The organism is Rhodococcus sp. 5A-K4 (assembly GCF_046097995.1).
GTDB classification, from domain to species: Bacteria; Actinomycetota; Actinomycetes; order Mycobacteriales; family Mycobacteriaceae; genus Rhodococcus_F; species Rhodococcus_F erythropolis.
Map to the genome: position 1 here is coordinate 55,961 of NZ_JBJURM010000008.1, position 113,397 is coordinate 169,357.

General features: G+C 63.3%; 109 protein-coding genes (2 of these 109 only partly in view). 52 read left to right on the forward strand and 57 right to left on the reverse strand.

The window, feature by feature from the left end; translation table 11 throughout:
* Window positions 1-953, reverse strand: the 5' portion of a protein-coding gene (locus tag ACKAMS_RS12960; RefSeq protein ID WP_408989111.1) for a protoporphyrinogen oxidase. It extends 409 nt beyond the left edge of the window; 953 of the gene's 1,362 nt are visible here — the first part of the coding sequence; it begins with the start codon at window positions 951-953; its stop codon lies off the left edge, out of view.
* The gene (hemE, locus tag ACKAMS_RS12965; RefSeq protein ID WP_021334677.1) at window positions 950-2,047 is read right to left on the reverse strand and encodes a uroporphyrinogen decarboxylase; all 1,098 of its coding nucleotides are present in this window, start codon (window positions 2,045-2,047) and stop codon (window positions 950-952) included. Before hemE ends, ACKAMS_RS12960 begins: the two co-directional genes overlap by 4 nt.
* 168 nt (window positions 2,048-2,215) lie before the next feature.
* On the opposite strand from hemE, the gene ACKAMS_RS12970 reads away from it, so the two are divergent.
* The 5 genes from ACKAMS_RS12970 to ACKAMS_RS12990 all read left to right on the forward strand — a co-directional run bounded on the left by ACKAMS_RS12970 (window position 2,216) and on the right by ACKAMS_RS12990 (window position 9,062).
* Complete coding sequence (locus tag ACKAMS_RS12970) at window positions 2,216-2,806, forward strand: DUF3000 domain-containing protein (protein ID WP_408989112.1); 591 nt, start codon at window positions 2,216-2,218, stop codon at window positions 2,804-2,806.
* Window positions 2,807-2,866: 60 nt separating this feature from the next.
* Window positions 2,867-4,273: a wax ester/triacylglycerol synthase family O-acyltransferase gene (locus tag ACKAMS_RS12975; protein ID WP_019748265.1), complete on the forward strand. Its 1,407-nt coding sequence runs from the start codon at window positions 2,867-2,869 to the stop codon at window positions 4,271-4,273.
* Window positions 4,274-4,284: 11 nt separating this feature from the next.
* Complete coding sequence (locus ACKAMS_RS12980; protein ID WP_069147238.1) at window positions 4,285-5,574, forward strand: ribonuclease D; 1,290 nt, start codon at window positions 4,285-4,287, stop codon at window positions 5,572-5,574.
* 161 nt (window positions 5,575-5,735) lie between these two features.
* A complete protein-coding gene (locus ACKAMS_RS12985) occupies window positions 5,736-6,956 on the forward strand; it encodes a thiolase family protein (RefSeq protein WP_003942598.1) in 1,221 nt (406 codons plus the stop codon).
* Window positions 6,957-9,062 carry a 3-hydroxyacyl-CoA dehydrogenase NAD-binding domain-containing protein gene (locus ACKAMS_RS12990; RefSeq protein WP_408989113.1) on the forward strand — a complete coding sequence of 702 codons (2,106 nt, stop codon included), beginning with the start codon at window positions 6,957-6,959 and terminating at the stop codon, window positions 9,060-9,062. It begins immediately after the preceding gene.
* A gap of 66 nt (window positions 9,063-9,128) precedes the next feature.
* On the opposite strand, the gene ACKAMS_RS12995 is transcribed toward ACKAMS_RS12990, so the two are convergent.
* The gene (locus ACKAMS_RS12995) at window positions 9,129-10,700 is read right to left on the reverse strand and encodes a GMC oxidoreductase (protein WP_195791955.1); all 1,572 of its coding nucleotides are present in this window, start codon (window positions 10,698-10,700) and stop codon (window positions 9,129-9,131) included.
* A 102-nt stretch (window positions 10,701-10,802) separates the two neighbouring features.
* The gene (locus ACKAMS_RS13000; RefSeq protein WP_029255269.1) at window positions 10,803-11,354 is read right to left on the reverse strand and encodes a TetR/AcrR family transcriptional regulator; all 552 of its coding nucleotides are present in this window, start codon (window positions 11,352-11,354) and stop codon (window positions 10,803-10,805) included.
* 124 nt (window positions 11,355-11,478) lie between these two features.
* Here ACKAMS_RS13000 and ACKAMS_RS13005 point away from each other — a divergent pair, with 124 nt between their 5' ends.
* The 3 genes from ACKAMS_RS13005 to ACKAMS_RS13015 all read left to right on the forward strand — a co-directional run bounded on the left by ACKAMS_RS13005 (window position 11,479) and on the right by ACKAMS_RS13015 (window position 14,403).
* Window positions 11,479-12,495, forward strand: coding sequence for an iron-siderophore ABC transporter substrate-binding protein (locus tag ACKAMS_RS13005; protein WP_046378494.1), 1,017 nt, complete (start codon window positions 11,479-11,481; stop codon window positions 12,493-12,495).
* Between the two features lie 42 nt (window positions 12,496-12,537).
* Window positions 12,538-12,747 (forward strand): hypothetical protein, encoded by a 210-nt coding sequence (locus tag ACKAMS_RS13010; RefSeq protein WP_020969504.1) that lies wholly within the window; start codon window positions 12,538-12,540, stop codon window positions 12,745-12,747.
* 213 nt (window positions 12,748-12,960) lie between these two features.
* Complete coding sequence (locus ACKAMS_RS13015) at window positions 12,961-14,403, forward strand: sugar porter family MFS transporter (RefSeq protein WP_020907569.1); 1,443 nt, start codon at window positions 12,961-12,963, stop codon at window positions 14,401-14,403.
* An 88-nt stretch (window positions 14,404-14,491) separates the two neighbouring features.
* On the opposite strand, the gene dxs is transcribed toward ACKAMS_RS13015, so the two are convergent.
* Entirely contained in the window at window positions 14,492-16,438 is a 1,947-nt protein-coding gene (dxs, locus tag ACKAMS_RS13020; RefSeq protein WP_408989114.1) for a 1-deoxy-D-xylulose-5-phosphate synthase, read from the reverse strand.
* Window positions 16,439-16,690: 252 nt separating this feature from the next.
* Between dxs and glsA the strand changes: the two genes are divergently transcribed.
* On the forward strand, window positions 16,691-18,517 hold the full coding sequence (glsA, locus tag ACKAMS_RS13025) for a glutaminase A (RefSeq protein ID WP_019748258.1): 1,827 nt from the start codon (window positions 16,691-16,693) through the stop codon (window positions 18,515-18,517).
* Between the two features lie 9 nt (window positions 18,518-18,526).
* Window positions 18,527-19,192, forward strand: a complete 666-nt coding sequence (locus ACKAMS_RS13030; RefSeq protein WP_019748257.1) for an SIMPL domain-containing protein — start codon at window positions 18,527-18,529, stop codon at window positions 19,190-19,192.
* Between the two features lie 50 nt (window positions 19,193-19,242).
* Here the strand turns inward: ACKAMS_RS13030 and ACKAMS_RS13035 are convergent, their stop codons facing one another.
* The 4 genes from ACKAMS_RS13035 to ACKAMS_RS13050 form a co-directional block, all read right to left on the reverse strand.
* Entirely contained in the window at window positions 19,243-20,889 is a 1,647-nt protein-coding gene (locus ACKAMS_RS13035) for an MDR family MFS transporter (protein WP_019748256.1), read from the reverse strand.
* Window positions 20,890-20,894: 5 nt separating this feature from the next.
* Window positions 20,895-21,383 (reverse strand): MarR family winged helix-turn-helix transcriptional regulator, encoded by a 489-nt coding sequence (locus ACKAMS_RS13040; protein ID WP_003942624.1) that lies wholly within the window; start codon window positions 21,381-21,383, stop codon window positions 20,895-20,897.
* A gap of 154 nt (window positions 21,384-21,537) precedes the next feature.
* Entirely contained in the window at window positions 21,538-22,806 is a 1,269-nt protein-coding gene (locus ACKAMS_RS13045; RefSeq protein WP_408989115.1) for a class I SAM-dependent RNA methyltransferase, read from the reverse strand.
* A gap of 48 nt (window positions 22,807-22,854) precedes the next feature.
* On the reverse strand, window positions 22,855-24,849 hold the full coding sequence (locus tag ACKAMS_RS13050) for an APC family permease (protein ID WP_007732857.1): 1,995 nt from the start codon (window positions 24,847-24,849) through the stop codon (window positions 22,855-22,857).
* Window positions 24,850-25,020: 171 nt separating this feature from the next.
* Between ACKAMS_RS13050 and ACKAMS_RS13055 the strand changes: the two genes are divergently transcribed.
* The 3 genes from ACKAMS_RS13055 (at window position 25,021) to ACKAMS_RS13065 (ending at window position 26,762) form a co-directional block, all read left to right on the forward strand.
* Window positions 25,021-25,686 (forward strand): TrkA family potassium uptake protein, encoded by a 666-nt coding sequence (locus ACKAMS_RS13055; protein WP_019748254.1) that lies wholly within the window; start codon window positions 25,021-25,023, stop codon window positions 25,684-25,686.
* Between the two features lie 86 nt (window positions 25,687-25,772).
* Window positions 25,773-26,435, forward strand: a complete 663-nt coding sequence (locus ACKAMS_RS13060; protein ID WP_003942632.1) for a TrkA family potassium uptake protein — start codon at window positions 25,773-25,775, stop codon at window positions 26,433-26,435.
* Window positions 26,436-26,468: 33 nt separating this feature from the next.
* Complete coding sequence (locus tag ACKAMS_RS13065; RefSeq protein ID WP_019748253.1) at window positions 26,469-26,762, forward strand: GNAT family N-acetyltransferase; 294 nt, start codon at window positions 26,469-26,471, stop codon at window positions 26,760-26,762.
* Here ACKAMS_RS13065 and ACKAMS_RS13070 read toward each other — a convergent pair.
* On the reverse strand, window positions 26,755-27,468 hold the full coding sequence (locus tag ACKAMS_RS13070) for a DUF3159 domain-containing protein (protein WP_019748252.1): 714 nt from the start codon (window positions 27,466-27,468) through the stop codon (window positions 26,755-26,757). The genes ACKAMS_RS13065 and ACKAMS_RS13070 overlap by 8 nt on opposite strands.
* Window positions 27,469-27,520: 52 nt before the next feature.
* Window positions 27,521-27,895, reverse strand: coding sequence for an OB-fold nucleic acid binding domain-containing protein (locus tag ACKAMS_RS13075; protein WP_003942613.1), 375 nt, complete (start codon window positions 27,893-27,895; stop codon window positions 27,521-27,523).
* 138 nt (window positions 27,896-28,033) lie between these two features.
* Between ACKAMS_RS13075 and ACKAMS_RS13080 the strand changes: the two genes are divergently transcribed.
* Window positions 28,034-28,759 carry an alpha/beta fold hydrolase gene (locus ACKAMS_RS13080; protein WP_378666418.1) on the forward strand — a complete coding sequence of 242 codons (726 nt, stop codon included), beginning with the start codon at window positions 28,034-28,036 and terminating at the stop codon, window positions 28,757-28,759.
* Window positions 28,760-28,770: 11 nt separating this feature from the next.
* Here ACKAMS_RS13080 and ACKAMS_RS13085 read toward each other — a convergent pair whose 3' ends face one another.
* Window positions 28,771-29,610, reverse strand: a complete 840-nt coding sequence (locus tag ACKAMS_RS13085) for a DUF3710 domain-containing protein (RefSeq protein ID WP_378666416.1) — start codon at window positions 29,608-29,610, stop codon at window positions 28,771-28,773.
* Between the two features lie 3 nt (window positions 29,611-29,613).
* Window positions 29,614-30,108, reverse strand: a complete 495-nt coding sequence (gene dut, locus ACKAMS_RS13090) for a dUTP diphosphatase (protein WP_003942635.1) — start codon at window positions 30,106-30,108, stop codon at window positions 29,614-29,616.
* A 41-nt stretch (window positions 30,109-30,149) separates the two neighbouring features.
* Between dut and ACKAMS_RS13095 the strand changes: the two genes are divergently transcribed.
* Window positions 30,150-30,647 carry a DUF3093 domain-containing protein gene (locus tag ACKAMS_RS13095; protein ID WP_019748248.1) on the forward strand — a complete coding sequence of 166 codons (498 nt, stop codon included), beginning with the start codon at window positions 30,150-30,152 and terminating at the stop codon, window positions 30,645-30,647.
* Window positions 30,648-30,727: 80 nt separating this feature from the next.
* Here ACKAMS_RS13095 and ACKAMS_RS13100 read toward each other — a convergent pair whose 3' ends face one another.
* Complete coding sequence (locus ACKAMS_RS13100) at window positions 30,728-31,030, reverse strand: DUF4193 domain-containing protein (protein ID WP_003942593.1); 303 nt, start codon at window positions 31,028-31,030, stop codon at window positions 30,728-30,730.
* A gap of 533 nt (window positions 31,031-31,563) precedes the next feature.
* Here ACKAMS_RS13100 and cei point away from each other — a divergent pair.
* A complete protein-coding gene (cei, locus tag ACKAMS_RS13105) occupies window positions 31,564-32,247 on the forward strand; it encodes an envelope integrity protein Cei (RefSeq protein ID WP_003942618.1) in 684 nt (227 codons plus the stop codon).
* Window positions 32,248-32,263: 16 nt separating this feature from the next.
* On the opposite strand, the gene ACKAMS_RS13110 is transcribed toward cei, so the two are convergent.
* Window positions 32,264-33,142, reverse strand: coding sequence for an inositol monophosphatase family protein (locus tag ACKAMS_RS13110; RefSeq protein ID WP_279218991.1), 879 nt, complete (start codon window positions 33,140-33,142; stop codon window positions 32,264-32,266).
* 156 nt (window positions 33,143-33,298) lie between these two features.
* Here ACKAMS_RS13110 and ppgK point away from each other — a divergent pair, with 156 nt between their 5' ends.
* Complete coding sequence (ppgK, locus tag ACKAMS_RS13115; RefSeq protein WP_007732834.1) at window positions 33,299-34,066, forward strand: polyphosphate--glucose phosphotransferase; 768 nt, start codon at window positions 33,299-33,301, stop codon at window positions 34,064-34,066.
* A gap of 112 nt (window positions 34,067-34,178) precedes the next feature.
* The gene (locus tag ACKAMS_RS13120; RefSeq protein ID WP_370333980.1) at window positions 34,179-35,603 is read left to right on the forward strand and encodes an RNA polymerase sigma factor; all 1,425 of its coding nucleotides are present in this window, start codon (window positions 34,179-34,181) and stop codon (window positions 35,601-35,603) included.
* A 69-nt stretch (window positions 35,604-35,672) separates the two neighbouring features.
* Here the strand turns inward: ACKAMS_RS13120 and ACKAMS_RS13125 are convergent, their stop codons facing one another.
* The 4 genes from ACKAMS_RS13125 to ACKAMS_RS13140 form a co-directional block, all read right to left on the reverse strand.
* Window positions 35,673-36,482 (reverse strand): tyrosine-protein phosphatase, encoded by an 810-nt coding sequence (locus ACKAMS_RS13125; RefSeq protein ID WP_047888402.1) that lies wholly within the window; start codon window positions 36,480-36,482, stop codon window positions 35,673-35,675.
* 21 nt (window positions 36,483-36,503) lie between these two features.
* Entirely contained in the window at window positions 36,504-37,676 is a 1,173-nt protein-coding gene (locus ACKAMS_RS13130) for a cation:proton antiporter (protein ID WP_003943778.1), read from the reverse strand.
* Window positions 37,677-37,683: 7 nt separating this feature from the next.
* On the reverse strand, window positions 37,684-38,166 hold the full coding sequence (locus ACKAMS_RS13135; protein ID WP_021344116.1) for a cation:proton antiporter regulatory subunit: 483 nt from the start codon (window positions 38,164-38,166) through the stop codon (window positions 37,684-37,686).
* An 86-nt stretch (window positions 38,167-38,252) separates the two neighbouring features.
* Entirely contained in the window at window positions 38,253-38,630 is a 378-nt protein-coding gene (locus tag ACKAMS_RS13140; protein WP_020969495.1) for a DUF952 domain-containing protein, read from the reverse strand.
* Between the two features lie 234 nt (window positions 38,631-38,864).
* Between ACKAMS_RS13140 and ACKAMS_RS13145 the strand changes: the two genes are divergently transcribed.
* Entirely contained in the window at window positions 38,865-39,056 is a 192-nt protein-coding gene (locus ACKAMS_RS13145; protein WP_003942643.1) for a hypothetical protein, read from the forward strand.
* A 134-nt stretch (window positions 39,057-39,190) separates the two neighbouring features.
* On the opposite strand, the gene ACKAMS_RS13150 is transcribed toward ACKAMS_RS13145, so the two are convergent.
* Complete coding sequence (locus tag ACKAMS_RS13150) at window positions 39,191-40,969, reverse strand: DEAD/DEAH box helicase (RefSeq protein WP_020907558.1); 1,779 nt, start codon at window positions 40,967-40,969, stop codon at window positions 39,191-39,193.
* Between the two features lie 256 nt (window positions 40,970-41,225).
* On the opposite strand from ACKAMS_RS13150, the gene ACKAMS_RS13155 reads away from it, so the two are divergent.
* The gene (locus ACKAMS_RS13155) at window positions 41,226-42,473 is read left to right on the forward strand and encodes a YihY/virulence factor BrkB family protein (protein WP_021344113.1); all 1,248 of its coding nucleotides are present in this window, start codon (window positions 41,226-41,228) and stop codon (window positions 42,471-42,473) included.
* On the opposite strand, the gene ACKAMS_RS13160 is transcribed toward ACKAMS_RS13155, so the two are convergent.
* On the reverse strand, window positions 42,446-42,682 hold the full coding sequence (locus ACKAMS_RS13160; RefSeq protein ID WP_003942602.1) for a DUF3039 domain-containing protein: 237 nt from the start codon (window positions 42,680-42,682) through the stop codon (window positions 42,446-42,448). The two genes, ACKAMS_RS13155 and ACKAMS_RS13160, sit on opposite strands and share 28 nt — an antisense overlap.
* An 83-nt stretch (window positions 42,683-42,765) precedes the next feature.
* On the opposite strand from ACKAMS_RS13160, the gene ACKAMS_RS13165 reads away from it, so the two are divergent.
* The 3 genes from ACKAMS_RS13165 to ACKAMS_RS13175 all read left to right on the forward strand — a co-directional run bounded on the left by ACKAMS_RS13165 (window position 42,766) and on the right by ACKAMS_RS13175 (window position 45,781).
* Entirely contained in the window at window positions 42,766-43,125 is a 360-nt protein-coding gene (locus ACKAMS_RS13165; protein WP_019748237.1) for a DUF3099 domain-containing protein, read from the forward strand.
* Window positions 43,126-43,151: 26 nt separating this feature from the next.
* On the forward strand, window positions 43,152-44,651 hold the full coding sequence (locus ACKAMS_RS13170; RefSeq protein ID WP_408989116.1) for a methyltransferase: 1,500 nt from the start codon (window positions 43,152-43,154) through the stop codon (window positions 44,649-44,651).
* A 158-nt stretch (window positions 44,652-44,809) separates the two neighbouring features.
* Window positions 44,810-45,781 (forward strand): sigma-70 family RNA polymerase sigma factor, encoded by a 972-nt coding sequence (locus ACKAMS_RS13175; RefSeq protein WP_003942639.1) that lies wholly within the window; start codon window positions 44,810-44,812, stop codon window positions 45,779-45,781.
* A 124-nt stretch (window positions 45,782-45,905) separates the two neighbouring features.
* Here ACKAMS_RS13175 and ACKAMS_RS13180 read toward each other — a convergent pair whose 3' ends face one another.
* Both ACKAMS_RS13180 and ACKAMS_RS13185 read right to left on the reverse strand, forming a co-directional pair.
* Entirely contained in the window at window positions 45,906-48,611 is a 2,706-nt protein-coding gene (locus ACKAMS_RS13180; protein ID WP_060938493.1) for a bifunctional GNAT family N-acetyltransferase/acetate--CoA ligase family protein, read from the reverse strand.
* A complete protein-coding gene (locus ACKAMS_RS13185) occupies window positions 48,604-49,875 on the reverse strand; it encodes an acetoin utilization protein AcuC (protein ID WP_019748234.1) in 1,272 nt (423 codons plus the stop codon). The genes ACKAMS_RS13180 and ACKAMS_RS13185 overlap by 8 nt, the downstream gene beginning before the upstream one ends.
* 176 nt (window positions 49,876-50,051) lie before the next feature.
* Between ACKAMS_RS13185 and ACKAMS_RS13190 the strand changes: the two genes are divergently transcribed.
* Together ACKAMS_RS13190 and galE are read left to right on the forward strand one after the other, a co-directional pair.
* The gene (locus ACKAMS_RS13190) at window positions 50,052-50,738 is read left to right on the forward strand and encodes a metal-dependent transcriptional regulator (protein WP_003942150.1); all 687 of its coding nucleotides are present in this window, start codon (window positions 50,052-50,054) and stop codon (window positions 50,736-50,738) included.
* A gap of 8 nt (window positions 50,739-50,746) precedes the next feature.
* Window positions 50,747-51,736: a UDP-glucose 4-epimerase GalE gene (gene galE, locus ACKAMS_RS13195; RefSeq protein ID WP_019748233.1), complete on the forward strand. Its 990-nt coding sequence runs from the start codon at window positions 50,747-50,749 to the stop codon at window positions 51,734-51,736.
* Here the strand turns inward: galE and ACKAMS_RS13200 are convergent.
* Both ACKAMS_RS13200 and ACKAMS_RS13205 read right to left on the reverse strand, forming a co-directional pair.
* Window positions 51,733-52,863 (reverse strand): DUF4192 domain-containing protein, encoded by a 1,131-nt coding sequence (locus tag ACKAMS_RS13200; RefSeq protein ID WP_020907553.1) that lies wholly within the window; start codon window positions 52,861-52,863, stop codon window positions 51,733-51,735. The genes galE and ACKAMS_RS13200 overlap by 4 nt on opposite strands.
* Before the next feature lie 154 nt (window positions 52,864-53,017).
* On the reverse strand, window positions 53,018-53,773 hold the full coding sequence (locus ACKAMS_RS13205) for a sensor domain-containing protein (RefSeq protein WP_041814972.1): 756 nt from the start codon (window positions 53,771-53,773) through the stop codon (window positions 53,018-53,020).
* A gap of 361 nt (window positions 53,774-54,134) precedes the next feature.
* Between ACKAMS_RS13205 and ACKAMS_RS13210 the strand changes: the two genes are divergently transcribed.
* The 3 genes from ACKAMS_RS13210 to ACKAMS_RS13220 all read left to right on the forward strand — a co-directional run bounded on the left by ACKAMS_RS13210 (window position 54,135) and on the right by ACKAMS_RS13220 (window position 58,844).
* Entirely contained in the window at window positions 54,135-55,094 is a 960-nt protein-coding gene (locus ACKAMS_RS13210; protein ID WP_003942198.1) for a proteasome assembly chaperone family protein, read from the forward strand.
* Window positions 55,095-55,275: 181 nt separating this feature from the next.
* Window positions 55,276-56,313 (forward strand): alpha/beta fold hydrolase, encoded by a 1,038-nt coding sequence (locus tag ACKAMS_RS13215; protein WP_019748230.1) that lies wholly within the window; start codon window positions 55,276-55,278, stop codon window positions 56,311-56,313.
* A 26-nt stretch (window positions 56,314-56,339) separates the two neighbouring features.
* Window positions 56,340-58,844 (forward strand): RNA helicase, encoded by a 2,505-nt coding sequence (locus ACKAMS_RS13220; RefSeq protein ID WP_020907550.1) that lies wholly within the window; start codon window positions 56,340-56,342, stop codon window positions 58,842-58,844.
* A 53-nt stretch (window positions 58,845-58,897) separates the two neighbouring features.
* Here the strand turns inward: ACKAMS_RS13220 and ACKAMS_RS13225 are convergent, their stop codons facing one another.
* Window positions 58,898-59,305 (reverse strand): DUF5997 family protein, encoded by a 408-nt coding sequence (locus ACKAMS_RS13225; protein ID WP_019748228.1) that lies wholly within the window; start codon window positions 59,303-59,305, stop codon window positions 58,898-58,900.
* Between the two features lie 56 nt (window positions 59,306-59,361).
* On the opposite strand from ACKAMS_RS13225, the gene ACKAMS_RS13230 reads away from it, so the two are divergent.
* The 5 genes from ACKAMS_RS13230 to ACKAMS_RS13250 all read left to right on the forward strand — a co-directional run bounded on the left by ACKAMS_RS13230 (window position 59,362) and on the right by ACKAMS_RS13250 (window position 64,612).
* The gene (locus ACKAMS_RS13230; RefSeq protein WP_205907880.1) at window positions 59,362-60,210 is read left to right on the forward strand and encodes a LysR substrate-binding domain-containing protein; all 849 of its coding nucleotides are present in this window, start codon (window positions 59,362-59,364) and stop codon (window positions 60,208-60,210) included.
* Between the two features lie 120 nt (window positions 60,211-60,330).
* Complete coding sequence (locus ACKAMS_RS13235) at window positions 60,331-60,639, forward strand: type VII secretion target (RefSeq protein ID WP_205907879.1); 309 nt, start codon at window positions 60,331-60,333, stop codon at window positions 60,637-60,639.
* Complete coding sequence (locus ACKAMS_RS13240) at window positions 60,636-62,222, forward strand: hypothetical protein (RefSeq protein ID WP_408989117.1); 1,587 nt, start codon at window positions 60,636-60,638, stop codon at window positions 62,220-62,222. The genes ACKAMS_RS13235 and ACKAMS_RS13240 overlap by 4 nt, the downstream gene beginning before the upstream one ends.
* Window positions 62,223-62,489: 267 nt before the next feature.
* Window positions 62,490-63,134, forward strand: coding sequence for a hypothetical protein (locus ACKAMS_RS13245; RefSeq protein WP_029255252.1), 645 nt, complete (start codon window positions 62,490-62,492; stop codon window positions 63,132-63,134).
* A 77-nt stretch (window positions 63,135-63,211) separates the two neighbouring features.
* Entirely contained in the window at window positions 63,212-64,612 is a 1,401-nt protein-coding gene (locus tag ACKAMS_RS13250) for an FAD-binding oxidoreductase (protein WP_029255251.1), read from the forward strand.
* 28 nt (window positions 64,613-64,640) lie between these two features.
* Here the strand turns inward: ACKAMS_RS13250 and ACKAMS_RS13255 are convergent, their stop codons facing one another.
* The gene (locus ACKAMS_RS13255) at window positions 64,641-65,561 is read right to left on the reverse strand and encodes a hydrogen peroxide-inducible genes activator (protein ID WP_211916803.1); all 921 of its coding nucleotides are present in this window, start codon (window positions 65,559-65,561) and stop codon (window positions 64,641-64,643) included.
* A gap of 229 nt (window positions 65,562-65,790) precedes the next feature.
* On the opposite strand from ACKAMS_RS13255, the gene ACKAMS_RS13260 reads away from it, so the two are divergent.
* From ACKAMS_RS13260 to ACKAMS_RS13270, 3 genes are all read left to right on the forward strand, one after another.
* On the forward strand, window positions 65,791-66,378 hold the full coding sequence (locus ACKAMS_RS13260; RefSeq protein WP_003942119.1) for a peroxiredoxin: 588 nt from the start codon (window positions 65,791-65,793) through the stop codon (window positions 66,376-66,378).
* A 2-nt stretch (window positions 66,379-66,380) separates the two neighbouring features.
* Entirely contained in the window at window positions 66,381-66,920 is a 540-nt protein-coding gene (locus tag ACKAMS_RS13265) for a carboxymuconolactone decarboxylase family protein (protein ID WP_003942122.1), read from the forward strand.
* An 80-nt stretch (window positions 66,921-67,000) separates the two neighbouring features.
* A complete protein-coding gene (locus ACKAMS_RS13270) occupies window positions 67,001-67,681 on the forward strand; it encodes a PhzF family phenazine biosynthesis protein (RefSeq protein ID WP_003942237.1) in 681 nt (226 codons plus the stop codon).
* Here the strand turns inward: ACKAMS_RS13270 and ACKAMS_RS13275 are convergent.
* A complete protein-coding gene (locus ACKAMS_RS13275; RefSeq protein ID WP_019748222.1) occupies window positions 67,667-68,365 on the reverse strand; it encodes a hypothetical protein in 699 nt (232 codons plus the stop codon). The two genes, ACKAMS_RS13270 and ACKAMS_RS13275, sit on opposite strands and share 15 nt — an antisense overlap.
* A gap of 17 nt (window positions 68,366-68,382) precedes the next feature.
* Here ACKAMS_RS13275 and ACKAMS_RS13280 point away from each other — a divergent pair, with 17 nt between their 5' ends.
* Window positions 68,383-68,649: a hypothetical protein gene (locus ACKAMS_RS13280; protein ID WP_007732799.1), complete on the forward strand. Its 267-nt coding sequence runs from the start codon at window positions 68,383-68,385 to the stop codon at window positions 68,647-68,649.
* A gap of 2 nt (window positions 68,650-68,651) precedes the next feature.
* Here ACKAMS_RS13280 and ACKAMS_RS13285 read toward each other — a convergent pair whose 3' ends face one another.
* Complete coding sequence (locus ACKAMS_RS13285) at window positions 68,652-69,875, reverse strand: aspartate aminotransferase family protein (protein WP_211916805.1); 1,224 nt, start codon at window positions 69,873-69,875, stop codon at window positions 68,652-68,654.
* A gap of 132 nt (window positions 69,876-70,007) precedes the next feature.
* On the opposite strand from ACKAMS_RS13285, the gene ACKAMS_RS13290 reads away from it, so the two are divergent.
* Window positions 70,008-70,325 carry a DUF2322 family protein gene (locus tag ACKAMS_RS13290; RefSeq protein ID WP_211916807.1) on the forward strand — a complete coding sequence of 106 codons (318 nt, stop codon included), beginning with the start codon at window positions 70,008-70,010 and terminating at the stop codon, window positions 70,323-70,325.
* On the opposite strand, the gene ACKAMS_RS13295 is transcribed toward ACKAMS_RS13290, so the two are convergent.
* Complete coding sequence (locus ACKAMS_RS13295; RefSeq protein WP_070797210.1) at window positions 70,296-70,973, reverse strand: Pr6Pr family membrane protein; 678 nt, start codon at window positions 70,971-70,973, stop codon at window positions 70,296-70,298. The two genes, ACKAMS_RS13290 and ACKAMS_RS13295, sit on opposite strands and share 30 nt — an antisense overlap.
* A 53-nt stretch (window positions 70,974-71,026) precedes the next feature.
* Between ACKAMS_RS13295 and hrpA the strand changes: the two genes are divergently transcribed.
* A complete protein-coding gene (hrpA, locus tag ACKAMS_RS13300; RefSeq protein ID WP_211916809.1) occupies window positions 71,027-74,932 on the forward strand; it encodes an ATP-dependent RNA helicase HrpA in 3,906 nt (1,301 codons plus the stop codon).
* A gap of 286 nt (window positions 74,933-75,218) precedes the next feature.
* On the opposite strand, the gene nrdR is transcribed toward hrpA, so the two are convergent.
* Window positions 75,219-75,716, reverse strand: a complete 498-nt coding sequence (gene nrdR, locus ACKAMS_RS13305) for a transcriptional regulator NrdR (protein WP_211916811.1) — start codon at window positions 75,714-75,716, stop codon at window positions 75,219-75,221.
* A 195-nt stretch (window positions 75,717-75,911) separates the two neighbouring features.
* Entirely contained in the window at window positions 75,912-76,652 is a 741-nt protein-coding gene (locus ACKAMS_RS13310; RefSeq protein WP_408989118.1) for a LysM peptidoglycan-binding domain-containing protein, read from the reverse strand.
* Window positions 76,653-76,938: 286 nt separating this feature from the next.
* Here ACKAMS_RS13310 and lexA point away from each other — a divergent pair, with 286 nt between their 5' ends.
* Window positions 76,939-77,667: a transcriptional repressor LexA gene (gene lexA, locus ACKAMS_RS13315; protein ID WP_020723648.1), complete on the forward strand. Its 729-nt coding sequence runs from the start codon at window positions 76,939-76,941 to the stop codon at window positions 77,665-77,667.
* A 92-nt stretch (window positions 77,668-77,759) separates the two neighbouring features.
* On the opposite strand, the gene ACKAMS_RS13320 is transcribed toward lexA, so the two are convergent.
* The 3 genes from ACKAMS_RS13320 to ACKAMS_RS13330 all read right to left on the reverse strand — a co-directional run bounded on the left by ACKAMS_RS13320 (window position 77,760) and on the right by ACKAMS_RS13330 (window position 82,117).
* Window positions 77,760-78,902, reverse strand: a complete 1,143-nt coding sequence (locus ACKAMS_RS13320) for an acyl-CoA dehydrogenase family protein (protein WP_019748214.1) — start codon at window positions 78,900-78,902, stop codon at window positions 77,760-77,762.
* Between the two features lie 185 nt (window positions 78,903-79,087).
* The gene (locus ACKAMS_RS13325) at window positions 79,088-80,368 is read right to left on the reverse strand and encodes a uracil-xanthine permease family protein (protein WP_020907537.1); all 1,281 of its coding nucleotides are present in this window, start codon (window positions 80,366-80,368) and stop codon (window positions 79,088-79,090) included.
* 75 nt (window positions 80,369-80,443) lie between these two features.
* Window positions 80,444-82,117, reverse strand: coding sequence for a putative PEP-binding protein (locus ACKAMS_RS13330; RefSeq protein ID WP_211916813.1), 1,674 nt, complete (start codon window positions 82,115-82,117; stop codon window positions 80,444-80,446).
* Window positions 82,118-82,308: 191 nt separating this feature from the next.
* Between ACKAMS_RS13330 and ACKAMS_RS13335 the strand changes: the two genes are divergently transcribed.
* The 4 genes from ACKAMS_RS13335 (at window position 82,309) to ACKAMS_RS13350 (ending at window position 86,511) form a co-directional block, all read left to right on the forward strand.
* Window positions 82,309-83,076, forward strand: a complete 768-nt coding sequence (locus ACKAMS_RS13335) for a DeoR/GlpR family DNA-binding transcription regulator (RefSeq protein ID WP_020969481.1) — start codon at window positions 82,309-82,311, stop codon at window positions 83,074-83,076.
* Window positions 83,073-84,068, forward strand: coding sequence for a 1-phosphofructokinase family hexose kinase (locus ACKAMS_RS13340; RefSeq protein WP_020969480.1), 996 nt, complete (start codon window positions 83,073-83,075; stop codon window positions 84,066-84,068). The genes ACKAMS_RS13335 and ACKAMS_RS13340 overlap by 4 nt, the downstream gene beginning before the upstream one ends.
* Window positions 84,069-84,086: 18 nt before the next feature.
* Complete coding sequence (locus ACKAMS_RS13345; protein WP_020969479.1) at window positions 84,087-86,156, forward strand: fructose-specific PTS transporter subunit EIIC; 2,070 nt, start codon at window positions 84,087-84,089, stop codon at window positions 86,154-86,156.
* Window positions 86,157-86,253: 97 nt separating this feature from the next.
* Window positions 86,254-86,511 (forward strand): HPr family phosphocarrier protein, encoded by a 258-nt coding sequence (locus tag ACKAMS_RS13350; protein WP_003942144.1) that lies wholly within the window; start codon window positions 86,254-86,256, stop codon window positions 86,509-86,511.
* Between the two features lie 39 nt (window positions 86,512-86,550).
* On the opposite strand, the gene ACKAMS_RS13355 is transcribed toward ACKAMS_RS13350, so the two are convergent.
* The 7 genes from ACKAMS_RS13355 to ACKAMS_RS13385 all read right to left on the reverse strand — a co-directional run bounded on the left by ACKAMS_RS13355 (window position 86,551) and on the right by ACKAMS_RS13385 (window position 93,825).
* Complete coding sequence (locus ACKAMS_RS13355) at window positions 86,551-87,876, reverse strand: esterase family protein (RefSeq protein WP_249346233.1); 1,326 nt, start codon at window positions 87,874-87,876, stop codon at window positions 86,551-86,553.
* A gap of 55 nt (window positions 87,877-87,931) precedes the next feature.
* Entirely contained in the window at window positions 87,932-88,939 is a 1,008-nt protein-coding gene (locus ACKAMS_RS13360) for a hypothetical protein (RefSeq protein ID WP_211916817.1), read from the reverse strand.
* Window positions 88,932-90,407, reverse strand: coding sequence for a GTPase HflX (gene hflX, locus ACKAMS_RS13365; RefSeq protein ID WP_003942213.1), 1,476 nt, complete (start codon window positions 90,405-90,407; stop codon window positions 88,932-88,934). The genes ACKAMS_RS13360 and hflX overlap by 8 nt, the downstream gene beginning before the upstream one ends.
* A gap of 75 nt (window positions 90,408-90,482) precedes the next feature.
* Complete coding sequence (gene dapF, locus ACKAMS_RS13370) at window positions 90,483-91,352, reverse strand: diaminopimelate epimerase (protein WP_031331591.1); 870 nt, start codon at window positions 91,350-91,352, stop codon at window positions 90,483-90,485.
* A gap of 32 nt (window positions 91,353-91,384) precedes the next feature.
* Window positions 91,385-92,056 (reverse strand): class F sortase, encoded by a 672-nt coding sequence (locus tag ACKAMS_RS13375; protein ID WP_211916819.1) that lies wholly within the window; start codon window positions 92,054-92,056, stop codon window positions 91,385-91,387.
* 84 nt (window positions 92,057-92,140) lie between these two features.
* Window positions 92,141-93,076 (reverse strand): tRNA (adenosine(37)-N6)-dimethylallyltransferase MiaA, encoded by a 936-nt coding sequence (gene miaA, locus ACKAMS_RS13380; protein WP_060938481.1) that lies wholly within the window; start codon window positions 93,074-93,076, stop codon window positions 92,141-92,143.
* Window positions 93,064-93,825: a class III extradiol dioxygenase subunit B-like domain-containing protein gene (locus tag ACKAMS_RS13385; RefSeq protein ID WP_211916821.1), complete on the reverse strand. Its 762-nt coding sequence runs from the start codon at window positions 93,823-93,825 to the stop codon at window positions 93,064-93,066. The genes miaA and ACKAMS_RS13385 overlap by 13 nt, the downstream gene beginning before the upstream one ends.
* Window positions 93,826-93,964: 139 nt before the next feature.
* On the opposite strand from ACKAMS_RS13385, the gene ACKAMS_RS13390 reads away from it, so the two are divergent.
* Window positions 93,965-95,350, forward strand: coding sequence for a DUF349 domain-containing protein (locus ACKAMS_RS13390; protein WP_019748202.1), 1,386 nt, complete (start codon window positions 93,965-93,967; stop codon window positions 95,348-95,350).
* Between the two features lie 92 nt (window positions 95,351-95,442).
* Here ACKAMS_RS13390 and ACKAMS_RS13395 read toward each other — a convergent pair whose 3' ends face one another.
* Together ACKAMS_RS13395 and miaB are read right to left on the reverse strand one after the other, a co-directional pair.
* On the reverse strand, window positions 95,443-96,033 hold the full coding sequence (locus ACKAMS_RS13395; protein ID WP_020907525.1) for a hypothetical protein: 591 nt from the start codon (window positions 96,031-96,033) through the stop codon (window positions 95,443-95,445).
* A complete protein-coding gene (gene miaB / locus ACKAMS_RS13400; protein ID WP_044480362.1) occupies window positions 96,030-97,577 on the reverse strand; it encodes a tRNA (N6-isopentenyl adenosine(37)-C2)-methylthiotransferase MiaB in 1,548 nt (515 codons plus the stop codon). The genes ACKAMS_RS13395 and miaB overlap by 4 nt, the downstream gene beginning before the upstream one ends.
* Before the next feature lie 231 nt (window positions 97,578-97,808).
* Between miaB and gluA the strand changes: the two genes are divergently transcribed.
* The 4 genes from gluA to ACKAMS_RS13420 all read left to right on the forward strand — a co-directional run bounded on the left by gluA (window position 97,809) and on the right by ACKAMS_RS13420 (window position 101,173).
* Entirely contained in the window at window positions 97,809-98,537 is a 729-nt protein-coding gene (gene gluA / locus ACKAMS_RS13405) for a glutamate ABC transporter ATP-binding protein GluA (protein ID WP_007735175.1), read from the forward strand.
* A 126-nt stretch (window positions 98,538-98,663) separates the two neighbouring features.
* Window positions 98,664-99,500, forward strand: coding sequence for a glutamate ABC transporter substrate-binding protein (locus ACKAMS_RS13410; RefSeq protein ID WP_020907523.1), 837 nt, complete (start codon window positions 98,664-98,666; stop codon window positions 99,498-99,500).
* Between the two features lie 99 nt (window positions 99,501-99,599).
* Window positions 99,600-100,280, forward strand: coding sequence for an amino acid ABC transporter permease (locus ACKAMS_RS13415; protein ID WP_019748198.1), 681 nt, complete (start codon window positions 99,600-99,602; stop codon window positions 100,278-100,280).
* Window positions 100,277-101,173, forward strand: a complete 897-nt coding sequence (locus ACKAMS_RS13420; protein WP_007735172.1) for an amino acid ABC transporter permease — start codon at window positions 100,277-100,279, stop codon at window positions 101,171-101,173. Before ACKAMS_RS13415 ends, ACKAMS_RS13420 begins: the two co-directional genes overlap by 4 nt.
* Window positions 101,174-101,288: 115 nt before the next feature.
* On the opposite strand, the gene recX is transcribed toward ACKAMS_RS13420, so the two are convergent.
* From recX to ACKAMS_RS13460, 8 genes are all read right to left on the reverse strand, one after another.
* Window positions 101,289-101,867: a recombination regulator RecX gene (gene recX / locus ACKAMS_RS13425; RefSeq protein WP_021344061.1), complete on the reverse strand. Its 579-nt coding sequence runs from the start codon at window positions 101,865-101,867 to the stop codon at window positions 101,289-101,291.
* Window positions 101,868-101,875: 8 nt separating this feature from the next.
* A complete protein-coding gene (recA, locus tag ACKAMS_RS13430; protein ID WP_007735170.1) occupies window positions 101,876-102,913 on the reverse strand; it encodes a recombinase RecA in 1,038 nt (345 codons plus the stop codon).
* Window positions 102,914-103,202: 289 nt separating this feature from the next.
* Complete coding sequence (locus tag ACKAMS_RS13435; RefSeq protein ID WP_003942185.1) at window positions 103,203-103,397, reverse strand: DUF3046 domain-containing protein; 195 nt, start codon at window positions 103,395-103,397, stop codon at window positions 103,203-103,205.
* Window positions 103,398-103,449: 52 nt separating this feature from the next.
* The gene (locus ACKAMS_RS13440; RefSeq protein ID WP_408989119.1) at window positions 103,450-104,613 is read right to left on the reverse strand and encodes a glycosyltransferase; all 1,164 of its coding nucleotides are present in this window, start codon (window positions 104,611-104,613) and stop codon (window positions 103,450-103,452) included.
* 12 nt (window positions 104,614-104,625) lie between these two features.
* Complete coding sequence (locus ACKAMS_RS13445; RefSeq protein ID WP_205907870.1) at window positions 104,626-106,176, reverse strand: glycerol-3-phosphate dehydrogenase/oxidase; 1,551 nt, start codon at window positions 106,174-106,176, stop codon at window positions 104,626-104,628.
* Between the two features lie 2 nt (window positions 106,177-106,178).
* On the reverse strand, window positions 106,179-106,817 hold the full coding sequence (locus ACKAMS_RS13450) for a TetR/AcrR family transcriptional regulator (RefSeq protein ID WP_042951750.1): 639 nt from the start codon (window positions 106,815-106,817) through the stop codon (window positions 106,179-106,181).
* Between the two features lie 73 nt (window positions 106,818-106,890).
* The gene (locus ACKAMS_RS13455) at window positions 106,891-107,604 is read right to left on the reverse strand and encodes a PIG-L deacetylase family protein (RefSeq protein WP_019748191.1); all 714 of its coding nucleotides are present in this window, start codon (window positions 107,602-107,604) and stop codon (window positions 106,891-106,893) included.
* 17 nt (window positions 107,605-107,621) lie between these two features.
* Window positions 107,622-107,798, reverse strand: a complete 177-nt coding sequence (locus ACKAMS_RS13460) for a hypothetical protein (protein WP_003942133.1) — start codon at window positions 107,796-107,798, stop codon at window positions 107,622-107,624.
* 236 nt (window positions 107,799-108,034) lie between these two features.
* On the opposite strand from ACKAMS_RS13460, the gene ACKAMS_RS13465 reads away from it, so the two are divergent.
* From ACKAMS_RS13465 to ACKAMS_RS13475, 3 genes are read left to right on the forward strand one after another with little or no spacing between them, the layout of a single operon-like run.
* Window positions 108,035-108,631 (forward strand): biotin transporter BioY, encoded by a 597-nt coding sequence (locus ACKAMS_RS13465; RefSeq protein ID WP_019748189.1) that lies wholly within the window; start codon window positions 108,035-108,037, stop codon window positions 108,629-108,631.
* A gap of 6 nt (window positions 108,632-108,637) precedes the next feature.
* A complete protein-coding gene (locus ACKAMS_RS13470) occupies window positions 108,638-109,318 on the forward strand; it encodes an energy-coupling factor ABC transporter ATP-binding protein (RefSeq protein WP_019748188.1) in 681 nt (226 codons plus the stop codon).
* The gene (locus tag ACKAMS_RS13475; protein WP_019748187.1) at window positions 109,315-109,920 is read left to right on the forward strand and encodes an energy-coupling factor transporter transmembrane protein EcfT; all 606 of its coding nucleotides are present in this window, start codon (window positions 109,315-109,317) and stop codon (window positions 109,918-109,920) included. The genes ACKAMS_RS13470 and ACKAMS_RS13475 overlap by 4 nt, the downstream gene beginning before the upstream one ends.
* Before the next feature lie 39 nt (window positions 109,921-109,959).
* On the opposite strand, the gene pspM is transcribed toward ACKAMS_RS13475, so the two are convergent.
* The 5 genes from pspM to pgsA form a co-directional block, all read right to left on the reverse strand.
* The gene (gene pspM / locus ACKAMS_RS13480) at window positions 109,960-110,805 is read right to left on the reverse strand and encodes a phage shock envelope stress response protein PspM (RefSeq protein ID WP_020907518.1); all 846 of its coding nucleotides are present in this window, start codon (window positions 110,803-110,805) and stop codon (window positions 109,960-109,962) included.
* Between the two features lie 31 nt (window positions 110,806-110,836).
* Window positions 110,837-111,649 carry a phage shock protein PspA gene (pspA, locus tag ACKAMS_RS13485; protein WP_003942098.1) on the reverse strand — a complete coding sequence of 271 codons (813 nt, stop codon included), beginning with the start codon at window positions 111,647-111,649 and terminating at the stop codon, window positions 110,837-110,839.
* 156 nt (window positions 111,650-111,805) lie between these two features.
* On the reverse strand, window positions 111,806-112,186 hold the full coding sequence (locus ACKAMS_RS13490; RefSeq protein WP_097387421.1) for a helix-turn-helix domain-containing protein: 381 nt from the start codon (window positions 112,184-112,186) through the stop codon (window positions 111,806-111,808).
* Between the two features lie 90 nt (window positions 112,187-112,276).
* Window positions 112,277-112,774: a CinA family protein gene (locus ACKAMS_RS13495; RefSeq protein ID WP_019748185.1), complete on the reverse strand. Its 498-nt coding sequence runs from the start codon at window positions 112,772-112,774 to the stop codon at window positions 112,277-112,279.
* Window positions 112,771-113,397 carry the 3' portion of a CDP-diacylglycerol--glycerol-3-phosphate 3-phosphatidyltransferase gene (gene pgsA / locus ACKAMS_RS13500; RefSeq protein WP_003942125.1) on the reverse strand. It continues 15 nt past the right edge of the window, so the window shows 627 of its 642 coding nt (coding positions 16-642); its start codon lies off the right edge, out of view — the gene reads right to left on this strand; it ends in the stop codon at window positions 112,771-112,773. Before pgsA ends, ACKAMS_RS13495 begins: the two co-directional genes overlap by 4 nt.

Genomic DNA, 113,397 nt, shown 5'->3' on the forward strand with positions numbered 1-113,397 from the left:
ACCAGGATCCCCGAATTCTGCGGAAGGTCGACCTGACCGGGCAGGCGGAGCGCCACCACCGCGGACGACGCCAGTTCGATCCGCGACGCGATACGCGCAATATCCGCATCGACGCCGGCCAACAGCACCGCTGCGCGCGGCGCCGGAACAGCCAGAATCACCGCGTCGACGCTGCCGAGCGGATCGACGTTCCAACCTTTCCCGTCCCTGCGTAACCCGGAAGCCTCGCCGCGGACGAACGTCGCGTCGGCGGCCTGCCGCAGCGCATCGAGCAAGATGCCGTAACCGTCCCTGAGCGCTCCGAACACTGGTCCGGGTGTAGGTGTCGGCACTGCGGCTGCAACTGCGTCCGTGAGGCTCTGAGCGCCCGCATCGAGCGCAGCAGCGAGTGTCGGCAAAGCTGCACGCACTCCGATGGTCTCTGCTAGGCCCGAGTACACCCCGCCGAGAAGCGGATCCACCGATCGGCTGACCACCTGATCACCGAATCGCTGTGAAACCAGTTCGGCAACACTGCAATCGGAACCGCGGGTCCACTCGAACGGAGCGCCTGGTTCGGCAGCTATGCGCGACAGCGTCTGCTCGTCGACTAGATCTCTCACCGACTCGGACGATGCCGGGATTCCCATCAGGGTTCCGGCAGGAAGTCGATTCAGTGAGCCCTGGGACCAGATCAACGGGCTCAACCCCGCGGGGTAAACGATCTGTTCGGTCAGTCCCAGCTCGGCGAGAAGCGCAGGGACTTCGGGCCGACGGGCGATGAACGCCTCGGCGCCGATGTCGATCGGGCCACCACCCAGATCAATCGTTCGCAGCTTCCCGCCCAGTCGCGGAGAGTCGTCGACGACCGTGATGTCGGCAACGGAGCCCAGACTGCGCCGAAGCCGGTACGCGGCAACCAGACCGGAGATTCCGCCTCCGATCACCGCGACCGACGGCCGAGTGGTTGTCACAGCGAGTGCACCAGCTCCACCGCCGAGGTGATCGCCGTGGGATCGGTGTCGGGAAGAACTCCATGGCCGAGGTTGAAGATGTGGCCGATGGCACCGGCTTCGATCGCGCGGTCACCTTCAGCGGCGATCCGGCGCACCTCACGATCGATCACCTCGGGGCCCGCGAACAGTACGGCGGGATCGAGATTGCCTTGCAGCGCCTTGCCCGGACCGACACGACCGGCCGCGACGTCGAGCGGAATCCGCCAGTCGACACCCACGACGTCGGCACCTGCCTCCCCCATCGCGCCGAGAAGTTCACCGGTTCCGACACCGAAGTGGATACGCGGAACGCCGGCAGCGGCAACCTCGGCAAACACCCGTTCGGAATGCGGGAGAACAAATTCCCGGTAATCGGCCAGCGAGAGCGCGCCGGCCCACGAATCGAACAGCTGGACCGCGTCGACACCCGCCTTGAGCTGCGTCTGCAGGAAGCAGATCGTGGTGTCTGCCAGGCTTCCGAGCAAAGCGTGCCAGGTCTTCGGATCGGAGTGCATGAGCGCCTTGGTCTTCTCGTGGTTCCGGCTCGGACCACCCTCGACCAGATACGACGCCAAGGTGAACGGCGCTCCGGCAAAGCCGATCAGCGGAGTCGAGCCCAACTCGGTGGTGAGAAGTCGAACGGCCTGCGCGATCGCCCCGACCTCTTCGGGGACCAACCGCGGGAGGGCTGCGACGTCGGCGATGGAGCGAATCGGATTGGCAACCACCGGTCCGACGCCGGCAACGATGTCGAGATCGATTCCCGCAGCCTTGAGCGGAACAACGATGTCCGAGAACAGGATTGCCGCGTCTACATCGTGACGACGCACCGGCTGCATCGTGATCTCACAGACCAGCGCCGGATCGAAACACGACTCCAACATGCCGATCCCCGCGCGGATCTCGCGATACTCCGGCAACGAACGTCCGGCCTGGCGCATGAACCACACCGGCCGTCGACTCGGAGTGCGTCCGGTCGCCGCGGCGAGCAACGGTGCGTCGGGCAAAACTCGCCGAGCGCTGTATTCCGCCGACCCGGTCATGCCTGAATTCATGTTGTCCAACCCGCTCATCAGTCCTCGCGCTCTCCGCCAACGTGTGTCTTCGATCGACTCAATGCTGCCATGTCCCACACTCGGGATCGGACACCCGAGCGGTTCGTGAGCGGCCACACACCCGAACCACACTCGGTCGGCGCGCCTCCACCTACCCGCCCTTATCCCCGACTAACGTCCTGACCTGTGACGACATCCGGATCGACAGCCGACCCGGCCGAGTTCCGTGCCGCCGTGGAGGCGATGACCGCTGCGCGGGTTCGGCCCGAGATAGAGGTCGGTCCCATCCGCCCGCCGCAGCGTCTCGCTCCGTACAGCCACGCAGTGGGAGCCGAGGTTCTGCACCCGGACTCCGACGTCGTGGCCGAACAGTCCGAAGGCGACGCTTTCGGCCGCCTGATCCTGTTGTTCGATCCGGACGGCGACGAGGCATGGAACGGCACCATGCGGTTGGTGGCCTACATCCAGGCCGATCTCGACGAAGCCGTCGCCGCGGATCCACTACTTCCCGAAGTAGCCTGGAGTTGGCTGGTGGACGCACTCGAAGCCGGACCGGAACCTTTTGTGGCCCTGGGCGGTACGGTCACAGCCACAACTTCCGTGCGATACGGCGACATCGCGGGCCCGCCGCGAGCCCACCAACTCGAGTTACGTGCATCCTGGACTGCAACGTCATCGGACTTGGCTCACCATGTCGAGGCTTTCTGTGAAGTTCTCGCGTACGCGGCAGGACTTCCGCCTGCCGGGATAACCACGCTGTCGCGGCAGGGCGACTAACTCCACTACTCGTTTACGCATTCCCCCGGAAAAATACTAGAACCTGTTCTAAAATGAGTCATGCAACGTCTCAGCGGACTCGACGCGACCTTCCTCTACTTGGAAACACCGACCCAGCTATTGCACGTTTGTGGACTCGTACTGCTCGACCCCTCGACCATTCCGGGCGGTTACGACTACCGGAAGCTGCTTCGCGAGTTGGACTCGCGGATGGCCACGATGCCGACCTTCCGGCGCAAACTCAAAGATTCCCGCCTCAATCTCGACTACCCCGTGTGGGTCGACGATCACGATTTCGACATCGAGCGGCACTGCCACCGGACCGCGGTACCTGCTCCGGGCACACACGCGGAACTGGCAGAACTCGCCGGACACATCGCGAGCCAACCGCTGGATCGTTCCCGCCCACTATGGGAGATGTGGGTCATCGAGGGACTTGCCGACGGACAGATCGCCGTCATGTCGAAGATTCATCACAGCGCTGCCGACGGTGTCACCGGCGCGAACATCCTCGCTCAGCTGTGCAGCCTCGAACCGGATTCACCGGCGCTCGTGGATCCCACCGCACAGGGTGCGGGCGACGCGGGAACGCTGGACATCGCCATCGGCGGACTCATGGCCGTCATCGCCCGGCCCGCAAGAATTGCCCGTCTGGTCCCGGGCGGAATCGCCATGCTCCCCAAGTGGGTGACGCGTGCACGCAAGGGTGAAGCGATGCCTGCTCCCTTCACCGCGCCGCGGACCTCGTTCAACGGCGCGATCACCGGCCACCGCAACGTCGCCTTCAGCCAGCTCGATCTCGCGAAGGTCAAAGCCGTCAAAGATCGCCACGGCGTCAAGGTCAACGATGTGGTTCTCGCGCTGTGCGCGGGTGCTTTGCGGACCTACCTCGAGGACCGCGACGAACTGCCGGAGGACTCACTCGTCGCGATGGTCCCCGTATCGGTCCACGGTAAATCCGATCGGCCGGGCACAAACCAGATCTCGGGCATGTTCACGCAGCTGGGCACCCAGATCGGCGATCCGGTCGAGCGTCTGCACGCGATCAGCGATTACAACGCCACCTCGAAGAACCACAACGAGGCTCTGGGTGCGAACATGCTCCAGGACTGGTCCCAGTTCGCATCACCAGCGGTGTTCGGCGCCGCCATGCGGGTGTACTCGTCGCTCAAACTCGCCGAGCGTCACCCCGTCGTGTCCAACCTGGTCGTCTCGAACGTGCCCGGGCCGCCGGTCCCGCTCTACTTCCTCGGCGCCCAGATCAAGGGAATGTTCCCGCTCGGCCCGATCTTTCACGGGGCAGGACTCAACGTGACGGTGATGTCACTCGACGGAAAACTCGACGTCGGCATCGTCAGTTGCTCCGATCTGGCACCCGAATTGGACCAGCTCGCGCAAGGTTTCGGAGCCGCACTCGACGAACTGTTCGACGCTGAGGTGACAACCCCGGCCCCGACTGCGACGTAGAGTCAGTGACCATGTCCGAAGTCACCGATGATGCAACCGAGCCCACCTCCGACGTAGTTCCGCTGCTCGTTCCGCGTGACGGAGTTCCGGACGTCATCACCACTGCCGCCGGTGTCGCCGACGCCGCGGCCGCGCTGGCCTCCGGCCACGGCCCGCTCGCCGTGGACGCCGAGCGGGCATCCGGATTCCGTTATTCGGCACGGGCGTACCTGATCCAGCTCCGACGCGAAGGAGCGGGATCGTTCCTGCTCGACCCGATCCCGACAGCGCAGGACCTGCAGCCGTTGGCCGAGGCGATCAACCCGTTGCAATGGGTGCTGCACTCGGCCGATCAGGATCTCCCCGGCCTCGCCGAACTGGGCCTGACACCGGCCGAGCTGTTCGACACCGAACTGGCCGGTCGACTGGCCGGGTTCGAACGAGTCGGACTCGCCGCGATAGTGGAACGAACCCTTCGGGTGGAACTTCGCAAAGGTCACGGGGCCGCGGACTGGTCGACACGTCCGCTGCCGGACGCCTGGTTGAACTACGCCGCCCTCGACGTCGAAGTGCTTCTCGAACTGCGCGACGCCATGGAAGCCGAACTCGAATCCCAGGGCAAGCTCGAGTGGGCGAAGGAGGAGTTCGAGTACATCCGTCTGGCCGGCCCGCCCAAGCCCAAGCCCGACCGTTGGCGTCGTACATCGCACATCACCTCGCTCAAGACCACTCGGCAGTTGGCGGCAGTACGGGCGCTGTGGCAGGCGCGTGAGGATCTCGCGCGCAAGCGCGACGTGTCGCCGAGCCGGGTTCTCCCTGACTCCGCCATCATCGACGCCGCTCTCAAAGATCCTCAGTCGCTGGATGCGCTCCGTTCGCTTCCCGTGTTCGGCGGACCACGTCAACGCCGGTATTCGCGTGTGTGGATGGACGCGCTGGAAGCTGCGCGCAGGCTCCCGGACAGCGAGCTTCCGCCGAAGACCCCGCCGATCATCGGACCCCCTGCCGCCGGCCGGTGGGCTCGCCAGGACCCGGCGGCGGCCGATCGACTGACGGCGGCTCGGGCCGCACTGTCGGACCTGAGCAAGGAAGTGTCGGTGCCCGTGGAGAATCTGCTCCAACCCGACCTGGTCAGGCGCCTGTGCTGGGACTGGAAGTTGGAACCCGACTCCGACATCACCGAAGTCGAGAGCGCAATCGAGACCAAGCTCACTTCCGGTGGCGCACGTGGCTGGCAACGCACTTTGACGGTTCCCGTCCTCGCCGAGGCACTGAACTCCGTGGTCCCGGCCGAGCCCGAAGTAGAAGAGCCTGAATCCTGACCTGACCCCGGTGTGAGGTTGGAGCAATTCGGCACGTTAAGTTACCGGTCAGTAATGGGCAGTAGTACGCTCGATACGAGGCCGGACGCCTGGCCGTGATCGCCGAACCAACGTCTCACCGCACTTCGGAGTGGTGGGCAGCTCCATCAGGAGGAATTCGCGTGGCTCCATCCACAAACAACCAACGCAACGTCGTCTTCGTCGACGGCATTCGCACCCCGTTCGGCAAGGCCGGCCCGAAAGGCATGTACGCCGACACGCGCGCAGACGATCTCGTCGTCAAGGCGATTCGTGAGCTGCTTCGCCGTAACCCGCAGCTCGATCCCGCACGGATCGACGAAGTGGCTGTCGCAGCCACCACGCAGACCGGTGACCAGGGCCTGACCATCGGCCGCACCGCTGCGATCCTCGCCGGTCTCCCCGAAACCGTTCCAGGATTCGCCATCGACCGCATGTGTGCCGGCGCGATGACCGCCGTCACCACCACCGCGTCGGGCATCGGCTTCGGCCAGTACGACGTCGTGATCGCCGGTGGCGTCGAGCACATGGGCCACCACCCGATGGGTGAGGGCGCAGACCCCAACCCGCGCTTCCTCGCCGACCGCCTGGTCGACCCGAGCGCCCTCGTGATGGGTAACACCGCCGAGAACCTGCACGACCGGTTCCCGACCATCACCAAGGACCGCACGGACGCCTACGCCGTCAACAGCCAGAACAAGTACGACGCTGCCAAGAAGGCCGGCTTCATCGCCGACACCCTGGTCCCCGTCGCCACCCGCAGTTCCGCGGGCTGGGGTCTGGCCACCGAAGACGAGCCACCGCGCCCCGGAACCACCGTCGAAGATCTCGCGAAGCTCAAGACGCCGTTCCGCCCGGCCGGACGCATCACCGCCGGTAACGCCGCCGGACTCAACGACGGCGCCACCGCAGCACTGCTCGCCGGTGAGGACACCGCAGCCGAGCTCGGCCTGCCGGTCGGCATGCGCATGGTGGGCTTCGCCTACCAGGGCGTCGACCCCGCCGTCATGGGTATCGGCCCGGTTCCCGCCACCGAGAAGCTCCTGGCACGCACCGGCCTGAAGATCGAGGACATCGGACTCTTCGAGATCAACGAGGCGTTCGCCGTTCAGGTCCTCGCGTTCCTCGAGCACTACGGAATCGCCGACGACGACCCGCGCGTCAACCAGTGGGGCGGCGCCATCGCGTGTGGCCACCCCCTCGCTTCCTCGGGCGTTCGCCTGATGACGCAGCTCTCCCGCCAGTTCGCGACGCGTCCCGACGTGCGCTACGGCTTGACCACCATGTGCATCGGCCTCGGCATGGGCGGCACCGTCATCTGGGAGAACCCGAACCACGCTGACTACCAGGCAGGGGTTAACTAAATGTCTGATATTGCAACAGCATTCGCCGACGAGGTCGTGACGAACGCCTACACGAAGATCATCTCGGTCCCCGGCATCGAGGGCCCGTTTGCACTGATCACCCTCGACAACGGCTTCGACCACACCAAGCCGTCGTCATTCGGTCCCGGCGGACTCGCAGCATTCGACGCCGCCCTCGACGAAGCCTTCGCAGCCAACCCGGTTGCCATCGCCGTCACCGGCAAGCCGTTCATCTTCGCCGCCGGCGCGGACCTCAAGGGTGTTCCCGCGATCACCTCTCGCGAGCAGGGACTCGAGCTGGGCCGCTTGGGTCACAAGGTGTTCCGACGCCTGCGTGAGTCGTCCGTTCCCACGTTCGCCTTCATCAACGGTGTCGCTCTGGGCGGCGGCCTCGAGGTCGGCCTGCACAGCCACTACCGCACGGTTGCCGCCAATGCGGGCGCACTGGGTCTTCCGGAAGCATTCCTCGGTCTGGTCCCCGGTTGGGGCGGAACGCAGTTGCTCCCCAACCTCGTCGGCCCGTCGAACGCCGTCACCGTGGTGATCGAGAACTCGCTGAACCAGAACAAGGTGCTCTCCCCCAAGAAGGCACTCGAACTCGGCGTCGTCGACGTCGTTCTCGATTCTGCCGACTTCATCGAGCAGTCCCTCGCCTGGGCGTCGCAGGTCCTCGCCGGCACAGTGACCCCCGCTCGCCCCGAGATCGATCGTGGCCAGGGCTGGGACGACGCGATCGCTCGTGCGAAGGCGATCGTCGACGGCAAGACCAAGGGCAACGCTCCCGGCGCCGTCAAGGCCGTCGAGCTGCTCGAACTGGCTCGCAGTACCGACATCACCGATGCCGCTTCGCTCGACAAGGGCTTCGCGGCCGAGGACGAGGCTCTTGCCGACCTCCTCCTGACCGACGAACTCCGTGCAGGTCTGTACGCCTTCGATCTGGTGAACAAGCGCGCCAAGCGCCCCGCCGGAGCACCCGACCGCTCGCTCGCCCGCAAGGTCAGCGGCGTCGGCATCGTCGGTGCCGGTCTCATGGCCAGCCAGCTCGCGCTGCTCTTCGTCCGCCAGCTCAAGGTGCCGGTCATCCTGACCGACATCGACCAGGAGCGCATCGACAAGGGTGTCGGCTACGTCCACACCGAAATCGACAAGCTCCTCGGCAAGGGGCGCCTGTCCCCCGACGCCGCGAACCGTCTCAAGGCCCTCGTCTCCGGCTCACTCGACAAGGCCGCGTTTGCCAAGACCGACTTCGTCATCGAAGCCGTCTTCGAGAACATGGACGTCAAGAAGAAGGTCTTCGCGGAACTCGAGCAGTTCATCGCTCCCGAAACCATCCTCGCGACCAACACCTCGTCGCTCTCCATCACGGAGATGGCGTCCGAGCTGAAGCATCCCGAGCGCGTGGTGGGCTTCCACTTCTTCAACCCGGTTGCCGTTCTCCCACTCCTCGAGATCATCAAGGGCAGCAAGACCGACGACGCTACGCTCGCAACGGCTTTCGCCACCGCGAAGTCACTGAAGAAGTCTGCTGTCCTGTGCGGCGACAAGGCCGGCTTCGTCTTCAACCGCCTCGTCACCCGCACCTTGGGTGAGGTCATGTCCGCCGTCGACGAAGGCACCCCCTTCGACGTCGCGGACAACGCCATCGCCGAACTCGGCATGCCCATGTCGCCGTTCACCTTGCTGGCCCTCGTCGGACCCGCAGTGGCTCTGCACACCGGTGAGACCCTGCAGGAGTCCTACCCGGACCGGTTCAAGAGCTCACCTGGACTCGAAGCACTCGTCGAGGCTCGCAAGCCCGGCGTGTGGACCTGGGGCGAGAACGGTCAGGCCGTCGATCCCGAGGTCGCCGCACTGTGGCCGCAGGGTGACAAGGTGTCCACTTCGGAAGAGGTCCTCGAGCGCACACGTCGTGCGTTTGCCGAGGAAATTCAGATCATGCTCGACGAGGGCGTCGTAGCGGCAGCCGAGGACATCGACCTCTGCCTGCTGCTCGGCGGCGGGTTCGGATTCTGGAACGGCGGCATCACGCCGTACCTGGACCGGACCGGTACCTCCGAGGCTGTCAACGGCAAGCGCTTCCTCGCGCCTGGTGTTGCCAGCGTCTGAGTCAGTCGATCGACCCGTCACGGACGGCGTGCCTTCGGGTACGCCGTCCGTGGCGTTTGCGCAGGTTCAGAATAGTTTTCCCACATCGTCTTTCACGATATTCTCGAGCGCACGCTCCGCGACGGCGGCGATAGTCATCGACGGATTGCACGCAGCGGAGTTGCCCGGCAGCAGAGCGCCGTCGAGCACGTACAACCCCCGCTGGCCCAGAACCCGACCATCAAGATCGCACACCGAGTTCATGCAGGCACCGCCGAGGGGATGCCAGGTGGACGGCAGTAACGCGTTGGTGTCGGTGAGCAGTCCTCCTGCCGCGATCTGCTGGGCCGCAGGTCCGATGTGGCCTTGCTGGATCGCAGAGTCGCCATCCCTCGGCCAACGGAGCACCGCCTCGCCTCGCGCTGAGTCGTACACGAACCGACCTCGGTCGCTGCTGACCCCGAATCCGACCATCACCGTGCTGTGAGCGTCGAACGCCACCGGCGGGAACGACGCCTGAATGACGGTGAACGCGTTATGCGGGTCGTCCCAGTTCCGGCTGCCGTAGACGACCGGCCCGCCCTGCGTCGCGCCGAAATTCTCCGCGAGATCCGACCAGATGTAGATCCGGTCGGCATTGGTCCCCCACCCCGCGCCGAGTTCGTCGGGCAAATCCGTGATCCGCCCCGTTGCCGCGGCGCGGACCAGGAGTTTGGTGGTGTTCATGCTGCCGGCAGCCATCACGAGCGCATCCGTCGTCAAAATCTTGTTCTCGAGAATGTTGCCGGAAATGTCGGTCCGGTCCACGTACACACGCCACCGTCCGTCGGCCGCCCGCTCGACATCGGTGACCTGGTGCAGAGTCTCCACATTCACCAATCCGGTCGCTTCCGCTGCCGCAATGTAGGTGACATCCACCGAATGTTTGCCCCCGTTGTTGACACCGAGCGCGCCGTCACCGTTGGTGTACGACGGCTTCATCTCACCCCGCAGTTCGGCCAACGCGTAGTTCCAGTCGATCGGCATCGGAATCTTCGACACGGGTAGACCGGAACGCGTTGCGTTACGCGCGAATACACGTGCCGCCTCGTAGTTCGGGCTGGAAATCAGTTCGTCGGGTGCAGTTTCCACTTGCAACATCCGCGCCACCCGCGGGTAATGGACGCGGTCCATTCGTGCGTAATCGAGCTCCTCCGGAAAGTGCGTGTTGAAGACCGCTTCTTCCGGTTGCAGCGTCATCCCTTGGTACACAAGCGATCCGCCGCCCACCCCGGCTGCGCAGATCGCGGTCATGTTCTCACCGGTCACCGTCTCCAACAAACCCGCGTATGGCTCGAAGATCGCCGGCCTGCCGAACAGAGTCGGGTTGGACTGATGCCAGAGGATACGCTTGTCCGGACTGGCGGGATGCGGAAAAGTTTCGGCATTCGGCCCGGTCTGCCACCGAATCCCTCTCTCCAGCAGGGTGACCGGAACCCCGGCCTCGGCCAAGCGAAGTGCCGTCACCCCTCCGCCGAACCCCGAACCGATAACCACGACACGGTGCACTTCACGTGTCAGCGGAATCCCTGTTGCAGCCTTGGCAGTGCGTGGCGCCATCATCGCGACTCCCACGGCGGCCGTACCGGCCAAGAACGATCTACGTTTCACTCCGGACATGACTGGTGCTCCCTCGAAGAATGTCGCCAGAGAATTCCGGGCACGCCAAAACTAGACACTCTGACGCTCGAGTGTCAAGGTTTTGGCGGAGCAGGCGAGGAACTACGAGGTCGACCGGATTGCGGGCCCGAGCCACCTCGAGAGAAAGGCCCGCAAGGAGTCATCGGAATGGACGAGGTCACTGTCGAATGCAACAACCGAAAGCCCCAGTCGCACGGCAATTTCCACTATCTCATCCAACTCCGCCTCCGTGGCGAGGCCACGTTCGACCATAGGGGCGAGCATCTGACCAGCGAAAGGTATTGCTCGACTCATCATTTCGAGATCGAAGACAGGGTTTCCCCGCTCGGCGAGGAGCAGAGTCGCGAGCACCGGGTGAGCACGCACGGCAGTTCGCGCGGCAACGATGAATTCGACGACGTAGTCGCACGCCGTGTCGACCGACTCCACCTGTGCCGTGATCTCCCCGAGAACCTCGACAGCGAGACCGCCCATCGCCTGGGAGACGACCTCTTCACGTGTACCGAAAATCGAGTACACCGTCTGGCGCGAGACACCGGCCGCGGTGGCAACTGCGGCAATGTTCACAGCCTCGAATCCGCCACCTTCGATCAGTCCGAGGGCGGCGCCGAGAATCTTCTGCTGAGATCGCACGAGGAAAGTATCGCCCACCGAAACGGCGCCCTGAGAAACGCGGTCCAGATCCGACCGCCACCTGCATAAACGGCACAATCGGTTTCGTTTGGCTGCCGAAATTCAGTAGGTTAGGCTGCCCTTCATGAAAACTTCTCTTCGGGGCTTCACTGCCCTCGGTGCGGCTGCAATCGCGGTCACCGCACTTGTCTCGTGCTCCTCGGATTCAGGCACATCCACGACATCCCAAGGTACGGACGGATTCCCCGTCAGCATCGAGAACACCTTCGGCACCACGACCATCGACTCGAAGCCCGAGCGCCTCGTCACCCTCGGATGGAACGCGCAGGACATCCTGTACGCACTCGATCTGACTCCGGTCGGACAGCCCAAGTACACCTACGGTGCGGACGACAACGGCGTCATGCCCTGGGCCCAGGACTACTTCGACGCGGACAAGACAACGCTCTTCGACATGCCGGCCAGCGGAGAACCGCCGATCGAGTCCATCGCGTCGTTGACCCCCGACGTCATCCTGGCGCCGTACGAGGGCTTCGAGGAATCCGTCTACAACCAACTGAGCAAGATCGCACCGACGGCCGCTTATCCCGGCGCAGCGTGGCAGACGTCCTGGCAGGACCAGACCCGCATCGTCGGCAAGGCAGTCGGCAAGAGCGAAGAGGCCGAGAAGCTCGTCGACGGCCTCGACGCGACTCTCGCCGATACCGCCGCAGCCCACCCGGAGTTCGCCGGAAAGACATTGGCAGTGGTCAACTTCGACACCGATTCGAGCAACATCAACGTCTATCTGCCCACCGACCCGCGGGTCCAGGTGCTGACGGAACTCGGATTCGTCAACGCGCCGGGCGTCGAGAAGCTCGCCGCGGACAATGCAGGTGGATCGTTCTTCAAGACGATCTCCTACGAGAACATCGCCGACATCGACGCCGACGTGATCGTCGGCTTCACCGACGGCTCCGGTGATCCGTCCGGCATACCCGCAGTCGGTGGACTCGACGCGGTCAAACGCGGATCCACCGCATTCCTCAGCGACACCCGCGTCATCGGCGGACTGAGCAACGTCAACGTCCTGAGCACGCCTTGGGTCCTCGGCCAGATCACACCGACGTTGAGTGAAGCCGCAAAGCGCGCGACCGCCTAGAAACGGGATTTTCACGACACCCTCAAAGCCAACTCCCACGGCATGAACTACACGAGCGGGTTCACTCTGAAGCCTGACGCCACAGGCACGATCCTCGAGATGTACTTCTCCGGCGAATCCGAATCCACTTCACGTATCTCGAAGATCTTCACAGCGGTATTCGGTCGATTGGGCGCGCGGGTGACCCGGAAATTCATGGCAAAGGATCTCGAGGACATCGCAGCAAAAGCCGAGAGTCTCGCGGGTAAGTAAACCGCCCTCACCTGCACCGACATTATTGTTTGCATACTGACTGCAATCAATACCTTGTCTCTGCGTCCGGTTGTTTCGACCTGGGAATGGACTCAGCTGGATAACGGCGCGTGAGTCCCCGCCAAATCTCGTCCGGTGGGCGTAGCGTGCAGAGTGCTCGCGGATGGATCGACGCATCGGGGTGTCGACCGTAGGGCCTTTGAGGGGGCAGGAATGGCATTCAGCGGAACCGCCTCCGGCGGTGGATCCGGCGCTACTCGCGCCGACGTCGGACATGCAGTGCTCTTCGCCGGCGCCGCCGCGCTCGGCGGTTTTCTGTTCGGATACGACACCGCCGTCATCAACGGGGCAGTCGGTGCGATCCGAGACAAGTACGACATCGGCGCCTCGGGCACCGGGCTCACGGTCTCACTGACTCTGCTCGGCGCAGCACTCGGCGCCTGGATCGCAGGCACACTCGCAGATCGCCTCGGCCGCATCCGCGTCATGCAAATAGCCGCGGTGTTGTTCATAATCGGCGCCGTCGGTTCCGCAGTTCCGTTCAGCGTCTACGACCTCACGTTCTGGCGCGTGGTCGGCGGCCTGGCCGTCGGTTTCGCATCGGTCATCGCTCCGGCGTACATCGCGGAGATCTCTCCCGCTGCGATTCGCGGCCGTCTCGGTTCGATGTACCAATTGGCGATCGTTCTCGGAATCGCCGTGTCGCAGTTGGTCAACTACGCACTCCAGGCCGCGGCCGGTGGCGATCGCAATCAGATCGCGGGCCTCGAGGCCTGGCAGTGGATGTTGATGCTCGAAGCCGTTCCCGCAGTTCTGTATCTGATCATGACGACCACGATTCCCGAGTCGCCGCGATTCCTCGTAGCGCAGGGCAAGGACGATCGCGCTCGCAAGATCATCTCCGACCTGGAAGGCGGCGATCACGACGCCGTCACCGAGCGGATGAACGAGATCCGCGACTCGCTCAGCGAGAAGCAGGCCAAAACCACGGTCCGCCAACTCTTCTCGAAGCGGCTCGGCGTCTCCCACCTCGTGTGGGTCGGTATCGCGTTGGCCGCACTGCAGCAGCTGGTCGGTATCAATGTGATCTTCTACTACTCCAGCACCCTGTGGCAGGCAGTGGGATTCGGCGCCGACCGCTCCCTTCTGATCAGCGTCGTGAGCGCCTTGGTCAACATCGTCGGTACGTTTGTCGCCATCGCCGTCATCGACCGGGTCGGTCGAAAACCGCTGTTGTTGGTCGGTTCCGCCGGTATGGCCATCTCACTGGGCACCGCGGCATTCTGTTTCCATTCGGCAACAGTGACCAAGAACGAGATCGGCGAATCGGTGGCCACGCTGACCGGAGCCAACGCGACTATCGCACTTATCGGTGCGAACGCATTCGTGTTCTTCTTCGCTCTGTCCTGGGGCCCGGTGGTCTGGGTGTTGATCTCCGAAATGTTCCCCAATCGCGTGCGTGCTGCAGCAGTAGGAATTGCGACCGCCACCAACTGGGTCGCGAACTTCCTGGTCTCCTGGACGTTCCCGGCACTGGCCGATTGGAATCTGTCGTACACCTACGCCGGCTACGCCGTCATGGCAGCGTTGTCACTGTTCGTCGTCCTGCGATTCGTGAAGGAAACGCGAGGCAGCACACTCGAATCCGTCCAGTAGCGAGATCTCACGGTTTCACACCGAAAAGCGGTGGCCCTCGGATTGATCCGAGGGCCACCGCTTTTCGAGATTATCGTGAGACGAGCCGTCAGCCTTGCGCGACTTCGCCCTGAGCCGAAGCCGACGACGCGTCTTCCTGGACGTGGACGCCGACGCTGCCCATCCCCGCCACCCAGCCGGTGATCTTGCGGGAGAGGTCCTGAGCCGTGAGTCCGAGTTCCTTGTGGATGGCTTCGCGGCTGGCGTGATCGAGGAACTGCTGGGGAACGCCCATGTCGCGGCACGACGTGTGCACTCCGGCGGCACGCATCGCGGCCGAGACCGTCGAACCGATGCCGCCGTGCAGACCGCCGTCTTCGATGGTGACCACAAGGGCGTACTTGTCCGCCATCTTCACCAGCGAATCCGCGACCGGCAGAACCCATCGCGGATCAACGACGGCAACCGAGATGCCCTGCTTGTCGAGCCGCTCGGCAATCTCCAGTGCCAAGGATGCAAACGGGCCCACCGCGACGAGGAGCACGTCGCCGCGCTCACCCTCGCTGGCCTTGAGAACGTCGACCATTCCGTCGAGTCGCTTCACTGCCGGAATCGCTTCGGGTACAGCACCCTTCGGGAACCGTACGACCGTTGGGCCGTCGTCGACGAGAAGCGCCTCGTCCAGTTCTTCCCGCAGTGTGTCTGCATCACGCGGTGCCGCGACGCGAATCCCCGGGATGATTCCGAGCAGCGAAAGATCCCAGACGCCGTTGTGGCTGGCGCCGTCGACTCCGGTGACCCCGGCGCGGTCGAGCACGACTGTCACCGGTTGTTTGAGCAGTGCGACGTCCATCAACAACTGGTCGAAAGCCCGATTGAGGAAGGTCGAGTAGATAGCAACGACGGGGTGAAGTCCGCCAAGTGCAAGACCGGCGGCCGAGGTCATCGCATGCTGCTCGGCGATACCGACGTCGAAGATCCGATCGGGGAACTTCTCCCCGAAGGCCGCGAGGCCGGTGGGCCCGGCCATCGCCGCGGTGATGGCGACGATGTCCTCACGACGCGAAGCCTGCTCGATCAATGCGGCCGAGAAGACCGACGTCCAGTCCAGCGCGGACGACTTAGTGCCGCGACCGGTGACGGGATCGATGACGCCGGTGGCATGCATCTGGTCGGCCACGTCGTTCTCGGCGTGTGCGTAACCGTTGCCCTTACGAGTGACGGCATGAACGATGACCGGTCCGCCGTAGGCCTTCGCCCGGCGCAACGCCGATTCCATGGCGGCTTCGTCGTGTCCGTCGACCGGTCCGAGGTACTTGATACCCAGATCGGTGAACATGACCTGAGGGCTGACAGCGTCCTTGAGACCCGCCTTCATTCCGTGCAGGACGGAGTACGCGGTGCGCCCCACCCAGGGCAGTCTCTTGACCATGCGTCGGCCACTGTCGAGGGCGCGCTCGTAACTCGGTGCGGTGCGCAGTGCCGAAAGATGGTCGGCGAGGCCGCCGATGGTCGGCGCGTACGAGCGGCCGTTGTCGTTGACGACGATCACCACCGAACGGTCTTTTCCGGCTGCGATGTTGTTGAGGGCTTCCCAACACATTCCGCCGGTCAGGGCGCCGTCACCGACGACGGCGACAACGTGGCGATTCTGGCCCGTGAGCGCGAAGGCCTTCGCGAGGCCGTCGGCATAGGACAACGCGGCGGAAGCGTGAGAGGACTCGACCCAGTCGTGTTCGCTCTCGGCGCGGCACGGATACCCGGACAGTCCGCCCTGCTTACGCAGAGTGTCGAACTGATCCTGACGACCGGTGAGGATCTTGTGCACGTAGGCCTGATGGCCCGTGTCGAAGATGATCGCGTCCTGCGGCGAGTCGAAAATTCGGTGCAGTGCGAGGGTCAACTCCACGACGCCCAAGTTGGGCCCGAGGTGACCACCGGTCGCAGCGACCTTCAGCACGAGGAACTCACGAATCTCGTCGGCCAACTCCGTCATCTCGGCGTGGCTCAACTGACGTAGATCGTCAGGACCCTGAATGCGGGCAAGAACACCCAACGAGATCGCTCCCTCCGTGCTTCACAGCTGCACCGGTGCGCGCCGCGGCTGTCTTCGCGACAGTGCTGCCAGTCTACGGAGCGTTCCGGCGAACCGACACGCGGACTCGGCCCGAATCCGGTGTGACTTCGCGTAACAGCGAAATCCCACGGATCGCTCGTGATCGCAATCACAGACAAATGGGATCCGTCGCAATCGACTCGACAACTCTTGTTTCACAAAACGACCGCCATGTCGGCTTAAGGTCGACATATGGGAACTGTGGTCGAAGACCTGATAACGCGAGTGTTCGACGAAGTCCGATCACTCGACGAGGGCGAGTTGGCCGACTACATCCCCGAACTCGCGGCGGTCGCCCCCGATTCGTTCGGAATCTGCATCGCCACCGTCGACGGTTACGTCTACGAGATCGGCGACTCGCGAATCCCGTTCACCATTCAGTCGATCTCGAAACCCTTCACCTACGCCTTGGCTCTCGCCGATCGGGGAAGCGAGGCGGTTGCCGCGAAAATCGACGTCGAACCATCCGGCGAGCCGTTCAACGAAATCAGCCTCGACCCGCTCACCGAACGGCCACGAAACCCCATGATCAATGCCGGGGCGATCACCGCTGCATCACTGGTCGCCGGCCCGAATCCCGAGGCCCGCTTCGAGCGCATCCGCTCGGCGTACTCGAGGTACGCGGGCCGCGAACTGGCATTCAACGAGTCGGTCTACACCTCCGAGGCGCGCACCGGTCACCGCAACCGCGCGATCGGACACATGCTGCGATCCTTCGACGTCATCACCGGCAATCCCGACGAGGCCGTCGACCTGTATTTCCGTCAATGCTCGATCGACGTGACCTGCCGCGACCTGAGTCTGATGGCTGCGACGATGGCGAACAACGGTGTCAATCCGCTCACCCACGAGCGCGCGCTGGCCCCCGCGGGCGTCGAACAGGTCCTCAGCGTCATGGCGACGTGCGGCATGTACGACGGCGCCGGAAAGTGGCTGGTGGAGGTCGGATTGCCGGCCAAGAGCGGCGTCGGCGGCGGAGTCCTGGCGGTTCTGCCCGGCCAGATCGGCATCGCGGTGTACTCCCCCAGGCTCGACGTTCACGGAAACAGCGTTCGCGGAGTTGCGTCTGCCCGGGCACTGTCGAAGGAACTCGAACTGCACTTCCTCCACGTGACGCGGGCGTCACGCTCGTCGATCCGGGCCAGATACAGCGTCATCGAAGCACCGTCGCGAGTACGACGCACCCCGACCGAACAGGCTGTGCTCGACGACGTCGGCAAGCGCAGCCGGGTCTACGAACTGCACGGCGATCTCCTCTTCACCGGTGCCGAATCGGCGGTCCGCGAAATCGGCTCGGTGGACGAGGGCCTCGAAGTTGTCGTCATCGACGTCCGCCGTGTCGACGACGCCAGCGACGTCGCAGTACGCATGATCACCGCGCTGCAGGTTCAACTGGCCGAGCAGGCTTGTGCGGTGGCCGTCGTCGATCCGCAAGGACTGCTGGGACAACGAAGTTCGAGCATCGACCCCGCCAGAAGAAGTGGTCGGGTTTTTGCGGATCTCGATTCCGCCATGCAGTGGTGCGAAGACACGTTGCTTGCGGTGCATTGTGAGGCCGAACGGCAGGCGTCGACGATCTCGATCGAGGACCACCCAGTTCTCGATGCTCTGTCCGCGGCACAGATCGAGGGATTCTCGGCAGAGTTGGAGACTCGTACCTATGCCCGCGGCGAGAAGATCGCCCGCCGAGGTGAATCGGCGTCTGGCTTCTACCTGATTCTCAGTGGCCAGGTCAGCACCATGTTCACCGACGCGCACGGGGTCGAGCACCGCATCACGACGCTCTCCGCCGGAATGACGTTCGGCGAGATGACGATGTTCCTCGACACTCCGTTCCTCAACGACATCCGCGCCGATTCCACGGTCACCGTGGCCGTGCTGACTCCGGAGCGATATGCAGAACTGACCGCACAGGCACCCGAGTTGAAACTTGCGCTTCTCGAACGACTGGCTGCGGGCGCCTACGAGCAATTGGACCTGATGTTGCGGAGTGTCATATCCGCCGGACGAATCGGATAGGAAGTACACATGCCGACCACCGCCCTCACCTCGGAACCGTCCACTGTCACGGTGACCGGAACTGCCACTGCAACAGCTGTTCCCGACATCGTGCGGCTGACGATCGGAGTATCGGTGACACAGACGGCCGTTTCCGACGCATTCGACGCCGTCGCGCGTCTGTCCACTGCTCTGACCGAGACCCTGCACGCGCGCGGTGTGCGCGGAGCGGACCTCACCACCGCCGGGCTGAGCGTCCATCCGCAGACTCACTGGAGTGACGGAGGCCGCCAGGAGACAACAGGATTCACCGCATCGACAACTTTCCGAGTCGTACTGCGAGAGCTGGAGCCGGAAGCGGCGAACTCCCCCGCCGCCGTCATCGCGGCGTGTGTATCGGTGGGCGGCGACGCGATTCGGCTCGACGGGCTCGAGTTCGACCTCGACGACCGCAGCGATCTGGCGACAAAAGCACGCGAATTGGCATGGACGGCAGCCGAATCGAAAGCCAGACAGTTCGCGGACCTGGCAGACAAAGATCTGGTCGAAGTTCTCGAGGTGCTCGAGGACTTCGACCAGATCGTGCCGATGCGCGGACGTGTCGCGGCGATGAAAGCGGATTCGGCCCCGATAGCCGTCGAACGCGGAGAGATCGAAGAATCGATCTCTGTCCGCGTTCGATGGGCTATGGCGTGAGAGAACTGTTCAGAAGACGCGGCCGGCGGTAGACCAGCCGGGCATGCGGATCAGCGAGTGAGGTTCTTCTCTTCGTTCTTCTCTTCGCGCTCTTCTTCGTACTTCTGCTCGGCGTCAGGAGTCGCGATGTCGATCGTGGTGCGCAGCGGACGGTTCGGGATGAAGATGACCGACACGAGCGTGACCACAGCGACGACGGCTGCGACCAGGAAGATCCGTCCTGTCGCGTCGCCGTAGGCGAACCGAACGATCTGCGAGACGAAGTCAGGCATATTGCTCAGGTCGAGGCCGTCCTGGAGGCTCTTTCCAGCTACTGCCTGCTGCTCGGGCGGCAAGGTGGAGACCGAATCGACTGTCAGTGTCTTGACGCGGGTCGCAAGAATCGAACCGAGCACCGACACGCCGATCGCGCCGCCGAACGTGCGGAAGAACGCCACGATACTGCTGGCCGCACCGATGTTCTCGACGCTGACCGTGTTCTGCACCGCGAGCACGATGTTCTGCATCAACATGCCGGTACCCAGACCGACGATGGCGATGAAGATTCCGATGGTCCAGAGGCTGGTGGCGTGGTCGATCGTCGACAGCAGCCCGAAACCGACCAGCAGCAGAACTGCGCCGGCGACGATGAAGGGCTTCCACTGACCGAACTTGGTGATCAGCTGTCCCGAGCCGACGGAGGCGACGAGCATGCCTGCGACCATCGGAATGGTGAGCAATCCGGCTTCGGTGGGATCGAATCCGCGTGCGGTCTGGAAGTACTGCGTCAGGAAGGTCGTCGCGCCGAAGAGGCCGACACCGACTGCGATCGAGGCGATGATCGCGAGAGCAGTTGTGCGCTCGGTGATGATCTTGATCGGCAGGATCGGATCCTTGACCTTGGATTCGACGAACATCGTCAGGCCGAGCAGGGCCAGACCACCGATGACGAAGAAGGCCGACTCCTTCGAGAACCAGGCGTAGTAGTCGTCCTGACCGGCAAACGAAACCCAGATCAGCAGGACGCTGACACCGGCGGTGAGCAAGGTGGCGCCCATCCAGTCGATGGAGACGTTGTCCTTCTTCACGGTCTCGACGTGCAGTGTGCGCTGAAGCAGGAACAGCGCGATGACTGCCAGCGGAACACACACGTAGAAGCACCAGCGCCAGCCGGCAGTGTCCACGAGGACGCCACCGAGGATCGGTCCACCGGACATCGAGACGGCCATTGCCGCACCCATGTATCCGGAGTAGCGACCGCGATCTCGCGGCGGGATGATCGTGCCGATGATGGCTACGACGAGAGCGGTCAGGCCGCCCATGCCGATGCCCTGGATGACACGTGCACCGAGCAGCAACGGAACATTGTGCGCCGCGCCGGCGATGACCGAGCCGATCACGAAGATGACGATCGCGGTCTGGACCAGGACCTTCTTGTTGTAAAGGTCGGCCAGTTTGCCCCAGATCGGCGTCGATGCCGCGGTGGCGAGCAGTGCCGTGGTGATGATCCACGCGTACTGCGTCTGAGTTCCGTGCAGTTCACCGATGATCGTGGGAAGCGCTGTCGAAACGATGGTGCTACTCAGCAGCGCGGTGAACAGCGCTGCGATGAGTCCGGTGAGTGCTTCGAGAATTTCGCGGTGAGTCATCGCGCCCGCTTCGCGAGCCGATCCGTCACCTCCGGTACTTGCCCGGGTTTCTCCTACTGTTGCTGCCATGTGCCTTATCTCCCAATACTTTCTACGCCCGTGTGCGGAACTGCCGGTGAGGCCTGCCGATTCGATGCGCCGAACGTCTCATTGAGACGTTGCAGCGATGTCACTGCGGCCATGGCCTCTTCCTGGCTCCAGTCTTCGAGCATGTTGCGCAAACGCGCCGCACGCCGCTGCGTGGTTCTCCGTAAAACGTCGTGTCCCTCTTCCGATACTCGGATGCGGAACGCCCGCTTGTCAGCCGGATCGGGATTTCTCTCGACATACCCCGCGTCGACCAGATCCGACATTTGCCGGCTGAGCGACGACTGACTGACACATAGATCGACGGCCAATTCGTTCTGTCGGCACTCCCCACGCGCCGCCAGCATGAACAACACACTGACCAGCGCAGGCGGCAGCAGGCTGTCTGCACCGGTGGTGACCGCGGCTCGCAGCGATCTGCCGAACATGAAGATCGTGTCGACGAGCGCCTGGGCCGTCTCCGGCTGTACCGACATTGCCTACCCCTGAATTCGAGTGGCCCGAACGAGCCGTGACTTGAAAACGGAAAACTACTTGCAGAACGAAACTATACGATTAGTTGCGTAATGCAAGCAACTGTTCTGAACGCGAGAAGCGTCACACCGTTTCAGGGAAAGATTTCGGGACGCGTCAGCGTTCGAGGAGCGCGATGCACTCCATGTGGTGTGTCTGAGGGAAGGCGTCGAACGCCCGGAGGCCGCCGATTCTGAAGCCCTGCTCCAGGTAGAGACCGATATCGCGGCCGAACGACGCCGGGTCGCACCCGATGTGCACGATCCGTTCGGCGCCCGTTGCGGCGAGAGCTTCCACGACCGGACGGCCGGCTCCCGCACGTGGCGGGTCGAGCACGACGACGGCAGGCGAACGCTCCAGATCCGCGATGACGTTCTCCACGCGGGCGCTGTGGAAGCGCACCTGACCGAGATCGGACAGAGCTGCCCGCCCGTCCGCGACTGCGCGCGCCGAAGATTCGACGGACTCCACCACGCCGGACGGCCCGACAAGGTCGGCGAGCACGGCTGCGAAAACCCCGACTCCGCCGTAGAGATCCCACGCCGTGTCCGCGGTAGCGGCTCCGGCCCACTCCCCGACCACCTGTGAGTACGCGTTCGCAGCGCCGCGATGTGCCTGCCAGAAACCGGTCGCGGCCAGCGCCCATTCTCGATTGCCGACGCGCTCGATCACTGTGTCCGATCCGATGGCCACTCGGGTCTTTCGCGGGCCGCCGCTCGCCGCTCGGCGTGCCATCGCGCCGCGACGCCCCGGAGTCCGCCGTCCCGTCTTGGACACCGCGGGTGCGGCAATTTCCACGACGTGCCGCTGACCGGCAGCGTCGAGAACGACCTGCAGCTCGCTCCCTGGCGCCCATTGCGCACCGCCGAGACCGTCGTACGCGCTCTGATCGATCTGGGTGCAGCGCAGGTCCGTGACGATCCGGTTGCTCCGGTACGCGTGGTATCCCGCGACCCCGTGCCCGTCCACCGCCAACCGGACTCGCGTGCGCCAACCCGTTCCGTCTCCGGTTCCAGGTAGTTCCTCTACCGCGACGTCCGATTCGACACGAGCGAGTCGCAGAAGCTGCTCACGCACGACCGAGGTCTTCATCTCACGTTGGACACTCAGATCCGCATGCGAGTAGTCGCAGCAGCCCGCCCCGCCCGGGCCGGAGATCGGGCATGTCGGATCGATGCGATGCGGAGATGCGTCGAGAACTGTGATCGCGTCGGCGCGGCAGAACGATCCGCCCTTGTCCTCCGTCACCCGGACCAGCGCCCGCTCCCCCGGCAAACCGTGACGGACGAACACGACCCGTCCCTCGTGCCGGGCGACGACGAACCCGCCGTGACCGGGGTTGCCCAGATCGACCTCGAAGGTCTGCCCGGTCCAATTCTCACTCAACGAACTACGCCTGCCATTTCGATGTTGCCGATCATTTTTCGCCGGTGATCATTTCTCGCCGGTGTCGTAACCGCGACGCGTGGCGCCTGCGGTCTTCTCGATGTCCAGCGGCTTTGCCTTTGCCGACGAACTCAGCTGCCACGGAACGCTGGTCACCATCACGCCGGGCTGGAAGAGCAGACGACTCTTCAGACGAAGCGCGCTCTGATTGTGCAGGATCTGCTCCCACCAGTGTCCGACGACGTACTCGGGAATGAAGACGGTGACGACATCACGCGGAGCATCGCGTCGTACACGCTTGACGTAATCGAGAACCGGCTTGGTGATTTCGCGGTACGGCGACTCGATCACCTTGAGCGGAACCGTCACGTCGCTCTTCTCCCACTCACGCACGAGTGCACGGGTGTCGGGCTCGTCGACGTTGACCGTGATGGCTTCGAGAGTGTCCGGTCGCGTGGCTCGCGCGTAGGCGAGAGCTCGCATGGTCGGCATGTGCAACTTCGAGACGAGCACGATCGAGTGTGTGCGGCTGGGCAGTACGCCGTCCCACTCCTGCTCCTCGAGCTCGGCTGCGACGCTGTCGTAGTGCTTGCGGATCATCTTCATCACGATGAAGATCGCGACCATCGCGACGATGGCGATCCAGGCGCCGGCAGCGAACTTGGTGATCAGAACGATGATCAGGACGGTGGCGGTCATTGCGAGACCGATCGAATTGATCACTCGCGAGCGCTGCATCCGGGCCCGCTGTGCCTTGTCGGTCTCGGACTTCAGATGCCGAGTCCAGTGCTTGATCATGCCCGTCTGGCTGAGCACGAACGAGACGAAGACGCCGACGATGTACAGCTGGATGAGCTTGGTGACCTCGGCGCCGAACACCACGACGAATGCGATCGCAGCACCGGAGAGGAAGAGGATTCCGTTGCTGAATGCCAGTCGGTCGCCGCGCGTGTGCAGCTGACGCGGTAGGTACCGATCCTGCGCCAGGATCGATCCGAGTACCGGGAATCCGTTGAACGCGGTGTTCGCGGCCAGAACCAAGATCAGTGCCGTGACGATCGCCATGAAGAAGAATCCGATCGGGAAACCACTGAACACGGCTTCGGCGATCTGCGCGATCAAGGTCTTCTGGTGATAACCCTCCGGCGCACCGACCAGCTGTTCCTGCGGATTGTGTGCGTAGACGATGCCGATCTTCTGAGCCAGGATGATGATGCCCATCAACAGGACGATGGCGATCGACCCGAGCAGCAGCAAGGTCGTGGCCGCGTTGCGCGATTTCGGCTTCTGGAACGCCGGTACGCCGTTACTGATGGCCTCGACGCCGGTCAAGGCAGCACAGCCCGAGGAGAAGGCGCGCGCGATCAGGAACGCGAAGGCAATTCCGTACAGATGCGAATCCTCGGCGTTGAGCGTGAACGACGACGACTCCGCGTGCACGTCCTCGCCGAGGACGTAGATCCGGAAGAACCCCCACCCGAGCATCAGGAACATGCCGACGATGAATGCGTAAGTCGGAATTGCGAACGCGGTCCCCGATTCACGGATACCGCGAAGGTTGACCGCGGTCAGCAACACGATCGCCGCAACCGCGAACAACACCTTGTGCTGTGCGACGAACGGCAGAGCCGAGCCGATGTTCGACGCCGCCGACGAGATCGACACGGCGACCGTCAGCACGTAGTCGACCATCAGCGCACTACCGACGGTGAGACCGGCGGTCGGGCCGAGGTTGACCGTTGCAACCTCGTAGTCGCCGCCACCGGACGGGTATGCATGGACGTTCTGGCGGTAGCTCGCCACCACCACAGCCATGACGATGGCGACGGACAATCCGATCCAGGGTGTGTACGCGTACGCGGAAATACCCGCGACGGAGAGAACCAGGAAGATTTCTTCGGGGGCATACGCGACGGACGACATCGCGTCGGACGCGAAGACCGGTAGTGCAATTCGCTTGGGTAGCAGCGTGTGCCCGAGTTTGTCGCTTCGGAACGGCCGACCGAGCAGGAGCCGCTTGGTAGCGGTCGAGAGCTTAGACACGTGCAAAGCGTAAGCCGTCTCGCCCGATTCGGAGTCATCAGAGCCCCAACTTCACCTTTTGTCGTGACACCCGGCACGCAGGCGACCGTTGTACTTGCTCTTCCCGTGAGGGGCTGTACCGTTCGATTCGGCGTGCAATCGCGCCATGAGGGTCCATGAACGGAGTAGGGCGTGTATGTCGTCATCATGGGGTGCGGTCGAGTGGGTTCTTCCCTCGCCGCGTCTCTGACCAGGATCGGACATGAGGTCGCCGTCATCGACCGCGATCAGAGTGCGTTTCTGCGTCTCGATCTCGACTTCCCGGGAACCAAGGTTCTGGGAATGGGGTTCGACCGTGACGTGCTGGTCCGGGCGGGCATCGAGCGGGCCGACGCCTTCGCTGCGGTGTCCTCGGGAGACAACTCCAACATCATCGCAGCGCGAGTCGCACGCGAGACTTTCGGCGTCGAACGCGTCGTCGCGCGTATTTACGACGCCAAGCGTGCCGCTGTTTACGAGCGCCTCGGCATCCCCACCGTCGCGACCGTGCCGTGGTCGACGGATCGCTTCCTGCACACGCTGACCAAGGAAAGTCAGACCGCGAAGTGGCGCGATCCTTCGGGCACTGTTGCGATTACCGAACTTGCCCTGCACGAGGATTGGGCCGGCAAGCCGATCGCACTACTCGAGAGCGCGACCAGTTCGAGAGTCGCCTTCATCATCCGATTCGGAACCGGCGTGCTCCCCGATCGCAAGACCGTCATCCAGGCCGACGACCAGGTCTACATCGCCGCGGTATCGGGAACTGTCGCCGAAGCGATCGCACTGGCCGGCAACCCGCCGCCGAGTGACGACTGACGGAGGCCGCAGATGACTGATCCGAACGCCGCCCCTCACAACAAGCCTGCGACTGTGTTGCACTACAACGTGATTGGAAGTTCTCGATGAAGGTCGCCATCGCCGGAGCCGGCGCCGTAGGCCGCTCCATTGCGCGAGAGCTGATTCGAAGCTCACACGACGTCATGCTGATCGAGCGCAAACTCGATCACATCGAACCGGAGTCGGTGCCCGAGGCGAAGTGGGTACACGCGGACGCGTGCGAACTCAGCCGCCTCGAGGACGCGTCGATGGAGTCCTACGAGGTCGTGATCGCCGCAACCGGAGACGACAAGGCCAACCTGGTCCTCAGTCTGCTCGCGAAAACCGAGTTCGGCGTTCGCCGAGTTGTCGCCCGCGTCAATGATCCCCGCAACGAATGGCTCTTCGACGAGTCGTGGGGCGTCGACGTCGCCGTCTCGACACCGCGGATGCTCGCTTCGCTCGTCGAAGAAGCCGTCTCCGTCGGTGACCTGGTCAAACTGATGACACTGCGGCAGGGGCAGGCCAATCTCGTCGAGATCACGTTGCCCGACAACACACCTCTTGCCGGAAAAGCCGTCAAGAAGCTCGAACTTCCGCGGGACTGCGCACTGGTCACCATTCTGCGGGGTGGGCGTGTGATCGTCCCGCAGATGGACGATCCCATCGAAGGTGGAGACGAACTCCTGTTCGTCGCGGCCGTCGACGCCGAGGATCAGTTGCGCGTTGCACTCCGCCTGGAGAATTGACCGACGAACACACTGACGACGAAAGGGAATCACATGGCACAAGCACCCGAAAACACCGTAGTCACCGACAATCCAGCCCAGAGCCGGTACGAGATCCATGCAGACGGCGACCTCGCCGGCATCGAGGACTACACCACGTCCGGTGACGTCGTCTCGTTCAACCACACCGAGATCTACCCGGCCTTCGAAGGTTTCGGGCTGGCCGCGATTCTCGTCCGCCAGGCTCTGGACGACCTACGCGCCCGTGGCCTCAAGGTTCACCCGGTCTGCCCGTACGTCGTGAAGTTTCTCGACAAGCACCCCGAGTACCAGGACCTGATCAGCTGAGATCGCGGTCTTCGCGCGGCTTCGTCAGATTCACCGAGCCCACCTCTTCGGACCCTGCGTCCGTTGCGGTGGGCTCGCTGCTTTCGGGCTCCACAACCGGTTCCGGCTCGACGATGCGATCGGCCTTCCGCACAGCCCAGACCGTCACGAGCAGCACCAAACCGGTCAATGGCCAACCCATGCCGATACGCGCGACTGCGAGCCATCCGGTGTGGTCGGTGTCGTAGAGCTGTGACTGAACGAGATACCGCGCACCGAAGACCAGCGCCCACGCCGCCGTCGCGATGTCGTAGAGCCGGACGGCGGAGCTGTGCTTGCGCCACAGATTGCCGTGCCCGTTGAGATAACCCCAGATGATTCCGACGAGGGGCCAGCGCACGAGGATGGAAATCAGGAAGACCGCACCGTAGGCGAGGCTCGTGTAGATACCGAAGAGGAAATATCCTTTGGCATCGCCGGTGCGATAGGCGATGAACGCGGAAACTCCGACTCCGAGAAACCCGGAAATTGCGGGTTGGAGGGAATCCTTGCGGAAAAGGCGCCAGGCCGCGATAGCGACAGCGACGCCCAATGCGGCCCAGATTGCCGCGGTAAGGTTCCAGATGCTGTTGACCGGGACAAAAATCAGAATCGGCAAAGACGAATAGATCAGACCACTCAGCCCGCCGAGTTGGTCGATTACCGATCGCTGTTGTGTTTCAGTCACCTGTCGAGGGTGCCACAGTCACCGAGTTGCACGGTAAATGCGGGAAACGCGCCTATTCGCCGCGCAGTTCGTAGTAAGGGTTGAAGATCGCCTTGCGACCGTCACGCTCGCCCACACGACCGCGGATCAGCAGGGTCTTACCGGTCTCGATTCCCGGGATCCGGCGACGCCCGATCCAGACGAGATTGATCACCTCGGTGCCGTCGAAGAACTCGGCCTCGATGCTGGCATTTCCCGACTTGGGACACGCGTCGACGCTGCGGAGTCGGCCCACCATCGTGACTTCTTCACCGCGACGACAATCGCAGGCCTTCTGACCTCCGGAAGCCTTGTTGGACTCGGCCATCTCCTGGGCGTCCAACTGGTCGACGTCCTCGGTCAGACGCTGGGTCAGTCGACGAAAATATCCTGCGGCGGCGGGTGCCATTGCGCGCTCCTGCGAACATGTGTGACGCAAGGGTTTCGCGTCACGTGAAGGGCTGTGTGATCGCCACTGTAGACCCATTACGAGCGTGTAACCACACCGGTCAGTCCGCGTCTCGGGGGCACCGGGCAAGATCAAAAGATGCAGAACTCAGAATCGGCGACCGTTGCCGTCGTTCTCCCAGGTACAGGCTCTGACGCCCACTTCGCAGACCGCGCATTCCGGGCGCCGCTAGCGACTCTGGGTGTGCGCATCGTCGCAATTGAACCGGACCCTCGGCGTGTCGTGGACGGCTATCTGGACGCGATGGACCGAGCCGCGGACACGCACGGCCGAATCATCGTCGGAGGCGTCTCGATCGGGGCCGCCGTGGCGCTCCAGTGGGCCGCCGAGAACCCCGATCGAACCGTGAGTGTGTTGGCAGCGCTTCCGGCCTGGATCGGGTCGGCGGACGACGCACCCGCTGCAGCGAGCGCGAGGTTCACCGCAGCACAACTGCGCTCCGAAGGATTGGAGGCGGTGATCGCAGCGATGCTCGCGTCGAGTCCGGCGTGGCTCGGAGCCGAACTCGAGCGCTCCTGGCGCTCTCAATGGCCCGATCTCCCGGCCGCGCTCGACGAGGCGGCGTCGTACCACTCGCTCAGCGAGAGCGCGTTACAGGCGGTGGGCATTCCGGTCGGCATCGCTTCGGCGGTGGACGATCCGGTTCATCCCGCGGCAGTGGCGCAGGCCTGGGCGAATGCACTCCCCCGCGGCGCAGTCGCCACGACGACGCTCGACATGATCGGGCGCGACCCCGCGGTTCTCGGGTCCACCTGCATCAAAGCGCTCGCGGCGATCGAATCCGATACCACCGCGAGCGCCTGAAAGAAAACCTGCTACTGACCCAATTGCTGCATGGCAGAACCGGATTCGCCGCTACGCGGCGGCGGGGTCGGTCGCGCTGGAGGTGACGGCGGAGCGGGCGGAGCTGACTGCTGTTGCTGCTGGGCGGCGACTTGTTGCTGCTGCGCTGTTGCCAACTGCTGCTCGTGTGCGGCCGCCAGCTGCTCGGCGAGTACCTGCGGGAGCACGACGGGCAGCGGTGTCCGCACCGGATGCGGCTCTGATCCTCGGTTGACGACGGTGTCGCGCAGGATGTCGCGTGCGATTGCCACCAAAGGGGTGTTCGCGGCGGTGGATCCGCTCGGACCCGCAACCACGCAGCGCACCATCCACCGCGGACCGTCGACGCCGATGAACCGCAGGTCCATGTTGGCCGTCACGGCAGCCAGTTCCCGGCCCCAAGGGCCGTTCTCGACGCTCACCGCAGAATTGTCGTCGCGAAGCGACTGCGCGAGCTCGGCAACGACCTCACGCCACTGACCGGGTGATTTCGGGGCGGCGTATGCAGCAACCGTGATGCGGCCATGTTCGGTGACCAGGTGCACGGCCTGCGGCGAACCGTTGGGTGCCATCTCGACCTGCAACTGTCCGCCGGTCGGCATCGGCACCAGAACGGAACCGAGATCCAGGCGCTGACCGTCACGGCCTGCCGTCGGATCGTCGGAATCGATCTCCGTGATGTCGTAGGGGCCTTCCGATTCGTCACCGAACTCGTCGCCGGCGACGTCGAAATCGTCTTCGACCTCGTCGATCTCCACCGACTCGTCGTTCTCGTCACCGAAGAAGCTGGTGGGTTCCTCGTCGACGTCTGTCTTCTTCTTGCGTCCGAACATGATTCAGACTCCCTCTCCGACGACCGCGCCAGGCGCATCGGTATCGAGTATCGCGTGACCGCCGCTGGAACCGTAGCCTCCGGTTCCTCTGGTCGTGTCGTCCAGCGACTCGACTTCCTCGAAAACCGGAAGTTCGACTCGTTGAACCACGAGCTGAGCGATTCGGTCACCGCGGCGGATGTCGATGGCTGTGGCCGGATCGAGATTGATCAAGCAGACCTTGAGTTCGCCCCGGTATCCCGCGTCCACGGTTCCGGGCGCGTTCACGATCGACAGTCCCGATTTTGCGGCAAGTCCGGAACGCGGATGGATCAACCCGACGGTGCCCACCGGCAAAGCGATCGCGATCCCCGTTCCGACCAGTGTTCGGTGGCCGGGTTCGATGGTGACATCGCTGGTGGAGCACAGATCCACACCCGCATCTCCGGGATGCGCACGCTGTGGAACGGGCAGGTCTGGATCCAGTCGCTTCAAGGCGATGGAGAGATGGTCGCTCACGTGGGCCAAGACTACTCGTAGCGACGGACTATCCTTGACAGGTGCCCGAAACATCTCGACCTGACGTCGCCACCACAACGCCCCCGTCCACGACGCTGTTCTCCGAGCGCCTGTGGGTGCCGATCTGGTGGTGGATCGCCGGACTGGCCGTAGCCGGACTCCTCGCGGCCGAGGTCCACATGGGCCGCCCGGGGCTTCTCTCGTACCTGGCGTACGTCGTGCTGCTCCCCATCCCGATCTGGGCGGCATTCTGGCTCAGCCGGATGCGCGTCGAGGTGGTGGAGACAGCAGGGGTGAAAGAACTGCACGTGGGTCGAGCCCACCTGCCGGTCGAACTGATTTCGCGGGCGGCAGCAGTGCCGGCTTCCGCAAAGAGTGCGGCGATGGGGCGCCAACTCGATCCGTCGGCGTTCGTCCAACATCGCCCATGGGTCAAGACAATGGTGTTGATCGTGCTCGACGACCCGGAGGATCCCACGCCGTACTGGCTGGTGAGCACACGTCGTCCCGCTGATCTGCTGGCTGCGCTGGATCGCTGACCAGCGCGGTCACAGCAAAGCAGTACTTCCCGACCCTTGGTCGACCCGCGAGCTGACGGGTCGACCACCGGGAAGGGAGATCAGGCAGCGCAGTCCATGCATACGAGCTGTCCGTTGGCATCACTGGCCAGGCGGCTGCGGTGATGAACCAGGAAGCAGCTCGAACACGTGAACTCGTCTGCCTGCTTCGGAACAACTCGAACCGAGAGTTCCTCGCCGGAAAGGTCGGCACCCGGCAGCTCGAAGGACTCCGCGGTGTCCGTCTCGTCGATGTCGACGACGGCTGACTGCGCTTCGTTGCGTCGCGCCTTCAGCTCCTCGAGAGAGTCCTCCGAAACCTCGTCGGACTCTGTACGCCTCGGTGCGTCGTAGTCAGTTGCCATCTCGTCTACCCCATCCTCTTCGTGTATCCCGGTCCCGTGTGCGCCGAGAATCCGGTAGATCCTTGATGCGCATGGAAACCGCCGTGGCATCCAGATCATTCCCTGTCGCTGCATAACGCTGCAGGACTGGAATTAGTGCCCGGAAGTTCCTTCCGAGAACGTGATCTGCGCCTCATTTGGTTGTCATTTCGGCGTCCGGCCGATGCCCAGTTGAACGACCTGGGCCGCCAGACAGTAGCCGACGTGAGCACGAAAGTAGTAACCGAATCGGAAATTTCCGAAAAATGACTGCGAATTGTCACCAAGGCAAGAGCAAGCTGTGACCTTTCGGCGACATTTTCAGACCGGATCCGGGTAGAAACTGCCCGCTAGTTGCCCAACTACCGTTGGGCGATCGCCAGCGGCCCGACGCGTCGAGCCGCGCTTCGGCTGTGTCGTCACACAAGCCCTCTAAGGTAGGCACCGAACGTCATGCCGGCGCCGCTCGGCCCGATGGCGAAGTAGAAGTTTCGTCAAGAAAGTCGAGGGATACCGTGGTTTCTCTGATCACCGAAGGCAGCTCTACCGATGACCAGGGACGTCCGTTCCGCCGTCGGCGCGCGTGGCCGGTGATCGCCGTGTTCGCGGTACTCGCATTGATCGGCAGTGTCTTGTGGGTCCGCATCCTGAGCGCCGAGGCAGAAGTCAGTGACACCGTCGCCTGCAACCTCCCGCAGCCTTCCTCCGATCCCTCGGCAGCGGCGCCACTACCGCTGGGAACCGTCGTCGACCGTTCGAAGCTGCTCGACGTGGATCCCGCTCCCCTGGCGGCCACCAAGGTTCGTGTGTTCAACGCCAACGGCGAACACGGTCAGGCCGCCCAGGTGGCAGCGCAACTGAGCGAGTTCGGCTTCTCCAGCGCGCCGGACGTCCAGGTCGGAAACGACCCCGTCTACGTCGACCAGAACATGGAGTGCCAGGGTCAGATCCGCTTCGGAGCGAACGGCCTCGCCGCCGCCAGTTCCGTCTGGCTGGTCGCCCCCTGCGCCGAACTGGTCCAGGACGGCCGCGGCGACGACACCGTCGACCTGGCTCTCGGCACCTACAACAAGGGCGCCCTGACCCCCAACACCGACGCCACCGCGATCCTGCATGCTCTGGCCGAGCAGCCCGCAAACGCCGAAGTCGCTCCGATGGACATCGCACTGCTCAAAGCAGCGCGCACGGCGCGCTGCTGACAAACCGGGTTCGGCCTCAGCTCGGAATCGGCTGATCTGCGCCGATCGAACTGAGCATGTGCGCGAACTGCTCGGCGATCGCCGGAGCCACCGCACAGACGACATCGCCGTCGGCCGACGTGGAATTGGGCGCCGGGATTTTGATCACGGCGCCCGCTTCGGAAGCGATCAGGGAGCCCGCGGCCCAGTCCCACGGACTCAGCCCGTGCTCGAAGTGAGCGTCGACCCGGCCGGTGGCAACCATGCACAGATCCAAAGCAGCCGAACCTATGCGTCGGATGTCGCGAACCTGCGGCAGGATCTGCCCGATCAAGGTGCCCTGCACCTTTCGGCGATCCGCTCCGTAGCCGAAACCGGTGGCCAACAGAGCCATTGACAGTTCGGTCACCTCATTGGCGTGCAGTTCGCTGACGACGCCGTCGGCCGTGGCCATGGTTGCGCCGCCGCCCCGGTGCGCGGAATACGTTGTTTCCAGCGACACGTCGACGACAGCCCCGGCCACTGAGATCCCGTCGATCTGTACGGCCACCGAAATGGCGAACGCGGGGATTCCGTAGAGAAAATTCACCGTGCCGTCGATGGGATCGACAACCCATCGAACTCCCGCGGAATCGTCGGTGTCTCCGCCACCTTCCTCACCCAAGATCGAATCTGCAGGGCGCAATTGCGCCAGAAGGTCGCGAATCACCTGTTCGGTTTCGGTATCGACCACCGTGACGGGATCGGTCGGCGTGCTCTTTGCAGCAACCGAACCACCCTCGGAGGCACCGGAACCCACCAGGCCGAATACCTCGGGCCGACGCACGCGGACGTGTTCGGCTGCGCGTTCGGCGACGGCTACGGCAACTGCCCGCAATTGTGCGGGGTCCAGAGAATCGGCGGAAAAGTCGGGCAACGTTCTTTCTGAAGGGCGCACCGGACCATCGCAACACATCTCTACCGAGGGGCACCACTCGAACGCCTGGAGTCGCACGCGCCCGAGTCCTCGTTCGGGTTAGTGTTTGCAACGGTAGATCGTGACCTCGAATTCGACACTCAGGAGCGCAGGACGATGACAACCACAGGTTTCGGGATCGACGTCGGCGGCAGCGGCGTCAAGGGCGGCACGATCGACCTGAGCACCGGGGAAATGATCGGTGACCGCATCAAGATCCTGACCCCGCAGCCTTCGACTCCCGATGCGATCGCGGGCACTGTGGCCGAGATCGTCGAGCAGGCAAAGTGGACCGGGCCGGTCGGCATCACGTTGCCCGCAGTCGTGACCGGCGGCGTCGCGCGCAGCGCCGCGAACATCGACAAGTCCTGGATCGACACCGACGCGGCCGCGCTCTTCGGCAAGGCCCTGGGCGGGCGCGAAGTCACCGTCCTCAACGACGCCGACGCCGCCGGAATTGCCGAGGACTCGTTCGGAGCGGGCAAGGACACCTCCGGCGTCGTGATCCTCTTGACCTTCGGCACCGGAATCGGATCTGCCGTGTTGCACAACGGAGTTCTGTTGCCCAACACCGAGTTCGGCCACCTCGAGGTCGACGGCAAGGAAGCCGAGCATCGAGCGGCGTCGTCGGTGAAGGAAAAAAAGGACTGGAGCTACAAGGAGTGGGCGGTCGAGGTCTCCCGAGTTCTGACCACCTTCGAGAACCTGCTGTGGCCTGATCTCTTCATCGCCGGAGGCGGAATCAGCCGCAAGCACGAGAAGTGGATTCCGCACCTGACCAACCGCACGAAGGTCGTCCCCGCCACCCTCCTCAACACCGCGGGAATCGCCGGAGCTGCGCTCGCGTCGGTCGGACTGACCAGGCCGGCCCCCGTCGCCGGATGAGAAAACCTGCACGTGAAAAGCGGAAAATCTACCTGTTACGGCCCGCCGTGACGTAAGAGTTTCCTGAGAGTCGTTACAATGGTGAAGTCCGGCTGCGCGCCGGCCAACAACCATTGACCTCTCCGCCGGATCACCACTCTGGCGTGACGCCGCACGACACCGTCACGAAAGGGCGTACGTGGCAGCCACCGATACACGTCAGACTGCTGATTCTCCATCAGAGTCAGAGCCACAATCTCCAGCCGTGGAGGCGGCCACCGTCACCGCTCCGGCAGCCAAGAAGGCTCCGGCGAAAAAGGCTCCCGCCAAGAAGGCAGCAGCAAAGAAGGCTCCGGCCAAGAAAGCTCCGGCCAAGAAGGCAGCAGCTAAGAAGGCCAGCCCCAAGAAGGCCGGCGATCCTGATGCCGAAGACGGCGATGTCGAGTTGGAAGACATCGACATCACGGACGGCGACCTTGCCGAGGTCGAGTCCGATGTCGTCGAGGTCGTAGCAGTCGGCGAAGACGAAGAGACCGCTGCAGAGCCGTCCGAGAAGGACAAGGCTTCCGGCGACTTCGTCTGGGACGAGGAAGAGTCCGAGGCTCTTCGCCAGGCACGCAAGGACGCCGAACTGACGGCGTCCGCCGACTCGGTTCGCGCTTACCTCAAGCAGATCGGCAAGGTCGCACTCCTCAACGCCGAAGAGGAAGTCGAACTGGCCAAGCGCATCGAGGCCGGCCTCTACGCCGTGCAGATCATGCAGGATCTTGCTGACAAGGGCGAGAAGTTGCCTGCAGCTCAGCGACGCGACATGAGCTGGATCTGCCGCGACGGCAACCGCGCCAAGAACCACCTCCTCGAGGCCAACCTCCGCCTGGTCGTCTCGCTGGCCAAGCGCTACACGGGCCGCGGCATGGCGTTCCTGGACCTCATTCAGGAAGGCAACCTCGGTCTGATCCGTGCAGTCGAGAAGTTCGACTACACCAAGGGTTACAAGTTCTCGACCTACGCCACGTGGTGGATCCGACAGGCCATCACCCGTGCAATGGCCGACCAGGCTCGCACCATCCGCATCCCGGTGCACATGGTCGAGGTCATCAACAAGCTCGGCCGTATCCAGCGTGAGCTGCTCCAGGACCTGGGCCGTGAGCCCACGCCGGAAGAGCTTGCCAAGGAAATGGACATCACGCCGGAGAAGGTGCTGGAAATCCAGCAGTACGCGCGTGAGCCGATCTCTCTCGACCAGACCATCGGCGACGAGGGCGACAGCCAGCTCGGTGACTTCATCGAGGACTCCGAAGCTGTTGTCGCAGTCGACGCCGTCTCGTTCACCTTGCTGCAGGATCAGCTCCAGTCGGTACTCGAGACGCTGTCCGAGCGCGAAGCCGGCGTGGTTCGCCTCCGCTTCGGCCTCACCGACGGCCAGCCGAGGACTTTAGACGAAATCGGACAGGTCTACGGCGTCACGCGTGAGCGTATCCGTCAGATCGAATCGAAGACGATGTCGAAGCTGCGCCACCCGTCGCGTTCGCAGGTTCTGCGCGACTACCTCGACTAGTCACACCAGCTACGCGAAGAAGAGCCGCTCTCCGGATTTCCGGAGAGCGGCTCTTCTTCGTTTGCCGCCTCAGGCCAAGAGTGTGTCCCGGAGTTGTGCGATGTCCCCGTCGCTCAACTGCAGGCCGTCCCGGACGTAGTTGTCGAAGTTGCCGTACACCCGATCCACCGTGGCGAAAGACGTGTCCAGCCACGACTGTTCGACGCCGTCGATGAACGCACTCCCGGTGCGAGGTCCGGTGAGGTACTGGTTGCTGAGCATGTAGTCGGCGTTCACGTCGGCGCGGCTCACGCCGAGGAGGGTCAGAAGAACCGCAGTCATCCAGCCGGTACGGTCCTTGCCCGCCGAGCAGTGGTAGAGGACTGCACCCTCGGTGTTCGCGACGTTCACCAGAGCATCGTGGAATGCGCGGCTCGCCCCCGGATCGGTCGCCATCAACGCGTACATCGTGGGCATGTCCACCAGGGCCGGGAGGTTGGCGGGGTTGGTTCCGATGACGTCGAACCAGTTGGTTCGTGCCCCGTTCGGAATGCGGTCTTGCGAGAGCGTCCGTTCGACGACCGTGCGGAAGTCGTCCACCGATTCCACTCCGCGTTCGCTCAACGACGCGAGATCCGACGGCGTCAGCTTGTCGAGGGCATTCGAGCGAAACACCTTCCCCCACCGAACGGTCCGCCCCTCCTCGGTGACGTAGCCGCCGATGTCACGCGCGTTCGACGCACCCTCGAGATGCAGCGATCGGTCTGCGGCAACCTGCGCAGCTGCAGGTCCGGCTTGTTCGAGCGCGGGTATTCCCCCGGCGAGCGCCGGCACCGGACCGCACGAGAGGATCACCGCGCACAGGACTGTCGCGGCGGGACGGGCGATTCTGTTCGACATCCGGACAGAATAGGGCCGCAATCAGGACTTCGTACGAACCTTGATGTACAACGAGGCAACCGGTTCGATAACTCTTGCCGCCACTGGACCGATGACCGCCATCAGGAGCACGTAAGCCGTTGCCAATGCCGCCAGTTCGGCGTCGACCGCACCCGCGGACACCGCCAGCCCGGCGATGATGATGGAGAACTCACCGCGGGCGATCAGGGCGGCACCGGCGCGCGCTTGACCCATTCGCGCGACACCCTGACGTCTGGCCGCCCAGGCGCCGGTGATCAGCTTCGTGATCGCGGTGACGACGGCCAGGATCGCAGCCCACCCGAGGACGGGCGGAATGGAACTGGGATCGGTGTTGAGACCGAAGACCACGAAGAACATTGCAGCGAACAGATCTCGAAGGGGCTCGAGCACGCGACTGGCATTGTGCGCCGTCGACCCCGAGATCGCGATCCCGAGGAGGAACGCGCCCACAGCCGCCGACACCTGCATCGCCGAACTGATGCCGGCAACCAACAGTGCGGCACCGAGCAGCTTGAGCAGGAGCGTCTCACTGTCGGGACTGTCGAGGAGCGCGGAGACGTACCGCCCGTATCGCAGGGCCACAACAAGAACCACGGTGATGACCAACAACGAGATCCCGACCGCTTCGAGCCCGCCCATGAAGCTGACGCCCGCAAGCATCGCGGTCAGAATCGGCAGATACAGCGCCATCGCCAGGTCTTCGAACACCAGAATCGACAGCACGACCGGTGTTTCGCGGTTACCGAGGCGCCCCAGGTCGCTGAGCACCTTGGCGATGATTCCCGAAGACGAGATGTAGGTGACGCCGGCCATGACCGTCGCCCCCACGACGCCCCAGCCGAGAATCAAGCCGACCACCGCGCCGGGAGTCGCGTTGAGGACGATGTCGACGATGCCCGCTACGCGTGAGCGTTTGAGACCGGTCACGAGCTCGGCCGCGGTGTATTCGAGCCCCAACAGCAACAAGAGCAGGACGATCCCGATCTCACTTGCCAGATGGGAGAACTCGCCGATGTCTCCGAGTTGGATGAAACCGCCCTGTCCGAAGCACAGGCCGCCGATCAGGTAGAACGGGATCGGCGACATCCCCACGCGAGCAGCGAGTCGTCCGAGCAGTCCGAGCGCGAAGAAGACCGCGCCGAGTTCGATCAGTGCGAGGGTGGTTGTGTCCACGCGCCAGTCAGCCGTTGGCCAAGATTTTTGCCGCTGCGGCCAAACCGTCCGGCGTTCCGACTGCTACGAGAAGATCTCCCCCGGTGAAGGTGAAGTCGGGGTTCGGGGACGGGCTGACCTGTCCGGCACGCATGACGGCGACGATGGAGACTCCGGTACGCGTGCGCATGCCGGTGTCCCCGAGGGTCTGCCCGTCGTAGCGCGAACCGTCCTTGATGTAGAGCTGTTTGGTTCGAATGCCCGGAAGGTCACGGTGCTCTTCTTCGAGCTGCGCAACGAGCTGTGGGGCACCCAGGAGATTGCTGAGCGCTGCCGCTTCCTCTGTGGTCAGAGGCAGCGAGGCAGCACACGCGTCAGGGTCGTCTGCCTTGGACACGATGAGGTCGGTATGACCGTCCCGATGGGTGACGACACCCACGCGACGACCGGAAGACAGAACAAAATCCTTGCGCGTCCCGATCCCCGGTAGTGGGGTGACTTCTACGTTCATATACCAACGGTAGCGCCGATCGGCGACCTGCATCGCGTGAGGGCCACAATCCGCCGGGAGCACTTCGCGGCGAGCGAACCGGCGACCTACCGAACCGGCGAAAACACGCCGTTCTCGTCCGGAAGATACTCGACGACAGCGGTGACGGCTGCGACCGGAATCGGGGCGTACAGATGCGGGAATCGCATCGATTCCGGGTCAGAAGGGACGCCCGGTTCGTACTTGACCTGACCACCGAGCAGGGCCGGATCGATGGCGAGAAGGACTATGTCATCGCGGCCGGCGAAGATCCGATTCGCCGGGAGATGAACTTGCGCCGGAGTCGACATGTGAACAAATCCCTCCGCCTCGAATCCGTCGGGGATACGTTCGCCGTGCTGTTGTGCCCGCGCCCATTCCTCGCGCGTGCACATGTGGAGCAACTCGACGCTCTCGTCGACAAGTGGTTCGCGTCCCGGGTTCATCCGCCCAGAATATCGGGCTGAGGTCGGCGATTCGAATCAGCTGTCAGCGAACAATCTTCACCCGAGAATGCCTGCCCAGCGCATTTCCAGTGAGACACAACACTAAGAAACGCCTTCGGGAACAACCCGTAAACCCCAAACGTCTGTAAGAGTGGATCTACCGCGCCATTCCGACGCGGCGGACCAGGCCCCAGGCACGCGGCCCGAATGCCGCAAAGCCAGTACGGAGGAGTCATGCCCGGAACACTGACCAGCCCACAGTTGACCGCTGCCGACCGGTGCGACCGGTGCGGTGCCGGAGCACGCGTACGCGCCGTGCTTCCCACCGGCGGCGAGCTTCTCTTCTGCGGACACCACGCAACCGAACACGCGGATCGACTTCGCGAGATGAATGCCGTCGTCTCCGAAAGCGAACCCGCAATCTGACCTGTCAGCCGGGGGTGGCCTCTTCACGAGGCGCGCCATGAACGCCAGAACGGGCGATCACATTCACTGTGATCGCCCGTTCTGCCGTTCCGGGGCCGGCAAGCACGCGAAGCGTGCGGGACCGGTATCGGCTGCTACCAGCTGCGTAGGATCGCGATGCGCTCGGTCAGCTGATCGACAGTCGCGATGGCCGTCGGCGGGCCTCCGCACACTCGGCGAAGTTCCGCGTGAATGATGCCGTGTGGTTTGCCGGTGCGGTGAACGTTCATCGCCACCAACCCGTTCAGCTCCTTGCGGAGCGCTCCGAGCTGATCTGCCGTGGCCGCTCGATCGGATACCACTGCCGCCGTGGGTTGCGGTGCGGCGGCCTTGGCCGAGTTGGCCTCGACCTGTGTCTGCTGGCGTTGACGCAGCAATGCCCGCATCTGATCGGCGTCGAGTAGGCCGGGGAGACCGAGGTAGTCGGCTTCCTCGTCACTTCCGGCGAATGTCGCGGTACCGAAGGACGATCCGTCGTAGATCACCTGGTCGAGTTCGGCATCGGCGCCCAGGGACGTGAACGCCTTCTCCTCCTCGCCCAGCTCGTCCTTCTGCTTGTTCGCATCGGCGAGCAGGTCGTCTTCGAGGCCGTCCTTCTCACGATGCGGCTTGCCGAGCACGTGGTCACGCTGAGCCTCGAGCTGTGCAGCAAGGTCGAGAAGCACCGGCACCGACGGCAGGAAGACGCTGGCAGTTTCGCCCTTACGACGCGAACGCACGAAGCGCCCGATCGCCTGAGCGAAGTACAGCGGGGTCGACGCGCTGGTCGCGTACACACCGACCGCCAGACGGGGAACGTCGACGCCCTCGGACACCATGCGGACCGCGACCATCCATTTCTGGTCGCTCGCACCGAATTCGGCGATTCGCTTGGACGCGGTGGGGTCGTCGGACAGCACGACGGCCGGCTGTTCGCCGGTGATCGCCGTCAACGCCTTCGCGTACTCGCGGGCCACTGTCTGATCCGTCGCGATGACAAGTCCGCCCGCATCGGGCATACCCGTACTGCGCAGCTGCGCCAAACGGGTGTCTGCTGCTTGCAGCACGGCAGGAATCCAGTCGCCGGCAGGGTCCAAGGCCGTACGCCATGCCCGAGTCGTCTGCTCGGCGCTCAGCGGCTCGCCGAGCCGAGCGGTGAATTCCTCGCCGGCGTTGTTTCGCCACCGTGCCTCGCCCGAGTAGGCGAGAAACACGACGGGGCGAACCACGCCGTCCTTGAGGGCATCCGAATATCCGTAGGAGTGATCGGCTTTCGAGCGGAGCAGACCTTCCTTGTCCGGCTCGTACTCGACAAAAGGAATGGCACTGTCGTCACTGCGGAACGGAGTTCCGGTCAGTGCGAGACGCCTGGTCGCGTCGCCGAACGCCTCACGAATGGCGTCGCCCCAGCTCTTGGCGTCGCCGCCGTGGTGGATCTCGTCGAGGATGACCAGCGTCTTGCGGCCCTCGGTGCGCACACGGTGCTTCGACGGGTGCGAGGCAACCTGGGCGTAGGTCAGCACGACGCCGTGATAGTCACTCGAGGTCTGGCCGGTCGAGTTGGAGAACCGCGAGTCCAATGCCAGGCCGGATCGCTGAGCGGACTCCGCCCACTGGTGCTTGAGGTGCTCGGTCGGCGCCACGACGGTTATCTGGTCGACCGTCCGGTCACGGAGCAATTCCGAAGCTACCCGCAGAGCAAAGGTGGTCTTACCTGCTCCCGGCGTTGCGACCGCCAGAAAGTCACGCGGACTGCTGGAAAGGTACTTGGTCAGTGCACGGCGCTGCCATGCACGAAGGGAACCGGTAGGGGCGCCAGGTTGGGTTCCCGCGGATTGAGCTCCGGCGGGTTCGGGCGAATTGCCGAACTCGGCTGCCACGGTCTCAGACGTCATAGGCCGCGCCTCCACTGGAATCGCACTGTTGTCTCGCGCTCCTCGAATTTTCATCAATGTCCGGCGACGAGCCTAGCCGCCGCCACCGACGAAAGCCGCACTCGAAGCGCGTACTCATGGCCGTTCTCACTCCGGCCGGCGAGGTTTCGCTGCTCTCGCATCCTGCCGACCTGCACGCGAATTGTCTCAGAAATGTGCGACACGTCGGCGCCATGGTTGGGCAACCGGGTGTGTCGTCAGGGATGCTGGAGACATCATGAGTGAAGCGCGAGGCGAGAAGTCGAGCGGAAGTGATCTGCACCACCGCAGATGGCATCCGCTACGCCGCACCGGGCAGTTGATCGGTCGCACACTGAGCAAGGCCTGGGACGATTCCATCTTCGGAAAGGCGGCTACGGCCGCGTTCTGGCAAACGCTGTCACTGGCTCCCCTGCTTCTGGGCCTTCTCGGAATGATCGGCTACATCGGTGGGTGGTTCGGACCCAACACCGTCGAGATCATCGAATCCAAGATCGTCACGTTCAGCGGAACGATCTTCAGCGAAAGCGTCGTCGACCAGATCATCCGCCCGACGGTGACGGACGTCCTTCAGCGCGGACGACCGGAGATCATCTCGGTGGGCTTCCTGCTCTCCCTGTGGGCGGGATCGTCGGCGATCAGTACGTTCGTCGACTCGATCGTGGAAGCACATGGTCAGCAGGATGCGCGCAATCCCATCTGGCAGCGCATCTTCGCCCTGCTGCTCTACGTGATGTTCCTGGTGATGGCGGTATTCATCCTGCCGCTGGTAGCTCTCGGGCCGACGCTCGTCGGGCGAGCACTGCCGGCCTCCTGGTACGTGGTCGGCTCGAATCTGGTCGACACGTTCTACTACCCCGCTGTCGGTCTGCTGGTGATCATCGGCCTCACGACGCTCTACAAAGTCGCTCTACCGAAGTCGCTGCCGTGGCATCGGCTGCTCGCGGGCGCGCTGGTCGCCGGTGTGTTCTTCATGGCCGCCAGTACCGGATTGCGCTGGTACCTGGGATTTGTCACCAGCACCGGCTACACGTACGGCGCACTGGCAACGCCGATCGCATTTCTGCTCTTCACGTTCTTCCTCGGTTTCGCCGTCGTCCTCGGCGCCGAGTTCAACGCGACGGTTCAGGAGTTCTGGCCGGCTCGTGCCACTCGGATGGAGCAGATGCGAGAGTGGCTTGCGGCTCAGAACACCGACGACGAGACCGGTCCGGTCACCAACCTGACCTGGCACCTGGCCACCAGCCCGATCCGCATCTCGGGCGACAAAGCGGATCCGGCCACGGTCCCCTCGTACGGGCGGCCCCGCAGCAGACAAACAGAGTCGCGCCAGAACTCGTGCGTCGACCAAGATCCCTGCGATGAACCGCAGGCAGACGCGAAGAGCCCGGCGGCCGACTGCGTCGAGGCTGTCGATCCGCCGAGCTCCGGAAGTACTCCCGCGCGCGTGACCCGAGGTCAGTCGCCCTTACGGAGCCCTTCGTAAATCTTCTTGCAGTCCGGGCACACCGGTGATCCCGGCTTGGCGGACTTCGTCACGGGAAACACCTCGCCGCACAGCGCGACGACATGGGTTCCCATGACGGCGCTCTCGGCGATCTTGTTCTTCTTCACGTAGTGGAAGAACTTCGGGGTGTCGTCGTCGGTCGTTTCGTCGGTGGAGACGTCGGGACGTTCCTTGGTTTGAGTGCTCACCCCTCCAATAATGCCGTCTCCGTCACAGCGGTGCGACCCACGGGTCGTGTGCAATTGTCGGCCGAGAGTGGAACAGTGGAGTCATGGCACGAAATGGCGCGTTCGGCAGGTCCGACGAGGCCGGGACTCCCGATAATCCCGTACTGATCACCGAAGCGCAGAAGTCCGTCGAAGAACAGCACAAAGCCCGAGTGCGCAAGTACATGATCATCATGTCCTTCCGGTTCCCGGCGTTGATCCTCGCGGCGATCGCGTACGGCATCTGGGCCAACGCCTGGATCTCGATGCTCATCATCGGTGCATCCATTCCGCTTCCCTGGATCGCCGTCCTGATCGCCAACGACCGACCACCGCGCACCAAGGACGAACCGAGCCGATACGACGGACGAAAGAAGACCGCAGGCGAGATCGAATCCGCGACGCACCACACCATCGAAGGCTGACAAGTTCCGCCTGCGAGAATGACGGGGTGAGAAGCGAAACGCTCCTGTCCATCACCCCTGCGCTGCGTGAGGCTCTGCTTCGCAATCGATTCGACACGGGAACCATGCTCGAGGCATTGGGTCCCGAAGTTCACGCCGCTCTCGGCCGAAGTGAGCCGGTGCCCGTGCGCCGCGCCACCCGAGAACTCGGGGACCTGGGCGTTCTCATCAGACTGTTCCTTCTCGCCGATGATTGCCCAGCAGGCGACGTCGCCGCGGCGTTGACTCCGCTGACAATTGCGCAGTGCGTCGACGCCGGCCTGCTCGAAGGTGACAACTTCGACAGTGAGAATCCGCTCGTGCGGGCCGCGGTCGATCTTCGCCCCATCGACGTCGGCGACGGCGACCGTTGGGTGATCTCGGATCTCGACGGCGGAATCCGTCCCAAGAAGGCCACGGCCGATCACGTGCTGGGCGTCGGACATGCGTCACTGTCCTTGCTGCAGGCCACGCCCACCGCGAAGGTCGGCAGCGTGCTCGACCTCGGTACGGGATGCGGCATCCAAGCCCTGCACGCGAACACATACGCCGATTCGGTCACCGCAACCGACATCAATCAACGCGCCGTCGACCTCACGGCCGCAACCATGGCGCTCAACGGGCTGGACGTCGAACTGCTTCAAGGGTCCTGGTTCGAACCCGTCGAGGGTCGAACCTTCGACCAGGTGGTCGCCAATCCCCCGTTTGTCGTCGGCGAGGCACGCGTCCATCACACGTACCGCGATTCCGGCCTCGATCTCGACGGTGCGAGCGAATTGATGATCTCGCGCTCGATCGACTATCTGAACCCCGGCGGCACGGCAGCACTGTTGGCCTCGTGGGTGCACATCGAAGGACAGGACTGGCGTTCGCGGATCGCGTCGTGGCTGCCGGCGCACGGCGTCGACGCCTGGGTGGTGCAGCGCGACGTGGCGGACCCAGCTCTGTACGTCGGCACGTGGCTCAAGGACGGCGGGCAGGATCCGCGAGATCCGGAATCGGCATCGAGAGCTAACGCCTGGCTGGATCACCTCGAAGAAGCCGATGTCGAGGGCGTCGGCTTCGGTTTCGTGTTCCTTCGCCGCACCGACTCCGCCACCGACCTGATGGCCGAGGACCTCATGCACGGCTTCTCGGACCCGCTCGGGGCAGAGGCGCTCGCTTACTTCGACCGTCTTGCCTGGTTGCGTGAACACGACGTCCTCGAGGAGCGATTCGTCCTCGATCCGGACACGGCTCTCGAACGCGTCTACCTCCCCGGCGACGAGGGATGGCAGCAAGTGGTCACGCGTGTGCACCGCGGCAACGGACCGCACTGGCAGCACGAGATCGACGAGCTCGGTGCTGCGCTGCTGGCCGGGCTCCGAGCGGACGGACTGGTGGTCGACGAACTGGTCGAACTTCTCGCCGCGGCGAACGGCGAAGACCCGGACCAGCTACGTGAGGCCGTCGTCACATTGCTGGTCTCGCTTGTCCGGCACGGGTTGGTGCTTCCCGTCACGAACTGAGTTCCCGGTGAGTTGCAGATTTTGTGTTCTCAGCAACTTCTCAGGACGACTGGGAAATAACTGCAGGTCACGGCGTTTTAGCGGAAATCGGCGCGGGAACTTTCCCGGAACTCTCACACGTTGAACTGTGTGAGAGACCGCCGATAGGGAGGCAAGTCATGACAAGCCCCAGCACCACTACTCGCATTCGTCCGAGCGCCGCAGATCTGGACGCCCAGAGCCCGGCCGCAGACCTGGTCCGCGTCTACCTGAACGGGATCGGTCGTACTGCACTGCTGACAGCAGCAGACGAGGTCGAACTGGCGAAGCGAATCGAAGCGGGGCTGTACGCCAGCCACGTCCTTGCCACGGGAAAGCGCCTGACAGTCGCCAAGAAGAGGGATCTCGCAACGATCGTTCGCGAGGGACAGTCGGCGCGTAGCCACCTCCTGGAAGCGAACCTGCGACTCGTCGTGTCGCTGGCCAAGCGCTACACCGGCCGTGGAATGCCGCTCCTCGATCTCATTCAAGAAGGCAACCTCGGACTCATCCGTGCCATGGAGAAGTTCGACTACGCCAAGGGCTTCAAGTTCTCGACGTACGCCACCTGGTGGATCCGTCAGGCGATCACCCGCGGAATGGCTGATCAGAGCCGCACCATCCGGCTCCCAGTCCACCTCGTGGAACAGGTCAACAAGCTCGCCCGCATCAAGCGTGAACTGCACCAGCAGCTCGGGCGCGAAGCGACGGACGACGAGTTGGCCGAAGAGTCGGGCATTCCCGCCCACAAGATCGCGGACCTGCTCGACCACAGCCGCGACCCGGTAAGCCTGGACATGCCAGTCGGCAACGACGAAGAAGCTCCCTTGGGCGACTTCATCGAAGATTCCGAGGCAACTTCGGCGGAGAACGCCGTCATCGCCGGTCTGCTGCACAGCGATGTGCGCAGCGTGCTCGGGACGCTCGACGAGCGCGAGCAGCAGGTCATCCGACTTCGCTACGGTCTCGACGACGGCCAGCCTCGCACACTCGATCAGATCGGCAAGCTCTTCGGCCTCTCGCGTGAGCGGGTTCGTCAGATCGAGCGTGAGGTCATGGGCAAGCTCCGCGTCGGCGATCGCGCCGAGAAACTGCGTTCCTACGCGAGCTGATCAAACAACACAGCACGTGCGTCAGCGCGCCACACCACTCGCGCTGACGCACCGCACAAAGCACCGGCCACCGCTTGTTCCCTCCCCCTCGGGAATGTGCGGTGGCCGGTGTTGTTCGTTGTACCTACCGCAGACGCCTGGGCCCCAGGTCGATTGCGCTCGGCTCGGGCCCGATGCGTACTCGCGAATCGGTGATCTCCGCGCCGGTAGCCGAAGCAAGTACCGGCTCACAGGCCAGTTCGCGGACTTCCGGAATGTCGTCGGCCAGCGCCGAGATCCGCTGGACCAGATCGACCAAGGCACCCTTGTTGACCGGAACGGCATTTCGATATCCGGAGAGCAGCGGCGCTGCCTTGGGTGCGTCGATCAACTCCGTAGCAGCGTCTTCCGTGAGCGGCAGTACGCGATAGGCACGGTCCCCGAGGAGATCGGAGATCACACCGGCGAGACCGAACGAGATCAGCGAACCGAACGACGGGTCGTCTTGGACACCAACCACACACCCGATGCCCTTGGTTGCCATTTTCTGCACGTGCAGCAGCGGTTCACCCGACGCGGCCGCAAGATCTCGGTAAGCGAGGCGCACCGATTCAGGTCCACTCAGATCCAGCCTGACACCGCCCAGATCCGGTCGGTGGCGCCACATTTCGCCGGTTGCCTTGACCGCGACCGGGTAGCCGACAGCATCCGCTGCCTCTACAGCTTCGTCTTCGCTCAGGACCGAACGGAATTCGACGACTGCAACCCCGTAGCACTCGAGAAGAGCTGCTGCTTCGACGTCCGAAAGCCAACGGCCAGGCGAGTTTTCAAGCCAGGCGGCCACCATCTTCTGAGCTCGTTCGGAGTCGATTCCCGCGGGGCGAACAACCTTCGACGCAGGCTTGCTGCGCCACTCCGCGTAACGCCAGGCCCTCGCCAGTGCCAGTGCGGCGCGCTCCGGCCCCGGGTAGGACGGCACCGAACCGCGGGTCGGGTTTCCGACTTCGTCGCGGACCGCCAGGACGTCCGGCACTCCCTCGGCTGCGAGGAACGTCGTGAGAATCGGCTTGTCCGAGCCGGCGACGGCGTCTTTGAGCGCTTTCGCGAACGGCTCGACCGGAATGGCAACCGGAGGAACGAAGACGGCGATGACGGCATCGACGTCGAACGACGCCAACGCGTCGCGCACGGCAGCGGCGAACAGTTCCGGACTCGCCTGGGCGCCAAGGTCGACCGGGTCGCTGACCTGCAAACCTTCACTGCGGGCGGCGTCCGCGGCAAGGACACCGAGCGCGGTCGAGTTGCCGATGACAGCAAGCCGTGGACCGGCCGGCAACGGCTGGTATCCGAAGAGCAAGGCACAGTCGAACAATTGTGAAATGGAGCCGACCTGGATGACGCCCGCCTGTTCGAAGAGGGCGCGGACGATGGAATCGTCGATCTCGACTCCGGTGGCGGCGAGAACCGGCGGAACCGCGTGCCGACCGCTCTTGACCGCGACGATCGGCTTCTTCCGCGCAACTCGGCGGGCGATCCGGGAGAACTTTCGTGGGTTGCCGAAGCTCTCGAGGTAGAGAAGGACCACTTCGGTGGACTGGTCGGAATCCCAGTACTGCAGAAGGTCGTTGCCCGAGACGTCCGCACGGTTGCCGGCAGAAACGAAGGCGGACAACCCGATTCGGCTGCGCGCAGCTTCGTCGAGAATGGCGATACCGAGCGCGCCGGACTGACAGAAGAAGCCCACGTTGCCTGCCACCGGCAAGACCGGCGCGAGAGTCGCATTCAACGAGATCGCGGGGTCGTTGTTCGCCACTCCCAGTGCATTCGGACCGATGAGGCGCATTCCGTGAGCGCGTGCTGCATGGACCAGTTTGCGTTCGGACGAGCGTCCGTCCGGACCGCTCTCGCTGAAGCCCGACGAGACCACCACCAGCGCTTTGACGCCCTTGTCGAGGCAGTCGTCGAGTACCGAATTGATCGATTCTGCAGGTACAGCCACGACGGCGAGATCGACGTCGTCAGGAATGTCGCGAACAGTTGGGTACGCCCGCACCCCGTGAACCGAACGATGCTCCGCGTTGACGGGGTAGACCGGTCCGGTGAATCCGCCGCGCAGCAGGTTGGTCAACACCGCGTTACCCACCTTGGCGGGGTCCGCTGATGCGCCGATCACTGCCACCGATCGTGGACTCAGCACGTTTCCCATGCTGCGGGCCTCAGCTGCCCGCTCACGCGAATTACGTACTGAAACAAGCGCTTCCGTCGGGTCGATCGCGAATTCGAGGCGCAGCACGCCACCGTCGAACGAGCGGCTCACCTGATACCCCGCCTCACGGAACACCGTCACCATGTTGCGGTTCTCGGACAGGACCTCGGCGACGAACATCGTCAGGCCGTTCTCGGCCGCTGCTGCTGCCAGGTATTCGAGCAGGATCGGGCCGAGGCCGCGCCCCTGGTGTGCGTCGGCGACGACGAAGGCGACCTCGGCAGACTTTCCGTCACCGACGTCGAGGAGTCGCTCGTAGCGACCCACCGCGATGATCTCGTCGCCGAGCATCATCACGAAGGCGACGCGGTTGTGGTGGTCGACCGTCGTGAAATTCTTCACGTCGCGCGCCGACATCGTGGGGTACGGGCCGAAGTAGCGCAGGTACCGGGTCCGCTCGGAGAGTTTGCCGTGGAATTCGACGAGCTTGTCCGCGTCCTCGGGAACGATGGGTCGCAACGCCACCGCGCCGCCGTCGGAGGCGAGAACATCGACTACCCACGAATGGGGATAGGTGTGAGCGGGGTCGGTGTTCGGCGCCTGGTCGCTCGCGCCGCCGGCATCGGTATCGGACTGTTCAGTCACGGGGATCCTCCGGGTCGAGTCCGAGTAGCGGGAACGAAGCGCGGCGTGTGGCGATGATCGCCGAGTCGATTCGGGTGAGTGCACGATCTACCGAGGCGACACCTGTCTCCGGTGTACCACCCGGGCCGTCCCACGGGGTGTATGCGACATCTCCGCCGTCGCCCATGGTCGGCGGGAGGTCGACGCTCGGCGCTCGCAGCTTCGTCGATTCCTTCCACTCGTCAGGCACAGCTGTGTCGACGTCGACCTCGCGATCGAGCGCGGCAGCGATCAGGTGAGTCCATGCCCTCGGCACGACGCGAACCAGTCCGTATCCGCCGCCGCCGACTGCCAGCCACCGGCCCTCGGAGTAGCGGTCGGCAAGATCGCGCATTGCCAGGAACGCTGCTCGCTGGCCGTCGACGGTCAGAGCGAGGTCCGCGAGCGGGTCCTCGCGGTGCGAGTCGACTCCGCACTGGCTGATGATGATCTGCGGGCGGAAGGCTGCAATGGCTCCCGGGACGACGGCGTGAAATGCGCGCAGCCACAACGCGTCGACGGTCCCGGGAAGCACCGGGATGTTCACCGCTGTACCTTCGGCCGCGCCATCGCCGACCTCGCTCGACCATCCGGTGTTCGGCCACAACGTCGCCGGGTGCTGATGCAGCGAGACCGTGAGCACCCGCGGGTCCCCGAGGAACGCATGTTGCACTCCGTCACCGTGGTGAGCGTCGACGTCGATGTAGGCGATGCGGTCGTAGCCGTTGTCGAGCAGCCACGAAATCGCCACAGCCGCATCGTTGTAGACGCAGAATCCCGAAGCCCAATCCGCCATCGCGTGGTGCATGCCGCCGCCGATGCTGACCGCGCGTCGCGTACGTCCCGAAGCGATTTCCTGCGCTGCGGCCAGCGAGCCGCCGGCGAGGATCGCACTTGCTTCGTGCATGTGCGGGAAGACCGGGTTGTCCTCGGTACCGAGCCCGTGGGGAACATCCTGGCCGCTCACACCGTTGTTCGCAGAGTTACCCGCGTCTTTGACCGCTGCAAGATATGCCGGTGTGTGGATTCTGAGGAGGTCGGCATCGGACGCGGCGCTCGGTTCGAGAAATTCGATGCCCTCGAGAAGTCCGAGGCTTCGCGAGAGTGCCATCGTGAGATCGAGGCGAGTGGGATTCATCGGGTGATCGGCGCTCCACCGATAGCTCAGGTACTCCGGACTCCACACCACGACTCGATTCGCTCGAGACGCCGCGGGGTCCCCGTCAGATCTGATCGACGCGGTCATGGGATCACGCTACTTCCTTCTCGTTTCGTGCCGCACACCACACTCGCGGCCCGCTTCGGGGACCGAGATCGAGTGACACGAATCCAATTCGGACACGCGCTGGACTCGCCGCAGTGGAGGCGGCACCGGAACCACGAACTGAACGGTAGAATGATCAACTGACGAAGGGGTTGAGTGTGAAGGATCTAGTCGACACCACGGAGATGTATCTCCGGACGATCTACGACTTGGAAGAAGAGGGCGTAGTCCCACTCCGGGCGCGGATCGCCGAACGGCTCGAACAGAGCGGACCCACCGTCAGCCAGACAGTTGCGCGTATGGAGCGCGACGGCTTGCTGATGGTCGCCGGCGATCGACATCTGGAACTCACCGACAAGGGTCGCGATCTCGCGATCTCTGTCATGCGTAAGCACCGGTTGGCAGAGCGCCTACTGGTGGACGTCATCGGTCTCAAATGGGAAGACGTACATGCCGAGGCATGCCGTTGGGAGCACGTGATGAGCGAGGAGGTCGAGCGTCGGCTCGTCGTCGTTCTGAACAACCCCACGACGTCGCCATACGGCAACCCGATTCCGGGCTTGGACCAGTTGGGACTCGACGGCCCGGTTGCCACCACCGAAACGTTGGTGCGCCTGACCGATATTCCGCACGGCGCACAGACAGCTGTGGTCGTTCGGCGACTCGCCGAGCACGTGCAGTCCGATCCCGAGGTGATCGCGCAGCTGCGTGACGCCGGCGTCGTTCCCGACGCCAGGGTGACGGTCGAAACCCGTCCGGGCTCGGTGACCATCATCGTGCCGGGTCACAGCGGGTTCGACCTGTCCGAGGAAATGGCTCACGCCGTTCAGGTCAAGCAGGTCTGAGGAACTAGATGAAACTCCTGGTCACCGGCGGCGCCGGTTACGTCGGCAGTGTGTGCAGCACTGTGTTGCTCGAGCGTGGACACGAAGTTGTCGTCATCGACGACCTCTCCACCGGAAATGCCGACGCGGTGCCTGCCGGTGCCGAGTTCATCGAAGGGGATGTGGGGGCGCTGGCCGCCGACATCCTCGGCAATGCGGGTTCTCCGGTTTTCGACGGCGTACTTCACTTCGCTGCGCAGTCGCTGGTCGGCGAATCCGTGCTGCACCCCGAAAAGTACTGGCGCGGAAACGTCGTCACGACCATCGAGCTGCTCGAGGCGATTCGTGTCTCCGGCACTCCCCGGCTCGTGTTCTCTTCCACCGCCGCAACGTACGGCGAGCCGGAGCAGTCCCCCATCGTGGAAACCGCTCCGACCCGCCCCACCAATCCGTACGGCGCGACCAAGCTCGCGATCGATCATGCGATCACCTCGTACTCGATCGCCCACGGCCTCGGCGCTACCAGCTTGCGCTACTTCAACGTCGCGGGTGCGTACAAGTCCGCCGGCGAGAACCGGGTGATCGAAACCCACCTGATTCCGCTCGTCCTTCAGGTCGCACTCGAGCAGCGAGACAAGATCTCGGTATTCGGAACCGACTGGCCCACGCCGGACGGCACCGCGGTACGCGACTACATACACGTGCTTGACCTCGCCGAAGCGCATCTGCTGGCGCTCGAATCCTCGGTTCCCGGCGAGCACCGCATCTACAACCTCGGAAGTGGTGCCGGCTTCAGCGTGCGCGAGGTGATCGCTGCCTGTGCGCGGGTCACCGGCCTGCCGATCAACGTCGAAGACGCGTCACGACGGCTGGGTGATCCGGCCGTACTGATCGCATCGAGCGACAAGGCGATTGCCGAGTTGGGTTGGACGCCCACGCGTACCGATCTCGACGTCATAGTCGCCGATGCTTGGCAGTTCCTCCAGGATCTGGGCGACCGCTCACACGCTGCTCGCTAGCTTCCACTCGGCAGCGCCGGCGGCAAGCCGGCAATTCCGAGCGATTCGCCGATGGACAATCCGACGGCCGCAAGGTCACGGATCCCATCGGGGTGCACACCGGATTGGAGCGATAAATCCAGCAATCCGGCCAAGGTATGTTCCGAATCGGCCGACAGTGCGGCCGACAGCGCAACACCTGCCAGGGGCCCGTCGCCGCGCACGTATGCAAAGAACCCGAGAAGTGTTGCCGGCCAAGCTCGTTCGGGAGACGGTACTTCATGGGTAAGTACGAGCCACAATTGTTCGGCATGTGCGGCAACCGACGTGATCGCCAGACCCAACACCACGTCGCGCACGTGAACGTCCGTCAAAGCGACCACCAGATCGGCACATTCCTGCGGGTCAGGGTAGTAAGTGCCCGCCTCCACACGGCGGACATGTTCCAACACCAGATCGACCCGGCGCTGAACTGCTGCATCACGGCCTGATCCTCCGCTGCACTCACTCGATTCTCGGCGGCTCGCGATCAGTCGGGCAATCGCGTCGTGATTGCGAGCGGCACCGTGTACCCACCGGACCAGTTCCTCGCGCGAACGGCGAATGACCCTCCCGCCCAACACCTGCGCCGCCGCGACCGACGAAGATGCCGGGTCTGGCAGGGTGCCGCGGTGAATCGAACGCGTGACGCTCGTCCACGGCTGGCCAGATTCTATTGCGGCCGTGCACAATACGTCAGCCAGATCGACGCAGGTTCCGCCGAGCATGTCTTCAAATACCTCGGCCAGCTCGATCGTTTCGTCGATGAGAGTTTCAGCTGTCGAGCAATCGGTGATCACCACGAGAACGACCGCACGCGCCCCTTCCCCGTCACACACGGCGGCGAACTGGCGCAGCGCCGCGCTCATCTGCCTCGCAGGCTTTCCCTTGACGCTGGGAAAGTAGTCGTGTCGCATTACCGGGCCGAGCGTCGAGGCGGAAGCGCCCATCAAAGACAGCGCAACGACGGAGTTGGACGGATGGAATCCCAGGAGGGCGGGTATTGCCGCGATCAATTCGCCTGGATCGGAAACACGTTCAACGCGTCCGAAAAGGGCCAGGTCGTCGTCGGAGAATTCGAATTCTCCTGGAAGAGGTGATGTGGTCATGCACAGACCCTCGTCGATCGCCCCGATGCCGCCATCCGCTCGACCAGGGAAAACAGCGACGCCGAATTCGTCTGTGGATTATCGAGTCAGTTGGGGACGAATGATCGCGCCGCACCGAAAGGTCCGCTCTGTGTCGGACCCGTGTGCTGCGAAATCACTTGCCTGCTTTGACCTTCTGTACGGCTGCGGTGAACGCTTGATCCAGAGGTGCCGTCGAGGGCGTCGCAGAACCGAACGTCATCAGTGTTGTTGCTACCCGTACGTCGCCGACCTGCGCGATCAATGTCAGCATCGTCTGATCGCCGGCTGCGGCTTTGGGGGACACGACGGTGCGGCGAAGTGACATCGTCTTGTCGGCATCGATCGGCGACGGCGGAAGAATTTCCGTCGTCACTGTAGTGGTGACGCCGTTCGCAGTGACCGTCATGGACGGGCACTGGCGCGTTTGCGCTTCCAACTCGTCCAGTGGTGCGTCGACCTTCGTGAGTTCGACCGAAATCGTTGCCCTCGTCGCATTGTCGGTCCCGACCGCCATCACGGTCCCGTTCGGACCGTAATCCTGTTCCGGTGGCTCACATTCGGATGGATCGACGGTGGCACCGCGTGGGACGCCGACTAGATCCGGCGCTGCCATCGGAACGGCCTGCGGGGGCAACACAACAGCGCCGAAGGGCTCGGGAAATTCCTCGGGAGTCAGCAGCAGTTCGGACAACGGTGCCGCCGTTTTCGGAGAGGTGGATTTCGGCGTCGAGGATTTGGGTGCAGCCGTCGTACTCGGCGCCGCTGAGCCGCTGTCGGTCGCACCGGCAGTCGCCGGCGCGGAGTCCGGAACGGGTGCACCTTGGACCGACCCGGAGCAGCCCGCGAGTAGTGCAACGGCGGCCACCGCAGCAAGGGAGCATGCGGCCACTCGCCTGGACGATCGTGGACACACCCGCATGTAAGCCTCCGCACTCGACCTCGACCGATCCCGACAATCGACCAATGCATTTCGGACAAATCGGCCGTGCCGACCTTGTCTTCCACTCTGCCATGTCCGAAGCCGCGCACCCGACATCTAGCGAACGCCCAGGCCAAGTGTCGAAAGATACCGCTCGGCTTCGCTCTCGGCGAACGTCCGTCTCGTCGGATCGGGAATGATCGGTCACCGACTCGGTGTTCTTACCGATGAACGTCTGATCCAGTGCTGTCGGGCACCTGACTCCGATGCTGTCGAGCGTGCGCCGATAGTGGACACTTGAGATCAAGACCGAAGAGCGAAGGGGACTGCGATGGACGAACAGTCGAGGATGTACGAGCTGGAATTTCCGGCGCCCCAGTTGGCGGCTGCCGACGGCCAGGGACCGATCCTGATTCACGGACTCGAGGGTTACTCCGACGCCGGTCACGCCGTGAAGTTGGCGACGACGCATCTGCGCGAAAGCCTGGAAACCGAGCTTGTCGCGTCGTTTGCTGTCGACGAGCTGATCGACTACCGCTCACGTCGACCAACGATGACGTTCAAGGCCGATCATTTCTCCGATTACGACGCTCCGGCGCTCAATCTGTACGCACTGCGCGATACGGCCGGCACGCCGTTCCTGCTGCTCGCAGGGATGGAACCGGACCTCAAGTGGGAGCGGTTCACCACAGCCGTTCGTCTGTTGTCCGAACAGCTGGGAGTGCGTCGAACCATCGGACTCAACGCGATTCCGATGGCAATCCCGCACACCCGACCGCTGGGTGTGACAGCACATTCGACCAACAAGGACCTGATCCAGGACCATCAGCGTTGGTCAGGTGAACTGCAGGTTCCCGGCAGCGCATCGTCACTCCTCGAGCTTCGTATGTCTCAGCACGGGCACGAGGCGATGGGCTTTTCGGTGCATGTCCCCCACTACCTCGCGCAAACGGACTACCCGGGCGCCGCAGAGACTTTGCTCGAAAACGTTTCCGAGGTTTCGGATCTGGAATTGCCCTTGGTTGCACTGGGTGAGGCCGCGGCGCGCGTTCGGGAACAGGTTAACGAGCACATAGCCGGGAACGAAGAAGTTCAGACTGTAGTCCACGCTTTGGAGCGTCAATACGACACTTTTGTCGCCGCTCAGGAACAACAGTCGTCCCTTCTGGCCGGCGAGGCCGACCTTCCCAGCGGTGACGAGATCGGCGCAGAGTTCGAAAAGTTTCTGGCCGAACAGGCAGGAAATGACGACTTCGGCTCAGCTGGTGACCTCGATCGAGGCGACAACTGACGAAAATGTGACGGGCGGGGCGCATAATTCGACATTGTGCGCATTCCGCAACCCCTCCGTTACCTGGGCTGTTGTTCAGGACACATCCGTCGGATAGCCTCAAACTCTGTGTGATTTTCGTTGACGGCTCAACAACTGGAGCAGACAGTCAACGTGGTCACACGCCGAGCCAGGAGGCGACATGAGCAGACCACGGAACCGTCAGCTCCGACCGGTCCCCGACGAGGAACCGCGGATGATGTTCCGGACGATTCACGGCTACCGACGCGCATTTCGGATAGCCGGCGAGGGTCCGGCAGTACTGCTCCTGCACGGAATCGGCGACAACTCGTCGACGTGGACCGAGATCATTCCCCACCTCGCCAAGAAGTACACCGTCATCGCACCTGACCTGTTGGGTCACGGCCGCTCCGACAAGCCGCGCGCCGATTATTCGGTAGCCGCGTATGCCAACGGCATGCGTGATCTTCTGTCGACGCTCGGCATCGAGCACGTCACCGTCATCGGGCATTCGCTCGGCGGCGGCGTCGCGATGCAGTTCTCCTACCAATTCCCACACATGGTGGATCGCCTCGTGCTGGTCTCGGCCGGTGGCGTCACCAAGGACGTCCACCCACTGCTGCGCCTCATGTCCGTTCCGGTGGTCAACGAGGTCGTCAAACTGCTCCGGATACCTGGAGCGATGCCGCTCGTCCGGATGGCCGGAAACCTTGCCGGTGTCGTCCACGGTTCGAATCTGCGCCCCGGCACCATGCTGCACGACACGCCAGACCTGATTCGAGTGCTCGCTGATCTCCCCGACCCCACTGCCTACGAGGCTTACCTTCGTACGCTGCGGGCCGTCGTGGACTGGCGCGGGCAGGTCGTCACGATGCTCGACCGCTGTTATCTGACCGAGAATCTGCCGGTTCAACTGATCTGGGGCGACGACGACTCCGTCATTCCCGTCTCCCACGCTCACCTCGCGCATGCGGCGATGCCGAACTCACGTCTCGAAATCTTCCGCGGCTCGGGCCACTTCCCGTTCCGCGACGATCCGATGCGTTTCCTGCAGATCGTCGAAGATTTTCTTTCCAGCACCGCACCACTCGTCTTCGACGAGGCCCGCTGGCGTCACATGCTGATCTCCGGCGTCGGCGAGAACACCATCACCGGAACGTCGTCCACCCGCATGGCAGTGCTCGACGCCATGGGCTCGGACGAGCGAAGCGCAACCTGATCCGCGGTTGCGGCTAGCCTGTACGAGTGCTGCTGACGGAACTTCTCCCCGACAACGCGGATCCTGATTCCGTTTTCGACGCCTTCTCTTCGTGGACCCTCGAACGAGGTTTGACGCTCTATCCTGCCCAGGAAGAGGCCGTCATGGAGTTGGTCTCGGGTGCAAACGTGATCCTTGCGACGCCGACCGGGTCCGGTAAATCGATGGTAGCGATCGGCGCGCATTTCTATGCGATGTCGCTCGGCAAGCGCACCTATTACACAGCGCCGATCAAGGCCTTGGTGAGTGAGAAGTTCTTTGCGCTGTGTGAGGTCTTCGGTGCCGAGAACGTCGGCATGATGACCGGCGACGCCGCCGTGAACTCGTCGGCGCCGATCATTTGTGCGACGGCAGAGATCGTCGCGAATCTCGCACTGCGAGAGGGCCCGAACTCCGATATCGGCCAGGTCGTGATGGACGAGTTCCATTTCTACTCCGAACCCGATCGAGGTTGGGCGTGGCAGGTTCCACTCATCGAGTTGCCGCACGCGCAGTTCCTCTTGATGTCGGCAACTCTCGGTGAGGTCGACTTCTTCTCCGAGGATCTGACGCGTCGCACCGGGAAGCCGACCACCGTCGTCTCCGGCACGGAACGCCCTGTGCCTTTGATGTTCTCGTACGCGACCACGCCGGTCGGCGAAACCATCGAAGATCTGGTGACCACCAACCAGTCCCCCGTCTACATCGTGCATTTCACGCAGGCGGCCGCGCTCGAGCGCGCCCAGGCACTGACGAGCGTCAACTTCTGTTCCAAGGCCGAGAAGGAAGCGATCGCCGAAGCGCTGGGCGGTTTCCGCTTCACCACGGGGTTCGGAAAGACACTCTCGCGCCTGGTCCGGCACGGCATCGGCGTTCACCATGCGGGCATGTTGCCCAAGTACCGACGGCTCATCGAAGTTCTCGCGCAGGACGGGCTCCTCAAGGTGATCTGCGGTACCGACACTCTGGGCGTCGGAATCAACGTCCCGATCCGCACAGTGCTGCTGACCGGTCTCGCCAAGTACGACGGCGTCCGCACACGGCATCTGAAGGCCCGCGAGTTCCATCAGATCGCCGGCCGCGCGGGTCGTGCAGGCTACGACACGATGGGCACCGTTGTCGTCCAGGCACCGGAACACGAAGTGGAGAATCTGCGGGCTGTCGCCAAGGCCGGCGACGATCCGAAGAAGATCAAGAAGATTCAACGCAAGAAGGCTCCCGAGGGGTTTGTGTCCTGGAGCGAAGCGACGTTCGACCGCTTGGTCGCGGCATCGCCCGAACCGTTGGTGTCGCGATTCTCGGTCAGCAACTCGATGCTGCTCAATGTCATTGCCCGCCCGGGCAACTGCTTCGACGCAATGCGGCATCTCTTGGAGGACAACCACGAATCGCGTCCGGCGCAACGCAAGCACATCCTCAAAGCGATCTCGCTGTATCGCGGATTGCTCAGCGCCGGCATCGTGGAACGCCTCGACGAACCCGACGAGTACGGCCGCATGGCTCGGTTGACGATGGACCTGCAACGCGACTTCGCCTTGAACCAGCCACTGTCACCGTTCGCCTTGGCGGCATTCGAACTTCTCGACGTCGAATCCGACAGTTACGCACTCGATGTCGTCTCGATCATCGAGTCGACGCTCGACGATCCGCGTCAGGTTCTGATGGCGCAGCAGCACTTCGCACGCGGCGAAGCGGTGGCGCAGATGAAGGCGGACGGCATCGAGTACGAGGAGCGCATGGAGCTTCTCGAAGAGGTCACCTGGCCGAAACCTTTGTCGGACTTGCTGTTCCCGGCTTTCGAAATGTACCGGGGTGGCCACCCGTGGATCACCGAGTTCGCCCTCTCCCCCAAGTCCGTGGTGCGCGACATGATCGAACGCGCCATGACGTTTGCCGAATTGATCAGCCATTACGGACTTACCCGGTCCGAGGGCCTCGTCCTGCGCTACCTCGCCGACGCCTACCGCGCGCTGAGGCAAACCGTCCCGACCGAAGCGCGCACCGAGGAACTCGAAGACATCATCGAGTGGTTGGGCGAGCTGATCCGTCAGGTCGACTCGAGCCTGCTCGACGAGTGGGAGTCACTCACCGACCCCGGAGCCGAGGCAGACACGGAAGAGGTTGCGTTCGGCGCCGACATTCCCCGTCCCATCTCGGCGAACCCGCGCGCATTCCGCGTCATGGTGCGCAATGCGATGTTCCGACGCATCGATCTCGCGTCGCGTCGACAGTGGAACGAGCTGGAAAACCTCGAGGACGGTATCGAGGCCGCCGAGTGGGAAGAGCAACTACTGCCGTACTTCGAGGAGTACGCAACCATCGGAACCGGGCCGTCGGCGCGCGGTCCGGCGCTCTTCCAGGTCACTGAGGACGGAGAGTTCTGGCGGGTGCGGCAGGTGCTCGAGGATCCGGAGGGCGATCACGGATGGGCGCTGCTTGCCGTCGTCGACATCCCGGAATCGGATGCCGCGGGTGAAATCGTGTTCGACGAGCTGAGCGTCGTAGAAGGCTAGCGCCTGTGCGCCTTTCTGGTAGTCATCGCTACCGGAAAGGCGCACAGGGGGCGTCAGCCCCTTCGAGCCTTCCGCGGCTGGTTACGACGCGCAGCGCGCTTTTCCTTGATGCGAACGTTTTCGGCCCGCACGTCGGCCTGAACAGCGCGTTCCTTTTCGAGCCAATCAGGCTTCTCTTCGAGGAGTGCGGCGATCTGATCCGTGGTGAGTGCTTCTTCGACGCCGCCGCGGGCCAGGCCGGCGATCGATACGCCCAGCTTGGCGGCGATGACCGGGCGAGGGTGCGGTCCGGTGCGTCGCAGCTCCAGCAGCCACTCCGGCGGATCGGTCTGCAGAGCGGTCAGCTCGTCACGAGTCACGTCGCCTTCCTGGAACTGCGCAGGTGTTGCTTCCAGGTACACACCCAGCTTCTTGGCAGCCGTCGTCGGCTTCATCGTCTGGGGAGTTTTGTTCGACGTCATGCAACAAGAGTAACCAGCCGATACGGGTGCTTTTACCAAGGCGGTAGCCTTGCCTGGTGACAGACGCGGATAGTCAGGCAATTTTTCGACTCGCGTACGCCCCGGGGGTGACGCCCACCAAGTGGGTCCGGGTGTGGCACGAGCGGCTCCCCGAGGTGCGTCTGGAACTTGTTCAGTTCCCGGTTCTCGAACTCGAAGCTGCACTTCGCGCAGGTGAAGCAGATGCAGGGTTGGTTCGCCTGCCGATCGACCGGGCCGGCATCAGCGCCATCTCGCTGTATGCGGAAACCCCGGTGGTGGTGGTACCGAAAGATCACGTGTTCACTACTGTCGATCAGATTTCCGTCGACGATCTGGCCGACGAGATAGTGCTCGATCCTCTCGACGACAGACTCGACTGGCCGACCCGTCCCGGAAAGACCGCCGCCGAGCGACCCGCGACCATCGCCGACGCCATCGAGTTGGTGGCCGCCGGCGTCGGAGTTGTCGTGGTTCCCCATTCGCTGGCGCGGTTCCACCATCGCAAGGACCTGACCTTCCGTCCGGTGGACGGTGCGCCCGAGGCTCCTGTGGCTTTGGCATGGATGGAGTCCAAGACCACAGATCTGGTCGAGGAACTTATCGGCATCGTGCGGGGCCGAACGGCGCAGAGTTCCCGCGGCCGAAACGGTGAGCCGGCGGAGAAGATCAAGGGCTCCGTCAAGGCCAAGATCGCGGCCCGCGAGCGTCGCGCAGAAGCTGCCAAGAACGGGCAGAAAGCTAAGGGCGCCGGCACCGCAAAGAACATATCCGGACGCAACGCCGGTTCCGGTAAGGCCAAGGCGGGCGGCAAATCAGGCAGCGGCAAGTCCGGTGGGACCAAGAGTTCGGGTGGCCGGTTCTCCGGAAAGCAGAAGGGCCGCTAGGGCTTTCACACAACCCCCTCGACCGCGAGGACGATGACGCAGCCCTCGAGGTCGGGTCATCTGGCATGCTCTATCCTCGATTCACTGTGATCTCGCAGATGAATTCGGGGGGATTCGTTCATGGGTGTGGATACTTTTTCAGCTGATCCAGCCGAATTGGCAAGTGCTGCGGAGGGGCTGACGGCATCTGCCGAGGAACTCGGTGGATTCTCGGCTTCGGAGGCCGCTACCGCCGCATCGGCCGGAGCCGCCGGGTCGGCGTTCGCTGCAGCCATAGCCGACAACGTCGTCACCGTCGACGAACTCGGCCGCGCGATCGGTGCGGGGATCACTGCTACCCGCACGAAACTGGAAAACTCCGCACGAGTGTTCGCCCGGGTCGACATCGCCAACGGCGCACGGATCGAGGATACGGGAGACGTGCGATGACACTGTCGATCTCGCAGATCCGATCCTGGAATCTGGACGCCCTCGACAACTATGCCGGCTCCCTGGGCCGCGGACATGACGTATTCGACAGCAACGTCGACATCGCGCACCGCATCATGGACACCGCAACCAGCGATTGGAGCGGCAGCGCGGCGACCGCAGCATGGGATTCGGCAACCCAGCAGCATGCCTTCGGGCGAGACGCCGTCGCGATAGTCGGAGACGCCGGGCGCTGTGTCGCAGCGCAATCGGCAAACCTCCGGTACACCCGCGAAACACTGGTCAGCCGCGTCGACGACGCGAGCGCCGACGGTTTCACCGTCTCTGACGACGGTTCCGTCACCGCGACGCCCGCAACTCTGGCGAGCACAGATCCGCGCGGGGTAGAAGCCCGCCTCGAATATCACTCGTGGCGCATCGGCACGGCACTCACGGACGTCGACGAGACTGACGCGAGCGCCGCCAGAATCCTCACGGAGATCACCGCCGCAGGCACCCCGCTCATCGACCGCAAGGCCGATTTCGGGATCCCCGATGCAGCGTCGACCACCCCTTCACATCACGTTCGGTTCGATGGTCAGGGAGCCCACGACTCCGACATTCTCGCGCAGTCCCCGGGCGCAACACCCGAGAGCGAGGCGGCCAAGCAACGGCTGATCGCCGCGACGACTTTCACTCCGGAACAACAAGCGCAACTTGCTGCCGGCGGGCCCGTGGCCGTCGACCCGGAACAACTCGCCTACCTACGTGAGTTCTACGCCGATACCAACCTCGACGAGCTGAAGAATATCGGTGCAGGAGCCGAAGGATTCCGCACGGTCAACTTCCCCGATGCGAATGTCCCCGCCGACGCGCGAATCCCCAGCGCCCTCGCCTCGGGCATGTTCACCGTCTCCAATCCCAACGTCACCGACGGCAACGGCAACGCGGGCAGCCTCGACAACCTTCCGCCAGACGTCCGCAGAATCTTCAGCGACCCCGCGTACAGCTCGCAACTCCAACCCGGCGGGTACTCCACCACCGTGAACGTCAACCATTTCGACGATTCGAATGCACTCACGGACATACTTCGAAATGCAGACCCGGCGACACAATCCGGCAGCGCTTTGAGTTCTGCACTGCTCGATCGCAGCGCAGATCTCGCCCCTCTCCAATCGCAAACTTCATCGAGCGCCCCGATGCGATTGGTCTTCGACGACGACGGCCAGCCCGTCAGCAACGATGAGCTCGACTCCAGCCTCACCAAAGCCCTCGACGTTGCCACTCGGGACATACCTTCGAACGCCGACTTCCTCACCACCCCTGCTCATCAGGACGACGTGGTGAATCTGTTCACCCGCGAATGGAACGATGACGGACGAGCCGTCAGCGGCCTCACCGATTGGATCGGACCCGACGCCACCAACTCCAACCCAGCTGTTGCCGAACGGGCCGGCGCCTCTGCCCTTGCGCTCGCCCACAATCTCGCCGACAACAAAGGTGCCTACCTCGACATCGCAGGCCTGGACAACAGATCCGTCGGAGAGTCAATGGCGATCCGAGCGAATCCCTCAGACCAGTCGATCTGGAGACCCTGGGTCTAAACGGCAAATTCGACAGCACGCTGCAGGACTATTTGACGTTTCGGGGATTCAATCGCGATACGTTCATGACCAACATGAGAGACGGACTCGACGATGTCGGATAGATTTCCTGCGTTTACAAGGCGAAACCACCGCGCCGCAACCGCTCTTGCACTGGCATTCAGCATGGGATCATGTATCGCGGGTTGCGCGGCGCCCAACTCAACCGAAAACGTCAGCGCCACAACCACGCCCGCCGCGTCAAACGTCTATGTACTACCGAGCTACATGACCGACTATCACAACCAATGGCTCGCAGACCCCGGCATCGACCTCTTCAGCGAAGAGGCCACCATAATCCGAGCATTCATAGAATCCGACTACATCGTTGACAGTGGTGGCGATCGCAGCGACGCCTACCACGGGTTCTCGAGAATCACTGCGAACACTCGTGGAACGGTCTCGAGCGATCGCCGCTACGGAGAACCCGCAGACACACCACCACGCGTCTACCGAGGTACCAGCATCAACCGGATCTTGAGTATTCAAACAATTCCCGCCGGATACCCTGGCGATTCGACCGTGGTCGCTTACGCCTGCTCCGACGCCTACGATACCGATTACGACGGCCGCAAACCGGATTCGTCGCGACTCCCGAGCAGTAGTTACGAGATCTGGATGCACAACACCGCTTCTACGGCTACCCCCTACCCTCGATTCGAAGGGCCCCGCAATGCACCGGAAGGGGACGTCTTCGGCGGCTGGATCGTCGACAAATTCACCAGCTCCACCAGCGACCGTGTGCAACAGGAGACTTGCTCTGACTGGTTCAAATCGCGTCACGACGGGAATCGACTCCGGATGAGCACCGACTTCGCCCCACCCCTCGTCCTCCCCAACTACCCCGGCTGGCCAGAAGATGCGGCCCGGTAGGGGCCAGGGCAACGGTGCCGCGCCCAAATCTGACCAAGTCAGGACCTCAGCGGCGCTGCCGGACGCATGATGGAGTGATGACGGTCGAAAATTCGTACGCCTTGGACGAACTTGTAGCGGCACTCCCCGAGGGAGCCGTCCTGCTGGATCCGGATGTGACCGCGGGCTACCGCCAGGACTGGGCCGCCGACCCGACCGCCGGCCATCCCGCTGCCGTGGTTCGCGCAACGTGCACCGAAGACATCCAAACAGTGATGCGCTGGGCAACCGCCAACCGCGTACCGGTGGTTCCCAGAGGTGCCGGCTCGGGCCTTTCCGGTGGATCCAGCGCCGTCGACGGTTGCATAGTGGTCAGCACCGAGCGAATGCGACAGATCACGATCGACCCGGTCGCCCGTGTGGCGGTTACGCAGCCCGGTTTGATGAATGCCGAGGTCAAGAAAGCAGCCGCAGAGCACGGACTCTGGTACCCACCTGACCCGTCGTCCTTCGAGATCTGTTCCATCGGCGGCAATGCAGCCACCAACGCCGGCGGACTCTGCTGCGTCAAGTACGGAGTTACCACCGACTACGTTCTCGGACTCCGGGTCGTGCTGGCAGACGGGACAGCGGTCAGCCTCGGAGGTCCCCTTCTCAAGGACGTCGCCGGACTCTCCCTCACCAAACTGTTCGTGGGCAGCGAGGGCACTCTCGGCATCATCACGGAAATCACGTTGCGTTTGATTCCCGCGCAGCCGCCCGCATCAACCGTCGTCGCGTCGTTCGACTCGGTACAAGAAGCTGCGGACGCGGTCTTGGCGATCACCAGCAACATGCGTCCGGCGATGCTCGAGTTCATGGATCATGCCAGCATCAATGCCGTCGAGGATTCGGTACGCATGGGTCTGAACCGCAAGGCTCACGCACTGCTGCTCGCGCAGTCCGACGCACCCGGCGCGGCCGGCGTGCTGGAAATCGAGACGATTGTTCAGGCGTGCGAAAACAACGGAGCCACCGAAGTATTCGCCACCGATGACCAGGCCGAAGGTGACGCTTTTGCGGCGGCACGGCGGGCAGTGTTCCCGGCAGTGCTCGCGATGGGAAGTCTGCTTCTCGAAGACGTGGGCGTTCCCATGCGCGCACTCCCCCAGCTGGTAACCGGGGTCGAAGCCATCGCCGACGACCTCGACGTCCTGATCTGCACGGTGGCGCACGCCGGAGACGGAAACACACACCCTCTCATCGTCTTCGACCCCGCAGACCCGGACATGTCCGAACGCGCACAGATCGCATTCGGACGGGTGATGGATCTCGCCATCGCGCTCGGCGGCACGATCACCGGCGAACACGGGGTCGGTCGACTCAAGCGCGACTGGCTGCCGTCACAGTTGGGTGAAGACGTCATGGCCCTCAATCGCAAGGTCAAGGATGCGCTCGACCCGCTGGGAATTCTCAATCCCGGAGCCGTCATTGCCGTGAAAGAAGGCTCTCTCGACTAGCTTTCACGTCGACGTCGAACGAGTTACGTCATCGAGGAACCGTCGGGCTGACCGAACGGACCAGCTCGGCCAGCTGACGGAATCCTTCTGCTCGGCCACTCGACGAGCGGAACACGACGCCGATCGTGCGACCTGGAGCCGGGGACGCGAAATGCGCCGTCGACAAGTCCCCGCGTCGAACCTCCACTGCAACAGCCGATTCCGGGACCAAAGTCACCCCGAGTCCCCCGGCCACACACTGCACGACTGTCGCGAGAGAGGTAGCCCGCGTGTCGCCGGCAAGCGGATGGGCGTCTACCGAACGGCACAGATCCAACGTCTGGTCGCGCAGGCAGTGGCCGTCGTCGAGCAAGAGCAACGGCAGCGCGTCGAGCACGTCCGCCGTGAGATCGATACGTCCGGCCAAGGAATGATCGTTCGGCACGACCATCACAAAGTCCTCTTCGTACACAGGAACTTCCACCAGGCCAGGTGTTCCGGCCGGAAGCGCCAACACCGCGACGTCGAGCGCTCCCGATCGGAGGGCATCAAGCAAGCGCGCCGTTTGATCCTCGACTATTTGCGGCGCCAACGACGGTAGCTTCTCGCGCAGCTCCGGCAACAACCCCGGAAGAATGTACGGCGCAACGGTCGGGATCAACCCGATGCGTAGCGGTCCGGTCAGAGAGTCGCCGGAGCCGGCCGCGCTCGCGACGAAACCGTCGGCAGCCTCGAGGATTTGCTTCGCCTGACCGAGCAAGCGCTGTCCGTCCGCGGTCACGAGCACGCGCCGCGTACTACGTTCGATCAGTTTGACCCCTAGTCCCGCCTCGAGAGCCGCCAGCGCCTGCGACAGTGTGGGTTGGCTCACACCGGAACGTGCTGCGGCAGTACCGAAGTGCCGGTACTCGGCCACCGACACAAAGGCACGCAGCTGTGACAAGGAAGGTTGATAAGTCTGATCAGACATGCCTATCAGTGTAGTGCCACCCATCACCTTTACCTTTTGAACGGTTTGATGCAGAATGGACTCATACCAAAAAGCGCCGGTCACAACCTCGACACTCCAGTCGAAACCGTCCGACCCGCTGACGGTGACAAACCCTCTCGATCCAGCACGTTCGGCCGTCACAGTCCGAACAGCCGGATCGTGTGCGCAAGAAATTCCTGTTCACGAGACACGTAGGAGAATGAGACACATGGCTCTGCTCACAATCGGCGACCAGTTCCCCGCTTACAACCTCACGGCTGTCATCGGCGGCGACCTGTCCAAGGTCGATGCCCAGCAGCCCGATGACTACTTCACCACCGTCACCAGTGACGACTACGCAGGCAAGTGGCGCATCGTCTTCTTCTGGCCCAAGGACTTCACCTTCGTGTGCCCCACCGAGATTGCTGCATTCGGCAAGCTCAACGAAGAGTTCGCAGACCGTGACGCTCAGGTTCTCGGCGCTTCCGTCGACAACGAGTTCGTGCACTTCCAGTGGCGTGCACAGCACGAAGAGCTCAAGACCCTCCCCTTCCCGATGCTCTCGGACCTCAAGCGCGAGCTTGCCGAGGCCACCGGCGTCCTCAACGCCGACGGCGTTGCAGACCGCGCGACGTTCATCGTCGACCCCAACAACGAGATCCAGTTCGTCTCCGTCACAGCCGGTTCCGTCGGCCGTAACGTCGACGAGGTTCTCCGCGTCCTCGACGCTCTCCAGAGCGACGAGCTGTGCGCATGCAACTGGAAGAAGGGCGACCCGACCATCAACGCCGGCGAACTCCTGACTGCGAGCGTCTGAGTATGAGCGTCGAGAACCTCAAGAACTCGCTTCCCGAGTACGCGAAGGACCTCAAGCTCAACCTGAGTTCCATTGCGCGCACGACGGTCCTGAACGAGCAGCAGTTGTGGGGAACGCTCCTCGCAACGGCCGCAGCCACCAAGTCTGCGTCCACGCTCAAGGAGATTGCTTCCGAGGCTGCCGACAACCTGTCGGCAGAGGCGTACAACGCCGCTCTCGGCGCAGCGTCGATCATGGGCATGAACAACGTCTTCTACCGCACCAAGGGCTACCTCGACGGTAAGTACGACGACCTTCGTGCCGGCCTGCGGATGAACATCATCGGCAACCCGGGCGTCGACAAGGCCGACTTCGAATTGTGGTCGCTTGCAGTGTCCGCGATCAACGGCTGCAACCACTGCCTCGAAGCTCACGAGAACACCCTCCGCCAGGAAGGTGTCGACCGCGAGGTCATCTTCGAAGCGATCCGCGCCGGTTCCATCGTCGCGGGCGTCGCACAGGCTGTCGAAGCCAACGAGATCCTCTCTGCCGCACAGGTCTGATCACTCGGACCTGAGTGCAGTTCGACGAGCCCTCCCCACCGTGAAGGTGGGGAGGGCTTTTCGCGCGCTAGGGTGGACCGATGGGTATCGAGGTGAGTGTGGTCCGGGTCTTCACGGACGAGAACGGCAAGCACGGGAATCCGTTGGGAATCGTCGACGCGTCCACGGTTGCAGAATCGGATCGACAAGCCGTCGCGAAGGAACTCGACTACAGCGAGACCATCTTCATCGACGTTCCGGATGACGGCGCCTCACGTGCGCGGGTCCAGATCTTCACTCCGGCAGCAGAACTCCCCTTCGCCGGACACCCGACCGTCGGTGCCACGTGGTGGCTGGGCGAACAGGGCCGTCGCGTGAGCGCCCTCGACGTTCCTGCCGGAAGTGTCGACGTCCGCCAATCCGGCGCTTTGACGTGGGTACGCGCGCGTGCCGAATGGGCACCGGAATTCGCGATCTATCCGATGGACACGGTCGACGACGTCATCGACGCAGATCCGTCCGACTACGAGGCGGATCATTCGTATCTGTGGGCATGGCAGGACAAGCTCGAAGCTGCCATCCGCGCACGCATGTTCGCACCGGTGATGGGAATCGCCGAGGACGAGGCGACCGGATCTGCAGCGCTGCGCATCACGGACCGGTTGAGGAAATCACTGCTCATCACCCAGGGACGCGGATCGGTGCTTCACACCACCTTCTCTCCGGAAGGGTGGCTCGAAGTCGGCGGCCGCGTCGTCGCCGAGCCGTCACGAACCTTGTGAGTACCCGGCGGGATTGCGTCCGGCCTCGAGGTCACGTGCGCTGAGTGACACCGAGATCTCGTCACCGAGCGCAACTCCCGGCGCGAGGGGCAACTGATCTCCACTCCAGAACTTGCCCGGATCGAACCAGTTGATACGACGGTTACCGACAAGCAGACCCATCGCCTCATAGGTCTTGGCAACCACTTCGGCGCAATAGGCGCTCTCGACGGCCACTGCGGACACGTCGGACTTCTTGCGCAGCTTCGGGATTCGGCCTCCGAACCAGCGTGAGGCAAGCTTCGCCGTCGACGGGAACGGCGTACCGTCCAGCCGTGCGATCGTCTTGAGCAGAGCGTCTTCCTGCTCCCGGGTGACTTCGTGGTCGAGCTGGCGCAACCATCCACGCTGCCCGTACTTGGCGCCCCAGACCTGAACCGCCGATCGCAGATCGTGCAGTTGGACACCACGCTGGAAGCGTCCGGTCCACATGTCCTGCAGCGAGTGACCGAGTTCCGCATGCCACATCAGCGGCGGAAGGTCGTCGATCACGACCGACATTCCGACGTGGTTGACCGGGCTGTTGGTCAGCGTCTGGATGGCCCGGTCCGCCGTCGACTCTCCGCGGAAGATCCAGATGTCGCCCGTGCGGGTCGCCGCGGCGGCCTCCTCGAGACTCACCTGCGAAAGCAATCGTCGGTCCATGCCTCTAGCGTAGAGGGATGAAACTCCCTACTCCTCTGCGCGCCTCGCACGTTTGGAAACTGGTCGGCCTCGCCGGTGCAATGGGCGTTGCCGCCACCGGGGTTCTCGTTGCGCGCGGCGAACGCCAGCGTCGGGCCTACTCTCCGGACGAAATTCGCTCGGTACTGCACGAGCGGTACACCCAGGCCTACGCCAAGCAGTCGGAACAAGAGGTTCTGGAACTCGAACCTGCACCCAACGCTGTGCGGCGCCGAATCGAGAAACTCTTCCGGCGCCGCAACTGAACTCATCCGAGAGCTGCGAGGATCCCTGCTGCCATCTCCGCGACCTGATCGTCGGTCATGACGAACGTCGGCGAAATCTGCATCGCACCCTGACCCGCCGCGCGACCCGAAATACCGTGCTCACGCAACGTCTTCACGAACGGCAAAGCCTCCGCCGGATCAGCCAACTGCACCGCAGCGACCGCACCGAGCCCACTACGAACCTCCGCCACCCGCGGATGCTCCGCCAGCGGCTGCAGATGCGTATGCAACGATGCCTCCAGACGCTTCGACTCCGCGAGCAGATTCTCACGCTCGAGAATGTCGAGGTTCGCCATCGCCGCCGCAGCAGCACCGGCATGCCCGCCGTAGGTGTACCCATGGCGCCACCACGAACCCGCATAGAACGGCTCCGCCACCCGCGGCGCGATGAACACCGCACCCATCGGAACGTAACCCGACGTCAAACCCTTTGCCGTGGTCATCATGTCCGGCTGCAAATCGAAACGAGTGGACGCGAACCACTCACCACCGATCCGGCCGAAACCGGTCACGACCTCGTCGACGACAAAGAGGATGTCGTGCTCGCGGCAGATGTCACGCACCTCGGCCAGATACCCCTCCGGCGGAAGATACACCCCACCCGCACCGATGATCGGCTCCGCGAAGAACGCCGCGATCTTGTTCGCACCGATCCTCTCGATCAACTCGAGCAGACTCTTCGCATCATCCCAGCCGACCGTGGCCGCATCCGCCATCAGCTCGCCGTAACCCTCACGGTTCACCGCAATACCCGCCAGAGCCGTTCCCGCAACATGCATTCCGTGGTACGCCTTCTGACGACCGACGATGATCGCCTTCTCCGGCTGCCCCACCTCGTGCCAGTACCGGCGAGCGAGCTTCGCCGCAGTGTCCACCGAATCCGAACCACCCGAAGTGAAGAAGATCTTGCTCCCGGCAACCGGCGCGATCTTCGCCAACCGCTCCGCCAACACCTGCGTGGTCTCGGGAACAAAATCACCGAAATTCGAGAAATGAGCGATCTTCGACAACTGAGCCGCCACCGCATCCGCGATCTCCGTGCGCCCGTGCCCGACATTGGTGAACCACAGGCCCGCCGTCGCATCCAGATACCGAGTGCCCTCGCGGTCCCAGATGTACGCGCCCTCACCGCGAGAGACGACAAACGCGCCGTTCTTCTCCACAGCGCCCATGTCCGCGAACCCGTGCCACAATGCCGAAGCCATCATTGTCCCCTTCGAATACAAACGATGCTGGTGTGCAAACGATGTGCTGCGACTATATCGACACCGGGAATCGGCGGACGACGGCGCTCGCCGGGCACCGGCATTTCCGGGTACACACGTAATCTGTCGACCATGACTTTTGCCGACAATCTCGCCGCACTGCCCACCATCGATCATCTGGCCGCCATCGAGGTGCTCGACGCCGACGGAACCGTCATCGACACCGTCGAGAACAAGCCCGGAAAGTCCGGCTCGGTCAAGGTGTACAACCATCTCGCTCAGGTCTACGGCGCGCTCACACCCGAAGCCGCCTCGGCAGGACTGACGATCTTTGCCGAACACACCGAGGACGCGCGGGCGAACCCCGGTAAGCACCCGAACGTGGACCGCCTCGAGCAGGTGCTCGCCTCCGACAATCCACTAGGACTTCGCAGCGTTCCGTCCGCGTAGCCCGGCTCCCAGCCGTCCGACGGCATTGACCGCCAACGCCATCAGGGCCATCGCGATGCCCAGTACGACAAATCCGATGAACAGGGCCAGATAGCCCTGGTGGCGAGGATCCATGAACGGATACGGATACCAGTCGACGATCGGCCCTCGAATCAACGTGTACACCGCGTAGATCACCGGAAACAGCAGCCACTGCAGCGAGCGGATTTCGGAGATCCTGTGCCTCGAAGCGAAGAACACCCAGTCGAGGAGCATCACCAGCGGAAGAATGCGGTGGAGCGCCGAGTTGATCCACGCGTCGTTCAAATTGACGTCGATATTGGCCAGTAGAACGGCGTAGATGATTCCGGTGATCACCATGTAGAGCGTCACCGCACCGCGAACCGACTGCCATGTCCGAGACTGCGGATCCCGAAGGGCGCCGACCAGCAATACGATCACCGCAAGGATGTTGCTCTCGATGGTGAAGTAGCTCAGATAGTTCGACAACGAGAATCCGTCGGCGTTTCGAATCGGAATCCACAGCAGCGCCGTGAGTCCGTAGATCGCGAACAACAAGCGAAGTACTCGCACGGCAACAGGCGTCGACGCGACCGGTGTAACTGCCTCATTTGCGGTATTTGTCGTCACTGGTCGATATTTGCACATCAAAACGATCTGCGAGCGGTAGTTGTGAACGCGTTCGATAGGCTGTCATCAGCATGTCTACAACACCACCGGCCCCACTCTCCCCCAAGCGGAGTGACCTGAAGAGCGCGCTGGCGCAGGTCTCACTCCGCGACGAGAGTCGACTCCGTCGCAAACTCGACCGTGCCCGCACACCAGACGCTTTGGTGGCGCTGGCCGAGGAAATTGAAACGGCGCGCGCACGGTTGGCGGCACGCTCCGCCAATGTTCCCGCAGTCTCGTATCCGGAAGCTCTGCCCGTCAGTCAGCGCAAGGACGACATCGCGACCGCGATCTCGGAGAATCAGGTTGTCATCGTCGCCGGCGAGACCGGCTCGGGTAAGACAACTCAGATCCCGAAGATCTGTCTCGAACTCGGACGTGGCGTCCGCGGCCTGATCGGACATACACAGCCTCGCCGACTGGCAGCACGCACCGTTGCCGAACGTATCGCCGAAGAACTCGACACCGAACTCGGCGACGCCGTCGGATACACCGTGCGGTTCACCGACCAGGTCTCGGACCGCACCTACGTCAAGCTCATGACCGACGGCATTCTCCTCGCCGAAATTCAGCGCGACCGTATGCTCCGACGCTACGACACGCTGATCATCGACGAAGCGCACGAACGCAGCCTCAACATCGACTTCATCCTCGGTTACCTGGCTCAGCTGCTCCCCCGCCGACCCGATCTCAAGGTCATCATCACGTCGGCGACCATCGATCCCGAACGCTTCGCCAAGCACTTCGCTGTCGACGGTAAGCCCGCGCCGATAGTCGAGGTATCCGGTCGAACATTCCCCGTCGAAATGCGTTACCGGCCACTGACCGTCGAGTCCGGCGACATCACCTTCGACCGTGATCCCGTCGACGCGGTCTGCGAGGCGGTCGACGAGCTGAGCGCGGAGGGCGAAGGCGACATCTTGGTCTTCCTCTCCGGCGAACGCGAAATTCGCGACACCGCAGACGCTTTACGCGATCGGCGTCTTCGCAACACCGAAATCGTCCCGCTGTACGCGCGACTGTCTGCTGCCGAGCAACACAAAGTGTTCTCGCCGCACACCGGCCGACGCGTCGTCCTTGCCACCAACGTGGCCGAGACCTCGTTGACCGTTCCCGGCATTCGGTACGTCGTCGATCCGGGAACCGCGCGCATTTCGCGATATTCGGTGCGCACCAAGGTTCAACGATTGCCGATCGAGCCCATTTCGCAGGCGTCAGCTCGTCAGCGTTCCGGGCGTTGCGGCCGCGTCGCCGAAGGAATCTGCATCCGCCTGTATTCCGAGGAGGACTTCGAGTCACGGCCGGCGTTCACCGAGCCGGAGATCCTGCGGACCAATCTCGCATCCGTCATCTTGCAGATGACGGCCCTCGGTCTGGGCGACATCGCCGCCTTCCCCTTTGTCGAACCGCCGGACCAGCGCGCCGTCAAGGACGGAATCGGACTGCTCGAAGAACTCGGCGCCATCGCGCGAGGTTCCGAGGCAAGCCACCCCGAACTGACGCCGGTCGGCCGCGAGCTGGCCCAGATTCCGGTGGATCCGCGGATGGCACGAATGCTGGTGGAAGCCAAGAACAACGGTTGCCTTCACGAAACCCTTGTCATCGTCGCGGCGTTGTCCATCCAGGACGTTCGCGAACGGCCCGCCGAGTTCCAGCAAGCCGCCGACGAAAAGCACGCCAGGTTCAATGTCGAGAACTCCGACTTCCTGGCATACCTGAAACTGTGGGACTACTTACGCGAACAACGTAACGACCTGTCCTCCAACCAGTTTCGCAAGATGTGCCGGAACGAGTTCCTGCACTGGCTCCGCATCCGCGAATGGCAGGATCTGCACGGGCAACTCCGGCAGATCACCCGCGGCCTCGGCTGGACGGTGGGTGAGACACCCGCAAGCGAGAACGCGATCCATCAGTCACTCCTCGCCGGTTTGCTCTCACACATCGGGCTACGCGAGGGCGAGAAGCGGGACTACCTGGGCGCCAGGGGCAGCCACTTCGCAATTTTCCCCGGATCGGGACTTTTCAAGAAGCCACCACGCTGGGTCATGGCCGCCGAACTCGTGGAAACGTCGAGGCTGTGGGCGCGCATGTCCGCGCGCATCGAACCTGAGTGGGCTGAAAAACTCGCCCCTCACCTGGTGAAACGCACCTATTCCGAACCGCACTGGTCCTCCAAGCGCGGCTCGGCGATGGCATACGAGCGGGTCACTCTCTACGGAGTTCCCCTGGTGACGGGCCGCGCAGTGACGTACTCACGAATCGATCCCGAGGCCTCTCGCGATCTCTTCATCCGCCATGCGCTCGTGCAGGGCGAATGGCAGACAAACCACAAGTTCTTCCACGAGAACCGCGCACTCCTCGACAACGTCGAGGAACTCGAGAACCGTGCGCGCCGCCGCGACATCCTCGTCGACGACGAAACTCTCTACGAGTTCTACGAAGAACGTATCGGCCAGGAAGCCGTATCCGCCAAGCATTTCGACCAGTGGTGGAAGACTGAGCGGCGCAAGAATCCGAGTCTGCTGACTTTCACGCCGGAAACGGTGGTCAACTCCGACGCGGCTGCAGTACTGGGCGGCGAGTACCCGGACGCCTGGCGCCAGGGCGACATGCAGTTTCCACTCACTTACCAATTCGAGCCCGGAAAGGACGACGACGGCGTCAGCGCGCACATCCCGGTCGGCCTGCTTGCGCAACTTCAGCCGGTCGGCTTCGACTGGTTGGTCCCCGGTCTGCGCGTCGATCTGGTTACTGCTCTGATCAAGACGTTGCCCAAGAACATCCGACGCGCCGTCGTGCCCGCACCCGACTACGCCGCCGCAGCATTGGCAGCAGTCAAACCTCGATCCGAGCCGTTGATGACCGCAATGGCCCGCGAACTCTCGCACTTGGGCGGGATCCAGATCGACGCCAAGGACTTCGATCCCGCCGCGCTGCCCGACCATCTTCGGATGACATTTGTCGTCGAGGACGAATCGGGCACGGTTCTCGCGAAGGGTAAGGATCTGGCGCAGCTACGACGCACGCTCGCCCCGCGCGTACAGAAGGAAGTGGCCAAGGCGGCAACCGGTACGGAACGGGCAGCGGCAACCGTCTGGACATCCGAAACGCTCGGCGCACTGGAACCGACCATCACTCGCTCCATCGGCGGACAGCAGGTAACCGGCTACCCAGCACTGGTGCCGGAAAACGGCGGAGTTGCCGTTCGTGTCCTGAGTACGCCGGCTGCGCAGGCGCAGGCGATGCGGGAAGGCACTCGGGCGCTTCTTCTCGCGGCCGTTCCCACCCAACTCAAGGCCGTGACCGCCGGCTTGTCGAACACTCAGCGTCTTGCTCTCGGCCAGAATCCGGACGGCGGCTTGGAGGCCCTCGTCGAAGATTGCCGGGTGGCAGCTGCCAACGAAGTGATAGCTGCCCACGGCGGACCGGTACGCACGCCTGAGGCGTTCGACGCCCTGGTGAAGATCGCACGCTCCGAACTGGCCGGACGCGTCTCCGCGATCCTGCGCATGATTGTTCCGATCCTCGAACAAGCACACCAACTGAGCGTCGTTCTGGACCGCTCCCGCGGCGAAGCAGCAGACGACGTCCGAGAACAGTTGACCTCACTGCTGTTTCCGGGATTTGTCGCCGAATTGGGCTCGGCCCGCCTACGCGATTTGCCGCGGTATCTTGCCGCAGCAAAATTCCGTCTCGAAGCTCTACCCGCAAGTGCACAACGAGATCAGCAGGCGATGGACGTCCTCGACCGGGTGTACGCAGCGTACGACCGGTTGTTGAGTTCACTTCCCGAAGAGCGTCGCACTGCTCGAGATGTCGACTCGATCAGCTGGATGATCGAAGAACTGCGCGTGAGCCTGTTTGCGCAGTCCCTCGGTACACCCACACCGATTTCCGAAAAGCGAGTCCTGAAAGCTATCGAAGCGATCAAGCGTTGACGTTCGACGAGAATTGCGCGATCAGTAGATTGTCTGAATGTTGACGTTGGTGAGGAAACCACCAAAGGTGGCAACAGTATTGGCGAACCCGAGGGTTACCAGGCTGTTCACGACTCCGAGAACTGCAACTAAGTTCATAACGCCTCCGTGAAGATCCGAGATGCGGACGAACGTACTTGGTCGACACTAAGCGAATAACTTGCCCGATTTGTTCGATTGTTCGCTTTGTGTTCTCAGCGTTACCTACGGCCGCTTTGTGCTCTCAGCGTTATCTAAGGCAAAGGCCTCAGTCGACGGAAACGGTCTCGGCGCCGGAAGCCTTGTCGGCAGCACGGGTCTCGACATGTTCGCGCATGTCGGTGATCTCACGTTCGAAATCCGCGGCAGAACTGAAGGACTTGTACACCGATGCGAATCGCAGGTATGCAACCTCGTCGAGATTTCGAAGCGGATCGAGAATCGCGAGCCCTACCTCGTTGCTGGGAATTTCGGCAGAACCCGAAGCACGTACGGCATCTTCGACCTGTTGGGCCAGCAAATTCAGCGAATCGTTGTCCACTTGGCGGCCCTGGCATGCGCGACGCACTCCTTTGACCACCTTTTCTCGGCTGAACGGCTCCGTCACGCCGCTGCGCTTCACAACCGAGAGAACTGCCGTCTCAACCGTGGTGAATCGGCGGCCACACTCGGGGCACGAACGGCGCCGCCTGATCGCCTGGCCCTCGTCGGCCTCGCGCGAATCGACCACTCGGGAATCAGGGTGCCGGCAGAACGGGCAATGCATCGGGGTTCCTTCGTTGTCGCCGAAATGGCCGCAACTCAGATTCGCTACCGACTGCAAATCCTCCGACGATTTACAGAGCAGATCCACGTACTCAACGCGACCACCCGAGGTGGTGGGACTGTCAAGTGGACAGCTTACTCGCTGTGAACCGACTGCTCTCACGCTCGGTACGCCCCCGCCTGGCACGGGGTACGATCAGCGGCCCGAGGCCGGCACGATCAGCGTTTGCCCAACGGACAGTCCGGAACTCGACATCGCATTGAGATCCATGATCTGCTCGATCACCGAGCCGACAGCCTGGCCAGGCGCAACCTTGGCAGCAATATCACTGAGGGATTCACCCGCAGCAACACGAACCACTTCGGTCGCACCGTTTGTCGCAGCGACATCACCACTCGACAAAGCGCCGATCCCCACCAACGCCAACACTGCCAGTGCAGTGAATACGGCGCCAAGGAACACTGTCTTCCAACTGACGTCCTCGGCAGCCACTTCATGTTCGACCCGTGAGACACCGACTCTGTTTCGGTGCGCGAAACTTCCTCCGTACGGGCGTGACGAATCGTGCTCGCCGTCCCACCGGCGAGGAGATTCACGCAATGCACGCGAACCTGAAACCGCGCCAACCGCCGGAACACGACGAACGACGGCCGCCTGCGGTTCGTTGTCGACATACCTGGCCACGCCCCGCATTTCGGCCGTGCCGCGCCGTTCGAACGACACACCGTCAGCGTCGGATCCACCATCGGGCCCATAGAACGAGGGGTGGTACTTCAACGCCGACGTGCCGTCGAAACCAATCGCGTCATCACCAATCGCGTCGTCACCAATCGCGTCGTCGAAAACCCTGTTGCTTCTCAGTGCTGCGTTACCCATCGTGACCTCCGCTGGTCGACACCGATCGATGTGTTCGATCATGCGTTCGATGGAACGCATGTTCGAATTTCTACCACGCTTGGCCGACAATGTCTCTACTTCAAGCGACACGAATCGAACAGATGTTTGAAACCGCGAGCAAATCCGGCTAGATTCGTGTCAGACCACACAGCGGGAATTGCGAAAGCCTCCGTGTTTGTCGACAGCTCGAATGTTGGCAGGAGGCACCGACAGGTTTCTGCGCGATTTGCACCAGGCGCTTTTTCAGACACAGCTTTTTCAGACACAGCCTTTACAGACACGACTTCTTCAGACACGACTTCTTCAGACACGGAGGCAACAGGCCATGAAGGACGATCGCTCCAGCACAGCCGCGGAGGCAGGAGCTTCTGCAGTTCCGTCTCCGTCGAGCGAGACGCTCACCGAGCGTCAGCGGCGCGTTCTCGAAGTCATCCGCGATTCGGTGACGGAGCGCGGGTATCCGCCGAGCATTCGCGAGATCGGTGATGCGGTGGGGCTCACCTCCACGTCGTCGGTCGCACATCAACTGCGAACGTTGGAGCGCAAGGGCTTCCTTCGACGCGATCCCAATCGCCCTCGCGCAGTCGATGTTCGAGGTCTCGACGAGGTTGCGGCCGATACCGCCATCGCGTCGGTGTCAAAGCATTCCGGCGAGTACAACAGTGCCGACCCGCTACCGGAGCCGGCGTTCGTCCCCATCCTGGGTCGCATCGCTGCCGGCGGACCGATCCTTGCCGAGGAAGCGGTAGAGGACGTGTTCCCACTCCCCCGCGAACTCGTCGGCCAGGGTTCGCTCTTCATGCTCAAGGTTGTCGGCGAGTCGATGATCGATGCAGCGATCTGCGATGGCGACTGGGTTGTCGTCCGTCAGCAGAACGTCGCGGAGAACGGTGACATCGTGGCCGCCATGATCGACGGCGAAGCCACCGTGAAGACGTTCAAGCGTACGAAGAAGGAGGTGTGGCTGATGCCGCACAACGAACTCTTCGAGCCGATTCCCGGCAACAACGCCGTCATCCTGGGCAAGGTTGTCACCGTCATGCGGAAGATCTGAGTTCGCTCGCACCCTCGATCACAAGACTCTGGGCCCCGGCATCAGCCGGGGCCCAGAGTCTTTTCGTGACGATCAGCGGTCCATCACCCGAATCAGAGATTCAGCGAACGTCCGATGATCTCCTTCATGATCTCGGTTGTGCCACCGTAGATGGTCTGCACACGAGAGTCCATGTACGCCTTTGCAACCGGGTATTCCTTCATGTAGCCGTAGCCTCCGTGCAGCTGGAGGCAGCGGTCGATGAGCTTGACCTGGGCTTCGGTGGTCCACCACTTCGCCATCGCAGCTTCCTGCACGGTCAGCTTCTCGGCATTGAGCTGCTCGATGAACTTGTCCACCAGGATGCGCACTGCCGTGGTCTCCGTTGCCAATTCGGCCAGTACGAATCGGGTGTTCTGGAAGCTGCCGATCGACTTGCCGAATGCCTTGCGGTCGCGGCAGTACTGGATCGTGCTCTCGAGAACCGATTCCATTGCGGCAGCGGCAACGACGGCGATCGAGAGTCGTTCCTGGGGAAGGTTCTTCATCAAGTAGAAGAATCCCATTCCCTCTTCGCCCAGCAGGTTGGCAGCGGGAACGCGTACGTCGGTGAAGCTGAGTTCGGCAGTGTCCTGAGCCTTCATGCCGATCTTGTCGAGGTTGCGTCCACGCTCGAAGCCAGGCATGTCCCGCTCGACCACGAGGAGGCTGAAGCCCTGAGCACCCTTGTCCGGGTCGGTGCACGCGACAACGATGATGATGTCGGCGTTGATTCCGTTGGTGATGAAGGTCTTCGAACCGTTGAGGACCCAGTGGTCCCCGTCGCGAACCGCTTTCGTCTTGATGCCCTGCAAGTCGCTACCGGTACCCGGTTCGGTCATCGCGATCGCCGAGATCAGCTCACCCGACGCGAATCCGGGTAGCCAACGCTGCTTCTGCTCCTCGTTGCTCAACTCCAGGAGGTACGGTGCCACGACGTCGTTGTGCAGCGTGAAGCCGATACCGCTGAACCCACCCTTGGTGGTTTCCTCGGTGATGATCGCGTTGTAGCGGAAATCCTTGACACCGCCGCCGCCGAATTCCTCAGGGACCGCAGTTCCCAGGAAGCCCTGCTTTCCGGCCTCGACCCAGACGTCACGATCGACGATGTTCTGCTCTTCCCACTTCTCGTGGTTCGGTGCCACGTGCTGTGCCAAGAACTTCTGGTACGACTCCCGGAAGAGTTCATGTTCCGGTTCGAACAGGGTGCGCTCCACGCCGACTCCTTGCAATTCGATATATGGCACTTCAGTGATGTACCCGCTGGGGATATACCCGCTGGGGTGTATTCGCTGAGACTGGGCACGCCGAAGTGCGCGGGCCCACGTCACTGCCTCCGACGGTAGAACCTGTTGCGATACCCGTCGATGACCCGAACGATCACGATTCGTGACTGTAGCGGTTATCTGTTACTTGAAGTACGGAATTTGGCGAGATACCGCATGATCGGGTACGCGACGAGGATGCCGATCGATCCCCAGGCGATGCCGCCCAACTCGACCGAACCGATGGTCAGCGTCAAGTTCCCGATGCCGGCGACCAACGCTGCCGCGGCGACCGTGAGGTTGACCGGATCGGTGAAGTCGACCTTCGCTTCCATCCAGATGCGCACACCGAGAATGCCGATGAGGCCGTAGAGAACCATCGTTGCGCCGCCGATGACGCCGTTCGGAACCGTGAAGACCAGTGCGCCGAATTTGGGCGAAAATGCCAGGATCACAGCGGTAGCGGCGGCTACCCAGTACGCGGCGGTCGAGTACACACGCGTCGCTGCCATGACACCGATGTTCTCGGCATACGTGGTGGTTCCGGATCCGCCACCGGCGCCCGCCAAGGTAGTGGCGAGACCGTCGGCAAACAGTGCATTGCCGGCCAGATCGTCGAGGGACTTACCAGTCATGGCGGACACCGCTTTGACATGTCCGACGTTTTCGGCGACCAGAACGATCACCACGGGGAGCGCGAGCACGATCACCGACCAGTCGAACGACGGTCCGTGCAGACTCGGCAGCCCGAACCAGTCCGCTTCGCGCAGAGCGGACACTCGTTCACTGTCGAGTCCGCCGATGACCGCGGCGAAAACCCAGCCGATCACGACGCCGACCAGAATGCCCAGCCGGCCGAGCAACCCGGGACCGACGACCGTGACCAGCAGGATCGAAACGAGCGTCACCGTGGCGATCAGCGGCTGCGATTCGAAGGAGCCGACCGCCGTCGGAGCGAGGTTGAGACCGATCAGCGCGACGACAGCGCCCGTCACCACCGGCGGCATGACGGCGTCGATGACCCGGCTGCCGATCAGACGTACGGCGACGCCGATCAACATCAACACGATGCCGACGGCCATGACGGCACCGAGTTGCGCGGCCGGGCCCGATCCTGCCGACGCTGTCAGCGGGGCGATGAACGCGAAGGACGAACCGAGATAGCTCGGGATCCGGCCCCGGGTGATGAGCAGGAACAGCGCGGTGCCGATACCCGAGAACAGCAGCGTCGTCGTGACGGGGAAGCCGGTGATGGTCGGAACGAGCAGTGTCGCTCCGAACATCGCGATGACGTGTTGCATCCCGATTCCGATGGTGCGCGGCCAACTCAGTCGTTCGTCCGGCGCCACGACGGCTCCGTCGGCGATCCGCTTGCCGTCTCCGTGGACAGTCCAGCCGATTCCGCCGGCCCCGGTCATTGTTTCTCGTTCGATCACAGGTCGAAATACTAGAGGTCAGGCGCTCGGTCTCCGACCGAGACCAACGAAACCAGTTCAGCTGATTGCGTCGGCCGCCGCTTTGCGCGCTGCCACCGGATCACCGGTTGCCAGCACCGCCGCCGCAGCCGCCTCACATTGCGCCATGGTGACTGACCCGACCTTCGCTCCCACACCCGCGACCGACGCCGCAGCGCACGACAGCGAGGAAACTCCGAGTCCGGCCAGAACACACGCCAACAGTGGATCGGCGGCCGCCTCACCGCAGACGCCGACGCGCTTGCCTGCCGCCTGACCGGCCTGGGCCGTACGTGCGACAAGGGCGAGCACCGCGGGCTGCCACGGATCGGTCAGGTCGGCGAGTTCGGAGGACATCCGATCAGCGGCCATCGTGTACTGAGCGAGGTCGTTGGTACCGATCGAGAGGAATTCGACGTGTTCGAGAATCTGGTCGGCCAACAGCGCCGCCGCCGGGATCTCCACCATCACACCGGGAACAAGATCGCGTGCCCGCACCGCATCGGCAAAACGTTTCGCCTCGGCCGGGGTGGCGATCATCGGTGCCATCACCCACGGCGACGAGTTGGTCGACGCCGCGGCTGCCGCGATCGCGTCGAGCTGGCGGTTTAGAATTCCCATGTCCTGCCAGGCGATTCGGACCCCACGAACGCCGAGTGCCGGATTCGCTTCCTCTTGATGGTTGGCGAATTTGAGCGGCTTGTCCGAACCCGCGTCCAACGTGCGAATGATGACCTTCTTTCCTGCGAAGGTCTCGAGAACCTCGGCGTAGATCGCCGCCTGCTCGTCTACGGTCGGTTCGGTCTCACGGCCGAGGAAGCAGAGTTCGGTCCGGAAGAGCCCGATGCCCCCCGCAGCAGTCGACGCCGCGGCGCGAGCGCCCGCGCCGTCTTGAACATTGGCGAGAACGTCTACCGGCCGGCCGTCCGCCGTCTGGCCCGGTCCGGTCCAGGTGCTGACGCGTTCGCGATCGATCCGGGATTGTTCGACCAGTTCACGCGCGTGCCCGGGATCCGGCTCCGCGATCACGTCGCCGGTTGTTCCGTCGATCAGAATCGGTATTCCTGCCGAGATGGATTCCAATTCCTTCGCGGCGACGATGCACGGGATGCCCAACTGCCTCGCGATGATTGCCGTATGGCTGGTCGGGCCGCCGTAAATGGTCACGAGTCCGATGATCTTGGTTGCATCGAGGCCCGCGGTGTCTGCAGGAGCCAGATCGTCCGCGCACAGCACCGACGGTGTGTCTGGCATGGGAACTCCAGGTTCGGGTAATCCGGAGAGTTCGGCGATCACGCGATCGCGGATGTCCTCGAGGTCGGTGACGCGCTCGGCCATCAAACCGCCGACCTTGGTGAACAGCACCACGAACTGCTCCGTCGCCGCGATCGCAGCCTGCACCGGGGGCACTCCGCCGGCGATCGACTTCTTGGCCGCCCCGATCCAGCCACGATCAGCTGCCATCGCCGCGTTGGCCTGCAAGACCTCCGCGGCCGCGCCGGTAGCTTCGGCGGCCCGTCCGAGAAGGCGGTTCTCGACAGCCTTCGCCGCTCCGACGAAGGCGTCTACGGCGGCCTCTCGATCGGCCTCGTCGAGTGCCGGCGCATCGGTGACGAGTTCTGGTCGGCTGGACGGCCAGATCGCCGGTCCGTAGGCGATTCCAGGCACCACGGGGGTGCCGTGCACGGTGATTCGGTTGAGCTGTTCGGTCATCTGTCCTCCTTGAGCGATGGGCCCGGTGTCACACCGGATCACCTCGAGCGCGTAAAGCCCTCACCTTCGTTGTGACGAAGATTACTCCCAAGTCTTGACATGTCAACACACTCGGGCGTAAAACAACATAAAGCAACATTCACTGTGATCCACAACGCACCGTCGGATCACACTTCGGAATCGGAGAGCACGTGTACGCGGAAGAACGCCAACAAGCGATCGGCACCATGGTGTCGCAGCGCGGACGCATGTCCGTGGCGGCTCTGTCGGAGACCTTCGGTGTGACCACCGAGACCGTGCGTCGCGATCTGGCCTTCCTCGAGCGGATCGGACAGATCAGGCGTGTACACGGCGGCGCCGTTCCCACCGGATCCCTCCACGTCACCGAACCGGGCATGGCGGAACGCGATCAGACCCGCGCGCAACAGAAGGACCGGATCGCCCGCTGCGCGGTCACCTACCTCCCTCCCACCGGCGGCAGCGTGATCTTCGACGCGGGCACGACCACGGGCCGCATGATCCCCGAACTGCCGACCGAGAACGACTTCACAGCCGTCACCAATTCCGTCCCGATCGGCGCACGCCTGGCATCGATGAACTCGATTTCCCTGATACTGCTCGGCGGTCGAGTACGCGGGGTGACTCAAGCCGTGGTCGGCGAGGACGCCCTACGCCTGCTGAGCACGTTGCGAGTCGACGTCGCCTTCATCGGAACGAACGCGATCAGCGTCGGGCACGGACTCTCCACTCCGGACAGCGAAGAGGCCGCCGTCAAACGAGCAATGGTCAAAGCCGCCAATCACGTTGTGGTGGTGGCCGATTCCACCAAAGTCGGCCGCGAGCACTTGATCAGCTTCGCCCCGCTCGACAGCATCGACGTCCTCATCACCGACGAAGAGATCAGTCCCACAGACACATCCGAGTTCCACGACCACGGAATCGAGGTGGTGATCGCATGATCGTCACACTGACAGCCAACCCGAGTATCGATCGGACCGTGCAACTCGAGCAACGGCTCGAACGAGGCTCCGTCCTACGCGCCCACTCCACTCGCAGCGACCCCGGCGGCAAGGGGGTCAACGTCGCGCGTGTTCTCGCCGCAGCCGACCTCGACGTTCTCGCGGTACTGCCGGGAAACGGTGGTGACCCTCTGCTCTCGGCGCTGGCAGCCGGTGGGATTCCCCACATCGGTGTCGCCACAACGGGTCTGGCTCGCACCAACATCACCATTGCGGAACCGGACGGGACAACGACGAAGATCAACGAACCCGGCGCAACGCTGTCCGGTTCGACGCTCGACGCCCTGGCACAGGAGTTGATTGTCCGCGCCGATACCGCACTGTGGTTCGCGCTGTCCGGCTCACTGCCCCCCGGCGTTCCGCTCGGGTGGTACGGCGAACTCGTCGCGGCGCTGCGCGATCACCCGTGCAAGGTGGCGGTCGACACCTCGGACGCCCCGCTGACGGCACTCGCCGGAGCGTTCCCCGGCGCGGCACCCGACCTGCTCAAACCGAACGGCGAGGAACTCGCACAACTGACCGGCGTCGACGGCCACGTCCTCGAACGTGCTGCCGAGAACGGTGATCCCGGGCCTGCAATCACGGCGGCGCAGCGATTGGTCGACCGCGGCGTCGGCAGTGTGCTCGCCACGCTCGGCGCAGCAGGTGCTGTCCTCGTCACCGCCGACGGCGCGTGGATCGCCACCGCTCCCCCGATTGTCGCAGTCAGTACCGTCGGCGCAGGCGATTCTTCGCTGGCCGGCTACATCCTCGCCGAAGCGGGAGGCGGCTCGGAATCCGAGCGGTTACGTCACGCGGTCGCCTACGGAAGCGCCGCTGCCTCCCTTCCCGGCACAACTCTTCCCACGCCCGAACAGATCGATCTGGCAGCGGTTTCGGTATCTGCAGCCGATGCCTCCTCTCCCATCCCCGTCCCCACCGAACTCGCCTGACGCCCTAAGGAACCTGACATGTCCGATACCAACGCAGCCGGCGGTTCCGGCCCCGAGATCATCAGTCCCGAACTGATCTCACTCGACACCGACCTGGGTACGACCAAGGAAGATGTCATTCGTTCTCTCGCAGCGCGACTGACTGCAGCGGGACGAGCGAGCGACGCCGCGGGGCTGGTCGATGCCGCACTCGCTCGCGAAGCGCAGTCCGCGACCGGACTGCCGGGCGGAATCGCCATTCCCCACTGCCGCGCCGAGGCCGTCTCGTCCGCGTCCCTGGGATTTGCTCGACTGGATCCGAAGGTCGATTTCGGTGCACCCGACGGCCCCGCCGATCTGGTGTTCCTGATCGCGGCACCCGAAGGCGCCGGAGCCGAGCACATGAAGCTGCTCTCGTCCTTGGCCCGAGCGCTCGTCCGACCCGCGTTTGTCACGTCGCTTCGTGAGGCGTCGACGCCGAACGAGATCGTGAGACTGGTCGACGAGGTACTCAATCCCGCGCCGAAGGATGCTCCAGCAAAGGCTGCGGCAGCCACACCCACTCCTCCTGTTTCCACCGGGAAACACGCCACCGAGGAGGCCCCGGCTCCAACGCCCGCGGAGCGTCACATCGTCGCGGTCACCGCGTGCCCGACCGGAATCGCTCATACCTACATGGCTGCGGACTCGCTCGTCGCCGCGGGTGAACGCGCCGGGGTCAAGGTTCACGTCGAAACGCAGGGCTCGAGCGGAAGCACCCCGCTTGACCCTTCGGTCATCGCCGGAGCCGCCGCGGTTATCTTCGCCACCGACGTCGGAGTGAAGGGCCGCGACCGGTTCGCCGGCAAACCCGTTGTCGCTTCCGGTGTGAAGCGGGCGATCAACGAGCCGGACAAGATGCTTGCAGAAGCGTTGCGCGCCTCCGAGAATCCCGCCGCCGCCACCGTGGACGGCACCGCCGCCGCGGCTGCGGATTCCGATGCCGGTTCCGTAGGGTTCGGCACCCACCTCCGTCAGGTCCTCCTGACCGGTGTCAGCTACATGATCCCGTTCGTCGCGGCCGGCGGTCTGCTGATCGCACTCGGCTTCCTGCTCGGCGGATACGAGATCTCCGGTCCTGCCAAGGACATCGTTCTCAACAACTCGATCACCAACCTTCCCGACGGTGGTCTGGCCACCTATCTCGGCGCAGTGCTGTTCCAGATCGGTTCGTTGGCATTCAGCTTCCTGGTGCCCGCGTTGGCCGGCTACATCGCCTTCGCTATCGCCGACCGGCCTGGCATCGCTCCCGGCTTCACAGCCGGCGCGGTCGCCGTGTTTGTCGGTGCCGGATTCATCGGCGGCCTGGTCGGTGGTCTCATCGCCGGTGTCGTCGCGCTCTACATCGGCCGGATCGCCGTCCCGCAGTGGCTGCGGGGCCTGATGCCGGTGGTGATCATTCCGCTGTTCGCGACGCTGGTTGTCGGAGCACTGATGTTCATCGTCCTCGGTCGTCCGCTCGCCGCGATCACCTCCGGTCTCACCGACTGGCTCAACGGACTGTCCGGCAGCTCGGCCATCTTCCTCGGCATCATTCTCGGCCTGATGATGTGCTTCGACCTCGGCGGACCGGTCAACAAGGCGGCTTACGCCTTCGCTGTAGCCGGACTCAACGTCAACGACCCGGCCACTTTGCGCATCATGGCGGCAGTCATGGCTGCCGGTATGGTTCCGCCGCTGGCCATGGCACTTGCCTCGACGGTGCTGCGTCCCAAGCTCTTCAGCGAAGCCGAACGTGAGAACGGAAAGGCTGCCTGGTTGCTGGGCTCGGCATTCATCTCCGAGGGCGCGATTCCGTTCGCCGCTGCCGACCCGCTTCGCGTGATCCCCTCGATGATGGCGGGCGGTGCCGTCACCGGTGCGCTGATCATGGCTTTCGACGTCACTCTCAGCGCCCCGCACGGCGGGATCTTCGTCTTCTTCGCAGTCGGCGGAATCGGCTGGTTCCTGGTCTCGCTCGCCGCGGGAACCGTGGTAGCTGCGCTCGCCGTCGTCGGAGCCAAGGAGTTCTTCCGCAAGGGGCCGTCCGATGCCGAACTCGACCCCGAAATCGTGCCCGCTGCGGCATGATCGACAGCAAGCAACGCTGCAGTCACCACTGTTGTCACCAAATCCGCCCAAAGACCCCACAACGTCCGCACCGATAGATTCACAACGAGGAGATCCCATGCCCAGCAAGACAGTTGCCGTCGGTTCCGCAGTCGGCCTCCACGCCCGCCCCGCCGCTCTCATCGCCGAAGCAGTCGGAGCCTCCGGCGCCACGGTCACCCTCGCAGTCGCCGACGGCGAACCGGTGGATGCAGGTTCGGCACTGATGATCATGACGCTCGGAGCCGCCAAGGACACCGAAGTCACCATCGAGTCCGACGACGCCGACGCACTCGCCAAGGTCGCCGAACTGGTAGCCGCTGATCTCGACGCCTGACCTGATGTCAGTCGGTGCTGTGTAGCGGGCCGGACACTCTCACGGAGTCAGTGCGAGTGTCCGGCCCAGCCAGTCCATTTCGAGTTCCAGAGCAGTGCCCCACACATCACCCGAGTGCCCGCCGGGAAGGGTGTAGTAGTCCACGTTCATGTCGGCGGCGCGCGCAGCCTCGAACATGATCTCCTGCTGAGGGCGGTAGATGTCGTCGTCTTCACCCGCGACAAATACACCAGACAACTGCGGATACCGATTCTGCGCCATCAGGTCTCGGGCGTTGACCGCGTCGAACGCGCTTTCGTCACCGTCGAACATGGCCGCCACGGTGTCCTCGTGATCACCGGTCGACGGTTCGTCCTGCCCGGAGAAGTCCAGGAACGACGGGTATCGGTCCGGGAAGTTCACGGCCATCTCGATCGCGCACGTCCCGCCGTAGGAGAACCCACCGATAGCCCATTGCGCAGCGTCCGGATTCACTTGAAGGTTCGATTCGATCCAGTTCGGGACGTCCTGGTCCAGATACGTCGCGACGTTGCCGAGCGCAGAATCCATGCAGCCGGGGTTGGCGTCGTAGTCCCCCAACGCGTCGGGCACCACCACGACGGGAGCAAGCCCGGAATGCCTCGACGCATAGGCGTCGACTGTGGTCGCGAGACGGCCACTGTCCAGCCAGTCACTGGGGCTGCCGGGCTCACCCGCCACCAACACCAGTACGGGCAACTCGGCACGCGGATCGGCAAGATAGGCAGGCGGGAGATACAACGTCGCCGGCCTCGCGTCGAAACCCGAGATGTTTCCCGGAATCGACGCTTCCGTCACGACGCCGTTGCTCGGCATCCGCACCGGAACCTCCCAATGAGTTTCGGTGGGAAGTCCCCGTTGTAGCCAAGGTTCGGCCCCGGGGAGCGAATCGAAAGCAACGTGCTCGACCGAGCCGACCGGCCAGTGCCCGACCAGTGATCCGAGCGTGGGGTAAGTGCCGGTCTGGGCATTGACCTGACCCACCGCGACGATCGCGGCCAGACCGGCCAACACCGTCACCGAAAGGCCGCGGGCCAGTCCTGGACGCCGGAGGAGAACAAGCGCCGCGCCGATGACTCCGAATATCGCCAACGCTATCCACACAAAACTCGACACAGGTAGCTGCGCGGGCAACGGTCGATAACTGAGCCACACGAACATCGCGCCGCCGGCGGACCCGACCACTGACAAGCCCAGTGCGACAAGCACGGCCCGACGCGGCAACCAACGAAGCAAAAGCAGCGCGCCGACGCCGACGCCGACGGAACCAACGAGCAGCGCTGCGGTGATGTGTCCGTGCTCGAGTGACATACGCGAGAGCCGCGTCAGGAGTTGATGCCCGTGCATTCGTTCCAGTATCCACATCTACCGGCAGTCTGCGAATTCGTGGAATTGGTGGGAATCAGCGGCGTCGTCGAGATCTCACGAACGCCACACCTCCGAGCGCGCATCCTGCCGCGACCAATCCGGCCCACACGAATGTCCATGGATCGACCCCGACGCCGACCGAACCGGCAGACGAGTCAGCCGTCGATTCGGTCGCTTCCACGAGCGCGCGCATCACGTGAACCGGCGGCAAAGCTCCGCCGGCAGATTCCGATCCGATCAGAACATCGCCCGCGTCGTTGAATGCCACGGCCTCGCCCTGAGGCTCCGTCGGGAGCGGGATCCGCAGGGGTTCGGTATCGGTGAGCGTCGCGCCGATTCCGCCGTCCACGACTTCGTACAGGTACAGGTCGGAGTAACTCCGAAGTGCGATCGCCGAGCCGTCCGACGACACCGCTCCCCCGGTGAACATCACCGACACGGGCTTCTCCGGTCCGAGAGATACGGCTCCGACGCGCTCGAGCGGCGTCGGGCCGGGTTGCGCCAAGTCACTCAGTTTCTGATCCCCGACGGGTGTGTAGACACTGCTGGAGCCGAACAATTCCTTGGTCACGACAAACACATGGCCGTCAGGGTCGAGCAGAATCGATTCGGTGTCGTGCGCGCCGTCCGGGTACGTGAGGCGGTGCAACGTACCGTCACCGGAATCGAGGTCCATCGTGATGAACGCCACCGTGTCGCGGGTTCGGAGGTTGTCGCCGGTATCCGACAGAACGAGCGTTCGACCACTCACCGCAAGATCTTCGACGTCGTATGGATCGATCGGAACCGGAATCTGTTTCTGGACAACACAGTTCAAGTCCATTTCGAATACGAAGTCGTCACTGCCGCCGTCACCCATCGCGTAGATCCGATCGTCGACGACGACCATCCCCGACATCTCCTGGAGCGCAGGATCGGTAGGTGTACAGAGTGGGGCGAACTCGCTCGGCTCGAACGACGACGCCTGTGCGAGCGCTCCGGGAAGCAGTGCGGTTGCCGTAGTCGCAGCAAGCACCGCGACCACGACCCCGAAACTACGCACTAGGTGCGTACTCCACCAATGCCGAGGCCAACATCTGTGGCACGCGTGCGTGCACCCGCGTTCCCGCCTCTTCGTGAGTCGATTCCAAAATCGTTCCGTCCGAGTGGATTCGAGCCATCAGATCACCGCGCGTGTACGGCACCAGCACGTCGACCTCGACTTCCGGCCGAACCAGCACCTCGCTGAGATGTGCTCGTAGTTCAGCGATTCCTTCACCGGTCCGCGCCGAGACGAACACGGCACCAGGCAGCAGACCACGTAGTTGCGTCAAGGTAACCGGATCTGCCGCGTCGATCTTGTTGACCACGATCAACTCCGGCGGAGCCTTCGAATCCGTCTCGCGCAGAACATCGGTGACGACTTCCCGCACAGCCTTGATCTGTTCTGTCGGCAACGGATCCGAACCGTCGACGACGTGCAGAAGCAGATCCGCGTCGGTCACTTCCTCGAGAGTCGAGCGGAATGCCTCGACCAACTGAGTCGGAAGGTGTCGCACGAAGCCGACCGTGTCGGTGAGTACGTACTCGCGGCCGTCGTCGAGTGCGGCGCGGCGAGTTGTCGGGTCCAAGGTGGCGAACAACGCGTTCTCCACGAGCACACCGGATCCGGTGAGCGAATTGAGCAGACTCGATTTGCCCGCGTTGGTGTATCCGACGATGGCGATCGACGGGATGTCACTCTGCAGTCGACGGGTCCGCTTGGTGTCGCGAGCGGCCTTCATGCCCTTGATCTCGCGGCGCAGTTTTGCCATGCGCTCACGAATACGGCGACGGTCCGTCTCGATTTTCGTCTCACCGGGACCACGCAGGCCCACACCTCCGTTACTGCCGGCACGGCCACCGGCCTGGCGCGACATCGACTCGCCCCAACCACGCAGACGCGGGAGCATGTACTCCATCTGAGCGAAAGCCACCTGGGCTTTACCCTCACGAGACGTGGCGTGCTGAGCAAAGATGTCGAGAATCAGAGCCGTCCGGTCGATGACCTTGACCTTGACGATCTTCTCCAGCGCCGTGAGCTGCGCCGGCGTCAGCTCACCGTCGCAGACGACGGTGTCGGCGCCGGTCGCCAGGACTACTTCGCGCAGTTCCTGAGCCTTGCCGGAACCGATGTAGGTGGCAGCGTCGGGTTTGTCGCGGCGCTGAACCAGTCCTTCGAGGACCTCGGAGCCGGCCGTCTCGGCCAGTGCGGCCAGCTCGGTCATGCTCGCCTCGGCCTGCTCGGCAGTTCCCTGCGTCCAGACGCCGACCAGGACAACTCTTTCGAGTCGAAGCTGGCGGTACTCGACTTCGGTGACGTCCTCGAGCTCGGTCGACAGACCGGCCACGCGGCGCAGGGCGCCGCGATCTGCGAGTTGCATCTCACCGGTCGACGGGTTGCCCGATGCGGACGCTGCCGTGTATTCGGCTTGCGCGTACTCGGACTGCTCGTGAGCGGTGGACTCTTCGTTTTCATGTGTGTTCGTCATACAAGATCCATGGTCCCACGAAACCTGGCCACGGTGCATCCGTATTTCCTGCAGGCGTATTTCCCGCGGGCGATATCACACGAGCGATTGCCACCAGGCATCGCTGATCGTCCCGTTCGCCACCAGAACCGAGGGCCCCCGCAACGACCCTTCGCCGCCTTCGACGGTGACCTGCACTTCGCCGCCGAGCACGCGCACCAGCACCGAGCCTTCGTCGCGGCCGTCGAACTTCAGCGCCGCGGCCGCAGCTGCGACCGTTCCGGTTCCGCAGGAACGAGTCTCGCCCACGCCACGCTCGTGTACGCGCATGTGAACCCCACCGTCGTGGATCGGCGTCACGATCTCGATGTTGACCCCGTGCGGGAAGAACCCCGGATCGAAGCCCGGAGAAACACTCAAATCGAGCGCACTCAAAACTTCTGCCGTCACGTGCTCGTCGACACACGCCAAATGCGGATTACCGACGTCGATGCCGACGCCGGCGAAGACGCGGCCGTCGATTGTTGCCGAACTGGTGCCGAGGTCCTTGATCGGGCCCATCGCCACGGTCACGTCACCATGTGTGGCGTCGTAGCCGTGCACCACGACCGGACGCGCTCCGGCACGACTGCCGACCACGAACTCGTCCTTGCTCTCCAAGCCCGAGGCCTTGAGATAGTGGGCGAATACGCGAACTCCGTTTCCGCACATCTCCGCGATGGAGCCGTCGCTGTTGCGGTAGTCCATGAACCAGTCTTCGGCAGCGACGCCGTCGGGCAGCGCACCGAGCACGCCCGCGTCCGCAAGTGCGCCTGCCCGGGCGACACGAAGGATGCCGTCGGCGCCGAGGCCACGCTGACGATCACACAACGCTGAAACTCGCGCCGGCTCGAGATCGACCCGAACGTCGAGGTCAGGGAGAACAACGAAGTCGTTCTGCGTGCCGTGGCCCTTACTGAAATCCATGGTCGCCATCCTATCCGGACCTACCGACCGACTCACGCAGGTGACGCGGTGACCACGACGTTCTGTTCGTACGTGAATCCGGACGGCAACGAGGGGTCGGGCACGGTTGCGCCGCCGCAGGTCACGAGGACCAGCCTGGGCGCACCCGTTTCGGAAAAGAACTCGGCCGGCAAAGCCACCTTTTCGTACAGCTTCAGGCTCGCTGCGTGATAGGTGAACATCGTTCCGGTGTCGTCGCTCACGTAGATCGGTGTTCCGGGCTTCATCTGGTGCAGCGCCCACAAGGCGCCGTGCGTGCGATCACCGTCGTCGACATGGCCGGCAACAAGATTGGTGCCCTCCGAAGATCCGAACTGCACGCCGTTGGTGAAATGCGAAACCTTGTCAGGATGCGGAAGGATCATTCCGCGGTTGGCGCCGAACCCACTGGTCACGATGTCGGCTCGCACATCCAGATCGGGAATCGCAAGCATGTTCGGCGGCAGATCCGTTGGCGCAGGCGCCCAACTCGCCCCTGGATCGGTTGGAGCTCCCACGTCGAAGGGTGCTTCGGGAACAGGTGCGCTGATGGGCTTCCCGGCCGCACTCACCGCAAAATAGACGAGCACCCCGCCGACCGCGAGAAATGTGACGAGCAGTAGGAGAAGCGGCAGCCGACCCGCGCGTCGGCCTCTCGGTCGCGCGTGTGTCCCGGTCTGCGCCATGTTCGTTGTCCTCCAGTCCGTCGATCGCGAAACGAATGGATCGCGAAAGAGCTAACTGTAAGATAGCTGATCGGCACGATCGTGTTACAGGCCGCGATCTGCAAGGGCAGCGAAGGCCGAGCGAGCCAGCTCCGGATCGGCACCGTCGAGCCAGTGCACGCGTGCGTCACGACGGAACCATGATCGTTGGCGGCGAACGTAGCGCCGCGTCCCGATGAACGTCCGTTCGAGTGCTTCGGCCAAATCGTATTCACCGTCGAAATGTGCGAGCACCTGTGCGTAGCCGATGGCTCGCGGCGCTGTGACGCCCTCACGCAATCCTTGCTCGACGAGTACGGCGACTTCGTCGACAAGTCCGCCTGAAAACATCAGCTCGGTTCGCAACCGAATCCGGGCGTCGAGTTCTTCCGTATCCCGATCCACGCCGAGAATGCGGGTTCCCCAACGAGGGTCACCGATCTGCGGAGCTGAGGCCGCGAACGGCAGACCTGTCAGCTCGACGACCTCGAGCGCCCGAACCATCCGCCGGCCGTCCGTCGGCAGTATCGACGCCGCCGCTACCGGATCAGCAGCAACAAGCGCCGTATGCACCGCACCGACCCCACCGTCGGCCAGCACTGCCTCCCACTTCGCGCGAACTTCGGGATCCGTTGCCGGAAAGGACCATTCGTCGAGTAGGGACTGGACGTACATCATGGATCCGCCGACGATCACCGGAACCTTGCCCTCCGCGATCAGATTCTCGGCGATCGCGATCGCGTCGCTTTGATAACGCGCGACGGTGGCGGTCTCCTTCACGTCGAGAACGTCGAGCAGGTGATGCGGAATCCCGCGACGCTCGGCCGGCGTCAGTTTGGCGGTCCCGATATCCATGCCGCGATAGAGCTGCATCGCGTCGATGTTGATGATCTCACCGCCGAATTCTTCGGCCAGTGCCAACGCGAGATCGGACTTTCCCGACGCGGTCGGACCGACAACTGCGATCGGGCGAAGTTCTTCAGGGACGTTCACGGCCGCCACGTCCCGACGTGGTAAGCGACGCCGAACGGCGCGTCGCTGTAGTCGACCACCGAACGTGTCGTGGTTGACCGAGACGAGTTCATGAAGACACCGGCCAGGACCTGCCACGCCGCACGACCCTGGGCTCCGACACTCCGGCAGAGCTGCGGATCGAGAGCAAGAAGCGCCTCCGGGTCACCGGCGGTCAGGGCATCGTCGATGGCCGATTGCACGCCAGCGGCGCGCTCGTCGAAGCTTCCGGGCGCCTTGGCCGTCAGCGTGGACGCACCGTCAGCCACGATCAGAAGCCCTTGCGGTCGGTTGTCGCTGTCGAGTTGCTTGCGCAGCTGCTGTCCGAATTCACGACATTCATTCACCGACGCCTCTGCACTGACGACGTGCATGTCGACGGTGATCTCCACGTCCGCTCGGGCACGCAGCCAGCCGGCAACAAGGGCGCACAGTTCGAGAGATGGCATCGGTTCACCTGCCGCATCCGCGTCCAGGGACGTCCGGACATCGGCGCCGAATCCCGCGAAAGTACCGATCTGCCCACGTCCGACGCCCGATCGCCAGAGTTCGCCTGCTGCATTCTTGGGTCCTGCATTCTCGAGGCCGACACCGACGCCCACCCAGTGAACCGCCTCGTGAGAGAGCCGGCGCACGGCGGCTATCGCTGTAGCGCGCACCTGAGCGGACTCGGTCGAATCACCGGACAATTCCGGCACGAGTAACGGCGCCGAGGGGACGAGAACAGCGGAAGTCAACACAGTTGCCACGCTAGTCGACCCCGAGGTGGCGACCTCACACCCTCTTACCTGATTCAATAGTCGGAGAACGTGAGTACCGGGTTCAATGGAACCAGGAATGCGATCAGGCAGCCGTGACGCGCGGCAGAGACGAGGACCGATGACCGAGAACAGTGAACCCACCACCGGCGCCGACAGCAGTTCGGCCAGCCCGAGCCCGGCAGCACCCAAACCCGGTGCTCCCAAACCTGGTGGACCACGCCCCGGTGCGCCCCGCCCCGGAGCACCTCGCCCCGGCCCGGCAGCCTCGCATGCCGTCACCGCCGCGCCGGCCAGCGACCCGAGCAAGTTCGGCCGCGTCGAGGAAGACGGAACCGCCTGGGTGAAGACCGCTGACGGTGAACGCCAGATCGGTTCGTGGCAGGCCGGCGACGCCACCGAGGGCCTCGCCCATTTCGGTCGTCGCTACGACGACCTCGCGACCGAGGTCTCACTACTCGAGGCTCGACTGACGTCGGGCGCCGGAGACGCCAAGAAGACCAAGGCTGCCGCCATCGCTCTATCCGAATCCCTCTCCACCGCTGCCGTGATCGGTGACCTCGACGCTTTGGCCCGCCGACTCGACGTGATCGTTGCCGGGTCCGACGAGGCCGCAGCGCACGCGAAGGAAGAGAAGGAACAGTCTCGCGCCGCGAGCACCGCCCGCAAGGAGGCCCTCGCAGTCGAGGCCGAACAGATCGGTTCGGAGTCGACCCAGTGGAAGACCGCGGGTGATCGACTGCGCGAGATTCTCGACGAGTGGAAGACGATTCGCGGAATCGACCGCAAGGTCGACGACGCACTGTGGAAGCGGTACTCCAAGGCTCGCGAGTCCTTCAACCGACGGCGTGGAGCGCATTTCGCCGAACTCGATCGTGATCGTGCGAGCGCCCGTTCGACGAAGGAAGAACTGGTCGAGCGCGCCGAGAAGCTGTCGACCTCCACTGAATGGGGACAGACCGCTGGAGAATTCCGCGATCTGCTCAGCGAGTGGAAGGCTGCCGGCCGCGCACCGCGCGAGGCCGACGACAACCTGTGGAAGCGCTTCAAGGGCGCTCAGGACGTGTTCTTCGCCGCACGCAACGCTGCTGCATCCGAGCGCGACGCCGAATTCGAGCAGAACGCAGTCGCGAAGGAAGAGCTGCTCGCTGCGAACGCGAACATCGATCCGGCACACGGTCTCGAGAACGCTCGTGCAGCGCTGCGAGACCTGCAGGAGAAGTGGGACGCGATCGGCAAGGTGCCGCGCGACCGGATGCAGGAACTCGAAGCGAAGCTCCGGGCCATCGAAACCAAGGTGCGCGACGCCGTCGACGCCGAGTGGCGTCGTACCGATCCGGAAGCACTTGCCCGGGTCGCGCAGTTCAAGGAGCGGGTGAGCCAGTTCGAGGAGCAGGCCGCCAAGGCTCAGGCTGCCGGCAAGACGAAGGACGCCGAGAAGGCTCTCGCTCAGGCAAAGCAGTGGCGTGAGTGGGCCGAAGCAGCCGAGAGCGCTGTCAGCGAGTAATCGACGACGAGCTGCTTTGACAACAACGCCGGCTGACTCCGAAAGGAGTCAGCCGGCGTTGTCTTGCGCTATTGGCTAAGAGAACTTCCGTGTCAGCCGACGTTCCATTCCTGATGCTTCTCGGCTTCAGCCGCAGCGATCCGGCGTTGCTCCTCGGCGGCGAGCTGAATGTTGGTTCGCGTCCAGACCACCTTGAGCCAATGGAACGTCAAGAACACGACGGCAAACCATCCGATGACCAGCCCGATCGACGGTCCTGCCACGTTGAATCCGGCGGGAATGGTCTGACGTGACCAGACGGCCATCATTCCCAGCGCACTCGCCACGGCACTACCGGCCAGCGCGACCCACGCCAGACTCCAGCGCCGCGTCACGAGTGCGAGCATCGAGAATCCGATGCCGAAGATGACAACGAACCACACGAACAAGCGTGAGAACAGTGCAATCCGTTCACTTTCCGCGTCCTGGTTGTACGCGAGCACATCCCAGCCGTTCGCCACTCCCGCATGGGGCAGTGCAAGGGTGCCGACCAGCACGAGCACCGCAACCGCGACAACCATGGCGCGCGCACCCGGATCGATTTCTCCCGCGACCTTGCGTTCCGCGTCGTCGAGGTCCTTGCGGTAGCCCTCGAAGGCGTCGTCGCCCGGCTGAGGTGTCTTGTTCTCGTGTTGCGAGGTCATGCGTTGCATCCCATCTGGACGGGTTGTGGGGCTGGGGCACCGATCTTCGGTAGTCCGAGACCTACGCCGATGGGCGGGGTCTTGGGTGTGATGCCCTTTTCGAACGAATCACCGGCGCGGGTCCGACGGTGTGTGAGCACTCCGTCATCTGCCACGAGGTGATGGGGGGCTCCGTGGGTGACGACGACCGTCACCACGTCGCCGGGTCGGATTGTGCCGTCGAGGTTTCCTTCGGGTCGGAAATGCACCAGGCGGCCGTCTCGCGCGCGACCACTGAGACGGTGAGTCGCTGCGTTCTTGCGGCCCTCCCCCGCGGCCACCAGTAGTTCTACCTCGGTGCCGACGAGTTTGCGATTTTCCTCGATGTTCACTTCTTCCTGAACCGCGAGCAATCGCATGTAGCGTTCCTGGACAACCTCTTTGGGAAGTTGATCAGCCATCTCCGCCGCCGGCGTGCCCGGGCGCTTGGAGTACTGGAAGGTGTAGGCGTTGGAGAATCGCGCCTTACGCACGACGTCCAGCGTCTCCTCGAAATCCTCTTCCGTCTCCCCCGGGAACCCGACGATGATGTCCGTGGTGATGGCGGCGTGCGGCATTGCGGCGCGCACCTTCTCGATGATCCCGAGGTACTTCGACTTGCGGTACGAGCGCTTCATCGCCTTGAGAACCTTGTCCGAACCGGACTGCAACGGCATGTGCAGTTGCGGGCAGACGTTGGGAGTGGTTGCCATAGCTTCGATGACGTCATCGGTGAACTCTGCCGGGTGCGGCGATGTGAACCTGACCCGTTCGAGGCCGTCGATGTGTCCACATGCCTTCAAGAGGGAGGCGAAGGCTCCGCGATCGCGCGGTTGTTCCGGATCGGCGAACGACACGCCGTAGGCGTTGACGTTCTGTCCGAGCAGGGTCACTTCCGAGACACCCTCGTCGACGAGTGCCTGCACCTCGGCCAGAATGTCGCCGGGACGTCGATCCACTTCCTTGCCACGTAAGGCCGGAACGATGCAGAACGTGCACGTGTTGTTACAGCCCACCGAGATGGAAACCCAACCCGCGTAGGCGGATTCGCGCTTCGCGGGCAGTGTCGACGGAAACGCCTCCAGCGCGTCGAGGATTTCGACTTCGGCGCGCTGATTGTGGCGCGCGCGGTCGAGCAGCGCGGGCAGCGAGCCGATGTTGTGAGTGCCGAAGACGACATCGACGAACGGCGCCTTCTTGACGACGGTGTCACGATCCTTCTGCGCCAGGCACCCACCGACCGCGATCTGCATGTCGGGGTTCGCCTCCTTGTTGGGGGCGAGCTGGCTGAGGTTGCCGTACAACTTGTTGTCCGCGTTCTCGCGGACCGCACACGTATTGAAGACGACAAGATCAGGATCGGTTCCGGTCTCCGCCTTCGAATACCCGGCGTCCTCGAGCAGACCGGACAGTCGCTCGGAATCGTGGACGTTCATCTGACAGCCGTACGTCCGCACCTCGTAGGTGCGAACAGGCGTAGCAGTTGCCTCCGGAACTGCAGTCGGCTCCGGAAGTGCAGGGGACATTTCGTCGATCAGTGACACGCTTCAGCCTAGCTCACGTCCACTACGACGTGTAATAACGCCCTGATAAACAGCCGAAACGCGACATAAACGTCGTCACAGTAAAATTTCCATTACATATGGCAAGAACCATGGCGAAATCACGGGCGTCGACGCAAACTACGCCTAAGGTTCTCGTTTATGACCCAAGCCGACGATGCGACGACGCCGACCACCTCCGGCGATTCCACATCCATGATTTCGATGACCTCGGTGAACAAACACTTCGGGGAACTTCACGTCCTGCAAGAGGTCAATCTCGAGGTACCCAAGGGCCAAGTGGTGATCGTCCTCGGTCCGTCGGGCTCCGGTAAGTCGACTCTGTGCCGCACCATCAATCGCCTCGAACCCATCGACTCCGGCACCATCGCCGTCGACGGCAAGACGCTCCCCGAAGAGGGCAAAGCACTTGCCGCACTTCGTGCCGACGTCGGGATGGTCTTTCAGTCTTTCAACCTGTTCGCGCACAAGACGATCCTCGAGAACGTCATGCTCGCACCGATGAAGGTCCGCAAGGCAAAAAAGGACGAAGCCAAGAAGACCGCGCAGGCGTTGCTCGAACGTGTCGGTATCGCCAATCAGGCCGACAAGTACCCGGCGCAGCTTTCCGGCGGTCAGCAACAGCGTGTCGCCATTGCTCGCGCTCTTGCGATGCAGCCGAAGGTGATGTTGTTCGACGAGCCCACCTCCGCTCTCGACCCCGAGATGGTCAACGAAGTCCTCGACGTCATGACCTCCCTCGCGAAGGAAGGCATGACCATGCTCGTGGTCACGCACGAGATGGGCTTCGCGCGCAAAGCCGGCGATCGTGTGCTGTTCATGGCTGACGGCCAGGTCGTCGAAGACACCACGCCCGAAGAGTTCTTCACCCATCCCAAGTCGGATCGGGCCAAGGACTTCCTCGGCAAGATCCTCACGCACTGATTACAGTCTCCCCTCCGACAGTCCTGTCCTCGTCCACAAGACAACTTGCTCGACTGCACCGTTCACCTCGGCTGCACCGTTCATCTCGACTGCACTGTTCGTGTGTCGACAACTGAGAGGATCTTCATGAAGATCAATCGTTCCGTCCGTTTCGGAATCGGAATCATGGCCATCGCGTTCGCTGCCACGGCCTGTGGCGGCGGCGAGGAGAACAAGTCGATCACCGAGAGCGCTTCCGACGGCACTCTCACCGTCGGCATCAAGTTCGATCAGCCCGGCCTCGGTCAGCGCAACCCTGACGGCACCTTCTCCGGCTTCGACGTCGAGGTAGCCCGTTACATCGCAAACGAACTGGGCGTAAAGCCCGAAGGCATCACCTTCAAGGAATCTCCGTCAGCCCAGCGCGAGACCCTGATCCAGAACGGCGAGGTCGACTACATCGTCGCGACATACTCGATCACCGACACGCGCAAGGAAAAGGTCAGCTTCGGCGGCCCGTACTTCATCGCAGGCCAGTCGCTGCTCGTTCGCTCCGACAACACCGACATCACCGGCCCCGATTCCCTGACCGGCGGCAAGAAGCTCTGCTCGGTGTCGGGTTCGACTCCGGCGCAGAACATCCAGGACAACTACGCCAAGGACGTCCAGCTCCAGCCGCTCGACACCTACTCCGCTTGTGTCGAGGCTCTGCGCAACGGCGCTGTCGACGCTGTCACCACCGACGACATCATCCTCGCCGGCTACGCTGCCCAGTACCCGGGCGAGCTTAAGGTCGTCGGAGAACCGTTCACGACCGAAAAGTACGGTGTCGGCCTGGCCAAGGACGATTCCGAGGGTCGCGGCAAGATCAACGATGCCATCGAGAAGATGATCTCCACCGGCGCGTGGGAAGAAGCCTTCAACAACACCGTTGGTGCTTCGGGCTACCCGATCCCGGCCCCGCCCACCGTTGATCGTTACTGACCTGCTTTTTTCACCGTCAATCTCGCTGCGGCTCCCCATTTCGGGAGCCGCAGCGCGTGACGCCACCAACGGAGATCCCGTGATCTGGGGAGACGGCAAGTGAACCTTCTGAGCAAGTACGGCGACCAGATTCTGGAAGCCTTCTGGACCACGATCCAGCTGACGTTCTTCTCCGCGATCGGCGCCGTCATCATCGGTGTCCTGATCGCGGCCATGCGCGTGTCACCGGTTCCGGTCGCCCGATTCCTGGGTACCGCGTACGTGACCGTGTTCCGCAACACCCCCCTGACACTGATTCTGCTGTTCTGTCTGTTCGGTCTGTCGCAGACGCTCGGAGTCAATCTCGCCAAGTCGGACTCACCGACGTTCTTGACAGACAACAACTTCCGACTCGCAGTACTCGGCCTCAGTGTCTATACCGCCGCGTTCGTGTGTGAGTCACTTCGATCGGGAATCAATACCGTTCCGGTCGGCCAGGCCGAAGCGGGCCGATCACTCGGTCTGTCGTTTGCACAAAATCTTCGGCTGATCGTCCTGCCTCAGGCATTTCGCGCGGTCACAGCACCGCTGGGTAGCGTGCTGATCGCACTGACCAAGAACTCGACCATCGCCGCGGTGATCGGCGTATCCGAAGCGTCAGCGCTGATGAAGAAGATGATCGAAAACGAAGCGGCGATCTTCGTCGTCGGTGGAATCTTCGCTGTCGGTTTCGTGATCCTGACACTTCCCATGGGCTTGATCTTCGGCAAGCTGAGCAAGCGATTCGAGGTTTCACGATGAGCAACCGCGCAACAGTCCTCTACGACGCGCCCGGCCCCAGAGCGCGAAATCTCTACCGATTCGCGTCCCTTGTCGTCGCTGCACTCATGGTCGCAATCGGTTACGTCATCTACCGCGCACTCGACGAAAAGGGCCAGCTGACAGCAGCGAAGTGGGATCCGTTCCTCGAATCCACGTCGTGGACAACGTATCTGATACCCGGCATCCGGGGAACGCTGATCGCGGCTGCGATGTCCATCGTCTTCGCGCTCATCCTCGGTTCTGCCCTGGGTATCGGCCGACTCTCCGAGCACAACATCATTCGGAAGATTTGCGGCGTCATCGTCGAATTGTTCCGAGCAGTACCGGTTCTGATTCTGATGATCTTCTCGTATCAGGTGTTCGCCGAATACGAGGTCTTCAAGTCCAAGTACCTCGCACTCGCGGCAGTCGTCGTGGGTCTGACTCTGTACAACGGGTCAGTGATCGCCGAGATCGTCCGTGCCGGAATCAACTCACTCCCACGAGGGCAAAGTGAGGCCGCCAAGGCACTGGGCATGCGCAAGACGCAGATCATGGTGACGATCCTGCTCCCCCAGGCGGTTACCGCCATGCTCCCGGCACTGATTTCACAGATGGTCGTGGCGTTGAAGGACTCCGCCCTCGGTTACCTGATCGGGTATGTCGAGCTGGTGCGTCAGGCCCAACAGCTCGGCACCTTCTACGGAAACTTCCTGCCGGCGCTCATCGTGGTCGCCGCGATTATGATCGCTCTCAACTCGGCTCTGACCTTCCTGGCAACCAAGGTGGAGAAGCGCCTGCGTTCCGGAAAGCGAAAGGGCAAGGGCCCCATCGCGGCTCCGTCCGCCGACCCAGCCGTTTCGGTTCCGGGCATGGACCTGACCAAGCCGTGAATCAGATGGAGCCGTGAGTCGAATCCGGCCGCGTTAGCGCGAATACACAACAGGGCGGGGGTACCACCGAATTTCGGTGGTACCCCCGCCCTGTTGTTCTGAATGCTGCACTTCGCTACGAGTCGGTGACCGCCGCCATCTCGGCTTTGACCACCTCGTACGACATCCCAGCTGAATATCCCTTGCGTGCCAGCATCGAGACCAGTCGACGCGTGACCTTGTCACGATCATCGACGGGCTTGTTCTTCAGCTTCCGCCGAACCAGCTCCGCTGCTCGCTCGCGCTCATCTTCCGGATCGATCTGCGACAACGCTTCGGAAGCGACGTCCTGGTCGATTCCTTTGAGCCGCAACTCGACTGCAAGCGCACGCTTTCCCTTGCCCGAGTACGTATGCCGCGAATGAACCCATTGGTTCGCGAAGTCCGCGTCGTCGATCAACCCGATTTCCTGGAGTCGATCGAGGACGTTGGTAATGATCTCGGGTTCGAAGCCGCGTCCGCTCAGCTTGGTTTCCAGTTCGGAGCGGCTGCGCGCCCGGTCGGTCAGAAGGCGCAGGCAAGCATCTTTGGCCTGCGCCTCTGTCCCACCTTCTGCGCGTTGCGACGGCTTCTCGGATCGTTGACGGGATCGACGCCGAGGAGCGCCGTACTCTTCACGAGCATTCTCGCCGTTGTCACCGTCGTCGAAGCTCATGACTGAACTCAGAAGTCGGCGGGAGCTTCGTCGGTTGCAGTGACGTCAGCACCGATACCGAGCTTTTCCTTGATCTTCTTCTCGATCTCGTCACGGATATCGGTGTTCTCCAGCAAGAACTTACGAGCATTTTCCTTGCCCTGACCCAACTGGTCACCTTCGTAGGTGTACCAGGAGCCGGACTTGCGGATGAACCCGTGCTCGACACCCATATCGATGAGCGAGCCTTCCTTGCTGATGCCCTGGCCGTAGAGAATATCGAACTCGGCCTGCTTGAACGGCGGCGCGACCTTGTTCTTGACGACCTTGACTCGAGTGCGGTTACCGACTGCGTCGGTACCGTCCTTGAGAGTTTCGATACGACGGATGTCGAGGCGGACCGAAGCGTAGAACTTCAGTGCCTTACCACCGGTGGTGGTTTCGGGAGAACCGAACATCACGCCGATCTTCTCGCGAAGCTGGTTGATGAAGATGACGGTGGTGCCCGAGTTGTTCATGGCACCGGTGATCTTGCGCAGTGCCTGGCTCATCAGTCGAGCCTGCAAACCGACGTGGCTGTCACCCATCTCGCCTTCGATCTCGGCGCGAGGAACAAGAGCGGCCACAGAGTCGATCACGACGATGTCGAGGGCGCCCGAACGGATCAGCATGTCGGTGATTTCGAGGGCCTGCTCACCCGTATCGGGCTGCGAGACCAGGAGTGCATCGGTGTCGACGCCCAGCTTGGCTGCATAGTCGGGATCGAGTGCGTGCTCCGCGTCGATGAACGCCGCGATGCCGCCGTTGGCCTGAGCATTGGCAACTGCGTGCAGTGCCACGGTGGTCTTACCCGAAGATTCCGGGCCGTAGATCTCGATGACGCGGCCACGCGGCAGTCCGCCGATACCCAGCGCGACGTCGAGCGCGATGGAACCGGTGGGAATGACGGCGATGGGCTGACGAACACCCTCGCCCAAGCGCATCACCGAACCCTTGCCGAAGTTCTTGTCGATCTGCGCCAACGCGAGGTCGAGTGCCTTGTCCCGATCAGGTGCCTGTGGTGCCATCGTGATCCCCATCCTTGTTTCAGTCTTCAGTGCCTGCCTGAGCAGACTCCGTCTCTTCAGCGCCTGCCTGAGCCGACTCTGTTGGTGTGTTGCGATCAGAGTAGATCCGGCCACCGACAGACTTTTCGATCTTGCTTTCGCGCTTGTCGATCACTGTGCTTGTCGATAACTGTGCTTGTCGATAACCGAAAGTTCGCAGTTACGAAAGGAGCGTCACCACCGAACAGCTTCAGCATAGACGAACACGTGTTCGAACAGAAGATGGGAGACGTTCGACACGCCGAAAAAATCAGCGGCGGGCGGGCGGTACGTCGAACTCCACACAGAGCGCACGCCACACTTCGCGAGGCTCCCAACCTGCTTCGACGGCCTCCGCAGCAGTCATTCCGTCGAGACTCTGGAGTACATGGTCGATCAGCATCGAGTCGCCTCGTACCTGTCCGAACTCTTCGCGCACCATTTCATGAAATTCGGTCAACCGCACAGCCGCCACCGTAGTCCACAGAGCGGTGCACCTGCATTCAGGCGCAACATGCTCACGCCGTCACACCGCCGTTGACCACCTGTCGGCACACCGCCACCGGATCGGTGACCTGCGACGCAGTCGCGGCAGCCGCTCTCGCAGCTTCCGCGAATCGTTTGTCGGAGAGCACCTGCAGTACGGCATCGCGAATCGAGCGGGCATCTGCGGGCCGCACGATCACCGACGTCCCTGCCCGCGCAGCGCGATTGGCCAACTCCCACTGGTCCCCACCCCCGGGAACGACGACCGTCGGCACGCCGGCCAGCAAGGCCTTCGCCAACATGCCGTGCCCGCCGCCGCACACCAACACCGACGCGTCACGCAGCATCGCGTCCTGGCGTCCGAGACCTGCGCGGACCCAATCGGGATGCTCGCCTTCTGCTCCGTCGAGCATCGACGCGATCAGCCGCACACCGGCGCCGCCGAGTCCTTCGACCGTGCCCTCGAACATTCCCACTGCGCCGGTGTGCGCCGTGGACGGCGCCACCATGACCAGCGGTTCGTCACCTGGCGGTGGATCCAGAATCACCTCGGTCGGCTCCCAGAGAAGCGGGCCGACGACGTGAGCGTGCTCCGGCCAGTCGGGACGCGGCACTTCCAGTGCCGGAAGTGTTGCGATCAGGCGAGCATGCGGGCCTGGATCCAGGGCGGGTAGCCCGATGCCGACACGGGCCTGCGAGCGCTGCGCCAACCCTTGCTTGATCGAACGTCCTGTTGCGGCGCGCATCAGGGTGTCGCGAAGTCGACCACGAACTCCGATGCCGGGCGCGAGCCCACTGCCGATCGGCGGTAACCCCCGCGACGGTGAGTACAGCGGGTGAGGCGAAAGTTCCACCCAGGGGATGCCGAGTCGTTCGGCGGCCAATCCGCCTCCGGCAGTGAGGATGTCGGAGACGACGAGATCCGGGGAGACGGATTTCAGGTCGGGAAGCAGTTCGGTGGAAATATAGGCGGCGCGCGAATGAATCCGAGCGCCTGCATCAAGATCGTCGTCTCCCGGCCGCGGGGCCAAGCCCTTGAGAGGCTCGGCTTCCACGCCGGCCGCTCGCGCTGCCTCGACCCACCGGGTCCCCGTGTACAGGATCGGGTCGTCGCCGGCCTGGATCAACGCCAGTGACAACGCTATTGCGGGAAAAGCATGACCCGGGTCCGGCCCGGCAACAACGGCTACACGCACCGGATCAGAGTGTCACACCGAGTGAAAGGCCTGTTCCGCCGCACCCAGTGCGCGTTCGCGATCCGAAGCCACCAATCCGATTCTCGTCCTGCGATCAAGGACGTCGTCGACATCGAGGGCGCCTTCATGCGATACCGCGAAATCGAACTCGGCGCCGCAGATCTCCAAGTCCGCAACCGACCGGAGTCGATCGCTGCTCGCCGCGGCCACGACCTCGGCCTCTGTGCCGTATCGCGCCACCAACGACGCCGGTGCCTTGATCTTTTTCAATTCCGCCGGTGATGCAGCACCTACCAGCGGCAACGCACGTGTCCGACACGCCCCGGCGCTCAGCGATCCGACCTCGACCGCGGCGTCGACGGCGTCTTCGGCCATCTTGCGGTACGTCGTGAGTTTTCCGCCCACCACCGTGACCAAGCCCGAGTCCGAACGGACTACAGCGTGATTGCGCGAGAGGTCGGCCGTCGAGCCTTCACCGGTGTCCAGCAGCGGACGCAGACCCGCGAAGGTCCCCAAGACGTCCTCACGGGTCAGCGGAACTTCCAACGCCGTGTTCACGGTGTCGAGCAGGAAGTCGATCTCGTCCTCGGACGCCGTCGGTACGTCGGGCACCGGTCCCGGCGCTGCTTCGTCGGTCAACCCGAGGTAGATCCGGCCGAGCTGCGCGGGCAGCGCGAAGACGAAACGGTTGGTCTCGCCGGGAATCGGCACGGTCAGTGCTGCCGTGGGGTTCCCCAATCGCGCTGCATCGAGCACCAGGTGCGTCCCGCGGCTGGGGCGCAGGGTGATGCTGGAGTCGACCTGATCAGCCCAGACACCGGTCGCATTGACCACGACGCGGGCACGCATCAAGAACTCGGACCCGGTCAACTCGTCGCGCAAGGTGGCCGACGTTCCGGATACGTCGTATGCACCGACGCGGGTCAGGATTCGCGCGCCGTGGGACGCTGCGGTTCGGGCGATGCCGACGACGAGGCGGGCGTCGTCGATGAGCTGCCCGTCGAACGCGGTCAAGGCGCCGCGTAAGTTCTCCTGCTTGACCGCGGGAGCCAATTCGCGCGCCCGCGCAGCGCTGACCGCCCGTGATCGGGGTAAAACCGAAGCCGGGGTTCGCGCCGACATGCGCAGAGCGTCACCGGCCAGGAAACCGGTACGCACCAGGGCCTTCCCGAAGAACGACGTTTCGGGCAACAGCGGTACGAGTTGAGGCATGGCGCGAACGAGGTGCGGCGCGGTGCGCGTCATGAGAATGCCGCGCTCGACCGCACTTTCACGCGCTATACCGACATTGCCGGAAGCCAGGTACCGAAGGCCCCCGTGTGCCAGTTTCGAACTCCAGCGGCTGGTGCCGAACGCGAGGTCGTGCTTTTCGACCAGCGCAACACTGAGCCCACGAGTCACGGCGTCGAGAGCGACACCGACACCGGTGATTCCGCCGCCGATGACCAGGACGTCAACCGAATCGCCGTTCGCCAACTGCTCGAGTTCACGAGTACGCCGCTGTGCGTTGAGAGCTGAATCGCCGCCTGCTGAATCACTGCCTGCTGAATCTCGAGGGTCCACAGCTATTCTCCCGAATTCTTTGCAGGTGCCAGATACGCAGCGACCGCATGTCTGAGTTGCTCGACCGACGCGTCGGCGGAAAGTTCCGGCTCGAGAGTCGGTGCGGAGATGACGACGGACTGAGCCATCAGTAGAACCATCGCCGCAATCTCGTTGACGCTTCCCTCGCGAATCGAACCGTCTTGTTGACCGGCAGCGACGACGGAAGTGATCAGTTCGAGAATCGACTTCTGGCTCGCGCCGAGTCGGTCCACGATGTAGGTGGTGAGCAACTCTTGATCAGCGTGCCGAATCTTCACGAAGAGCGGATGGTCGCGAATCTGGCCGACGACGTCCCCGATCGCTTCCACGAGCAATGTGGCCGCAGACCCGGTGAAGGTCACCTCGGGCAGCACCGATCGAATCTCCCGGGTGAGCAGATCCGCGACGACGGCTCGCGTGTCCGGCCATCGCCGGTAGACGGTCGGCCGGCTCACGCCGGCGCGACGCGAGATCTCCGCCAGTGTGGTTCGCTGCATTCCGAAATCGAGGACACACGACCTTGCTGCGTCGAGAATCACGTCGTCGATCTCGCGGCTGGGGATGCGCTGACCGTCTGTCTTGCGAGGGACAATTGGGCCATCTGCGTTACGGATTACCATCGTGTGTAACACAATACCGGACAAGTCACCGGTAATCCCGTCGGGACTTGCGAGTTCTCTCGCTCAGAGATCATCAGAAATAGTACAACTCGAAACCAACTGCGCGCTCGGCGTCGAATCCAGGCTTCGGTCCGCTGACCATGTCGATCTGTGCGCGCGCCTGTTCCCGGATCGGCGTGGAACTCAACGCCGCCAGATATCGCGCATGTTCCGCGAGCGAATCCACGGCGCGATCGACCGTCGACGTCACGTCGACGCAGTGTGTAGGAGTCATCGTGTTGACCGCAACCCACCGAACGCCGGACCACGGCGCCAGTCCCTGCGCCGTCAATGACGGAAAGATCCATTCGTTCGCCGCATCAGCGGTCGCGTCCAGGACGCTGATCCCGAGCGCTCGGTGATCCGCGCTGTTGAGGTAGCCGGGACCCCAGGTATGGGAGAAGTTCATCGTCACCACCAATTCCGGGCGGTGACGACGAATTGCTGCGGCGAGAGTCGAGCGCAACTCCAAGCCTTCCACGAGACGACCGTCGGGCAGGCCGAGGAACTCCACCTCACTGACACCGACGATCGCGGCCGAGCGACGCTCTTCTTCCTCGCGGACCGGGCCGGACTCCTCGGGCGACAGACCGGCAATTCCGGCCTCGCCGCGCGTGGCCAGGACATATCGCACGTCTTTGCCGCGATCGGTCCACTGCGCCACTGCTGCGGCTGCGCCGTATTCGATGTCATCGGGATGCGCCACGATGACAATCGCGCGCTGCCAGTCCTCGGGGAAGTTTTCCATAGGGCAGATCTTGCCCGTCAGAACCGCGAAGCGGGCGAATTGTCGTCACTTCCCGACATCGCCTTCACCAGGAAATAGATTCCGAAGCCGACGGCGCCGACCACCAGAACCCAGAAAAGGCCCTTGATCAGGGCACCGACCACCGCGAGTGCGACCCACACCAGGACGACGGCTAAAACGATCTTCCAAAACATGCTTACCTCCAACGTGCCGTTGAATATCAGTCGAATCGGACAGGTGCTGCGTCGTCCGTAGAACCAGCCTGACAGGTCTGGCGTGACAAAGCAGCAGCTCAGCGGCAAGTTCAGGTAAAGATCAGGGTTCACCCCGAGACCGGCCCTCACGCAGGTCAGGTGTCCAACCCATCGGAGCTTGCTCCTGGCGTAAACTCGCGAAGTTCGATCCCGTATGCCGAAGGAGCACGTCCGCAGTGTCTACGACCCGTTTCCCCGCTCGCGATCTCGCGCATGTAGCCGTCTTCGCCGCACTCATCATCGCGCTGGGCCTACCCGGGTCGATCAACATCGGCATTTCCGGCGTGCCGATCACACTTCAGTCCATGGGCGTCATGATGGCCGGCGCTCTACTCGGACCGCGCAAGGGTGTTCTCGCCGTCCTGACGGTCATTGCCCTGGGATTGGTCGGTCTACCGGTCCTTGCCGGCGGTCGCACCGCACTCGTGTCTCTCTCGAGCCCGACAGCCGGATTCCTCATCGGTTGGATCCCGACGGCGTTTGTCATCGGATGGCTGACTGCCAAGATGCTGCCCAAGTACCGGATCATCGCGGGCATCGGCATCAACCTTCTCGGCGGCGTGGTCATTCTCTACGCGTTCGGCATCGTCGGAATGATGGTCCGCGGACACATGAGCTTCGTTGCCGCATGGTCGGCCAACGCCGCCTTCATTCCTCTCGACGCCGCAAAAGCGGTCGTCACCGCGTTGGTCGCGTCCCAGGTTCATCGGGCATACCCAGCACTGCTGCGCGACTCGGTGATCTCGTCGAACAAGACCGTGGTGGCGAATTAATCTCCGATGAGTGAGATCGTCTTCGAGAACGTCGGACACAGCTTCGGTGAACGAACGGTCCTGCAGCAGATAAATCTGCGACTGAGCGAGCAGCGAATCGGAATCGTGGGTGCGAACGGAAGCGGCAAGTCGACCCTCGCTCGCATGATCAACGGACTGGTCGTTCCAACGGAAGGACACGTCCACGTCAACGGCTTGGACACGGCGAAGAAGGGCCGCGACGTACGCAAGCAGGTCGGATTCGTCTTCACCGATCCCAACCACCAGATCGTGATGCCGACGGTTGCCGAGGACATCGAATTCTCGCTCCGCCGTAGCGGATTGGGCAAAGCCGAGCGTGCCGCAAAGGTGGCCTCGGTGCTCGAACGCTACGGCCTCGCCGGGCACGCCGACCATCCCACCCACCAGCTTTCGGGCGGGCAGAAACAGCTCCTCGCGCTCGCGGCCATCATGGTGACGGAACCGAACGTACTGGTCGCCGACGAACCCACTACGCTCCTCGACCTTCGCAACTCTCGGCTGATCAGCTCGGTATTCGAGTCACTCGATCAGCAACTGATCGTCGTGACCCACCAACTCGATCTCCTCGAATCCTTCGAACGGGTGTTGGTCGTCGACCAAGGCCGCGTCGTCGCTGACGGCTCCCCCGCCGACTCCATCGATCACTACCGGTCGTTGGTCTCGTGACCACTCTCGGCGTCTACCGACCGGGCTGCTCACTCCTGCACCGGATGCCGACGGGGATCAAGCTCTTCGCCTTGGTCGTGGCCATTCTCGCCGTCTCGATCTTCGTGCGTGAGCCGTGGCAACTGGCAGCTCCCACGATCGTCGTTGTGGCCCTGTACGCGATTGCGCGCATTCCTCCGATGACTGCAATCCGGCAGCTGCGTCCGGCGCTGTGGATGTTGCTCTTCATCGGGGCGTTCCAGCTGGTAGTCGCGGGATGGCAGCGAGCGGCCGTCGTTTGCGGGGTTCTGATCATTTCGATCGCCTTCGCGGCGATCATGGGTCTGACCACACGGATCTCCGAGATGCTCGACGCGATCACCAGATTCCTGACACCCTTGCGACGCTTCGGCGTCAATCCCGAACGGATTGCCTTGCTCCTCGCAATGACGATCCGGTGTATCCCGCTGATGTTCGAGGTCATCACACAGGTGTCCGAGGCACGCAAGGCGCGAGGCCTCGGATTCTCGCTGCGATCCTTCGCAGTGCCGGTCATCGTCGGCACCCTGATGACCGCGGACGCAATGGGTGAAGCATTGGCGGCCCGCGGCGCCGACGACTGAGATTTCGAACAGTGTGCATCGATCAGGCGCGAGAGCCGATCAGTTGTACTTGCGGGTGATGTCGTCCACCTCGCCGATGGCGTCGGCAAGCGCCGAGAGCCGCTCGGCGGCCGCGTGCAGCGCCGAAAGCTCTCGGTTGAATCCCACGAGCGCCGACGGGCTGTGAGGCGCTGTCAGAGCAGCTGCCGAAGTCACCAGATCCTCGTACTGATCCAAGCCCGACTGCAACTCACGGACTGCGCCGTCGATGGTGGGATCAAGAGGTTCGGTTACCTTCGGCGTCGCGGCCACGGCGCGTTCCATCGCGACGACATCCGAAGACACCGCGAACATCGCTCTCAGTGCCGAATCGGCGGTAACAGTGATTTCGTCCAACTCACCGGGGTCGATGGTGTCGGCGCGTCTGAGCACACTCAAGATCTCGAACAGCGAAGTCTCGGCGCCGATGAGGCGCGACATCGGGATGAACGCGCGAGACGACGACGGTGGCAACCGCCGGCGAATCGGCGCGGACGGCGGTGGGCCGGAACTCATCGAACGGTAGCGGCCGACCGCGATCACGGCGGGAACCGCGAACAGTGCCGCTCCCCCGCCTGCCACGACCACCGACCACTCGGGAGCCGACGCGACGGCGAGGCCGGCCGTGCCGACCACGGATCCGCCGGACATGAAACCCCAACGCTGAGCGCGTCGGCGCGCACGGGCACGCTTGCGCTCGAACTTGGCCCGCGGGTCCTGCCACCGCCGAGCGGCATCCGCCGCCGAAAGCCCGACCTCGCGCAATGTATCCGCGGTGCGTCCCAAGGCTCCGAAAGCGCCGGATACGGAAACGGGAACGGCCGACCGGGGCTCACGCCCAGATCGACCGTCTCGTGAAGAAAACATCAGAGCATCACTGCCGACATCGAGGATTCGGCTACTGCCCGGTCTGACCGGCAGCCGGGGGCTGCTTCTCGACGGACGGAGTCGCGGGAGTGGCTGCTGCGCCGCCGGACGGCAGCGCCTCGCCCTTCATGGATGCACGAATCTGCTCGAGGCGACTGTGCCCTGCCATCTGGACCGAGGCCTGCTGGACCTCCATCATGCGGCCCTGAACGGAGTTCTGGGCGAGCTCGGCAGAGCCGAGTGCGTCAGCGTAGCGACGTTCGATCTTGTCGCGCACAGCATCGAGGCTGGGTGTGTTGCCCGGAGCCGACAGCGTGCTGTCCATGGAACGAAGGGACTCGCTCACGCGCTCCTGCATCTTGGCCTGCTCGAGCTGGCTGAGCAGCTTGGTGCGCTCGGCAACCTTTGCCTGCAGAGTCATCGCGTTCTGCTCGACGGCCTTCTTGGCCTGAGCGGCTGCCTGCAAGGACTGGTCGTGCAGTGCCTTCAGATCCTCGACGCCCTGCTCGGCCGTCACCAACTGGGCCGCAAAAGCTTCTGCAGCGTTGGTGTACTGAATCGCCTTGTCGTTGTCGCCGGCAGCAGCGGCCTGATCGGCGAGGTTGACTGCCTGGCGCGCGTTGGCGTTGAGCTTTTCGACCTCGTCGAGTTGACGGCTGAGCTTCATCTCGAGTTGACGCTGATTACCGATCACCGACGCAGCCTGCTGGGACAACGCCTGATGCTGGCGCTGTGCGTCCTCGATCGCCTGCTGAATCTGAACCTTTGGATCTGCCTTCTCATCGATCTTCGAATTGAAGAGCGCCATCAGGTACTTCCAGCCCTTGACGAAAGGATTAGCCATTGGTTTGATCCTGCCTCCATCTGATGCGCCGCGCCGAACGCGACCCGGAGCGCGACCGTCGCGCACCGAAACAAGGGCTGCGCCCTATCTGCTCTGACCCCACCTGCTGGAAACCGGCGGTTACGTACAAAATCTATCGGTTACGGCCGGTAGTGGCTACGCCGCCGCCAACCTTCGAGCGTTCGGTGCCGGAATCACGACGCGGGTGTCGCGTGCGATAGTCGGCGAACCGGAAGCCGAGACAGAGCCGGAAGCCGACACGGCAGGTTCGGCAACCTGCCGACCAGCTACCTGAGCGCTCTTCTTCGTGGCCAGGGTCTCGCTCACGTCGACCAGCACGTCGGACAGTGGGACTGCGAGCGCATCACAGATCGCCGCCAACAATTCGCTCGATGCTTCCTTACGTCCACGTTCCACTTCGGACAGATAGCCCAAGCTCACACGCGCGCTGTTCGACACCTCACGTAGCGTGCGGCTCTGCGAAACGCGCGTACGCCGGAGACTGTCACCGATTGCCTCACGCAATAGCAGCGCCATCTCGCTCCTCCTTCATCCGTGACCTCATCGTGCATGGTCGTACGTCTTCACAATCGTCAACGTCCGAACACATCCGATTGGTTCCCGAGCCTATCGTGCCGCACGCTCTACGACACGATCACGCAACCGCGACACGGCAGTCGCGACCGCGGTTGTCCGAATCTCCCACCGTTCGCCGCCGAGCGCGAGCGGTTCGCATTCGGTTCCGTCAGGGCCGGCGATACCGAGAAACACTGTTCCGACCGGGTGTCCGTCCTGCTCACTCGGACCGGCGACTCCGGTCAGACCGATACCCCAGTCCGCACCGCACTTCGTCCGGGCACCGAGCGCCAATGCCACCGCCGTGCTCTCGGACACGGGGCCGTCCGTTGCCAGGCGGCCTGGATCCACACCAGCCAGTGTTGCTTTCAGGTCGGTCGCGTACACGACCAGGCCCCCGCGCAACACCGCGCTCGACCCCGGCACCGACGCGACTGCAGCCGTGAACAACCCTGCTGTCAGAGATTCGGCGGCGGCGACAGTCTGCTTCGCGGCGCCGAGGGCCTCGACAAGTTCGACAACTCCGAGTCCGAGCAGCGGATCGGTCATGACTCGACTGCGCGAACTCCGGCGCGAAGCCTGATCGCCTGCACGATGTATTCGATTCCCGTCGCCACCGTCAGCACGACGGCAGCAGCCATCAGCAGCCCGCTGACGATGTCCCAACTGCTCGGCAGCGGGCAGAGGTAGAACCCGATCGCAACGGCCTGCACGAGGGTCTTGAGCTTGCCGCCCTTGCCCGCCGGGATGACCGCGTGCCGCAGAACCGCGAACCGCAGCAGCGTGATTCCGAGTTCCCTGGCGATGATCACTCCGGTCACCCACCACGACAGATCGCCGAGAACCGAGAGCCCGATCAGCGCGGCTCCGATCAGCGCCTTGTCCGCGATCGGGTCCATGAGTTTGCCGAAATCGGTGACCAGACCGTACTTCCGAGCCAATTGGCCGTCGATCCGATCCGTGATCGCGGCGACGATGAACACGCCCATCGCCCCGAGACGCCACCACGTCGAGTGTCCGCCGTCGACGAACAGAACAACGAGAAACACCGGAACGAGAACCATCCGGACCATCGTGAGAATGTTCGCGATGTTCAGCAACGGAACCGGGTTGTCCGCGACAGGTGTGCCGTCGGACGGGCCGACGGCGGCGCGATGGGCGTCGGTCTGATC

Bases quoted from the DNA above. Each gene is read 5' to 3' on its own strand.
- hemE (WP_021334677.1), bottom strand. From the start codon at position 2,047: ATGAGCGGGTTGGACAACATGAATTCAGGCATGACCGGGTCGGCGGAA.
- ACKAMS_RS12975 (WP_019748265.1), top strand. From the start codon at position 2,867: ATGCAACGTCTCAGCGGACTCGACGCGACCTTCCTCTACTTGGAAACA.
- ACKAMS_RS12980 (WP_069147238.1), top strand. From the start codon at position 4,285: ATGTCCGAAGTCACCGATGATGCAACCGAGCCCACCTCCGACGTAGTT.
- ACKAMS_RS12990 (WP_408989113.1), top strand. From the start codon at position 6,957: ATGTCTGATATTGCAACAGCATTCGCCGACGAGGTCGTGACGAACGCC.
- ACKAMS_RS12995 (WP_195791955.1), bottom strand. From the start codon at position 10,700: ATGTCCGGAGTGAAACGTAGATCGTTCTTGGCCGGTACGGCCGCCGTG.
- ACKAMS_RS13005 (WP_046378494.1), top strand. From the start codon at position 11,479: ATGAAAACTTCTCTTCGGGGCTTCACTGCCCTCGGTGCGGCTGCAATC.
- ACKAMS_RS13010 (WP_020969504.1), top strand. From the start codon at position 12,538: ATGAACTACACGAGCGGGTTCACTCTGAAGCCTGACGCCACAGGCACG.
- ACKAMS_RS13015 (WP_020907569.1), top strand. From the start codon at position 12,961: ATGGCATTCAGCGGAACCGCCTCCGGCGGTGGATCCGGCGCTACTCGC.
- glsA (WP_019748258.1), top strand. From the start codon at position 16,691: ATGGGAACTGTGGTCGAAGACCTGATAACGCGAGTGTTCGACGAAGTC.
- ACKAMS_RS13030 (WP_019748257.1), top strand. From the start codon at position 18,527: ATGCCGACCACCGCCCTCACCTCGGAACCGTCCACTGTCACGGTGACC.
- ACKAMS_RS13035 (WP_019748256.1), bottom strand. From the start codon at position 20,889: ATGGCAGCAACAGTAGGAGAAACCCGGGCAAGTACCGGAGGTGACGGA.
- ACKAMS_RS13040 (WP_003942624.1), bottom strand. From the start codon at position 21,383: ATGTCGGTACAGCCGGAGACGGCCCAGGCGCTCGTCGACACGATCTTC.
- ACKAMS_RS13060 (WP_003942632.1), top strand. From the start codon at position 25,773: ATGAAGGTCGCCATCGCCGGAGCCGGCGCCGTAGGCCGCTCCATTGCG.
- ACKAMS_RS13065 (WP_019748253.1), top strand. From the start codon at position 26,469: ATGGCACAAGCACCCGAAAACACCGTAGTCACCGACAATCCAGCCCAG.
- ACKAMS_RS13075 (WP_003942613.1), bottom strand. From the start codon at position 27,895: ATGGCACCCGCCGCCGCAGGATATTTTCGTCGACTGACCCAGCGTCTG.
- ACKAMS_RS13080 (WP_378666418.1), top strand. From the start codon at position 28,034: ATGCAGAACTCAGAATCGGCGACCGTTGCCGTCGTTCTCCCAGGTACA.
- ACKAMS_RS13085 (WP_378666416.1), bottom strand. From the start codon at position 29,610: ATGTTCGGACGCAAGAAGAAGACAGACGTCGACGAGGAACCCACCAGC.
- ACKAMS_RS13100 (WP_003942593.1), bottom strand. From the start codon at position 31,030: ATGGCAACTGACTACGACGCACCGAGGCGTACAGAGTCCGACGAGGTT.
- ppgK (WP_007732834.1), top strand. From the start codon at position 33,299: ATGACAACCACAGGTTTCGGGATCGACGTCGGCGGCAGCGGCGTCAAG.
- ACKAMS_RS13125 (WP_047888402.1), bottom strand. From the start codon at position 36,482: ATGTCGAACAGAATCGCCCGTCCCGCCGCGACAGTCCTGTGCGCGGTG.
- ACKAMS_RS13135 (WP_021344116.1), bottom strand. From the start codon at position 38,166: ATGAACGTAGAAGTCACCCCACTACCGGGGATCGGGACGCGCAAGGAT.
- ACKAMS_RS13140 (WP_020969495.1), bottom strand. From the start codon at position 38,630: ATGAACCCGGGACGCGAACCACTTGTCGACGAGAGCGTCGAGTTGCTC.
- ACKAMS_RS13145 (WP_003942643.1), top strand. From the start codon at position 38,865: ATGCCCGGAACACTGACCAGCCCACAGTTGACCGCTGCCGACCGGTGC.
- ACKAMS_RS13150 (WP_020907558.1), bottom strand. From the start codon at position 40,969: ATGACGTCTGAGACCGTGGCAGCCGAGTTCGGCAATTCGCCCGAACCC.
- ACKAMS_RS13155 (WP_021344113.1), top strand. From the start codon at position 41,226: ATGAGTGAAGCGCGAGGCGAGAAGTCGAGCGGAAGTGATCTGCACCAC.
- ACKAMS_RS13165 (WP_019748237.1), top strand. From the start codon at position 42,766: ATGGCACGAAATGGCGCGTTCGGCAGGTCCGACGAGGCCGGGACTCCC.
- ACKAMS_RS13175 (WP_003942639.1), top strand. From the start codon at position 44,810: ATGACAAGCCCCAGCACCACTACTCGCATTCGTCCGAGCGCCGCAGAT.
- ACKAMS_RS13185 (WP_019748234.1), bottom strand. From the start codon at position 49,875: ATGACCGCGTCGATCAGATCTGACGGGGACCCCGCGGCGTCTCGAGCG.
- galE (WP_019748233.1), top strand. From the start codon at position 50,747: ATGAAACTCCTGGTCACCGGCGGCGCCGGTTACGTCGGCAGTGTGTGC.
- ACKAMS_RS13200 (WP_020907553.1), bottom strand. From the start codon at position 52,863: ATGACCACATCACCTCTTCCAGGAGAATTCGAATTCTCCGACGACGAC.
- ACKAMS_RS13210 (WP_003942198.1), top strand. From the start codon at position 54,135: ATGGACGAACAGTCGAGGATGTACGAGCTGGAATTTCCGGCGCCCCAG.
- ACKAMS_RS13215 (WP_019748230.1), top strand. From the start codon at position 55,276: ATGAGCAGACCACGGAACCGTCAGCTCCGACCGGTCCCCGACGAGGAA.
- ACKAMS_RS13225 (WP_019748228.1), bottom strand. From the start codon at position 59,305: ATGACGTCGAACAAAACTCCCCAGACGATGAAGCCGACGACGGCTGCC.
- ACKAMS_RS13235 (WP_205907879.1), top strand. From the start codon at position 60,331: ATGGGTGTGGATACTTTTTCAGCTGATCCAGCCGAATTGGCAAGTGCT.
- ACKAMS_RS13240 (WP_408989117.1), top strand. From the start codon at position 60,636: ATGACACTGTCGATCTCGCAGATCCGATCCTGGAATCTGGACGCCCTC.
- ACKAMS_RS13245 (WP_029255252.1), top strand. From the start codon at position 62,490: ATGACCGACTATCACAACCAATGGCTCGCAGACCCCGGCATCGACCTC.
- ACKAMS_RS13250 (WP_029255251.1), top strand. From the start codon at position 63,212: ATGACGGTCGAAAATTCGTACGCCTTGGACGAACTTGTAGCGGCACTC.
- ACKAMS_RS13255 (WP_211916803.1), bottom strand. From the start codon at position 65,561: ATGTCTGATCAGACTTATCAACCTTCCTTGTCACAGCTGCGTGCCTTT.
- ACKAMS_RS13260 (WP_003942119.1), top strand. From the start codon at position 65,791: ATGGCTCTGCTCACAATCGGCGACCAGTTCCCCGCTTACAACCTCACG.
- ACKAMS_RS13265 (WP_003942122.1), top strand. From the start codon at position 66,381: ATGAGCGTCGAGAACCTCAAGAACTCGCTTCCCGAGTACGCGAAGGAC.
- ACKAMS_RS13270 (WP_003942237.1), top strand. From the start codon at position 67,001: ATGGGTATCGAGGTGAGTGTGGTCCGGGTCTTCACGGACGAGAACGGC.
- ACKAMS_RS13275 (WP_019748222.1), bottom strand. From the start codon at position 68,365: ATGGACCGACGATTGCTTTCGCAGGTGAGTCTCGAGGAGGCCGCCGCG.
- ACKAMS_RS13280 (WP_007732799.1), top strand. From the start codon at position 68,383: ATGAAACTCCCTACTCCTCTGCGCGCCTCGCACGTTTGGAAACTGGTC.
- ACKAMS_RS13285 (WP_211916805.1), bottom strand. From the start codon at position 69,875: ATGGCTTCGGCATTGTGGCACGGGTTCGCGGACATGGGCGCTGTGGAG.
- ACKAMS_RS13290 (WP_211916807.1), top strand. From the start codon at position 70,008: ATGACTTTTGCCGACAATCTCGCCGCACTGCCCACCATCGATCATCTG.
- ACKAMS_RS13295 (WP_070797210.1), bottom strand. From the start codon at position 70,973: ATGTGCAAATATCGACCAGTGACGACAAATACCGCAAATGAGGCAGTT.
- hrpA (WP_211916809.1), top strand. From the start codon at position 71,027: ATGTCTACAACACCACCGGCCCCACTCTCCCCCAAGCGGAGTGACCTG.
- nrdR (WP_211916811.1), bottom strand. From the start codon at position 75,716: ATGCATTGCCCGTTCTGCCGGCACCCTGATTCCCGAGTGGTCGATTCG.
- ACKAMS_RS13310 (WP_408989118.1), bottom strand. From the start codon at position 76,652: ATGCGTTCCATCGAACGCATGATCGAACACATCGATCGGTGTCGACCA.
- lexA (WP_020723648.1), top strand. From the start codon at position 76,939: ATGAAGGACGATCGCTCCAGCACAGCCGCGGAGGCAGGAGCTTCTGCA.
- ACKAMS_RS13325 (WP_020907537.1), bottom strand. From the start codon at position 80,368: ATGACCGGGGCCGGCGGAATCGGCTGGACTGTCCACGGAGACGGCAAG.
- ACKAMS_RS13330 (WP_211916813.1), bottom strand. From the start codon at position 82,117: ATGACCGAACAGCTCAACCGAATCACCGTGCACGGCACCCCCGTGGTG.
- ACKAMS_RS13340 (WP_020969480.1), top strand. From the start codon at position 83,073: ATGATCGTCACACTGACAGCCAACCCGAGTATCGATCGGACCGTGCAA.
- ACKAMS_RS13345 (WP_020969479.1), top strand. From the start codon at position 84,087: ATGTCCGATACCAACGCAGCCGGCGGTTCCGGCCCCGAGATCATCAGT.
- ACKAMS_RS13350 (WP_003942144.1), top strand. From the start codon at position 86,254: ATGCCCAGCAAGACAGTTGCCGTCGGTTCCGCAGTCGGCCTCCACGCC.
- ACKAMS_RS13355 (WP_249346233.1), bottom strand. From the start codon at position 87,876: ATGCACGGGCATCAACTCCTGACGCGGCTCTCGCGTATGTCACTCGAG.
- hflX (WP_003942213.1), bottom strand. From the start codon at position 90,407: ATGACGAACACACATGAAAACGAAGAGTCCACCGCTCACGAGCAGTCC.
- dapF (WP_031331591.1), bottom strand. From the start codon at position 91,352: ATGGATTTCAGTAAGGGCCACGGCACGCAGAACGACTTCGTTGTTCTC.
- ACKAMS_RS13375 (WP_211916819.1), bottom strand. From the start codon at position 92,056: ATGGCGCAGACCGGGACACACGCGCGACCGAGAGGCCGACGCGCGGGT.
- ACKAMS_RS13390 (WP_019748202.1), top strand. From the start codon at position 93,965: ATGACCGAGAACAGTGAACCCACCACCGGCGCCGACAGCAGTTCGGCC.
- ACKAMS_RS13395 (WP_020907525.1), bottom strand. From the start codon at position 96,033: ATGACCTCGCAACACGAGAACAAGACACCTCAGCCGGGCGACGACGCC.
- miaB (WP_044480362.1), bottom strand. From the start codon at position 97,577: ATGTCCCCTGCACTTCCGGAGCCGACTGCAGTTCCGGAGGCAACTGCT.
- gluA (WP_007735175.1), top strand. From the start codon at position 97,809: ATGATTTCGATGACCTCGGTGAACAAACACTTCGGGGAACTTCACGTC.
- ACKAMS_RS13410 (WP_020907523.1), top strand. From the start codon at position 98,664: ATGAAGATCAATCGTTCCGTCCGTTTCGGAATCGGAATCATGGCCATC.
- ACKAMS_RS13420 (WP_007735172.1), top strand. From the start codon at position 100,277: ATGAGCAACCGCGCAACAGTCCTCTACGACGCGCCCGGCCCCAGAGCG.
- recX (WP_021344061.1), bottom strand. From the start codon at position 101,867: ATGAGCTTCGACGACGGTGACAACGGCGAGAATGCTCGTGAAGAGTAC.
- recA (WP_007735170.1), bottom strand. From the start codon at position 102,913: ATGGCACCACAGGCACCTGATCGGGACAAGGCACTCGACCTCGCGTTG.
- ACKAMS_RS13450 (WP_042951750.1), bottom strand. From the start codon at position 106,817: ATGGTAATCCGTAACGCAGATGGCCCAATTGTCCCTCGCAAGACAGAC.
- ACKAMS_RS13455 (WP_019748191.1), bottom strand. From the start codon at position 107,604: ATGGAAAACTTCCCCGAGGACTGGCAGCGCGCGATTGTCATCGTGGCG.
- ACKAMS_RS13460 (WP_003942133.1), bottom strand. From the start codon at position 107,798: ATGTTTTGGAAGATCGTTTTAGCCGTCGTCCTGGTGTGGGTCGCACTC.
- ACKAMS_RS13470 (WP_019748188.1), top strand. From the start codon at position 108,638: ATGAGTGAGATCGTCTTCGAGAACGTCGGACACAGCTTCGGTGAACGA.
- pspM (WP_020907518.1), bottom strand. From the start codon at position 110,805: ATGTTTTCTTCACGAGACGGTCGATCTGGGCGTGAGCCCCGGTCGGCC.
- pspA (WP_003942098.1), bottom strand. From the start codon at position 111,649: ATGGCTAATCCTTTCGTCAAGGGCTGGAAGTACCTGATGGCGCTCTTC.
- ACKAMS_RS13490 (WP_097387421.1), bottom strand. From the start codon at position 112,186: ATGGCGCTGCTATTGCGTGAGGCAATCGGTGACAGTCTCCGGCGTACG.
- ACKAMS_RS13495 (WP_019748185.1), bottom strand. From the start codon at position 112,774: ATGACCGATCCGCTGCTCGGACTCGGAGTTGTCGAACTTGTCGAGGCC.